The organism is Pseudomonas sp. 1L-E-NC-VB-C3, from assembly GCF_057291535.1.
Genome location: NZ_JBXAWD010000003.1, coordinates 115344 through 230686 on the forward strand (window position 1 = coordinate 115344; position 115343 = coordinate 230686).

The 115343-nt window shown below is 60.4% G+C and carries 89 protein-coding genes, 2 tRNA genes and 1 riboswitch (2 of these 92 cut by a window edge); of the genes, 33 read left to right on the top strand and 58 right to left on the bottom strand.

The window, feature by feature from the left end; all coding sequences use genetic code 11:
• The 5 genes from ureE to AC0Z5Z_RS06175 all read left to right on the top strand — a co-directional run.
• Window positions 1–308, top strand: the 3' portion of a protein-coding gene (gene ureE, locus AC0Z5Z_RS06155) for an urease accessory protein UreE (RefSeq protein ID WP_039756959.1). The gene continues 193 nt to the left of window position 1, outside the view; 308 of the gene's 501 nt are visible here — the last part of the coding sequence; its start codon lies off the left edge, out of view; it ends in the stop codon at window positions 306–308.
• Window positions 305–979, top strand: a complete 675-nt coding sequence (locus tag AC0Z5Z_RS06160; protein WP_485610871.1) for an urease accessory protein UreF — start codon at window positions 305–307, stop codon at window positions 977–979. Before ureE ends, AC0Z5Z_RS06160 begins: the two co-directional genes overlap by 4 nt.
• 23 nt (window positions 980–1002) lie before the next feature.
• The gene (gene ureG, locus AC0Z5Z_RS06165; RefSeq protein ID WP_016771910.1) at window positions 1003–1617 is read left to right on the top strand and encodes an urease accessory protein UreG; all 615 of its coding nucleotides are present in this window, start codon (window positions 1003–1005) and stop codon (window positions 1615–1617) included.
• A 27-nt stretch (window positions 1618–1644) separates the two neighbouring features.
• The gene (locus AC0Z5Z_RS06170) at window positions 1645–2217 is read left to right on the top strand and encodes a HupE/UreJ family protein (RefSeq protein ID WP_041480708.1); all 573 of its coding nucleotides are present in this window, start codon (window positions 1645–1647) and stop codon (window positions 2215–2217) included.
• A 197-nt stretch (window positions 2218–2414) separates the two neighbouring features.
• A complete protein-coding gene (locus AC0Z5Z_RS06175; RefSeq protein ID WP_485610872.1) occupies window positions 2415–3548 on the top strand; it encodes an AGE family epimerase/isomerase in 1134 nt (377 codons plus the stop codon).
• Window positions 3549–3643: 95 nt separating this feature from the next.
• On the opposite strand, the gene AC0Z5Z_RS06180 is transcribed toward AC0Z5Z_RS06175, so the two are convergent.
• The 8 genes from AC0Z5Z_RS06180 to amaB form a co-directional block, all read right to left on the bottom strand.
• Window positions 3644–4408 (bottom strand): SDR family oxidoreductase, encoded by a 765-nt coding sequence (locus AC0Z5Z_RS06180; RefSeq protein ID WP_016771914.1) that lies wholly within the window; start codon window positions 4406–4408, stop codon window positions 3644–3646.
• A gap of 745 nt (window positions 4409–5153) precedes the next feature.
• A complete protein-coding gene (locus AC0Z5Z_RS06185) occupies window positions 5154–5870 on the bottom strand; it encodes an ABC transporter ATP-binding protein (RefSeq protein ID WP_016771915.1) in 717 nt (238 codons plus the stop codon).
• Entirely contained in the window at window positions 5867–6739 is an 873-nt protein-coding gene (locus AC0Z5Z_RS06190) for an ABC transporter ATP-binding protein (protein WP_016771916.1), read from the bottom strand. Before AC0Z5Z_RS06190 ends, AC0Z5Z_RS06185 begins: the two co-directional genes overlap by 4 nt.
• Window positions 6736–8037 (bottom strand): high-affinity branched-chain amino acid ABC transporter permease LivM, encoded by a 1302-nt coding sequence (gene livM / locus AC0Z5Z_RS06195; protein WP_024011385.1) that lies wholly within the window; start codon window positions 8035–8037, stop codon window positions 6736–6738. The genes AC0Z5Z_RS06190 and livM overlap by 4 nt, the downstream gene beginning before the upstream one ends.
• Window positions 8038–8040: 3 nt before the next feature.
• A complete protein-coding gene (locus AC0Z5Z_RS06200; protein WP_041480712.1) occupies window positions 8041–8955 on the bottom strand; it encodes an ABC transporter permease subunit in 915 nt (304 codons plus the stop codon).
• A 241-nt stretch (window positions 8956–9196) separates the two neighbouring features.
• Window positions 9197–10330, bottom strand: a complete 1134-nt coding sequence (locus tag AC0Z5Z_RS06205; protein WP_041480713.1) for an ABC transporter substrate-binding protein — start codon at window positions 10328–10330, stop codon at window positions 9197–9199.
• A 368-nt stretch (window positions 10331–10698) separates the two neighbouring features.
• Window positions 10699–11982: an L-pipecolate oxidase gene (gene amaA, locus AC0Z5Z_RS06210; protein ID WP_485610873.1), complete on the bottom strand. Its 1284-nt coding sequence runs from the start codon at window positions 11980–11982 to the stop codon at window positions 10699–10701.
• Window positions 11983–12179: 197 nt separating this feature from the next.
• Window positions 12180–13670, bottom strand: a complete 1491-nt coding sequence (gene amaB / locus AC0Z5Z_RS06215; protein ID WP_024011383.1) for an L-piperidine-6-carboxylate dehydrogenase — start codon at window positions 13668–13670, stop codon at window positions 12180–12182.
• 164 nt (window positions 13671–13834) lie between these two features.
• Between amaB and AC0Z5Z_RS06220 the strand changes: the two genes are divergently transcribed.
• The 3 genes from AC0Z5Z_RS06220 (at window position 13835) to nadE (ending at window position 17004) form a co-directional block, all read left to right on the top strand.
• Entirely contained in the window at window positions 13835–14734 is a 900-nt protein-coding gene (locus tag AC0Z5Z_RS06220) for a LysR family transcriptional regulator (protein ID WP_071174249.1), read from the top strand.
• Window positions 14735–14948: 214 nt separating this feature from the next.
• A complete protein-coding gene (pncB, locus tag AC0Z5Z_RS06225; RefSeq protein WP_460094296.1) occupies window positions 14949–16172 on the top strand; it encodes a nicotinate phosphoribosyltransferase in 1224 nt (407 codons plus the stop codon).
• Between the two features lie 4 nt (window positions 16173–16176).
• Window positions 16177–17004 carry an ammonia-dependent NAD(+) synthetase gene (gene nadE / locus AC0Z5Z_RS06230; protein ID WP_056787583.1) on the top strand — a complete coding sequence of 276 codons (828 nt, stop codon included), beginning with the start codon at window positions 16177–16179 and terminating at the stop codon, window positions 17002–17004.
• A gap of 157 nt (window positions 17005–17161) precedes the next feature.
• On the opposite strand, the gene azu is transcribed toward nadE, so the two are convergent.
• Window positions 17162–17605 carry an azurin gene (gene azu, locus AC0Z5Z_RS06235; RefSeq protein ID WP_353188273.1) on the bottom strand — a complete coding sequence of 148 codons (444 nt, stop codon included), beginning with the start codon at window positions 17603–17605 and terminating at the stop codon, window positions 17162–17164.
• 342 nt (window positions 17606–17947) lie between these two features.
• Here azu and AC0Z5Z_RS06240 point away from each other — a divergent pair, with 342 nt between their 5' ends.
• Window positions 17948–18535, top strand: coding sequence for a cytokinin riboside 5'-monophosphate phosphoribohydrolase (locus AC0Z5Z_RS06240; RefSeq protein ID WP_024011379.1), 588 nt, complete (start codon window positions 17948–17950; stop codon window positions 18533–18535).
• 68 nt (window positions 18536–18603) lie between these two features.
• Window positions 18604–18792 carry a hypothetical protein gene (locus AC0Z5Z_RS06245; RefSeq protein WP_016771927.1) on the top strand — a complete coding sequence of 63 codons (189 nt, stop codon included), beginning with the start codon at window positions 18604–18606 and terminating at the stop codon, window positions 18790–18792.
• Window positions 18793–19000: 208 nt separating this feature from the next.
• On the opposite strand, the gene AC0Z5Z_RS06250 is transcribed toward AC0Z5Z_RS06245, so the two are convergent.
• The 4 genes from AC0Z5Z_RS06250 to AC0Z5Z_RS06265 form a co-directional block, all read right to left on the bottom strand.
• Window positions 19001–19891, bottom strand: a complete 891-nt coding sequence (locus AC0Z5Z_RS06250) for a transglutaminase family protein (RefSeq protein WP_056787573.1) — start codon at window positions 19889–19891, stop codon at window positions 19001–19003.
• Entirely contained in the window at window positions 19891–22377 is a 2487-nt protein-coding gene (locus AC0Z5Z_RS06255; protein WP_485610874.1) for a circularly permuted type 2 ATP-grasp protein, read from the bottom strand. Before AC0Z5Z_RS06255 ends, AC0Z5Z_RS06250 begins: the two co-directional genes overlap by 1 nt.
• An 88-nt stretch (window positions 22378–22465) precedes the next feature.
• Entirely contained in the window at window positions 22466–25741 is a 3276-nt protein-coding gene (locus AC0Z5Z_RS06260; RefSeq protein ID WP_485610875.1) for a transglutaminase family protein, read from the bottom strand.
• A gap of 341 nt (window positions 25742–26082) precedes the next feature.
• Window positions 26083–28386 (bottom strand): YgiQ family radical SAM protein, encoded by a 2304-nt coding sequence (locus tag AC0Z5Z_RS06265; protein ID WP_016771932.1) that lies wholly within the window; start codon window positions 28384–28386, stop codon window positions 26083–26085.
• A 229-nt stretch (window positions 28387–28615) separates the two neighbouring features.
• Here AC0Z5Z_RS06265 and AC0Z5Z_RS06270 point away from each other — a divergent pair, with 229 nt between their 5' ends.
• Window positions 28616–31321: a hypothetical protein gene (locus tag AC0Z5Z_RS06270; protein ID WP_485610876.1), complete on the top strand. Its 2706-nt coding sequence runs from the start codon at window positions 28616–28618 to the stop codon at window positions 31319–31321.
• Between the two features lie 3 nt (window positions 31322–31324).
• Complete coding sequence (locus AC0Z5Z_RS06275) at window positions 31325–35965, top strand: NEL-type E3 ubiquitin ligase domain-containing protein (protein ID WP_485610877.1); 4641 nt, start codon at window positions 31325–31327, stop codon at window positions 35963–35965.
• A 39-nt stretch (window positions 35966–36004) separates the two neighbouring features.
• Here the strand turns inward: AC0Z5Z_RS06275 and dnaB are convergent, their stop codons facing one another.
• From dnaB to rnr, 7 genes are all read right to left on the bottom strand, one after another.
• Window positions 36005–37402, bottom strand: coding sequence for a replicative DNA helicase (gene dnaB, locus AC0Z5Z_RS06280; protein WP_016771936.1), 1398 nt, complete (start codon window positions 37400–37402; stop codon window positions 36005–36007).
• Between the two features lie 120 nt (window positions 37403–37522).
• Window positions 37523–37969: a 50S ribosomal protein L9 gene (gene rplI, locus AC0Z5Z_RS06285; protein ID WP_003221136.1), complete on the bottom strand. Its 447-nt coding sequence runs from the start codon at window positions 37967–37969 to the stop codon at window positions 37523–37525.
• An 18-nt stretch (window positions 37970–37987) separates the two neighbouring features.
• Window positions 37988–38881: a hypothetical protein gene (locus tag AC0Z5Z_RS06290; RefSeq protein WP_016771937.1), complete on the bottom strand. Its 894-nt coding sequence runs from the start codon at window positions 38879–38881 to the stop codon at window positions 37988–37990.
• 36 nt (window positions 38882–38917) lie between these two features.
• Window positions 38918–39148, bottom strand: coding sequence for a 30S ribosomal protein S18 (gene rpsR, locus AC0Z5Z_RS06295; protein WP_002551829.1), 231 nt, complete (start codon window positions 39146–39148; stop codon window positions 38918–38920).
• 29 nt (window positions 39149–39177) lie between these two features.
• Entirely contained in the window at window positions 39178–39600 is a 423-nt protein-coding gene (gene rpsF, locus AC0Z5Z_RS06300; RefSeq protein WP_016771938.1) for a 30S ribosomal protein S6, read from the bottom strand.
• Between the two features lie 306 nt (window positions 39601–39906).
• Window positions 39907–40671 (bottom strand): 23S rRNA (guanosine(2251)-2'-O)-methyltransferase RlmB, encoded by a 765-nt coding sequence (rlmB, locus tag AC0Z5Z_RS06305; RefSeq protein ID WP_024011372.1) that lies wholly within the window; start codon window positions 40669–40671, stop codon window positions 39907–39909.
• Window positions 40668–43298, bottom strand: coding sequence for a ribonuclease R (gene rnr / locus AC0Z5Z_RS06310; RefSeq protein WP_024011371.1), 2631 nt, complete (start codon window positions 43296–43298; stop codon window positions 40668–40670). The genes rlmB and rnr overlap by 4 nt, the downstream gene beginning before the upstream one ends.
• Window positions 43299–43523: 225 nt before the next feature.
• Between rnr and AC0Z5Z_RS06315 the strand changes: the two genes are divergently transcribed.
• From AC0Z5Z_RS06315 to AC0Z5Z_RS06330, 4 genes are all read left to right on the top strand, one after another.
• Window positions 43524–43610 (top strand) — tRNA-Leu (locus AC0Z5Z_RS06315).
• Window positions 43611–43790: 180 nt separating this feature from the next.
• Window positions 43791–43877 (top strand) — tRNA-Leu (locus tag AC0Z5Z_RS06320).
• A gap of 185 nt (window positions 43878–44062) precedes the next feature.
• Complete coding sequence (locus AC0Z5Z_RS06325; protein WP_016771941.1) at window positions 44063–45073, top strand: extracellular solute-binding protein; 1011 nt, start codon at window positions 44063–44065, stop codon at window positions 45071–45073.
• The gene (locus AC0Z5Z_RS06330; protein WP_041480725.1) at window positions 45073–46638 is read left to right on the top strand and encodes an ABC transporter permease; all 1566 of its coding nucleotides are present in this window, start codon (window positions 45073–45075) and stop codon (window positions 46636–46638) included. Before AC0Z5Z_RS06325 ends, AC0Z5Z_RS06330 begins: the two co-directional genes overlap by 1 nt.
• Window positions 46639–46728: 90 nt before the next feature.
• On the opposite strand, the gene AC0Z5Z_RS06335 is transcribed toward AC0Z5Z_RS06330, so the two are convergent.
• From AC0Z5Z_RS06335 to AC0Z5Z_RS06345, 3 genes are all read right to left on the bottom strand, one after another.
• Window positions 46729–48663 carry a methyl-accepting chemotaxis protein gene (locus AC0Z5Z_RS06335; RefSeq protein ID WP_217851188.1) on the bottom strand — a complete coding sequence of 645 codons (1935 nt, stop codon included), beginning with the start codon at window positions 48661–48663 and terminating at the stop codon, window positions 46729–46731.
• Between the two features lie 139 nt (window positions 48664–48802).
• Window positions 48803–50092, bottom strand: a complete 1290-nt coding sequence (locus AC0Z5Z_RS06340; protein WP_016771943.1) for an adenylosuccinate synthase — start codon at window positions 50090–50092, stop codon at window positions 48803–48805.
• A 54-nt stretch (window positions 50093–50146) separates the two neighbouring features.
• The gene (locus AC0Z5Z_RS06345) at window positions 50147–51334 is read right to left on the bottom strand and encodes an ATP phosphoribosyltransferase regulatory subunit (RefSeq protein WP_016771944.1); all 1188 of its coding nucleotides are present in this window, start codon (window positions 51332–51334) and stop codon (window positions 50147–50149) included.
• An 88-nt stretch (window positions 51335–51422) separates the two neighbouring features.
• On the opposite strand from AC0Z5Z_RS06345, the gene AC0Z5Z_RS06350 reads away from it, so the two are divergent.
• Window positions 51423–51629, top strand: coding sequence for a hypothetical protein (locus AC0Z5Z_RS06350; RefSeq protein WP_143497950.1), 207 nt, complete (start codon window positions 51423–51425; stop codon window positions 51627–51629).
• A 17-nt stretch (window positions 51630–51646) separates the two neighbouring features.
• On the opposite strand, the gene hflC is transcribed toward AC0Z5Z_RS06350, so the two are convergent.
• From hflC to AC0Z5Z_RS06395, 9 genes are all read right to left on the bottom strand, one after another.
• Window positions 51647–52516 (bottom strand): protease modulator HflC, encoded by an 870-nt coding sequence (gene hflC, locus AC0Z5Z_RS06355; RefSeq protein ID WP_485610878.1) that lies wholly within the window; start codon window positions 52514–52516, stop codon window positions 51647–51649.
• Window positions 52516–53682 (bottom strand): FtsH protease activity modulator HflK, encoded by a 1167-nt coding sequence (hflK, locus tag AC0Z5Z_RS06360; RefSeq protein WP_485610879.1) that lies wholly within the window; start codon window positions 53680–53682, stop codon window positions 52516–52518. Before hflK ends, hflC begins: the two co-directional genes overlap by 1 nt.
• Before the next feature lie 96 nt (window positions 53683–53778).
• On the bottom strand, window positions 53779–55080 hold the full coding sequence (gene hflX / locus AC0Z5Z_RS06365) for a ribosome rescue GTPase HflX (RefSeq protein WP_041480728.1): 1302 nt from the start codon (window positions 55078–55080) through the stop codon (window positions 53779–53781).
• 12 nt (window positions 55081–55092) lie between these two features.
• Entirely contained in the window at window positions 55093–55359 is a 267-nt protein-coding gene (hfq, locus tag AC0Z5Z_RS06370; RefSeq protein ID WP_016771947.1) for an RNA chaperone Hfq, read from the bottom strand.
• 95 nt (window positions 55360–55454) lie between these two features.
• The gene (miaA, locus tag AC0Z5Z_RS06375; protein WP_353187896.1) at window positions 55455–56426 is read right to left on the bottom strand and encodes a tRNA (adenosine(37)-N6)-dimethylallyltransferase MiaA; all 972 of its coding nucleotides are present in this window, start codon (window positions 56424–56426) and stop codon (window positions 55455–55457) included.
• Window positions 56426–58333, bottom strand: coding sequence for a DNA mismatch repair endonuclease MutL (gene mutL / locus AC0Z5Z_RS06380; RefSeq protein WP_305382088.1), 1908 nt, complete (start codon window positions 58331–58333; stop codon window positions 56426–56428). Before mutL ends, miaA begins: the two co-directional genes overlap by 1 nt.
• A complete protein-coding gene (locus AC0Z5Z_RS06385; protein ID WP_370593506.1) occupies window positions 58330–59709 on the bottom strand; it encodes an N-acetylmuramoyl-L-alanine amidase in 1380 nt (459 codons plus the stop codon). The genes mutL and AC0Z5Z_RS06385 overlap by 4 nt, the downstream gene beginning before the upstream one ends.
• A 51-nt stretch (window positions 59710–59760) precedes the next feature.
• Window positions 59761–60231: a tRNA (adenosine(37)-N6)-threonylcarbamoyltransferase complex ATPase subunit type 1 TsaE gene (gene tsaE / locus AC0Z5Z_RS06390; RefSeq protein ID WP_150638276.1), complete on the bottom strand. Its 471-nt coding sequence runs from the start codon at window positions 60229–60231 to the stop codon at window positions 59761–59763.
• Window positions 60219–61718 carry an NAD(P)H-hydrate dehydratase gene (locus tag AC0Z5Z_RS06395; protein ID WP_485610880.1) on the bottom strand — a complete coding sequence of 500 codons (1500 nt, stop codon included), beginning with the start codon at window positions 61716–61718 and terminating at the stop codon, window positions 60219–60221. Before AC0Z5Z_RS06395 ends, tsaE begins: the two co-directional genes overlap by 13 nt.
• 63 nt (window positions 61719–61781) lie before the next feature.
• On the opposite strand from AC0Z5Z_RS06395, the gene queG reads away from it, so the two are divergent.
• Entirely contained in the window at window positions 61782–62882 is a 1101-nt protein-coding gene (gene queG / locus AC0Z5Z_RS06400) for a tRNA epoxyqueuosine(34) reductase QueG (RefSeq protein WP_485610881.1), read from the top strand.
• Window positions 62883–62937: 55 nt separating this feature from the next.
• Here the strand turns inward: queG and AC0Z5Z_RS06405 are convergent, their stop codons facing one another.
• From AC0Z5Z_RS06405 to orn, 6 genes are all read right to left on the bottom strand, one after another.
• On the bottom strand, window positions 62938–67680 hold the full coding sequence (locus AC0Z5Z_RS06405; RefSeq protein ID WP_485610882.1) for an RHS repeat domain-containing protein: 4743 nt from the start codon (window positions 67678–67680) through the stop codon (window positions 62938–62940).
• An 80-nt stretch (window positions 67681–67760) separates the two neighbouring features.
• Complete coding sequence (locus tag AC0Z5Z_RS06410; RefSeq protein WP_485610883.1) at window positions 67761–68747, bottom strand: hypothetical protein; 987 nt, start codon at window positions 68745–68747, stop codon at window positions 67761–67763.
• 341 nt (window positions 68748–69088) lie between these two features.
• Complete coding sequence (locus AC0Z5Z_RS06415; RefSeq protein ID WP_485610884.1) at window positions 69089–71608, bottom strand: leucine-rich repeat domain-containing protein; 2520 nt, start codon at window positions 71606–71608, stop codon at window positions 69089–69091.
• Between the two features lie 185 nt (window positions 71609–71793).
• Complete coding sequence (locus tag AC0Z5Z_RS06420; protein ID WP_460094312.1) at window positions 71794–72819, bottom strand: hypothetical protein; 1026 nt, start codon at window positions 72817–72819, stop codon at window positions 71794–71796.
• A 177-nt stretch (window positions 72820–72996) separates the two neighbouring features.
• On the bottom strand, window positions 72997–73611 hold the full coding sequence (locus tag AC0Z5Z_RS06425; protein ID WP_177342722.1) for a trimeric intracellular cation channel family protein: 615 nt from the start codon (window positions 73609–73611) through the stop codon (window positions 72997–72999).
• 102 nt (window positions 73612–73713) lie between these two features.
• Window positions 73714–74256 (bottom strand): oligoribonuclease, encoded by a 543-nt coding sequence (gene orn / locus AC0Z5Z_RS06430; RefSeq protein ID WP_016771957.1) that lies wholly within the window; start codon window positions 74254–74256, stop codon window positions 73714–73716.
• A gap of 107 nt (window positions 74257–74363) precedes the next feature.
• On the opposite strand from orn, the gene rsgA reads away from it, so the two are divergent.
• The 3 genes from rsgA to AC0Z5Z_RS06445 all read left to right on the top strand — a co-directional run bounded on the left by rsgA (window position 74364) and on the right by AC0Z5Z_RS06445 (window position 77153).
• Window positions 74364–75395, top strand: coding sequence for a small ribosomal subunit biogenesis GTPase RsgA (gene rsgA / locus AC0Z5Z_RS06435; RefSeq protein ID WP_024011360.1), 1032 nt, complete (start codon window positions 74364–74366; stop codon window positions 75393–75395).
• 313 nt (window positions 75396–75708) lie between these two features.
• Window positions 75709–76668: a caspase family protein gene (locus AC0Z5Z_RS06440; protein WP_423664128.1), complete on the top strand. Its 960-nt coding sequence runs from the start codon at window positions 75709–75711 to the stop codon at window positions 76666–76668.
• Entirely contained in the window at window positions 76668–77153 is a 486-nt protein-coding gene (locus AC0Z5Z_RS06445; protein WP_056787531.1) for a toll/interleukin-1 receptor domain-containing protein, read from the top strand. Before AC0Z5Z_RS06440 ends, AC0Z5Z_RS06445 begins: the two co-directional genes overlap by 1 nt.
• A gap of 59 nt (window positions 77154–77212) precedes the next feature.
• Here the strand turns inward: AC0Z5Z_RS06445 and motB are convergent, their stop codons facing one another.
• The gene (gene motB, locus AC0Z5Z_RS06450; protein ID WP_073471668.1) at window positions 77213–78253 is read right to left on the bottom strand and encodes a flagellar motor protein MotB; all 1041 of its coding nucleotides are present in this window, start codon (window positions 78251–78253) and stop codon (window positions 77213–77215) included.
• Between the two features lie 3 nt (window positions 78254–78256).
• Window positions 78257–79108 (bottom strand): flagellar motor stator protein MotA, encoded by an 852-nt coding sequence (gene motA, locus AC0Z5Z_RS06455; RefSeq protein ID WP_024011357.1) that lies wholly within the window; start codon window positions 79106–79108, stop codon window positions 78257–78259.
• Window positions 79109–79274: 166 nt separating this feature from the next.
• Here motA and AC0Z5Z_RS06460 point away from each other — a divergent pair, with 166 nt between their 5' ends.
• From AC0Z5Z_RS06460 to AC0Z5Z_RS06475, 4 genes are all read left to right on the top strand, one after another.
• Complete coding sequence (locus tag AC0Z5Z_RS06460; RefSeq protein ID WP_252887221.1) at window positions 79275–80813, top strand: HDOD domain-containing protein; 1539 nt, start codon at window positions 79275–79277, stop codon at window positions 80811–80813.
• 42 nt (window positions 80814–80855) lie between these two features.
• Window positions 80856–81671: a thiosulfate sulfurtransferase gene (gene rhdA / locus AC0Z5Z_RS06465; RefSeq protein WP_252885214.1), complete on the top strand. Its 816-nt coding sequence runs from the start codon at window positions 80856–80858 to the stop codon at window positions 81669–81671.
• An 18-nt stretch (window positions 81672–81689) separates the two neighbouring features.
• Entirely contained in the window at window positions 81690–82550 is an 861-nt protein-coding gene (gene asd / locus AC0Z5Z_RS06470) for an archaetidylserine decarboxylase (protein WP_024011354.1), read from the top strand.
• A 66-nt stretch (window positions 82551–82616) separates the two neighbouring features.
• On the top strand, window positions 82617–84365 hold the full coding sequence (locus AC0Z5Z_RS06475; protein ID WP_485610885.1) for a molecular chaperone: 1749 nt from the start codon (window positions 82617–82619) through the stop codon (window positions 84363–84365).
• Window positions 84366–84468: 103 nt separating this feature from the next.
• Here AC0Z5Z_RS06475 and serB read toward each other — a convergent pair whose 3' ends face one another.
• The gene (gene serB, locus AC0Z5Z_RS06480; RefSeq protein WP_041477650.1) at window positions 84469–85683 is read right to left on the bottom strand and encodes a phosphoserine phosphatase SerB; all 1215 of its coding nucleotides are present in this window, start codon (window positions 85681–85683) and stop codon (window positions 84469–84471) included.
• A 134-nt stretch (window positions 85684–85817) separates the two neighbouring features.
• Here serB and AC0Z5Z_RS06485 point away from each other — a divergent pair, with 134 nt between their 5' ends.
• Window positions 85818–87329: an AhpA/YtjB family protein gene (locus AC0Z5Z_RS06485; protein WP_095180973.1), complete on the top strand. Its 1512-nt coding sequence runs from the start codon at window positions 85818–85820 to the stop codon at window positions 87327–87329.
• A gap of 348 nt (window positions 87330–87677) precedes the next feature.
• Here AC0Z5Z_RS06485 and AC0Z5Z_RS06490 read toward each other — a convergent pair whose 3' ends face one another.
• The 9 genes from AC0Z5Z_RS06490 to AC0Z5Z_RS06530 form a co-directional block, all read right to left on the bottom strand.
• Window positions 87678–88388 (bottom strand): PqiC family protein, encoded by a 711-nt coding sequence (locus AC0Z5Z_RS06490; protein WP_024011350.1) that lies wholly within the window; start codon window positions 88386–88388, stop codon window positions 87678–87680.
• A 185-nt stretch (window positions 88389–88573) separates the two neighbouring features.
• Window positions 88574–90838, bottom strand: a complete 2265-nt coding sequence (gene parC / locus AC0Z5Z_RS06495; protein WP_024011349.1) for a DNA topoisomerase IV subunit A — start codon at window positions 90836–90838, stop codon at window positions 88574–88576.
• 7 nt (window positions 90839–90845) lie between these two features.
• Window positions 90846–91370, bottom strand: coding sequence for a retropepsin-like aspartic protease family protein (locus AC0Z5Z_RS06500; protein WP_236168142.1), 525 nt, complete (start codon window positions 91368–91370; stop codon window positions 90846–90848).
• Window positions 91367–92356, bottom strand: coding sequence for an esterase-like activity of phytase family protein (locus AC0Z5Z_RS06505; protein WP_252868693.1), 990 nt, complete (start codon window positions 92354–92356; stop codon window positions 91367–91369). Before AC0Z5Z_RS06505 ends, AC0Z5Z_RS06500 begins: the two co-directional genes overlap by 4 nt.
• Window positions 92356–94263: a DNA topoisomerase IV subunit B gene (parE, locus tag AC0Z5Z_RS06510; protein WP_095180975.1), complete on the bottom strand. Its 1908-nt coding sequence runs from the start codon at window positions 94261–94263 to the stop codon at window positions 92356–92358. Before parE ends, AC0Z5Z_RS06505 begins: the two co-directional genes overlap by 1 nt.
• Window positions 94264–94304: 41 nt before the next feature.
• Entirely contained in the window at window positions 94305–94913 is a 609-nt protein-coding gene (locus tag AC0Z5Z_RS06515) for a YqiA/YcfP family alpha/beta fold hydrolase (RefSeq protein WP_095180976.1), read from the bottom strand.
• 290 nt (window positions 94914–95203) lie between these two features.
• On the bottom strand, window positions 95204–96019 hold the full coding sequence (gene cpdA, locus AC0Z5Z_RS06520; protein ID WP_252868692.1) for a 3',5'-cyclic-AMP phosphodiesterase: 816 nt from the start codon (window positions 96017–96019) through the stop codon (window positions 95204–95206).
• A 97-nt stretch (window positions 96020–96116) separates the two neighbouring features.
• Entirely contained in the window at window positions 96117–96569 is a 453-nt protein-coding gene (locus tag AC0Z5Z_RS06525; protein WP_016771972.1) for a DUF1249 domain-containing protein, read from the bottom strand.
• Complete coding sequence (locus AC0Z5Z_RS06530) at window positions 96560–97177, bottom strand: NUDIX domain-containing protein (protein WP_024011344.1); 618 nt, start codon at window positions 97175–97177, stop codon at window positions 96560–96562. Before AC0Z5Z_RS06530 ends, AC0Z5Z_RS06525 begins: the two co-directional genes overlap by 10 nt.
• A gap of 227 nt (window positions 97178–97404) precedes the next feature.
• Between AC0Z5Z_RS06530 and AC0Z5Z_RS06535 the strand changes: the two genes are divergently transcribed.
• Window positions 97405–98151, top strand: a complete 747-nt coding sequence (locus AC0Z5Z_RS06535) for an RsiV family protein (RefSeq protein ID WP_016771974.1) — start codon at window positions 97405–97407, stop codon at window positions 98149–98151.
• Here the strand turns inward: AC0Z5Z_RS06535 and cytX are convergent.
• Window positions 98120–99412, bottom strand: a complete 1293-nt coding sequence (cytX, locus tag AC0Z5Z_RS06540; RefSeq protein ID WP_485610886.1) for a putative hydroxymethylpyrimidine transporter CytX — start codon at window positions 99410–99412, stop codon at window positions 98120–98122. The two genes, AC0Z5Z_RS06535 and cytX, sit on opposite strands and share 32 nt — an antisense overlap.
• A 140-nt stretch (window positions 99413–99552) precedes the next feature.
• Window positions 99553–101442, bottom strand: a complete 1890-nt coding sequence (gene thiC, locus AC0Z5Z_RS06545; protein WP_041477643.1) for a phosphomethylpyrimidine synthase ThiC — start codon at window positions 101440–101442, stop codon at window positions 99553–99555.
• A 145-nt stretch (window positions 101443–101587) separates the two neighbouring features.
• Window positions 101588–101693: riboswitch (TPP riboswitch) on the bottom strand.
• Window positions 101694–101897: 204 nt separating this feature from the next.
• Between thiC and AC0Z5Z_RS06550 the strand changes: the two genes are divergently transcribed.
• Window positions 101898–103331, top strand: a complete 1434-nt coding sequence (locus tag AC0Z5Z_RS06550) for a TolC family outer membrane protein (protein ID WP_150638304.1) — start codon at window positions 101898–101900, stop codon at window positions 103329–103331.
• Between the two features lie 91 nt (window positions 103332–103422).
• Here AC0Z5Z_RS06550 and waaA read toward each other — a convergent pair whose 3' ends face one another.
• Window positions 103423–104697 carry a lipid IV(A) 3-deoxy-D-manno-octulosonic acid transferase gene (waaA, locus tag AC0Z5Z_RS06555; RefSeq protein WP_485610887.1) on the bottom strand — a complete coding sequence of 425 codons (1275 nt, stop codon included), beginning with the start codon at window positions 104695–104697 and terminating at the stop codon, window positions 103423–103425.
• 11 nt (window positions 104698–104708) lie between these two features.
• Window positions 104709–105605 carry a LysR family transcriptional regulator gene (locus AC0Z5Z_RS06560; RefSeq protein ID WP_041477640.1) on the bottom strand — a complete coding sequence of 299 codons (897 nt, stop codon included), beginning with the start codon at window positions 105603–105605 and terminating at the stop codon, window positions 104709–104711.
• A 107-nt stretch (window positions 105606–105712) separates the two neighbouring features.
• Here AC0Z5Z_RS06560 and AC0Z5Z_RS06565 point away from each other — a divergent pair, with 107 nt between their 5' ends.
• From AC0Z5Z_RS06565 to AC0Z5Z_RS06580, 4 genes are all read left to right on the top strand, one after another.
• On the top strand, window positions 105713–106045 hold the full coding sequence (locus AC0Z5Z_RS06565) for a DMT family transporter (protein WP_150638310.1): 333 nt from the start codon (window positions 105713–105715) through the stop codon (window positions 106043–106045).
• A 202-nt stretch (window positions 106046–106247) separates the two neighbouring features.
• Window positions 106248–107423, top strand: coding sequence for an NAD(P)/FAD-dependent oxidoreductase (locus AC0Z5Z_RS06570; RefSeq protein WP_485610888.1), 1176 nt, complete (start codon window positions 106248–106250; stop codon window positions 107421–107423).
• Entirely contained in the window at window positions 107420–108232 is an 813-nt protein-coding gene (locus AC0Z5Z_RS06575) for an aldo/keto reductase (protein ID WP_095180984.1), read from the top strand. Before AC0Z5Z_RS06570 ends, AC0Z5Z_RS06575 begins: the two co-directional genes overlap by 4 nt.
• A gap of 32 nt (window positions 108233–108264) precedes the next feature.
• Window positions 108265–109233 carry a hypothetical protein gene (locus AC0Z5Z_RS06580; protein WP_056787497.1) on the top strand — a complete coding sequence of 323 codons (969 nt, stop codon included), beginning with the start codon at window positions 108265–108267 and terminating at the stop codon, window positions 109231–109233.
• Between the two features lie 84 nt (window positions 109234–109317).
• Here the strand turns inward: AC0Z5Z_RS06580 and hldE are convergent, their stop codons facing one another.
• The 3 genes from hldE to AC0Z5Z_RS06595 form a co-directional block, all read right to left on the bottom strand.
• Entirely contained in the window at window positions 109318–110739 is a 1422-nt protein-coding gene (gene hldE, locus AC0Z5Z_RS06585) for a bifunctional D-glycero-beta-D-manno-heptose-7-phosphate kinase/D-glycero-beta-D-manno-heptose 1-phosphate adenylyltransferase HldE (RefSeq protein ID WP_485610889.1), read from the bottom strand.
• Between the two features lie 99 nt (window positions 110740–110838).
• Window positions 110839–112644, bottom strand: coding sequence for a lipid A export permease/ATP-binding protein MsbA (gene msbA / locus AC0Z5Z_RS06590; RefSeq protein WP_016771984.1), 1806 nt, complete (start codon window positions 112642–112644; stop codon window positions 110839–110841).
• Between the two features lie 15 nt (window positions 112645–112659).
• The gene (locus AC0Z5Z_RS06595) at window positions 112660–113832 is read right to left on the bottom strand and encodes an O-antigen ligase family protein (protein ID WP_095180985.1); all 1173 of its coding nucleotides are present in this window, start codon (window positions 113830–113832) and stop codon (window positions 112660–112662) included.
• A gap of 150 nt (window positions 113833–113982) precedes the next feature.
• Between AC0Z5Z_RS06595 and AC0Z5Z_RS06600 the strand changes: the two genes are divergently transcribed.
• Entirely contained in the window at window positions 113983–114549 is a 567-nt protein-coding gene (locus AC0Z5Z_RS06600) for a lipopolysaccharide kinase InaA family protein (RefSeq protein WP_224787295.1), read from the top strand.
• Here the strand turns inward: AC0Z5Z_RS06600 and AC0Z5Z_RS06605 are convergent.
• A protein-coding gene (locus tag AC0Z5Z_RS06605; RefSeq protein WP_485610890.1) for a glycosyltransferase crosses the window boundary here: on the bottom strand, window positions 114544–115343 show its 3' portion. It continues 295 nt past the right edge of the window; only the last 800 of its 1095 coding nucleotides appear in the window; its start codon lies off the right edge, out of view; its stop codon occupies window positions 114544–114546. The genes AC0Z5Z_RS06600 and AC0Z5Z_RS06605 overlap by 6 nt on opposite strands.

Consider the following 115343-nt stretch of genomic DNA (forward strand, 5'->3'; position numbering starts at 1 on the left):
TGCGCGTCTGCGCCCGCCCCGAACAACTGCTCCATGTCACGTGCGCCAATGCGTTCGAACTGACCCGCGCGGCCTATCACCTCGGCAACCGTCATGTCGCCCTGCAAGTCGGCGATGGCTGGCTGCGCCTGCTCGACGATTACGTGCTCAAGGCGATGCTCGAACAGCTCGGCGCGCAGGTCGAGGCTATCGAAGCGCCGTTCCAGCCGGAACACGGCGCTTACGGCGGCGGCCATCATCATTCCCGGCACGGTGACGAAGACTTCAACTACGCGCCAAAACTTCATCAGTTCGGCGTGCGCCTGTGAATCCGGCCTGGGCGCTGCTGCGTCTGGCCAGTCCGCAATTGCCGATTGGCGGCTACAGCTATTCCCAGGGTCTGGAAATGGCGGTGGATAATGGCCGGGTCCACAACCCGGACGGAGCCCGCCGCTGGATCAGCGATCAACTGCTGCTCAATCTCGCGCGCTTCGAAGCGCCGCTGCTGTTGGCGCATTGCCAAGCCGCAGCAGATGAAAACTGGGCCGAATTACGACAACTCTGCGAGAGCCACCGCGCCAGTCGCGAAACCCGCGAGTTGCATCTGGAGAGCCGGCAGATGGGTTACTCCTTGCAGCAGTTGTTGAACGGTTTGCCGGAACTCGACGCGCCCGCCCGCGACTTTCTTGACCAGACCACAGAACCGCATCTGGCCCTGTGCTGGGCACTGGCGGCACGCGCCTGGAGCATCAGCCCGCAGGATGCTCTTGCTGCGTGGCTATGGAGCTGGCTGGAAAACCAGCTCGCCGTGCTGATGAAAACCCTGCCGCTGGGCCAGCAAGCCGCCCAGCGCCTGACCAGCGAACTGCTGCCGCTGCTGCAACAGGCGCAGTACGACGCGACCCACATCAACCCCGAACACATCGGCAGCGCCGCGTTTGGCCTGTCTCTGGCGTGCATGGCCCACGAGCGCCAGTACAGCCGTCTCTTCCGCTCTTAGGGCTGTTTATTTTGGAGAATGAAATGGATACACAACCTCTGCGCGTCGGCATCGGCGGACCGGTCGGTTCCGGCAAAACCGCGCTGACCCTGGCCCTGTGCCTGGCCCTGCGCGAGCGCTACAACCTCGCCGTGGTCACCAACGATATCTACACCCGCGAAGACGCCGATTTCCTGGTGCGCAACGAAGCCCTCGCGCCGGAGCGGATCATCGGCGTGGAAACCGGCGGCTGCCCGCACACGGCGATCCGCGAAGACGCCTCGATCAACCTCGAAGCGGTCGATCAACTGAACCGGCGCTTTCCCGGGCTGGATCTGATTCTGGTGGAGTCCGGCGGCGACAACCTCTCGGCGACCTTCAGCCCGGAGCTGTCCGACCTGACCATCTACGTGATCGACGTCTCCGCCGGCGACAAGCTGCCGCGCAAGGGCGGCCCGGGGATCTGCAAGTCCGACCTGCTGGTGATCAACAAGATTGACCTCGCGCCACTGGTGGGCGCCTCGCTGGAAATGATGGACAGCGACACCAAACGCATGCGCAACGGCAAGCCGTTCGTGTTCAGCAACCAGAAAACCGGTCAGGGCCTTGAAGAAATCATCGCCTTCATCGAACGCCAGGGCCTGCTGACCGCCGCCTGATCCACTTATCAACAAGGAAGCTTATCCATGACACTCAAACGCATTCTTGGCGCCGTGGCGCTGCTGCTGACACCGGCACTGGCCTTCGCGCACCCTGGGCATGGCGACAGCGGCCTCGTCGCGGGCATCAGCCACCCGATCGGCGGTCTCGACCACTTGCTGGCAATGCTCGCCGTCGGTTTGTGGGCGGCGCAGCAACAAGGCGCGGCGCGCTGGGCGCTGCCGTGCACGTTTGTCGGCACCATGCTGCTGGGCGGCCTGCTCGGTTTTGAAGGGCTGGAGTTGCCGGCGCTGGAAAGCGGGATTGCTGCTTCGGTATTGGCGCTGGGCCTGGCCGTGGCACTGGCCGTGCGTCCGCCGCTGGTGATGGCGGTGGCAGCGACGGCGCTGTTTGCGCTGTTCCATGGCGTGGCGCATGGGCTGGAGCTGCCGGAAATGAGCAGCCCGTGGGCGTATGCGGCCGGGTTTGTCGCGGCGACAGCGGTTTTGCATGCGCTCGGTTATGGCGTGGTGCGAGTTCTTCCGCAGGCAGCGGCGCCGCTGGTGCGGTTGGCGGGTGCGGCTTCGGCGGCGACTGGGGTGTGGTTGCTCGCAGGCTAATCTCTATCGCCTGAGCCGGCCTCATCGCTGGCAAGCCAGCTCCCACAGGTTATTGGGTAAGTCCACAATTGTGTGAACACTCAATTTCCTTGTGGGAGCTGGCTTGCCAGCGATGACGGCCGATCAGACACCAAACCTTTAAAGGCTGCCTCTCTGCTACCATGTCGCGCAATCGCCCCAGCCCGTGACGCCCGCCCATGCCCCACGCTTCCCGCTCCACCGCCCTGCCCGAATTGACCGCCCTGTTTGGCCAAGTGCAGCAGCACTTCCTCGACGTGATCGTGCCGCTGTGGCAAGGCCCGGGCTGGAATGCCGACATGGCGTTGCCGTACGAGGCGCTGGACGCCGCGCATCAACCGCTGCCAGTGCAGCGCTATCGGGCGATGGCCTGCGCACGGCAGCTGTATCTGTTCTCCAGCCTGATCGGGATTGTGGATAACGCCGAAGTCCGCGCCGCCGCGTTGTTCCGTTCGCTGCAACGGCATTTCCATGATGCCGAGCACGGCGGCTGGTTCTACAGCATCGATGCGCAAGGCAAGCCGCTGGATCAACGCAAGGATCTCTACACCCACGCCTTCATCCTGTTCGCCTGCGCGCATTACTGGGACAAGTCCCGGGATTCGCTGGCCGAGTCGACATTGAACGCCGCGCTGGAAATCATCGGCCGCCGATTCGCCACCGGCGACGGTTTGTACGAAGCCTGCCTTGAGCGTGACTGGCTCACCCTGCAAACCGGGCCACTGCAAAATCCACTGATGCATCTGGCCGAAGCTTTTCTGGCCACCCTCGCCGTGCGTGAAGACCTGCAGACGCACAACGCCCTGCTTGAGTTATGCACAGCCATGCACAAGCAGTTCGTCGATCCGCAATATGGCGTGTTGATGGAGAAGCCGCTGGGCGCTGTGGATAACTGGTACGAGCCGGGGCACCAGTTCGAATGGTATTTCCTGCTCGAATCGTCGGCGCTGTTGCGCGATTCGAAACTGCACCGGGCGCTGGATCGGGCGTTTGCCTTTACCGAGCAGTATGGCGTGCTGGAGTCCTGCGGCGCGGTGCGGGCGATGCTTGATCTGGAAAGCAATGGACGGCCAAGGGATTCGACCCAACGGATCTGGGCTCAAGCCGAATACCTGCGCGCGCTGACCTTGCGGGCGGACAGCGAAGCGGTGGTACTGCGCCAGTTGCAGGCGTTGCAGCAGCGGTTTCTGCATGCCGGCGGCTGGCATGAGTGTCGCGATGAGAATGGAGAGGTCAGTCGCAAGGACATGCCTTCGACCACGCCTTATCATTTGGCGACTTGCTATCACGGTTTGGCTGCGTATCTTCGCTGACCGACCAATTGCTATCGCGAGCAGGCTCGCTCCCACATCTTGGAATGCATTCCCCTGTGGGAGCGAGCCTGCTCGCGAATGGCCTCAGCGCGGTATCAAGCCTTGTTACGCTCGATGGCAAACCCGGCCCAGGTCTGGCTCACCGGCATCAGTTCGAGGCTATTGATGTTGATGTGCGCCGGGGTGTTCATCACCCAGAAAATAGTCTCGGCGATGTCCTGCGGCTGGATCGGCTCGGCGCCGGCGTAAGTGGCGTTGTAGCGTTCCTGGTCACCGGCAAAACGTACCAGCGAGAACTCGCTTTCGCACAGGCCGGGTTCGATGTTGCTGACCCGCACGCCAGTACCTTGCAGGTCGCAACGCAGGTTCAGCGAGAACTGTTTGACGAAGGCTTTGCTCGCGCCGTACACGTGGCTGCCCGGGTACGGGTAGTTACCGGCTATGGAGCCGAGGTTGACGATACCTGCGCCACGGCCGTGGGCAATCAGCCGTGGCAGCAGCAGGCGAGTGGCGTACATCAGGCCTTTGACGTTGGTGTCGACCATGGTGTCCCAGTCATCCAGATCGCACTTGGGCGCCGGATCGACGCCGAGCGCCAGGCCGGCGTTGTTGATCAGGCCACGGAGTTTGGCGAAGGACGGCGGCAGGTTGGCGATCGCCTCCTCCATCGCCTTGCGATCACGCACATCGAGGACCAGACCATGCACTTCGGTCTGCTTCGACAGTTCGGCGCACAGGGCATTGAGGCGTTCTTCACGACGGCCGGTCAGTACCAGCTTCCAGCCAGCCTCGGCAAAACGCCGGGCACAGGCTTCACCAAAACCGGACGTCGCGCCGGTGATAAACAGGGTGTCGGACATCGTGTTCTCCTTGCTTCGGCCGCCACGGCAGCCCTTGGAATAGAAAATCAGCAGGCAGCATGCCCGCCCTCGCGAATACGGGCAACACTTGCCAGCTGTACAAAAATCAACCAAGTGCGCCAAGACCTTAGCCTGCGTGGCCTGCAGCCATGTGCACGCATGTTATCCACAATCTGCTCCACAGTTTCCGGGGGCAAGTGCCAACGTGCAAAGCCGCGCCACACAAGGCTTTGCGGGCGAAATGGAAAGTTTTTTGCTTGACCGTGAGGCGGGGGATGTGCGGGACAGGGCATTTTGCACGACGGACGGTGTCACCGGGTGATTGCGCGAGGCCAGCAATTACGGCGCTCCGCGAGGTCTTTCCAGAGTTTAGTCACAGACTTATCCACAGGCTTGCGCACAGGGAATTGCCATGTCTCTGCCCCCCAGAAAAAGGTTGACAACGACGCCGCGCGCTCCAGCAAAAATGCCTGATCAAAAAACAATCACAAGCCTGGAGGCCCCGGATTACAAGGCCTGCAACCATATACACCCACGTTATTCACAGCCAGTTCCACAGTAACCGGGGACAAGTCAAAACTGTGGAAAAACAGCCATTTGCAGCGTCTATATGTCGCGCTTTGGCAGCTTGGGGAATTTGTTTTCCACAATTTCGGGAATTAGCCAATTTACCTGTGGTGGATTCCAAAAAATAAAAAAGCCCCGGGACTCTCGTCGCCGGGGCTGTGTGCAACCGCGAGAAGAATCAGTGCCCGCCCAGATAGGCGTTACGCACCTCCTCATTCACCAAAAGCTCTTTGCCGGTGCCGGTCAGACGGATTTCGCCGTTGACCATCACATATGCCCGGTCCGACAGCTTCAGCGCATGGTTGGCGTTCTGCTCGACGAGGAAAATCGTCATCCCGGTTTTTGCCAACTCACGCAGCGTGGCGAAGATCTGCTTCACCACGATCGGCGCCAGACCCAGGCTCGGTTCATCGAGCAGCAACAGCTTCGGCCGGCTCATCAGCGCACGGGCGATGGCGAGCATCTGCTGTTCACCGCCAGACATGGTCATCGCCCGCTGATTGCGTCGCTCTTCAAGCCGTGGAAACAGCTCGAACATGCGCTGCATGTCCTCTTTGGCGTACTTGTCGCCAATCGGGATGGTGCCCATCAGCAGGTTTTCCTCGACGGTCATGTCGGGGAAAACCCGCCGCCCTTCCGGCGACTGCGCGATACCGTTGGAGGCGATGTAGTGCGAGGACTTCTGCGTGATGTCGACGCCCTGATAGAGAATCTGCCCGCCCGCCGCTCTCGGCTGGCCGAAGATCGACATCAGCAAGGTCGACTTGCCGGCGCCGTTTGAGCCGATCAGGCTGACGGTCTCGCCTTCGTTGATTTGCAGAGAAACGCCTTTGAGCGCCTGAATCGGGCCGTAGAACACGTCCAGATTGCGCAGTTCGAGGATCGGTTGGCTCATACCAGCTCCTCTTCATCGGCGCCCAGGTAGGCCGCGATCACTTTTGGATCGTTACGGATCGCTTCAGGCCCGCCCTCAGCGATGACGATGCCGTGGTCCAGCACCACGATGTGGTCGGAAATGCTCATAACCATGCCCATGTCGTGTTCGATCAGCACCACGGTCAGATCGTGCTCGTCGCGCAGCAGCCGGATCATCGCGCTGAGCGCTTCGGTTTCCTGAGGATTGAGGCCGGCGGCCGGTTCGTCGAGGCAGATGATCTGCGGCCGCGTGCACATGGCCCGGGCAATTTCCAGACGCCGTTGTTGGCCGTAGGACAGCTCACCGGCCAGACGGTTGGCGCAGTCCACCAGATCGACCACTTCGAGCCAGTAGAACGCGACATCCAGCGCATCGCTCTCGGCCTTGCGATAGCCCTTGGTGTTGAGGATGCCGGCGAGCATGTTGCGGTTGACCCACATGTGCTGCGCCACCAGCAGGTTTTCCAGCACCGACATTTCCTTGAACAGGCGAATGTTCTGGAACGTACGGGCGAGACCGGCACGGTTCACCAGGTGAGTACCGCCGAACATTTTGTAGTACATGCGGCTGAGGAAGGATTTCGGCGAGACGAAATCGGTCGGTTTGAACGACTCGCCCAGCAACTGGATGACGTTGGTCTGCTGGCCGCGCACATTGAGTTCGATCTTGCCGCCCGTGGCCTTGTAGAAACCGGTCAGGCAGTTGAACACCGTGGTCTTGCCGGCGCCATTGGGGCCGATCAGGGCGAAGATCGAATTGCGTTTGACCTTCAGGCTGACATCGCTCAAAGCCTTGATGCCACCGAAATGCATCATCAGTTTTTCAACAGAGAGTACGACTTCACTCATGGCGCAGTCCTCTCGTAGTGAATGGCACCTTTGCGTGGTTTGACCCCGGTGCGGCTGATGCGGATCAACCCGCGTGGTCGCCAGATCATCATCAACACCATCAGGATGCCGAACAGCAGCACGCGGTATTCAGCGAAGCCACGCAGCAGTTCCGGGGCGACGGTGAGCACGAATGCGGCGATGACCACGCCGATGGTCGAACCCATGCCGCCAAGCACGACGATGGCGAGGATCAGCGCCGACTCGAAGAAGGTGAACGAGGTCGGGTTGACGAAGCCTTGATAGGTGGCGAAGAACACCCCGGCCAGACCCGCCGTCGACGCACCGATGGTGAACGCCGAGAGCTTGACCAGTACGTGGTTGAGGCCCATCGAACGGCAGGCGATTTCATCTTCACGCAGGGCTTCCCAGGCGCGACCGACCGGCATCTTCACCAGCCGATGCTTGACGTACAACACCGCCAGCACCACCAGGAACAGCACCGCGTAGATGAAGTAATACTTCACGTCCGGGTTGTAGGTCAGGCCGAAGAACTCATGAAACGGCACCCCGCCATCCTTCGCCCGCTTGCCGAACTCCAGACCGAAGAACGTCGGCAATGGCGCCGGCATGCCGTTCGGGCCGCCGGTCAGCGACAGCCAGTTGTTCAGCACCAGACGAATGATTTCACCAAAACCCAGGGTCACGATCGCCAGATAGTCACCGTGCAGACGCAACACCGGGAAACCGAGAATGCAGCCAGCCAGGCCTGCGGTGATCGCCGCCAGCGGCAGCACGGTCCAGAAACCCAGACCCAGATATTGATAACCCAATGCCAGACCGTAGGCGCCGATGGCGTAGAACGCCACGTAACCGAGATCGAGCAGCCCGGCCAGACCGACCACAATGTTCAGCCCCAGCCCCAGCAGCACGTAGATCAAACCAAGGATGACCACCCCTAGCAGATAGGAGTTGGAGACAAACGGCACGATGATCGCCAGCACAATGATCAGCGGGATGATCCAGCGCAGCCGCGATTTGTAGTCCGCCGGCAGCACGTGCACACCGGAACCGGTGCTCTCGAATCCGTCGAGGATCTTCAAGCCTTTGGGGGTCTGCAGGAACAGGCTGAGGGCAAAGCGACCGGCCATGACGATGGCAATGATCCACGCCACACGGGTTGCTTCGAGGTTGAAGCTGTAGCCGTCGAGGACCACGCCGACAATCGGCCCGAACACGATCAGCGCAATCAGGCCGGCAAGAATCGCCTCGACCAGACTTTTTTTGATATCGATGGATTTTTCAGTGGTTGCAGACATCGCTTACACCTTCGACACAAGAGGACGGCCCAACAGGCCCTGCGGCCGGAAGACCAGTACGAGGACGAGCAGCGAGAAACTGAACACGTCTTTGTAGTCGGAGTTGACCAGACCGGAGAACAGCGACTCGGAGATGCCGAGGATGATCCCGCCGAGCATCGCGCCGGGCAGTGAACCGATGCCGCCCAGAACCGCTGCGGTGAACGCCTTGATGCCGATGATGAAGCCGGCATAGAAGTCGAACGTGCCGTAGTTCATGGTGATCAGCACACCGGCCAGTGCCGCCATGGCTGCACCGATGATGAACACGTAGGAAATCACCCGGTCGGTGTTGATCCCCAGGATCGAGGCCATCTTGCGGTCTTGCTGGGTCGCACGGCACATGCGGCCGAGCTTGGTGTATTTGATGATGTAGGTCAGCAGCCCCATGCCGACAAACGCGGCGATCAGGATGAAGACTTTGGTGTAGGTCAGTTGCACGAAGCCGGTGCCGACTTCAACACGCCAGGCACCGGTCAGCAGCGTAGGCACGCCCTGTTGTTTGGCGCCCTGAGCGATCTGTGCGTAGTTCTGCAAAATCAGCGAAATACCGATAGCGCTGATCAGCGGCGCCAGGCGGGTCGAGTTACGCAGGGGTTTGTAGGCAACACGCTCGATGACCCAGCCATACACCGCCGTGACGACGATGGTGAAGATCAGCGTGCCGAGCATCAGCAGCGGGAAGGATTCGATACCGAAGTAAGCCAGCAGAGCCAGACTGATTGCCGCCAGGTAAGCGGAAATCATGTAAACCTCGCCGTGGGCGAAGTTGATCATGCCGATGATGCCGTAGACCATTGTGTAGCCGATGGCGATCAGGCCATAGACCGACCCGAGGGTCAGGCCATTGACCAGTTGCTGCAGGAAAATACCATCCATAACGCAATCTCACGCAGTGAGAACCTGCGCGCCCATGACGCGCGGTTCTTCTAGGAAAAATACAGATGTACGTCGGAGCAATGTCGGAGCGTGATCAGCCCGATCGCCACTGAATCCTGTGGGAGCTGGCTTGCCAGCGATAGCGGTGGATCAGCCAACTTGTGTGTCGATTGACCTGACGCCATCGCGGGCAAGCCCGCTCCCACAGGGTTTCAAGTGAGCCGAGTGATCGCTTCAGCCCTTACTTCTGCTTTTCCAGCTGGTGGTATTTGCCGTCCTTGTCCCACTGGTAAACCACGTAGTCGGAGACTTTCAGGTCGCCTTTGGCGTCCCAGGTCTTCTCGCCCATCACGGTTTTCACCGGGTTGGCCTTCAGCCACTTGGCAGCGGCTTCGCCGTCGTTTTTCTTCGCGCCATTGAACGCTGCCGCCAGGGTCTGAACCGAGGCGTAAGCGTACAGGGTGTAGCCTTCAGGCTCGGTGCCGGCCTTGCGGAACGCGTCTACTACGGTCTTGCTTTCCGGCAACAGGCGCGGGTCGGCGCCGAAAGTCATCAGCACGCCATCGGTGAATTGCGGGCCGCCAGCGGTGGTCACCAGTTCGTCGGTCACGATGCCGTCGTCGGACATGAACTTGACGTCTTTCAGACCTTGTTCACGCAGCTGACGAACCAGCGGACCGGCTTCCGGGTGCAGGCCGCCGAAATAGACGACATCGGCGCCGGCGCCACGGATCTTGGTGACGATGGTGCTGAAGTCTTTCTCGCCACGGGTCAGGCCTTCGTACAGCACAGGCTTGACGCCGCGTTTTTCCAGCTGAGCCTTGGTGGCGTCAGCCAGGCCTTGGCCGTAGGTGTCCTTGTCGTGCAGCACGACGACTTTCTTGCCCTTGAGCATGTCGACGATGTAGTCGCCGGCAACGATGCCTTGCTGGTCGTCACGTCCGCACATACGGAACATGGCGCTGAGGCCGCGTTCGGTCACTTGCGGGTTGGTCGAGCCCGGAGTGATCGCGATGATCCCGGCTTCGTCGTAGATTTCCGACGCTGGAATGGTCGAAGAGGAGCAGAAGTGACCGACCACGCCGGCGACTTTCTGGTTGGTGAGGTCCTTGGCGACCGTCACTGCCTGCTTCGGTTCGCAGGCGTCGTCGCCTTTGACCAGGACGATTTTTTCCCCGTTGACGCCACCCGCCGCGTTGACCGCATCGGCCGCCGCCTGTGCACCCTTCATGTACTGCTCGCCGAATGCCGCGTTGGCACCGGTCATAGGACCCGCTACACCGATCTTGATATCAGCTTGAGCAAACGCAGAAACACCCAGCGCAGTAGCGACTGCGAGGGCCAGAAAGCCTTTCTTGTAAAACGTCTGGGACATGAGGTGGTGCTCCAAGGTTTTTTTTAGTTGGCACTGCGACTTCACTTCACTCAAAGCTCAGAGCAAGGCCCGTGCCATCGGTTTTTTATTCTTCAAAAAGTCGCTGCGTTGTTGTTATTTCGACTGTTTCGGTCCCATTTTCATTGGGCGTGCAACCGTCTAAACCGCGGAAGGTGAAACCATTTGTTTTTTCAGGCGCAACCCGCACGCGCCATCATTGCAACCGCAGCGGCAAACGACGTGCAACCAGCCTGTAACAGCCCGCGTCACCGAACTGCACACTGCTGGTGCGGTACTGCTACAACCCGCACCATTACAGGCTAGTCGCTGGATGCAAAAGCGCCGCTTGCGGCAACAAATTTCAACACTCAAATGACGATGCGCAGGCACTGGCCCGCGTGATACAGGGAAAACCCGGCCTCGTACAGGCAACTGCGCAAGCCCACACCGGCCAGGGGCTGCATCGGTGCGAAGGGAATCGGCAGTGCCTGCGGATCGCCGTTGCACAGGTAATCGGCGAAGGCTTTGCCGACGACCGTGCCGGTGGTGACGCCGCGACCGTTATAACCGGTGACGGCCACCAGTCCCGGCGCCGGCTCGAACAGACGCATCAGGTGATCAGGAGTAAACGCAATGCGCCCGGTCCAGGTGCATTGCCACTCGACCGGCTTCAGATTGGGGAAATAATGCCGCTGCACCCGATCGGCCCAGGCCTTGAGAAACCAGGTCGGTTTCTGATTGCCATTGCCGAGGCTGCCGAGCAACAGGCGCCCGTCCTTGTCACGGCGGATGCTGCTCAATACCTGACGGGTGTCCCACGAGCCCTGCCCGCCCGGGAGAATTTCTTGCGCAGCGTCTTCGGTAAGTGGCACCGAGGCGACCTGGTAGTAATAACCGGGAAAGAAATTGCGCTTGAGCTCGGTCCAGTCGCCTTCGGTATAGGCATTGGAGGCGATGACCACTTGTTCAGCGAGTACCGAACCTTGGGCGGTTTGCACCGACCAGTTCTGCCCGATGCGCTCGAGGCGAGTCACCGGCGAATGATCGAACATCTGCCCGCCGAGCCCGCGCACGGCATTGGCCAGCCCGGTGACATAGGCCATCGGATTGAGCGTGCCGGCGCGGCGGTCAAGCAACGCGGCGGCGATTTTCTGCGTGCCGGTGGCTTGCTCGCAGGCCTTGCCGGTGAGCAGTTCGACCGGCGCGCCACGGCGCTTCCACTGCTGCTCGCGACTGCGCAGATCCGCCTCGCCCTTGGCGTTATGCGCCATGTGCAAAGTGCCTTCGCGGCGCAACTGGCAATCGATGTTGTATTTATCCACAAGGCTGAACACCAGCGCCGGCGCTGCACCAAGCATGCGGTTGAGCTGACTGCCGACCGCCTCGCCGAACCCGGCTTCGATCTCGTCCGGAGGAATCCACATGCCGGCGTTGACCAGCCCGACGTTGCGCCCGGACCCACCATGCCCTGCGCGATGCGCTTCCAGCACGCAGACGCTTTTGCCTTTTTCCAACAGATGCAGCGCCGCTGACAACCCGGTGAACCCGGCGCCGATCACACAGACATCGACCTTGACCTCGCCACTGAGCGCGGCGTTATCCGGGCGTTGTGGCGTGAGCGTTTCCCACAGACATTCTTCGCGTAACGGCATTGCCAGACTCCAACAGAAACCCAACAAACACACAAACCTGAGTGAGCCCCCTGTGGCGAGGGGATTTAGCGAAACGTCGCAACGCCCCGCTGGGTCGCGGAGCGGCCCCAAAATTTCAAAAGCGACGACTGCTTCGCAGCCGAACGGGGATAAATCCCCTCGCCACAGTGCTCACTCCTACAGAGGATCTCCACCTGTCAGTCGAATGTAATGCCCTGCGCCAACGGCAATTCCAGCGAGTAGTTGACGGTGTTGGTCTGCCGGCGCATGTACGCGCGCCAGGCATCGGAGCCAGATTCACGGCCGCCGCCAGTCTCTTTCTCGCCACCAAACGCGCCGCCGATTTCCGCGCCGCTCGGGCCGATGTTGACGTTGGCGATGCCGCAGTCGCTGCCGACCGCCGACATGAACCGCTCGGCCTCACGCACATCGGTGGTGAAAATGCACGATGACAGGCCTTGCGGCACGGCATTGTTCAGGCGCAGCGCTTCCTCGAAATCGCTGTAGCCGACCACGTAGAGAATCGGCGCAAAGGTTTCGCTGCAGACCACATCGCTCTGCTCGGGCATTTCCACGATGGCCGGCGACACGTAATAAGCATTGGGGAATTGCTCTTCCAGTTGGCGCTTGCCACCGAACACCCGGCCGCCTTCGCTCAGCGCCTGTTCCAGCGCATCCTGCATGTTTTCGAAGCTGTGCCTGTCGATCAGCGGGCCGACCAGATTGCCTTGCAGCGGATGGCCGATGCGTACTTTCGAATAGGCAGCCTTGAGGCGGGTGACGATTTCTTCCTTGACCGATTCATGAGCGATCAGACGGCGCAAGGTGGTGCAGCGTTGCCCGGCGGTGCCGACGGCGCTGAACAGAATCGCGCGCACTGCCATGTCCAGATCGGCGCTCGGGCCGAGGATCATCGCGTTGTTGCCGCCCAGTTCGAGAATGCTGCGGGCGAAACGCGCGGCGACTTTCGGCGCCACTTCGCGGCCCATGCGCGTGCTGCCGGTGGCGCTGATCAGCGCAACACGCGGATCATCGACCAGCGCTTCGCCGGCATCGCGTCCGCCGATCACCACCTGGCAAAGGCTCGGTGGGGCATCACTGAAATTTTTCACTACGCGATCAAACAGCGCCTGACAGGCCAGCGCAGTCAACGGGGTTTTCTCGGACGGCTTCCACACCACCGGGTTGCCGCAGACCAGGGCCAGGGTGGTGTTCCACGCCCACACCGCGACCGGGAAGTTGAACGCGCTGATCACCCCGACCACGCCAAGCGGATGCCAGGTTTCGCGCATGTGGTGGCCCGGGCGCTCGGAGGCGATGGTCAGACCGTACAACTGGCGCGACAGGCCGACGGCGAAGTCGCAGATGTCGATCATCTCCTGCACTTCACCCAGACCTTCCTGAGTGATCTTGCCAGCCTCCCACGACACCAGCTCGCCGAGGTCGGCCTTGTACTCGCGCAACACTTCACCGAACTGGCGCACCAGCTCACCGCGACGCGGCGCCGGCACCTTGCGCCAGTGCTCGAATGCATGATCTGCGCGACTGATGTGCTGCTCGACTTCGGCCGCGCCTTCCCAGTTCACCGAGGCAATTTCGCTGCCATCGATGGGCGAATGCACCGGCACTTTGCCGTTCTGGTACAGCGCCGGGTTGACTCCCAGACGATCAAGCAATGCGGCAACCATCGGTCTCTCCTCAAACAAAAACAGAATGTGTGCGGCCATCCTTCGCATGGCCGGGCAGGCCTTTAGTTGTAGCCTCACTGCGGCGATGCAACAAACGACCTTTACGCCAGATATCATTCCGTTTATTCATGCTGCCTAGCGAAAGACAAGAAAAAGGACTGGCTATGCTGAACAAACGCCACTTGCCCTCGATCACGGCGCTGCAATGCTTCGAGGCCGTGACCCGGCACCTGAGTTTTACCCGCGCCGCCGAAGAGCTGAACCTGACCCAGAGTGCGGTGAGCAAACAGGTCGCACAGCTTGAAGAGCTGTTGCAGCACTTGCTGTTCCGCCGCGTGCGTCGGCGCTTGCAGATGACGCCGGCCGGGGATTTGTATCTGGTCGAGGTCAGAAAAATCCTCAGCCAAGTGGAGATGTCGACGCATTACCTGCGTTCCTACGGCGGCGAAACCGAAGTCCTGCGCGTTTCCACCCCTTCGACCTTCGGCGCCCGTTGGCTGGTGCCGCGCCTGAAAGGCTGGCGCCTGCGCCATCCGTCGATTCATCTGGATCTGTGTAACGAGCAGGAAGCCGACGATCTGTTGCAGGGGCGCAGCGATCTGGCCTTCTATTTCGGCCAGGCTTCGCGACCGGGCACCGAATGCCTGAAATTGTTCGGCGAACAACTGGTGCCGGTCTGCGCCCCGGGCAGCCTGCCGGACACGCCATTCACTGACCCGACGCAACTCACCGACCTGGTGCTGCTGCAAAATGCCTCGCGACCGCAGGCCTGGCACGACTGGTTCGACAGCCAGGGCTACCACACCGAACACAGCTACCACGGGCCGCGTTTCGAAACCTTTTACATGTGCATCCGCGCCGCCCAGGTCGGATGTGGCGTGGCGCTGCTGCCACGGTTTCTGGTGGAAGAGGAATTGGCCGAAGGCAAACTGGTCATACCCTGGCAGCATGCGATGCCCAGCAGCGATGCCTATTACCTGGCCTACCCGGAGCACGCGGCGGAAGTGCCGAAGGTGCGGGATTTTGTGAAATGGATGCTTGAACAAATCGATAGCCCGGTGTGAGGTCAACCGGGATCCCTGTGGGAGCGAGCCTGCTCGCGAAAGCGTCGGGTCAGCCACATCATCTTTAACTGACACACCGCATTCGCGAGCAGGCTCGCTCCCACAGTGGATCTGCGCCGCTCTGAAAAAATGCTGGCAATCCCCACCGCCGATATGCGCCACTAGCGCCATCGATATAGACCGCGCCAGGCGCGGCGCAACTGGAGACCCGTTTATGAGCGAGAGTGTGTTTGCCGATCGCATCGTGCAGAACCTGCTCGACACCGACTTCTACAAGCTGACGATGATGCAGGCGGTGCTGCACAACTACCCCAACGTCGAAGTCGAATGGGAGTTCCGCTGCCGCAATGCCGAGGATCTGCGCCCTTATCTGGCCGAGATCCGCCACCAGATCGAGCGTCTGGCCGAGCTGAGCCTGAGTGCTGATCAGTTAAGTTTTCTCGAGCGCATCAGCTTTCTGAAACCGGATTTTCTGCGTTTCCTTGGCCTGTTCCGCTTCAACCTGCGCTACCTGCACACCGGCATCGAGAGCGGAGAACTGTTCATCCGTCTGCGCGGGCCATGGCTGCATGTGATCCTCTACGAAGTGCCGCTGCTGGCGATCGTCAGCGAAGTGCGCAACCGCTATCGCTACCGGGAGACTTCGCTGGAGCAGGCACGCGAACAGCTGTATCGCAAGTTCGACTGGCTGACCGCCAATGCCTCGGCCGATGAGCTGTCGCAACTGCAGGTTGCCGATTTCGGCACGCGCCGGCGCTTTTCCTTTGGCGTGCAGGCCGAAGTGGTCAACGTCCTCAAGCATGACTTCCCGGGGCGTTTCGTCGGTACCAGCAACGTGCATCTGTCCCGCGAACTGGACATGAAACCGCTGGGCACCATGGCCCATGAGTGGATCATGGCCCATCAGCAACTAGGCCCGCGTCTGATCGACAGCCAGATCGCCGCGCTCGACTGCTGGGTGCGCGAGTACCGTGGCCTGCTCGGCATTGCCCTCACCGATTGCATCACCACCGATGCGTTTCTTGGCGATTTCGATCTGTTCTTCGCCAAGCTCTTCGACGGTCTGCGCCATGACTCCGGGGACCCGGTGGCGTGGGGCGAAAAGTGCATCGCGCACTACCACAAGCTCGGCATCGACCCGATGAGCAAGACCCTGGTGTTCTCCGACAGTCTGACCCTGCCGAAATCGTTAGAGATTTTCCGCGCGCTGCACGGTCGCATCAATGTGAGCTTCGGCATCGGTACCAACCTCACCTGCGATATCCCGGGTGTCGAACCGATGAGCATCGTGCTTAAAATGACCGCCTGCAACGGCCAGCCGGTGGCGAAGATCTCCGACGAGCCTGGCAAGACCCACTGCAAAGATCCGAATTTCGTCGCCTATTTGCGACATGTGTTTCAGGTTCCTGCCGAATCCAGTCTATCTAGCAAGGAGTGAATTCATGCAAGCCGTACAGCGTGAGATTGCTGAGCAGCTCAAGGTGCAACCACCGTTCGCCGACGATCAGGCCCTGCAGGCCGAAGTCGCCCGGCGCCTGACGTTCATCCAGGAATGTCTGGTCAATTCCGGGCTCAAGACCCTGGTGCTGGGCATCAGCGGCGGCGTCGACTCACTGACCGCCGGCCTCCTGGCCCAGCGCGCGGTACGTGAACTGCGCGAAAAAACCGGCGACGACCGCTACAAATTCATCGCCGTGCGCCTGCCGTATGAAACCCAGTTCGACGAGCACGACGCCAAGGCCTCGCTCGACTGCATCGCCCCTGACGAAATCCACACCGTGAACATCGGCCCGGCGGTCAAGGCGCTGGCAGCTCAGGTGTCGGCGTTCGAAGGCAAACCGGCGGCGTCGGTGGACTTCGTGCTGGGTAATACCAAGGCGCGGATGCGCATGGTGGCGCAGTACACGATTGCCGGAGTGGCGGGCGGTCTGGTGATTGGCACCGACCATGCGGCAGAAGCGGTGATGGGCTTCTTCACCAAATTCGGCGACGGCGCCTGCGACCTCGCCCCGCTCAGTGGCTTGGTGAAAAATCAGGTGCGCGCCATTGCCCGCAGCTTTGGTGCGCCGGAATCGCTGGTCGAAAAAGTCCCGACAGCCGACCTCGAAGATCTTTCGCCAGGCAAGCCGGACGAAGCGGCGCATGGCGTGACCTATGCCGAGATCGATGCGTTTCTGCACGGTGAAGCGGTGCGGGACGAGGCGGCGAAGATCATTGTCGACACGTACAACAAGACTCATCACAAGCGCGTGATGCCGTTTGCGCCTTGAGGTATGGAAATGCCTGCACGAGCCTGTAGGAGCTGACGAGTGCAACGAGGCTGCGATCTTTTGATCTTGCTTTGAAGATCAAGATCAAAAGATCGCAGCCTTCGGCAGCTCCTACACAAAAAAAGCGTCCCGGGGGGACGCTTTTTTTGTGCCTGGTTTACTTGACGACGATAGTGCCTTTCATCATCGAGATGTGCCCAGGGAACGAGCAGAAGAAGCCGTAGTCACCGTCAGCTACCTTGGCCACATCGAAGGTCACCGAATCGGTTTCCTTGGCGCCGATGATCTTGGTGTGCGCGATGATGCGGGCGTCGCCATCTTTCAGGTAGTTCTTGTCGATACCGGCTGCCAGGCCGTCGGTAGCGATTGGCTGCATGTCAGCTTCTTTGCTGATCACCAGGTTATGGCCCATGACGTTCTTCGGCAGGCTGCCGGAGTGGGTCAGTTCGACGGTGAAGGTCTTGCAGCTCTTGTCGATCACGATTTCCTTGGTGTTGAAGGTCATCTGATCGGTGGAATCAACGGTGGTTTTGCACTCGGCAGCCATCAATTGGCTGCTGGCCAGCGCCAGCAGGGATACCGCAACAACTTTGGAAAACATGGTGAATCTCCAAGGCAGGGTTAACAAAAACACTAGTGGTGGAAAGACTGCCTGAAATCATCGCAAGTTCATATGACTTGAGTCAAAAATTGTATACAACTTTCAGGCTATGACACTCATCGACACAATCTAACGGCCATTTCGTACGGCCAGCCCTATGATCGGCCCACCTACTGAAACGGAGTGCCAGTCATGTTCTTTAATGGTCTGTTATGCAGCTTGCTCGCCGCCTACGCCTGTGGCGCCAGCGGTACTTTTGAATCACCTGAACGCGAAGTCTAGTCCTTGGAGCGCAGCGTGCCAGCCGTTACCCTGTGCGCCTGATCGACTCAGGAGTAACGCATGTCGCTGAAATCCGTTTGTGTGTTTTGCGGTGCCAACGCCGGTACCGTGCCGGCTTACACCGAAGCTGCCGTGGCCCTTGGCCGTGCATTGGCCGAGCGAAATCTGACGCTGGTCTACGGCGGCGGCGCGGTCGGCTTGATGGGCATTGTGGCTGATGCCGCGCTGGCCGCTGGCGGCGAAGTGATCGGCATCATTCCGCAAAGCCTGATGGACAAAGAGATCGGCCACAAGAGCCTGACGCGCCTGGAAGTGGTCGACGGCATGCATGCGCGCAAGGCGCGGATGGCCGAACTCAGCGATGCATTCATTGCCCTGCCCGGCGGCCTCGGCACGCTGGAGGAGCTGTTCGAAGTCTGGACCTGGGGCCAGCTCGGCTACCACGGCAAGCCTTTGGGGCTGCTGGAAGTGAACGGTTTCTACAGCAAACTCACGGCTTTTCTCGATCATATCGTCGGCGAAGGCTTCGTTCGCGCGCCACACCGTGACATGCTGCAAGTGAGCGAATCGCCAGATTCCCTGCTCGACGCCCTCGATCAGTGGCAGCCGACCGTCACACCCAAGTGGGTCGACCAAAAACCCGGTTAACCCCCGGACACCGATACAGGGCAGAATACGCGCCGCTCAACCTCACCTTCGACCCCAGAGGATCGCCCATGGCCAAACCCAATTACTCCTTCGCCAAACGTCAACGAGACCTGGCAAAGGAACAGAAGAAAGAGGAAAAGCTTCAGCGCAAGAAGCAAACCGCTGAAGAAGCGGCACTGAACCCTGACGGTGAAGTGGCGACCGATGATGATGTTGATGCATCCGATGCACCGAAAGATCAGACGCCCGACGCCTGAGCCCCACCGGGTTTGATGATCGAATCAGACCCTGCGGATTTGTGACGGGGCTGGCGGTTTTACTGCCGGCCCTCACAGCCCTGCTTTCTCTGACACACCAAAATCCCTGTGGGAGCGAGCCTGCTCGCGAAAACGGCGTATCAGTTACAAATGTATTGGCTGACCTGACGCTTTCGCGAGCAGGCTCGCTCCCACATTTGAAGACTCATCAATTCTGAGGCATCACCGTAACCCGCACTTCCGGGTCGTGATTACCGCCACCGAGAATCACCCCACGCAGCGGCGACACATCGGAGAAATCCCTTCCCCACGCCAGCGTGATGTGTTCCAGCGCCGGCTGCACATTGTTGGTCGGATCGAAATCCACCCAGCCCGATACCGGACAGAACACCGATACCCACGCATGCGAGGCGTCGGCGCCGATCAGGCGTGGCTGTCCCGGCGGCGGCTGGGTCAGCAGGTAGCCGCTGACATAACGCGCCGCCAGACCGCGCGAGCGCACACAGGCCAGCATCAGATGAGCGAAGTCCTGACACACGCCGCGTCGACGCTCCAGCACTTCCACCAGCGGCGTCGCCACCTGGGTGGCTTCGGCATCGAAGGTGAATTCGCTGAAGATCTTCTGCATCAGCGCCTGCACGCCGAGCAGCAACGGTCGCCCTGGCGGAAAACAGCTTTGCGAGAACTCGACGAAGCTGCGCTTCAAATGCACATAAGGTGACTGGAACCGGTAGCGACAGGCTTCGAGCAAGTCGGCGGACAACGGCTGACTGCTGTAGGTCAGCGCATCGCGGGTCTGCTCCCACGCCGGCGACTGATTGAAATCCAGCGCCGGGCGCGCCAGCACTTCGACCGTCAGCCGGGCGTTGACCTGCAATTGGTCATGGGGCCGCTCAAAGGCCAACCGCGTCAGCGGATTGCCGAAAACATCCAGCTCATCCCGGCGCATGGTCGGTTCGGGGCTGATCAGCAACTGCTGCTCGGTGCAGCGTTGCCAGCTGCATTCGCGCGGCCACAGGTGCGCCAGTTGCTGTGCGAGGGAAACCGGGCTGTCGTAGTGATAACAGGTGTCGTGGAAGATCTGATATTGAGCACTCATCACACGGACACCGTTCGCTGGCTGACATCATCGACATGGGCGAAATGGCGCAGGGCTAGACGATCCGATACCTGGCCGCTGGCTTCGGCGATTTCCTGCAACAGATCGGCCAGACCATCCAGCGCGGCACGTACGCTGGATTTGCCGAACAGCGGGTTCTCCAGACAACCGAGATCAAACCGCGACAGACGTTCGACCAACTGTGGCAGCGCAGTTTCGCGAGGTGCGCCGAAGTCGTCGTTCAAGCGTTTCAGCGTGCGGGTAACCAGTTTCAGCTGAAACAGCACCGCGTGGGGGTTCTGCTCATCCAGCAACAGCAGATCGAGCACCGGAATCAGTTGCGCCACCGCCAGATAGCGCGAGCGATAGGTGATGCTGCTGTTACCCAACTCCAGCAACCACTCAAGCCCCGCCTGATCGAACGCACCCGCACCGCGCAGAAATGCGGCGAGGCTGCTGCTGAGAAATTGCAGGCGTTCGATGCGCCGGCCAATCATCAGAAAGCGCCAGCCTTCATCGCGGGTCATGTCATCCAGCGCAAACCCCGACAGCGCTGCCAGCGACATCACCAGACGGTTGAGAAAATCCAGCAGTTCGCCGAAGTCCGGTTCATCGACTTCCAGCTCCAGCGCCTCGCGCTGCAATTCGACCAGCGCCTGCCAGTTTTCCCGGGACAGCTTGCCGCGCACTTGCGAGGCGGCCCATTGCAGGCGTTGCAAGTTGGAGCGCAGGCTGAACGACCAATCCTCGCCCAGCAACGCAGCGAGCAGGCGCTCCGGCAGTTCGCCCTCATCCGGCAACAGCGCCAGCCGCTCGCCGAGATCGACCGCTGCTTGCAGCGCCTGCGGATCATCGCCATCGACGTAACGCGTGAGCATGATGCGCAGCAGCCGCGCGCTGTCGTCACAGCGCTCGCAGTAGCGGCCGAACCAGAACAGATTCTCCACCACCCGCGACGGCAGGTACGGATCGCGCCGTACCAGATCGTGCACGCCGACATTGCGCTGCGCCTTCCACTGCTCGCCGCTCGGTGCACGGTCGCTGAGCACCCAAGTGTCCTTGCTCGCCCCGCCGCGCTGCATCGACACCACCTCGGCATCGGCGTCGGCCGCCACTCGGGTCAGACCACCCGGCAACACGCGGTAGCCGTCGTGGCTGGCCACCGCATACATGCGCATACCGATCGCGCGGGGTTGCAGATGACCGTCTTCGGCTTGCCAGACCGGCGCCTGCGAGAGTTGCGCGAGTTCTTGCGCGACGTAGGCATAAGGCCGTGCCTGCATACGCTGCGCCAGCTCGAGGCGCTGGCTTTCATTCAAGTCACGGCCGAAAACAGGCGCGAAGCTCTGCGACGGGAACGCCGGTTTGATCAGCAGCTCCGGGAGTTTTTCCAGCGCTTGCGCCAGCACCGGCGCTTCACCGCACCACCAGGTGGCGATCGACGGCAGGATCAGTTCTTCGCCGAACAGGTACTGATTGATCTTCGGCAGAAACCCCAACAGCCCCGGCGATTCCAGCACGCCGCTGCCCAGCGCATTGGCCACCAGCACCCGCCCCTGACGCACCGCCTCAAGCAGACCGGGGACGCCAAGCGCCGAGTCGGTACGCAGTTCCAGCGGGTCGCAGAAATCATCGTCGAGGCGGCGCATGATCGCGTGCACCCGGCGCAGGCCACTGAGGGTTTTCAGGTAAACGGTGGCATTGCGCACCGTCAGATCGCCGCCCTCGACCAGCGGATAGCCGAGCTGGCGCGCCAGATACAGATGTTCGAAATAACTTTCATTGAACCGCCCCGGTGTCAGCAGCACCACCAGCGGTGCGTCATCGCCCTCCGGTGCCTGACGGGCCAAAGTTTCCTGCAAGGTGCGGAAGAAACCGGCCAGATGCTGGACCTTAAGATCCCGGTACAAATCGGGAAAGGCGCGGGAGACGATGGTGCGGTTTTCCAGCGCATAGCCGGCCCCGGATGGCGCTTGGGTGCGATCGGCAGTGACCCACCAGCGACCATCCGGTGTGCGCGCCAGATCCACGGCATACAAATGCAAAAAGGCTGATTCGGGCGGGGCAATGCCCTGACAGGGCCAGAGAAAATTGTTGTGTCCGAATACCAGCTCGGCGGGCAGCAGGCCTTCGCTGATCAACCGCTGCGGACCGTACAGATCCGCCAGCACTGCATTGAGCAAGCGCGCACGCTGAGCGATGCCGGCGGACAATTGCTGCCATTCATCTGCCGCGATCACATGGGGCAGCAGATCCAGCTCCCACGGCCGGTCAGCGCCCTTGGGATCGGCATAGACGTTGTAGGTAACGCCGTTTTCCTGAATCTGCCGCGCCAGCAAGGCTTGGCGCTGCACCAGTTGCGCCGGACTGCTGCGCTGCAACTGATCGAACAGGCGCCGCCAATGCGAGCGCACCGCGCCGCTGCCGTCGAGCAGTTCGTGATAGGTGCCCGCGGTCAGCGGGTAGCGGTCTAGCAGGTCAGGCATGGAAAGCTCGGCAGACAGCAGGGAACGGTCAGACTAACGCAGGCACATGACACGCGGATATACGAAAAATCCGCGTGTTGCGTAGGCTCTAGAAACGGCGCAGATCGATGGTCATCGGTAGCTCGTCATTGATTTCTACTTTGGGTACGGGAAGTTTCCCCGGCGTGTGTCCGAGGCGGAAAAACCGCGCCATGCGCCGGCTCTCCGCTTCATTGGCATTGACCGGCAAGGTTTCGTAATTGCGCCCGCCGGGATGGGCCACGTGATACTGGCAACCGCCCGGCGAACGCCCCATCCAGGTATCGAGCAGGTCGAATACCAATGGTGCGTGCACCGCTATGGTCGGATGCAGACAGTTGGCTGGTTGCCAGGCCCGAAAGCGCACCCCGGCGACAAACTCGCCTACTCGTCCGGTCGGGTGCAACGGCACCGCGACGCCATTACAGGTCAGCAGATAGCGCTGTGGCGGCAGGCCGTTGAGCTTGACCTGCAAGCGCTCCAGCGATGAATCGACGTAGCGCACCGTGCCGCCCGCCGAGCCCTCCTCGCCCAGCACATGCCAAGGTTCAAGCGCCTGACGCAGCTCCAGCTCGATGCCATTGACGGCGTAGTCGCCGACCTTGGGAAAACGAAATTCCAGATGCGCCGCGAACCACTCGGCGCGCAACGGGTAGCCAGCGTTGTTGAGTTCGACGATAACGTCGGCGAAATCCTCTTCGATAAAGTGCGGCAGCAGAAAGCGGTCGTGCAGCTCGGTGCCCCAGCGCGCCAGTTTCGCCGGCGCGTAAGGCTCGCGCCAGAACCGCGCGACCAGCGCCCGCAGCAACAACTGCTGAGCCAGACTCATGCGCGCATGGGGCGGCATTTCAAAAGCGCGCAGTTCCAGCAAGCCAAGACGCCCGGTGGCGCCGTCCGGTGAATACAGTTTGTCGATGCAGAATTCGGCGCGATGGGTATTGCCGGTGACGTCGATCAGCAAATTGCGCAGCAGTCGATCGACCAGCCACGGTGCACATTCCTCGCCCGGTTCCGGCATTTGCGCAAAGGCGATTTCCAGTTCGTACAAGGCGTCATTGCGCGCCTCATCAACCCGTGGAGCCTGGGACGTCGGACCAATGAACAGCCCGGAAAACAGGTACGACAGCGAAGGATGGTTGTGCCAGTAACTGATCAGGCTGCGCAGCAGATCCGGCCGCCGCAGAAACGGTGAGTCCGCTGGTGTCGCGCCGCCGAGGACGAAATGATTGCCGCCGCCGGTACCGGTGTGGCGCCCGTCGATCATGAACTTTTCGGTGGTCAGGCGGGTTTGCCGTGCCTGTTCATAGAGAAACTCAGTGCGCTCGACCAACTCGTCCCAGCTTGCCGATGGCTGCACGTTGACCTCGATCACGCCCGGGTCCGGAGTGACACGGAAATTGCTGAGGCGCGGATCACTTGGTGGTTCATAGCCTTCCAGCAGCACCGGGCAATGCAATTCTTCGGCAGTGGCCTCAATGGCCGAGACCAGTTCCAGATAATCCTCGACCCGCTCCAGCGGCGGCATGAACAGATACAGCCGGCCTTCGCGGGCCTCGGCGCAGAATGCGGTACGGGTCAGCCAGTCGGCGGACTCATCGATTTTCGGCACCCGCTCATCCAGCGCAGCAGGTTCGCCGTGCACACCGAGCTGCGCCGGATCCGGCAGTTCAGCGAAGTCCTGATTCGGATCGTTGGGATAGATGAACGGATATTCCGCCGCTTTCACCCACGGCTGCGAGGCCAGCGGCAAGCGGTAACCCAGCGGCGAATCCCCCGGCACCAGGCGACAGTGCTCGTCACGCAGATACCAGCGCCCGCTCTGCCATTGATCGCCCTTGGCCGTGCGCGCCAGCGGCAGCACCTGGCCGATCACCTTGTTCAGGCCCTGACTGAAGACCTTGCGCAATCGCGCGCGCTCCAATGGCTCTTCCAGACGCGAATCTTCGGCGCTGACGTTGCCGGGCAACGCGCCCTCGCGCCAGAGGTAATAGAGATGATCCTCGTAAGCCGGGAAGACGAAGCGCGCAGGCAACTTCAGACGCTCGGCGACGCTGGCGAGAAAGCGTCCGGCCAGTTCGCCGTCGGCGCCATAGTCCTGCTGTTCGTCGGCGATCAATGCGTCGTTGTGCCAGATCGGCTGACCGTCGCGGCGCCAGTAACAATTGAGCGACCAGCGCGGCAATTGCTCGCCGGGATACCACTTGCCCTGGCCGAAATGCACCAGCCCCTGCGGTGCATATTGCTTGCGCAGGCGCTGAAACAGTTCGGCGGACAGCCGACGCTTGTCCGGCCCCAGTGCGGCGGTGTTCCATTCAGCGCCGTCCGGGTCGTCGATGGAGACGAAGGTCGGCTCGCCGCCCATGGTCAGGCGCACATCGCCTTCGAGCAGGTCGGCATCGATCTGCCGGCCCAGTGCCTGGATCGCCCGCCACTGTTCATCGGTGTAGGGCTTGGTGACGCGTGGCGCTTCCCAGATTCGCTCGACCGACATTTCATGGCTGAACTGCGTCTCGCAAGGTTCGACCAGACCACTGATCGGTGCCGCCGAGGACGGATCGGGACTGCAGGCCAACGGAATATGCCCTTCCCCGGCGAACAGCCCGGACGTCGCATCAAGGCCAATCCAGCCGGCACCCGGCAAATACACCTCGCACCAGGCATGCAGGTCGGTGAAGTCGACTTCAGTGCCGGACGGGCCGTCGAGGCTTTTCACGTCGGCGGTCAGTTGAATCAGGTAACCGGAAACAAACCGCGCCGCCAGACCGAGATTGCGCAACAGCTGCACCAGCAACCATGCCGAATCACGGCAGGAACCGGAGGCGTGTTGCAGTGTGTGCTCAGGAGTCTGCACGCCGGGCTCCATGCGGATCAGGTAGCCGATGTCTTCGCTGAGGCGCTGGTTGAGCGCCACCAGAAAATCCACCGCAGGCAGCGGCGTGCGGTCGATGGAGTCCAGGTAAGCCTTGAACGTTGGCGTCAGCGGCAGGGTTTCGAGGTACGGCGCCAGCTCCTTGCGTTCATCGGCGGCGTAGCTGAACGGAATTCTCTCGGCGTACGGTTCGAGGAAGAAGTCGAAGGGATTGAACACCGCCATTTCCGCGACCAGATCGACTTCGATGCGCAGCTCTGCGGTTTTTTCGGGGAACACCAGACGTGCCAGGTAATTGCCCTGGGGGTCCTGCTGCCAGTTGATGAAATGCTGCTCGGGCGAGACTTTCAGCGCATAGGAAAGAATTCGCGTGCGGCTGTGGGGCGCCGGGCGCAGGCGGACGATCTGCGGGCCGAGTTCGACAGCGCGGTCGTAGCGATAATGCGTGACGTGATGCAATGCGACATGAATCGACACGGCGTGCCTCCTGCGAGCCTTGGGCGTATGGGAAAGCGCGCAAGACTTATGCCATGCACAGGCTTGCGCGCTTTCGCGAAATGCTCAAGGCAGTACAGCACCAAAACCGGGCGATGCGAGGAAATGCTTGGACTCAGTTGCACGCAAATGTTGCGGACGCTGATTCTTGCGGTGTTTGATCGGACGCTTTCGCGAGCAGGCTCGCTCCCACATTTGGAATGCGTTCCCCGGTGGGAGCGAGCCTGCTCGCGAAGAGGCCAGAGGCATTCCCACGCGGAGCGTGGGAACGATCAGCAAAACGCCAACCCGAAGGTTGGCGTTCTGTTCAGCTCAAGCAGTGTTTAGCGCGGCACGACCGGCTTGCGTGTCGGCTTCGGCCCTTTGCCTTTGGCCGCATCCTTGCGCTCCTTGGCCGCCTGCTGGTTGCGGGCGAAAGCCGCAGCCTTGGCCTGTTCACGCTTGTCCCACGGATTACCGCCATCACTGGCACGCGGCGGCAGACCGGTGTGCTGGGTGAGAATCTTGGTGGTCTTCTCTTTGGCGACCTTGTGGCTGCCGGCCGGCGTCGAGTTCTTGCGACGGGCGCTCTGGTAGCTGTCGGTGGCAGGCTGATGCGCCGGGATCAGTTGATCCTTGCCCGGGCCGATCAGATCGGCGCGGCCCATGCGGATCAGCGCTTCACGCAGCATCGGCCAGCCTTTCGGGTCGTGATAACGCAAGAACGCCTTGTGCAGACGACGCTGATCTTCGCTCTTGACGATGGTCACGCCGTCGCTCTTGTACGTCACCTTGCGCAGCGGGTTCTTGCCCGAGTGGTACATCGCCGTGGCGGTGGCCATCGGCGACGGGTAGAACGCCTGCACCTGATCGGCGCGGAAGCCATTGCCCTTGAGCCACAGAGCAAGGTTCATCATGTCTTCGTCGGTGGTGCCCGGGTGGGCGGCGATGAAGTACGGGATCAGGTACTGCTCCTTGCCCGCTTCCTTGGTGTACTTCTCGAACATGCGCTTGAACTTGTCATAGCTGCCGATGCCCGGCTTCATCATCTGGTTGAGCGGACCTTCCTCGGTGTGCTCCGGGGCGATCTTCAGATAACCGCCGACATGGTGAGTCACCAGCTCCTTGACGTATTCCGGCGACTCGACGGCGAGGTCGTAACGCAAACCGGAGGCGATCAGGATCTTCTTCACACCCGGCAGGGCGCGGGCGCTGCGATACAGCTGGATCAGCGACGAGTGGTCGGTGTTCAGGTTCGGGCAGATACCGGGGAACACGCACGACGGCTTGCGGCAGGCGGATTCGATTTCCGGGCTCTTGCAGGCGATGCGGTACATGTTCGCAGTCGGGCCGCCGAGGTCGGAAATCACGCCGGTGAAACCCGGCACCTTGTCGCGGATCTCTTCGATTTCGCGAATGATCGACTCTTCGGAACGGTTCTGGATGATGCGGCCTTCGTGCTCGGTGATCGAGCAGAAGGTGCAGCCACCAAAGCAGCCACGCATGATGTTCACCGAGAAACGGATCATGTCGTAGGCCGGGATCTTCTCCTTGCCGTACGCCGGGTGCGGCACACGGGCGTAAGGCATGCCGAACACGTAGTCCATTTCTTCGGTGGTCATCGGAATCGGCGGCGGGTTGAACCAGACATCGAGCTCGCCATGCTTCTGCACCAGCGCACGGGCGTTGCCCGGGTTGGTTTCCAGGTGCAACACGCGGTTGGCGTGGGCGTAAAGAACCGGGTCGTTGCGCACCTTCTCCATCGACGGCAGACGAATCACGGTCTTGTCACGGGTCATGCGCGGGCTGGCCAGGATCTGCACGACCTTGGCTTCCTGCGGATCTTCGACCGGGCCTTTTTCCTGCTCGATGGCGCAGGCCTGGGTGTCCTGGGTATTCACGTACGGGTTGATGATCTTGTCGACCTTGCCCGGACGGTCGATGCGCGTGGAGTCGACTTCGTACCAGCCCTGTGGCGTGTCGCGACGGATGAACGCGGTGCCGCGCACATCGGTGATGTCTTCGATCTTGTGGCCCCACGACAGGCGCTGGGCAACTTCGACAATGGCCCGCTCGGCGTTGCCGTACAGCAGAATGTCGGCGCTGGCGTCGATCAGGATCGAGTTGCGCACGCGATCCTGCCAATAGTCGTAGTGGGCGATGCGGCGCAGCGAGGCTTCAATGCCGCCGAGCACGATCGGCACATGCTTGTAGGCTTCCTTGCAGCGCTGGCTGTAGACCAGACTGGCGCGATCCGGACGCTTGCCGGCCATGCCGCCGGGCGTGTACGCGTCATCGGAACGGATTTTCTTGTCCGCGGTGTAACGATTGATCATCGAGTCCATGTTGCCCGCCGCGACGCCGAAGAACAGGTTCGGCTCGCCGAGCTTCATGAAGTCGTCTTTGGACTGCCAGTTCGGCTGCGCGATGATCCCGACGCGGAAACCTTGCGACTCCAGCAGCCGGCCGATGATCGCCATGCCGAACGACGGATGATCGACGTAGGCATCACCGGTAACAATGATGATGTCGCACGAATCCCAGCCGAGCTGATCCATCTCCTCCCTGCTCATCGGCAGGAATGGCGCTGGCCCGAAACATTCGGCCCAATATTTTGGATAGTCAAATAACGGCTTGGCTGCTTGCATGTCGACGACCGGTGTTGAAGTGAAAAATCGCGGGCGCGGAATATAGCACAAATTTTGACCAATTCCGACGACGGTGGTCGGTTTCTCTGCGAGCTGGTCTCGCGCAGCCAGCCCGCGACACATCACGAGTTTTCGCTGAGCGTACGACGCACCAAAACGGCAAGGAAGCCGCCCGCCCGCAGCACTCCCCCGGGAGTAACGGGGCATTCAACGTAAAGGAAGACAGGCAATGTCACCCAAACCGCCAATCAGAGGCATCACTACCGTCTCGATCCATAATCCGCGACCCGATTATTCGCTAACCCGGCCTGGTTTCCCCCTGTCCTTCGATGGCACGTCGGGGCTCAGGATTCCCACGCGCCCGACGACAACGATCGCAACAGCGATCGATCACGTGCTCAACCACATTATCCCCATGCCTGCGCGGGCGGCGGTCAGAACGGCGGCGGTAGCGCAATCTGTTGCCTTTGTGCACGACCGCCCTTTGAAGGATTACTGGATCACTTCGCTGGTTGTGCTGCCGGCGGCCGATGCCGAAGGCATGTCGACGCTCAATGGACGCCAGTATGTCCAGGTACCGGAGGGTGGCACCGTACAGGTGAGTCTGGACTCGGCCAGCGGTTTCTACCGGGCAAAATTGCCCAGCGAATTGCACGCGTCGGGACCGCTATTGCGCTTCGATACCGACAGCCGTCTCTGGCAGCCCATCGACACCTCGGCGCCCTCCACCTACCCCTTGTCCACGACCCGGCTGGAGGCGTTTCGCACCGATCTGGATTTCAGCACGGTCGAGCCGGACGGCGATGGCCTGTTGCGCTTCAACGGCAAACTCTATGTGCAGATCGAGAGCTACGCCTATCAGGTTCTGCATGATCTCGAGGCCTCGACACCGCACAGAGCGGTGATGCGCATCGTTCGCCCTGAAGATCCGATCGCCGCCGATGCGACAAACGTTTACGTCGCATCACGTCCCGGCAGGTCGGAAGCAATTACTTTCAACGCTCAATCCGGCTGGCGCGGAACCTCCTTGACAGGTGTAGCCGGAATGCCGAGAGGCGCAGCGGCGCGACCCTCAGACTTATGGCTGCATCTGGAGGTGACAGTCGCACTCGAGGGTATCAACAAGCGGATCAAGCAGGATCAGGATAAACGTGAACAGCTGATAAACGCCTGGCTGGAGGCGAGTAACGCGCAGGGAGAGCATGCGCAAACCGTTCGACGCGAAACAATGGCGCTGCTTGATCGCGAGGTTCACTGCCACAAAGAACTGAAACACCTTGGAAAGGCGCTGAAATACTACGAGGAGCAAAAATCCTCGATCAAGCGCTTCATGAAGCAGGACGCTTACCTGAACAACATAATCAGGCTGCAAAAAAAACAGATGCTCGCCTATCAGCAACTGATCGAATGCGGCTTGACGCGCCACGCCCTGGAGGGTCCGATGATCGACCTCGACCCGGAGCGGCTGCCGCGAACAGTCAACGTTCTGGGCAGGATGCTGAGTCATCTGAAAGAGCGCCAGCAAATCGCCGACAATCTGGTGAACAAATGGCGGGTCTCTCCAGACGAGTTCAGCGCGGATGTTCTTTCACCAATGGACACCCATAACGTTGTTGCCTCCTGGGTCCTGACCAAAAGTCTGATGCTGGATACCCCACAATCGGCCGGCAACGCCCCTCTGGCATCGGAACTGGCCACCCGCTTTGGTCAGGTGACCTTTGTTTACGGAGCGCTTGGCGCAGTTCCCGAGGTTTCCCACCCTGCCGTATTGAATAACCTGTTCCAGGAATGCACAGCCATCCGCCACTGGTTCGAACGCCTTGATCTGGCACCGGGGGAGCAGCACGCCACTTCACGCAGGGAGATCACTGCGGAAATCGAAATATTCGAGCAGACGCTGGTAGGCCGCTTGAACCAGTTTCTCCATCAGGCTGACCGTCCGGTGCTGACGTTCGACCAGCAGAACATTGATTTCGAGTTCATTCCGGCCCAGGACAGAAGCGGTCTCCAACCGCCGCCCAAGCTCATCTTTCGGGCAAAGAAAAACGGCGTCTACAAGCTCAATGTCGGCGAGTCTCGACGCACCGCGCAAAACGAAGAGGTGATTGAGGTTCGCGACCTCCACAATCCCAGGCAGCCGTCACAGACCTATGACCGAGGACGCGGTGAATGGCGTTCGCCGCGGACAACGCCGCAGAGGAGCTTGCCGTCATTGGTTGCCGAAGCCACTCGGCACCTTGACCGTGTCGACGCGCATGTCCGCGCTGCCCTCCACGAAGAACGGCAAAGAAACCATCCGGACAACATTGTCGAGATGCTCGAAAGCAGCGCCGGGGCAATGGATGACACCGTGTTGCAGTTGCAGCGGGCGGAACCGGCCCATGATGAGACCGCCGCGCTGATTCGGCGCCTGCAGGACGCCAGTGAACGTCTGCGCAATGAGGGCGAAACCATCCGCCTGCGAATCTATAAGGACAAGCATGTTCTGAACGTCGACCGACTGCTGTACCTGATCGACAAGGGCCACGTGAACGCCCGGAAAATCGAGAGCCGATTGAAACGTGGCAAGGGTTCGGACCGGCAATATCTCGACATCTATCTAGTCACCGATGCACATACCCACGATCCCCTCTGGCACGCACATTTTCATTATGCGAGACAGGATTCCCCGGACTTGAATTTCAACGTGCGCGGCGCGCATCTGAAAACCCTTGAACAAAGCAGCAGGGGTATTCAATCGCAGCGCAGGGAAGAACTGGCGCAGCGGCCGCATCAACCTGTCTGGCGCGAATATCTCGATGGACGCACAGCGCAGAAAATCTTCGACCTCGCCGCCGCCTCCGCTCACCCGATGACACAGCCTCAGGCAATGACGCCGAACAGGCCGGCAGCTTCCGCTGAAGAAGCTACCGTGCAACGACTACAAGGAATGTAAGACATGCCAAGCAAACCGCCGTCGAAAGTGACGCTTCCCGGTCATTCACATATTCGACCGGACACATCCATGGATACGCCCCCGCCACGCCTCAACCTGACCCCGCGCCCCGGCCTGGATCCGACCACGTTGAGCGGCCCGTCAATCCGCGCGAACAGGCCCACAGACGGTATCGATCCTGATGCAATCGTTCCTGCTCCCAACGTCACAGTGCAGGCGATTGCTTCAATGCATGACGCCTTCGCTCATGTGGGCCACCCGCCTGAGCATTACCGGCTCAGTGCAACGATCGGCTTGCCCGATGCCGACGCTGAAGGCCTGAGAACATTCAAGGGCCGCCATTACGTGGAAATGACCGATGGTGGCTTCGTGCAGGTGGGCAAGGATGCGCAGAGCGGCCTCTGGCGCGCCAGGCTGGCCAGTGAATCGATCCCCTCCGGACCGCTGATGCTGCACGACCCCGAGAGTGGTCGATGGCATGCGCTGGAATTTTCGCAACCAAGCACCTTCGCTTTATCGGGGGCGCGTCTGCAGGCGTTTCGCACGCCGCTCGACTTCAGCACCAGCTCACCCGACAGCGACGGGCTGCACCGCCATGACGGCAAGCTCTATGCAGTGATCGATAATCACGGCTATCAGGTCTTGCACGATCCCGATGCATCGACGCCTCTGGCCGAAGTGATGCGCATCGTTCGCCCGCAAGATCCTGTCGCCGCCGACGTAGACAACATCTACAGCGCTACGCGCCCTGGCAGATCCGAGCCTGTGGTGTTCGATGCCCGTCAGGGCTGGCAAGGCATCTTAGTCGGCGGAGCCGGCGGAATGCAGCGTGGCAGTCCCGACCAACCGGCTTCACCGGGGCTGCGGGAACGGCTCAACACCGCGTTCAACCGACTGCGCACGCCACAATCGCGACTGCGAAAACTTTATCCCTCTCTGGACAGCGAGCAGATCCGCACGCTGCTGAGCCCCCACAGCGACGATGTACAAGGCTTCTTGACCCGCGTCGAGACTGAATACAAGACCTTGAAGCTGGAACTCGCGACGTGGCTGAAGACCAGTGCGCTGGCCGGCGGGGCGACCCATCCCTCGGTGGAGCGCGCCGCGCAAGAGATCAAGCGTTGCTGGAAACGGCAGACGGGAACAACGCTGCAGCTGGATCTTGACGGCGTTGGCATCGCTGCGCTCTCGGCAGATTTCAGCCATGTACGCACGCTGCACTTGCAGGCGGTGGCATGGTCGGCGGGCTCCGAAACTTTTCTCAAGCGGTTCACAGCCCTTGAGCGCTTGAAAATCAACGCTTCGGCGCTCGATACACCGCCGGCGAACCTCACGCAGATGCCCGGCCTGAAGGAACTGGACCTGCGAGCGAACCGCATTGAACTGAGCGAGCAAACCGCCGGCGAGCTGGCTTCGCTCAGCCAACTGGAAAACCTTGATCTGTCGGACAACCCGCTGGGCAAGACCCTGGACTTCAGCGGCATGCTCCAGCTCAAGACCGTGAGTCTGCGCAACACCGGGCTGGATGAATGGCCAACGGGGCTGCGAGATCAGCTAGCGATAGAGTCAATCGATCTGCGCGACAACCGATTGCGCGAAATTCCGCAGGCAATCATCAATCCGGCGAGTGATCAGTTGCTCGACATCGCCAACATCAACCGCGTCACCCTGATCGAAGGCAATCCCTTCGCCAGCGGTTATTGGCGGCGGCTGGAAGTCTATTGGCAGCGGGTTACGGCGCAATACCCGGCACTGATCACCAGCGCACGCACGGCTGCATTCCGGATTGATGGCGACATTCCAGAAGTCGCCATGCTGCTGCAGATGCATCCAGAGAGAACCCCGCAAACTGCCCGGGAATACCTGATCGGTCTGGGGGATGATGCAGAAGCCACGATCAGCCGGCGTTTCGAGGAGTTCAAGGTGCTCGACGCACAGCTGCAGGCTTACGTCGCCGACAGCACGTCGGCAGCATCCAGCGCCGCCGGCCAGGAAAAGCTTCGGGCAGAATACATTGCCCGGACTATCAAGGACTGCTGGCTCCAGGAATCGACGTCGCTCATGCTGCCAGCAGTGAACGGACCGCTACCGTCACTGACTGCCGACTTCAGTCGGTTGAAAATGCTCATCCTCAATAACGTCGTCTGGTCCGACACTGCCGACACGTTCCTGTCGCGGTTGCCTGATCTGGACATTCTGACGATCACCCGCTCCGGCCTGAAAAAATTGCCCGCAGCCATCAGCGGGATGAGCCGGCTCGCCCACCTCAATCTGACTGAAAACCAGATAAAACTCGATGAGCACAGCGCTGGTGCATTGAGTGCATTGCATCAGCTGGTTACCGTCAAGCTCTCTGACAACCCACTGCAGATACCGCCCGATTTCAGCGCGATGTCCGGACTGCAGACACTGGAGCTGAGGAACACCGGAATCAGCGAGTGGCCCCTCGGGCTGGCTGACAAGACCACCTTGACCGGCGTCGACCTCAGCAACAATAAACTGCGCATCGTCCCCGACGCGCATATCAACCCGCCTGCCGATCAATTGGCCGTGGTCGCGCGGATCAACAACCGCACGCTGATTGAGGGCAACGACTTCCCTTCGCCTTACTGGAGAAAGTTCGATGGCTACTGGCGAAGACTCAATGAACTGCATCCCGAGTTGATGACTCCAGCCCACCCCGCCGTATTCGATACTGAGAACTCGCGAGCGCAACGCTACCGAAGACTGTTTCCGGGCAAAAGCATCAAGGCCTGCCGGGATTTTATCTGGAGCCAAGACAAGGGCACTGTCGCGACCAGGCTGTTGGCGCTCGAGCAGGATTTCGCCGTGCTGAAAAACCAGTTGGATGACTGGGTTTTTTCCGGAGGCAGCAATCGTCTGCGCTATATCCGCGTCAATCAATTGCACGCCAACACTCAAACCCGCAATGAGCGCATCGAGGCACGTGACCGGATCATCAGTTGCTGGCGACGTGAAACGCCCGAGCAACACGCCTTCGACGGCACGCCGATAGGTCTTGAACTGGATTTGAGCGGTTTGACACTGCCAACCCTGCCGGATCTGAGCAGCGACTTCAGCCATGTCGGCTCACTCAAACTCAACAACATGAATCTCACCGAATCCCCGGAAGGTTTCCTGACCCGCTTCCGGCATTTGCGCTGGCTGAACATGGCGAACAATCGACTCAGGGATCTCCCTCCGGCCATCGGCGAGATGCACGGGATGACGCGGTTGTTCCTGCAGGGCAATCAACTGGAACTCACCGCCGAGACCGCGCAGATACTGGCCGGGAGAACCACTCTGAGGGCCTTGTGGATTCACGACAACCCGCACTTGAGCGTGAGCCCGGATTTCAGTGCGATCACTGACATGCGCGAGGTCGACATGTCCAATACGGGCATCGAAAGCTGGCCAACCGGACTGTTCGATCAGCCCCTGCTGGGCAAGGTCCATCTGAACGACAACCGGATCACGAGTCTGCCCGACTTTGTCGTCGCACCGGCAGCGGATCGCCTGACGCATTCGATTCAGGTCAACAGTGGCACTCAGATAAGCGGTAATCCCCTGAGCGCATACACACGAGAACGCCTGGCCGGCTACGGTGAATGGCTGAACCGCTCCGCAGCATCGCTCTACAATCCATTGAACCTGCTGACGACTTCTCTTTCGGCAGCCCACCCGCAAGCAGTGGCAACGAACTCTGTTTCGGTCTATCCGCAGTTGACCGTCGGCATGACGGCAGACGAGGCGATGATTCGCGCCGAGCAATTGAACAGGCTCAAAGCACAGGTGGGCTCAGATGGCTTTTTCAACATCATTTCCAAGCTCGCCCACCATGCCGATTTCCGCCGACAGATCTGGGACGTGGTCGATGCGATCAGCGAGAACAGCGTGCAGACACGTGCGCTGCGCAGAGACGTTTTTGATCGCGCCTGCGAGGCTGGCTGCACTGACCTTGCCGCTGCCACGTTTACAGACATGCAAGTACTGACCATGACGCACAAGGCGCGAATGCAGGCGAGGCAAGACGGCGATGGTGCTCGATTGGTGGACCTGTCCAGAAGCCTGTTCAGACTCAGACAGGTCGATGATCTGGCCGCAGCCGAAATCGCTGCGAGCAGGGCAATCGTCGACGATCCGCAAACTTCAGCGAGGGAGCGCAATATCCATCAGCTGCGCTTGCGCGACCCGCACGAGATGACGATGGCCTACCGCTTTGGGCTCAAGGATCGGCTGCAGTTACCGTTTCAGCCGCAGACACTGTCCTTTATCGGCATGGCCGGCGTCACATCGCCGATGCTGGAAGTGGCCTACCGAAAGGTCATCGCCTTGAACGACTCCCCCGATGAGTTTCAGGCTCTGGTATCGATGGATTTCTGGCAGGACTTCATCACGCACAAATACTCGTCCCGGTTCGACGCCGCACGTCAGCCCTATCAACAGAAACAGGCCGCACTGGACGCGCAGTCTGCGACAAATGCCCTGACCGAAACCGAATATCAGGCGCAAACCAATGACGTCACAGCACAGCTGGCCATCAGCGAAGCGACGCTGATCCAGGCACTGACCCGCGAGGAAATTCGCCCCGGTGACGGAGTCGAAACAACTGCAAGCAGCGAGACGGCAGCTTCGGCCGATTGAAACCGACCACGACAGCAGGCCGGATGATCCGGTCTGCTGTTACTCGTCGTCGTCGAAGTTGTAACTGCCCGGCGCGAGGTTTTCGAAGCGCGTGTACTTGCCGATGAACGCCAGCCGAATAAACCCGATCGGGCCGTTACGCTGTTTGCCGATGATGATTTCGGCAATGCCCTTGTGCTCGGTTTCCGGGTGATACACCTCGTCGCGATAAACGAACATGATCACGTCGGCGTCCTGCTCGATCGCTCCGGATTCGCGCAAGTCGGAGTTGACCGGGCGTTTGTTGGGGCGTTGTTCGAGGGAGCGGTTGAGCTGCGACAGGGCGACTACCGGGCAGTTGAATTCCTTGGCCAGCGCTTTCAGCGATCGCGAAATCTCGGAAATTTCGTTGGTGCGGTTGTCACCGCTGGAACCGGGGATCTGCATCAGTTGCAGGTAGTCGATCATGATCAAGCCGACATCGCCGTGCTCACGCACCAGACGCCGGGTCCGCGCGCGCATTTCCGAAGGGCTGATACCGGCGGTGTCATCGATGAACAGTTTGCGATCGTTGAGCAGGTTCACCGCTGACGTCAGGCGCGGCCAGTCGTCATCTTCGAGCTGGCCGGAACGCACCTTGGTCTGGTCGATTCGGCCGAGCGAAGACAGCATACGCATGATCAGCGATTCGCCTGGCATCTCGAGGGAGTAAACCAGGACAGCCTTTTCGCTGCGCAACACGGCGTTTTCCACCAGGTTCATCGCGAAGGTGGTTTTACCCATCGATGGACGGCCGGCGACGATAATCAGGTCGGACGGCTGCAAGCCGCTGGTCTTTTCATCGAGGTCGGTGTAACCCGTAGACAGGCCGGTGATGGCGTCGGCGGTGTTGAACAGGGTATCGATCCGGTCGATAGCCTTGGTCAGCAACTCATTGACGCCGACCGGGCCGCCGGTCTTCGGCCGCGCTTCGGCGATCTGGAAGATCTGCCGTTCGGCTTCATCGAGGATCTCTTCGGCGGTGCGGCCTTCGGGGTTGAAGGCGCTGTCGGCGATCTCGGTACTGATGCCGATCAGTTGGCGCAACGTCGCACGCTGACGGACGATCTGCGCATAGGCCTTGATGTTGGCGACGGACGGGGTGTTTTTCGCCAGTTCGCCAAGATAGCCGAGGCCGCCGACTTGCGACGTCTGACCTTCCTTGTCCAGCTGTTCGGCAAGGGTCACGACGTCGATCGGCGAGTTCTGATCAGCCAGTTTGGCGATCGCTCGGAAGATCAGACGGTGGTCATGTCGATAGAAATCGCCATCGGAGACTTGATCGAGCACGCGTTCCCAGGCGTTGTTGTCCAGCATCAGACCACCGAGTACGGCCTGTTCGGCCTCGATGGAATGCGGCGGCACCTTCAGGGCAGCGGTTTGCAGATCGTATTGCTCGGGAGCGGAGATATCGTTCATGGCCACTTGAGTGTTGGATGAAAAGCAGGGAATTCAGAAAGACAAAGGGCACGACCTGTAAACAGGATCGTGCCCGATGTTAACCGTCTGACGGACAAGCCGCCAGCCGATCGATGTTGCTTAAGCTGCTACCACGACAACGCGTACGGTGGCTTCAACTTCGGCGTGCAGGTGCACGGCCACGTCGAATTCACCCACGTTGCGGATGGTGCCGTTCGGCAGACGAACTTCGCTCTTCTGCACTTCAACGCCGGAGGCGGTCAGTGCGTCAGCGATGTCGTGAGTACCGATCGAACCGAACAGCTTGCCTTCGTCGCCAGCGGTGGCAGTGATGGTCACTTCCAGCTCAGCCAGTTGGGCAGCACGGCTTTCAGCCGATGCCTTACGGTCTGCGGCGGCTTTTTCCAGCTCGGCGCGACGCTCTTCGAACGCAGCCAGGTTGGCAGCGGTCGCAGCGGTAGCCTTGCCGAAAGGCAGCAGGTAGTTACGGCCGTAACCGGCCTTAACGTTTACTTTGTCGCCCAGGTTGCCCAGGTTGGCGATTTTTTCCAGAAGGATCAGTTGCATGTGAAAATCCTCTAACTTTTAACCTTCACCGTTCGCGCTGTCGGTGTCTTTCGACACGTGACGACCGCGAAAATCAATCAGGCTGTCGACAATGGCCAGAACCACGAGCAACGGATAGATCAGCTGCATGAACAACAGCAGCGTGACGTACAACCCCACCAGCCAGAAACCGGCCAGTCGCTTCTGCCCGACCAGCCCGTGAATCAGGGCCAGCCCGGCGAACACCAGCGGTACACTGCACAACGGCGTCAACATGGCCATCTGTGCACCGAGATTCGGGCCCAGAAGCATCAACGCCAGCAGTAACATCGCCGGCCCCAGCGGGATGCGGATGGCGCGAAACTCGCGACCGAAACCACCCGGGTTGTACAACAACGCCTGCCAATGCCGCCCGACAATCAGGCTCAGCACGCTGACGATCTGCAACAAGGCCGCAATCAGTCCGGTCAGGACCGGTGCAATCAGGGACGCGAAACGCGCTTGCTCATCGACCGACAATTGCTTGTAGGTCTCACCGAGAAGTGCCGGCATGACCTTTATGAGGGCCTGCGCGAGCATCTCGATCTGGGCCGCAAACGCGACCCCGAGCACCACTGAAAACACCACTCCGATCACTACGCTGACCAGCAGCGTGCGGACCCAGGATTCGCTTGCGCGCAAAACCAACGCAAGCCCCGAAGACCCCAGCAGCACCAGAAGTGCCCGTGGGTCATCGGCATACAGCCACCAGATCAATGCCGGCAGCAGTCCCAGTGACAGAACGCCAAGGGCGTCCGTCAATCCGCGCCGCAGCAGCACAAGGCTCCCGGCGGCAGCACCCAACCAATACAACAACGGCAATGTTGCACATCCGGCCACCACGAGAGTGGCCTGCATTCGGCCTCGCATGATGAACTCAGCTAAGGCGCGCATGCATTCAATCCTTTGCTACTTGTCGACTGCCCGGTCTCAGCGGCCGTGGCTGTCGGTGTAGGCCAGCAGGGCCAGGAAGCGGGCGCGCTTGATAGCGGTGGCCAGCTGACGCTGATAACGAGCTTTGGTACCGGTGATGCGGCTTGGAACGATTTTGCCGGTCTCGGATACGTAGGCTTTCAGAGTGTTGAGATCTTTGTAGTCGATCTCTTTCACGTCTTCAGCGGTGAAGCGGCAGAATTTACGACGACGGAAGAAACGTGCCATTTGATAGGCTCCTTAATAAGGTCCGTGGATTACTCGTCAGCGTTATCGCTGTTGTCGCTGTCATCACTGTCGGTGCCTTCGGCGCCTTCGTGCTCAGGACGGTCGCGACGCTCACGGCGCTCACTGCGGTTTTCTTCAGCCTTGAGCATCTCGGACTGGCCGGTAACGGCTTCGTCGCGACGGATGACCAGGTTACGGATCACTGCATCGTTGTAGCGGAAGTTGTCTTCCAGCTCGGCCAGGGCCTTGCCAGTGCACTCAACGTTCAGCATCACGTAGTGAGCCTTGTGAACATTGTTGATTGCGTAGGCCAGTTGACGACGGCCCCAGTCTTCCAGACGGTGGATTTTGCCGCCGTCTTCTTCGATCAGCTTGGTGTAACGCTCAACCATGCCGCCGACTTGCTCGCTCTGATCCGGGTGGACCAGAAAGATGATTTCGTAATGACGCATGAATGCTCCTTACGGGTTGTAGCCTGCCGCTCAAAAACGGTCAGACAAGGAGTGAATGACACTTATGGACTTGCTGGCGCGGGGCACATGCGTGCCTGCCGTCACAGCAAGGGGCGCAATTGTAGAGAAGGGACTGCGGGCGCGCAAGGCAATTGGTGAATATTTGAACAACCACCGATCTTCCAGACACCGTAAACGAATGTGGGAGCGAGCCTGCTCGCGAATGCGGCCTGCCAGGCAACAATGACGTCGACTGACACTCCCTCTTCGCGAGCAGGCTCGCTCCCACAGTTGATTGCGTTAAGCTTATTTCTTCGCGGCAGCCTTGGCCTTCGCACCGCGCTGGCGCTGGGCCTCGAACAGGCACACGCCGGTGGCGACCGAGACGTTGAGGCTGCTGACGCTGCCGGCCATCGGCAGGTTCACCAGATAGTCGCAGTGCTCGCGGGTCAGGCGACGCATGCCTTTGCCTTCGGCGCCCATGATCAGAATGGTCGGGCCGGTCAGGTCCTGGTCATAGATGCTGACCTCGGCTTCACCAGCGGTGCCGACTACCCACAAACCGCGCTGCTGAAGTTTTTCCAACGTGCGCGCCAGGTTGGTCACGGCCACCAGCGGGATCACTTCCGCCGCGCCGCAGGCAACTTTACGCACCACCGGGGTCAGCGTGGCCGACTTGTCTTTCGGCACGATCACCGCCAGCGCACCGGCCGCATCGGCCGAACGCAGGCAGGCGCCGAGGTTGTGCGGATCGGTCACGCCGTCGAGCACCAGCAACAGCGGCGCGCCTTCGGTGCGATCGAGCAACTCGTCGAGCATCGCCTCGCCCCAGACCTGACTCGGGCTGACTTCAGCGACAACACCCTGATGCACGCCTTCAACCCAGGCGTCCATTTCGCGACGCTCGGCCTGGCCGACCTGAACACGGTTTTCATTGGCCAGCTCGACCAGCGTCTGCACGCGCGGATCATTGCGGCTTTCCGCCAGCCAGATCTGCTTGACGCGCTTGGGGTGGTGACGCAGCAACGCTTCTACCGCGTGAACGCCGTAGATTTTTTCCAACTGACTCATGACTTCGCCTTCGGTTTACGCGCCCCGCCACTTTTGGCTGGAGCGGAACCCGCTTTTGGCGGGCCCTTACGGTGTTTGCTCGGTTTGGCTGGCTTGCCGTCGGTCGCCCTGTCAGGCGCCGACCGTCCGGTCTTTCCCCCGGACGCCGCTTTACCACCGTTTTTCGCATCGGCCAGCAAGGCCTTCTTCAATTCACGGCTTTTGCGCAGCTCGGCGTTTTTCGCCACGGCATCGCTCGGACGATAGGCTTCGGCAACCTTTTCCTTGGCCGGACGACGGCTGGCGGTTTTCGCTGGAGCCTTTTCTTCCGCAGCCTTGGCAGCAGGCGCAGCGGTTTCGGCGCCACGTTTCTTGCGACCGATCGGCGCGCTGATGGTTTTCTCGGCCATCTCGAAGTCGATCTTGCGCTCATCAAGGTCGACGCGCATGACGCGTACTTCAACGGTGTCGCCAAGACGGAAACTGCGACCGGTGCGCTCGCCCGCCAAGCGGTGATGCACAGGATCGAAGTGGTAGTAATCGCCCGGCAGCGCGGTGACATGCACCAGGCCTTCGACGTAGATATCGGTCAGCTCGACGAACAGACCAAAACCGGTAACAGCGGTGATTACGCCCGGGAACGATTCGCCCACGCGATCCTTCATGAACTCGCACTTGAGCCAGTTCACCACGTCACGGGTCGCCTCGTCGGCACGGCGCTCGCTCATCGAGCACTGCTCGCCAAGCTGCTCCAGCGCCGCTTCGTCGTACGGATAGATGCGCGCTTTCGGAATGGTCATCGCACCGGCACGACGAACGTGCGGGGTGTCCTGTTTCGAATGGATCACGCTGCGAATCGCGCGGTGCGTGAGCAGGTCCGGGTAACGACGGATCGGCGAAGTGAAGTGGGTATAGGCTTCGTAATTCAGGCCGAAGTGGCCGTCGTTTTCAGCGCTGTACACCGCCTGACTCAACGAACGCAGCATCACAGTCTGGATCAGGTGGAAATCCGGACGATCCTTGATGCTCGCGAGCAAAGCCTGATAATCCTTCGGCGACGGACCGTCCTTGCCCTTGTGCAGGGACAGGCCGAGCTCACCAAGGAACGCGCGCAGCTTTTCCAGACGCTCTGGCGGCGGACCGGCGTGAACGCGATACAGCGCAGGGATTTCGTGCTTCTTGAGGAATTCGGCAGTGGCCACGTTGGCGGCCAGCATGCACTCCTCGATCAGCTTGTGCGCATCGTTGCGCACGGTCGGACGGATTTCCGCGATCTTGCGCTCGGAGCCGAAGATGATCCGTGTTTCCTGGGTTTCGAAATCGATCGCGCCACGCACATGACGGGCGGCGAGCAATACCTTGTACAACGCGTAGAGCTGCTTGAGGTGCGGGACGACGTCGGTGTACTCGCCGCGCAATTTGCGCGCTTCGGTAGCCTTCGGCGTTTCCAGCATCGCGCTGACCTTGTTGTAGGTCAGACGGGCGTGGGAATGGATCACCGCCTCATAGAAGCAGTAGTCGGTCATTTCGCCGGACTTGGAGATGGTCATCTCGCAAACCATGGCCAGACGATCGACTTGCGGGTTCAGCGAGCACAGGCCGTTGGACAGTTGCTCGGGCAGCATCGGGATCACGCGCTCGGGGAAGTACACCGAGTTGCCGCGAACCTGAGCTTCGTTGTCCAGCGCCGAGCCAATCTTCACGTAACTGGAAACGTCGGCAATCGCCACGTACAACTTCCAGCCACCGGAGAACAGACGCAGCTTGCCCGGTTTGGCTTCGCAGTAGACCGCATCGTCGAAGTCGCGGGCGTCTTCGCCGTCGATGGTGACGAACGGCAGATGACGCAGGTCGATGCGCTTTTCTTTGTCTTTTTCTTCGACTTCCGGCTTGAGCTTGGCGGCTTCTTTCACAACCGCCTCAGGCCAGACGTGCGGAATATCGTACGTGCGCAGAGCAACGTCGATTTCCATGCCCGGCGCCATATAGTTGCCGACCACTTCGACCACATCGCCTTGCGGCTGGAAACGCGGCGTTGGCCAGTGGGTGATTTTCACCTCGACGAACTGACCGATCTGCGCATTGGCGTTGCGGCCCGGGGTGACCAGCACTTCCTGCTGGATCTTCGGATTGTCGGCAACGACGAAACCGATGCCGCCTTCTTCGAAGTAGCGGCCGACGATGGTTTCGTGAGCGCGGGAAACCACTTCGACGATCACGCCTTCACGGCGACCACGACGGTCGAGCCCGGAAACCCTGGCCAGCGCGCGGTCACCGTCGAACACCAGACGCATTTGCGCCGGGCTCATGAACAGGTCGTCGCTGCCGTCGTCCGGCACCAGGAAGCCGAAACCGTCACGGTGACCGCTGATGCGGCCGAGGATCAGGTCGAGCTTGTCCACCGGCGCGTAAGTGCCACGGCGGGTGTAGATCAGTTGAGCGTCGCGCTCCATGGCGCGCAAGCGGCGGCGCAGGGCCTCGATCTGGTCTTCGGTGGTCAGACCAAACTCTTCGACCAGTTGCTCGCGGGCAGCAGGCGAACCCCGATCGGCGAGGTGCGCCAGGATCAGTTCGCGGCTGGGAATAGGGTTTTCGTATTTTTCCGCTTCACGAGCGGCCTCGGGATCGAGGGACTGCCAATCGGCCATTAGAGAGTTTTCACCTTGTCTATATGCGGGTTAGTTTGGCATAGGCGCCGTGAAACGGGAAATTTCCGCTTCTATAAGGCTTTGCATGGCCCTGTATCGACGCTCTGATAGGGTTTTGAACGCCGCTGGTAAAAAAATTCAGTTTTTTCTGCAGCAGGGGTTTACAGTTAAAAAGGCGCTCCGTATAGTGCGCGCCATCGACGACGCACAAGCGCTTTCGATGATGCCCAGGTGGTGAAATTGGTAGACACGCCAGCTTCAGGTGCTGGTGACCTTACGGTCGTGGAAGTTCGAGTCTTCTCCTGGGCACCAATTTCGAGTTTGAGACTAGATCAGTTTCAAGACTCACACAAAACCCGCGAAAGCGGGTTTTTTGCATTTGCGGGAAAGCTTTTGTTCACACTGATTTATTAAAACCAAATCAGGGGTTTACAGATCAAAAAGGCCTCCGTATAGTGCGCCACATCAACAGCGGCAACGCTTGCGATGATTGCCCAGATGGTGAAATTGGTAGACACGCCAGCTTCAGGTGCTGGTGACCTTACGGTCGTGGAAGTTCGAGTCTTCTTCTGGGCACCAATTCAAATTCAAGGTTCACGCCTTGGATTTCAAAAAAACCCGCGAAAGCGGGTTTTTGCGTTTCTGGCTTCCTGAATTTCGCCATCCCTACAGGATCGCCAGTCGCCCCACAAGGCGCACTTGAGAAACAATATCGTTTATCATTGTTGCAAGTTTTTGCAATGCGACAGTGAGGAACCCTGCGAATGACGTTTCGAAATACCCTGCGCCGAGGCCTGACCTTCACCCTCCTCGGCCTGGCACTCGCCACTCCCCTCACCCAGGCTGCCGATGCGGTTTCCCTGACTCTCTACAACGGCCAGCACAAGGAAGTCGGCGACGCGATTGCCAAGGCTTTCGAAGCCAAGACCGGCATCCACGTCAACGTGCGCAAAGGCAGCAGCAACCAGCTCGCCAGCCAGATCATCGAAGAAGGCGACCGCTCCCCCGCCGATGTGATCTACACCGAAGAGTCGCCGCCGCTGAATAACCTCGGCGAACAGGGTCTGCTGGCCAAGGCCGATGACGCCACGCTGGCAGTTCTGCCGGAAAAATACGTCGCCGCCAACGGCACATGGATCGGCGTTACCGCCCGCGTACGCGTGGTCGCGTTCAATCCGAAACTGATCGATGAAAAAGACCTGCCGAAATCGGTGATGGAATTTTCCGAGCCGCAGTGGCAGGGCAAGGTCGGCTTCGTTCCGACCAGCGGCGCCTTCCAGGAGCAGGCCGTAGCGATCATCAAGCTGCACGGTCGTGACGCCGCCGAAGAATGGCTGACCGGCCTGCGCGCATTCGGCAAGACCTACAGTAACAACATGGTCGCGCTCAAAGCGGTGGAAAACGGTGAAGTCGCCACCGTACTGGTGAACAACTACTACTGGTTCGCCCTGCAACGCGAGAAAGGCAAGCTCGATTCCAAATTGCATTACTTCACCGGCGGCGACGCTGGCGGCTTGATCACCGTGTCCAGCGCTGCCGTGCTGAAATCCAGCAAACACCCAAAAGAAGCCCAGCAATTCCTCGCCTTCATGGCCAGCGAAGAAGGTCAGCGCGTGATCACTCAGACCACCGCCGAATACCCGCTGCACAAAGGCATGGAATCGGATCGCGGTCTCAAGCCGTTCAGCGAACTGGAAGCGCCGAACGTTACCCCGGCGGACCTGGGCAACGCTGAAGAAGCGCTGGAACTGGAACGCGAAGTTGGTCTGAACTGATGGCAGCATCGTTATCGGCCCCCGCCGCGCGCGGGGGTTACGTACCAAGACGCAAACGGCCGTCGATCTGGCTGGTGCTGCCGGTATTGCTACTGGTGGTACTGAGCCTGTTGCCACTGGCCTACGTCGGGGTGAAAGCCTGGCAAGCCGGCTGGGCCGAGGCGCTGCATTTGCTGTGGCGCCCGTACGTGTTTGGCCTGTTGCGCAACACCTTGGCACTGATGGTCGGCGTGACGATCACCTGCGCCGTGATCGGTCTGTCGCTGGCATGGCTGCTGGAGCGCAGCAATCTGCCGGGGCGACGCCTGTGGGGCGTGATCCTGTGCCTGCCGTTTGCGGTGCCGGCGTTTGTCAGCAGCTTCACCTGGGTGTCGCTGAGTGCGCAGTTCGAAGGCCTCGGCGGAGCGATTCTGGTGATGAGCCTGTCGAAGTATCCGCTGATCTTCCTGCCAGTCGCGGCGACCCTGCGCAATCTCGATCCCTCTCTCGAAGAATCCGCCCGCACGCTGGGACAGAATCGCTGGGGCGTGTTTTTCCGCGTCACCCTGCCGCTGTTGTGGCCATCGCTGTTGGCCGGCTCGCTGCTGATTGCCCTGCACATGCTGGTGGAATTCGGCGCGCTGTCGATCATCGGTTTGCAGACCTTTACCACGGCGATCTACCAGCAATTCGAACTGGAATTCAGTAACGCCAACGCAGCGATGCTTTCGGCGGTGTTGCTGGCGCTGTGCCTGCTGCTGTTGTGGCTGGAATTGCGGGTGCGCGGCAAGGGCCGGCATGTGCGCACTGGCCAGGGTGCAGCGCGACAGGCTGAGCAAGTAAAGCTTGGGCCATGGGCTGCAGCAGGTCAGTTGTATTGCCTGTTGCTGGCGATTATCGGCAGCGGCGTTCCGCTGGGCATGTTGGCCTACTGGCTGGCGGTCGGTTCGTCGGCGGCGTTCCCGGTAGCAGCGATCACTGAGGCGCTGCTGTCATCGCTGGCATTGTCGTTGGGCGGCGCGGCGTTGTGCCTGGCGCTGGCAGTGCCGGTCGGGCTGCTGGTGGTGCGCTATAAAGGCCAATTGGCAATCTGGGCCGAACGCCTGCCTTATCTGCTGCACGCGCTGCCGGGCCTGGTGATTGCGTTGACGCTGGTGTATTTCGCCCTGCATTACGTGCCGGTGCTGTATCAGACGTCGGGCTTGCTGCTGATCGCCTATGCGCTGCTGTTTCTGCCATTGGCGCAGGCGCCGATTCGTACGGCACTGAACAAGGCTGCACCGCAGCTGGAAGAAGCGGCGCGGACCTTGGGCGCATCGTCGTTCACGGCGTTTTGCCGGGTGACATTACCGATCATTTTCCCGGCACTGGGCGCGGCGTTTGCGCTGGTGTTTCTCGATGCGATGAAGGAACTGACGGCAACGTTGCTGCTCAGCCCAACCGGACTCAATACATTGGCGACCGAAGTCTGGGCGCACACGGCGAATGTCGAGTTTGCGGCGGCGGCGCCTTATGCGGCGTTGTTGATTGTGGTCTCGGGGTTGCCGGTTTATCTGCTGACGACGCGGATGTATCTGAGCCGCTGATACCGCTTTCGCGAGCAGGCTCGCTCCCACAATGGATTGAGTTTCCCTGTGGGAGCGCGCCTGCTCGCGAAGAGGCCAGCCCTGATAACACTAAGCGCGGAACTGTCCCAGGCTAGCCTTCAACTGCGCCGCCAGACCATCCAGCACCTTGCCACTGGCGGTGGTTTCCACCACTGCCTGCGCCGCTTTCTCGGCCTGTGCATGAATCGTTTCGACGCGCCCACGCACTGCCTGTGCACCCTGCGCCTGATGTGCTGCTGCTTGCGTCGCCAGACCGATCGCCGCATGCACCTGCTCGACCGAAGCCTGCACCGATTGCTGCAAGCGCGCACTGTCGCGCAAGACCAGCAAACCTTCGCTGGCCTGTCGTCCGGCCTGGCCAATCGCCTCGACTGCCTCACGTGCGCCCTGTTGCAGAGCGACGATGTGCGCTTGAATATCGCCCGTCGAGCTCTGCGTTTTGCTCGCCAGTGCCCGCACTTCATCCGCCACCACGGCAAACCCACGCCCGGTTTCACCGGCCCGCGCCGCCTCGATCGCAGCGTTCAACGCCAGCAGGTTGGTCTGTTCGGCGATGCCGTGAATCACCGTCAGCACCACCTCAATCTGCTCGCTCTGCTGCGCCAGTCGCTCGATAACCTTCGCCCCGGTATCGACCTGCCCGGCCAGCGCTTCGATCAGGCTGCCAACCTTCGCCGAAGTCCGGGTGTTCTCATCGGTGGCCTGACGAATATCGACAACCTGCTTGAGCGCCGCCTGCATTGCCTGACTTTCCGACTGCGCCTCGTCTGCCATTTGCGACAGCGCGCGCAGGCTTTCTGCAACTTCATCGCGCTGCATTCCGGCAGCCGCATCGGCGCCAGCGTTGCGCAAAGTCATCGCGCCAATTTCCACGCCAGTGCGCTGCGCGACATCGCCCGCCTCGCGCACGATCGGCTGCAGCTTGTCGACGAAGCGATTGACCGCCGACGCCATGTCGCCGATTTCATCCTTGCTGTTGATCTGCACACGCTTGGTCAGGTCGCCCTCGCCCGCCGCCAGATCGTCCATCGCCGCATTGAGCATTTTCAGGCGATTGACCACGCGATGACCGAGCACCACGGCCAGCAACAGCAGCACGCCGCAACCGACCAGTGCCAGGCCAAGGCCGATACGCCAGCGCAGTGTCGCGGCAGCGTCTTGAACGGTTTGTGCGGTGTTGGCTTTCATTTCGCCAGCGGTGCCCTGCGCCGATTGCAGACGCGCCTGCATCGCTTTGGCGCTGTCCGCCGCCGCGCCTTTAAGGCTGTCGCCCACCAGTTGATCGCTGCTGGCAATCAGCGCCAGGAAGCGCTTGTCGAGCTCGGCCAGATCGGTTTCCACCGAGGCTGTGGAAACGCCCATCAGCACTTTGCCGATCTCCACGCCATTGGGATTGATCGAGGCCTCGAGGTAGTAGACCGAAGGATCATTCTTCGCCGCATCCAGCACTTTATCCAACGCACGCTCACCCTGACCTTTTTCCAGCAAGGCCTTGTTGATCGGGTTTTCACGGTTGAGATAACGGGTCAGATGCTGGCCGGTGGCGTCGTCATACACCACGAACAGCACGTTGGGATTGCGCTGGGCGCGGCGGGCGAACTCCGAGAGCGTCGGCACGTCGCTGTCCCACATGGCACGCGGCGCTACGGATGCAAGCAACTGCGCCATGTCGTTGGCCGAATCCTTCAGATCCTTTTCCAGCGTCGCTCGCAGCTGCGCCTGCTCTTCTTTCAGACGCGCGGACAGGCCGACCGTCAGGCGCTGACGAGTGCTGGCCGATAACGCATCAAGACTTGAAGTGACTTCACGCCCGGCCTGCTCCAGCTCACCGGAGAGCTTCTGGCTGTCGGCACCCAGGCGCACGGCCAGATCGGCTTCCAGCGCGGTCACCGTGCTCCGCGTCAGGGCAACCGCCACCAACACCTGCACCAAAAGGGCGATACCAAGGGTAACGAACACTGGCCGCAACAAACGGCTTTGTAACAGTGAGAGAACGGCTGACACTTTAAATCCCTCTACTTCTGACGCCATTAATTTGATGGCACTCTTGTAGACAGATTCACAGCAAAGGTCATGCCGTCCAACAGGCATAAACGACAAAGGCCCCGATTAAGGGGCCTTTGTTTTTTACATCAATGACTTATCAAGCAAACGGATGACGCAGAACGATGGTTTCGTTGCGGTCCGGGCCCGTCGAAATAATGTCGATCGGCGCGCCGATCAACTCTTCAACGCGTTTGATGTAGGCACGAGCATTGGCCGGCAGCTCTTCCAGGGTTTTTGCACCCACGGTCGATTCGCTCCAGCCTGGCACTTCTTCGTACACAGGCTGCAGGCCTACGTAGCTGTCAGCATCGGTCGGTGCAACAGCATTGCCTTGCGCGTCTTTGTAGCCGACGCAGATGTTGATGGTTTCCAGACCGTCGAGTACGTCCAGCTTGGTCAGGCAGATGCCCGAGATGCTGTTCACATCGATAGCGCGACGCAGGATGACGGCGTCAAACCAGCCGCAGCGACGGGCGCGACCAGTGGTGGCGCCGAACTCGTGACCCTGCTTGGCCAGGTGCGCACCGACTTCGTCAAACAGCTCGGTCGGGAACGGGCCGGAACCGACGCGAGTGGTGTAGGCCTTGGTGATGCCCAGGATGTAGTCGAGGAACATCGGACCCACGCCCGAACCGGTCGCCACGCCACCCGCGGTGGTGTTGGAGCTGGTCACGTACGGGTAGGTGCCGTGGTCGATGTCGAGCAACGAACCTTGCGCGCCTTCGAACATGATGTCCTTGCCGGCACGACGCAGGTCGTGCAGCTCGGCGGTCACGTCGAGCATCAGCGGCTTGAGCAGCTCAGCGTATTCCTTGCACTCGGCCAGGGTCTTTTCGAACTCGATGGCTGGCTCTTTGTAGTAACCGACCAGCATGAAGTTGTGGTAATCCACCAGTTCCCGCAGCTTGTCTTCGAAGCGCGGCATGTTCAGCAGGTCGCCGACACGCAGGCCACGACGGGCAACTTTATCTTCGTACGCCGGGCCGATGCCGCGACCGGTAGTACCGATCTTCAGCTCGCCACGGGCCTTTTCACGGGCCTGGTCCAGCGCAACGTGGAAGGACAGGATCAGCGGGCAGGACGGGCTGATACGCAAGCGCTCGCGCACCGGTACGCCTTTCTCTTCCAGCTTGGTGATCTCGCGCAGCAGGGCGTCAGGTGCAACCACCACGCCGTTGCCGATCAGGCATTGCACGCCTTCGCGCAGCACGCCCGACGGAATCAGGTGCAAGACGGTTTTCTCGCCGTCGATCACCAGCGTGTGACCCGCGTTGTGGCCACCCTGGTAGCGCACTACGGCGGCAGCATGTTCGGTCAGCAGATCAACGATCTTGCCTTTGCCCTCATCACCCCACTGGGTGCCCAGGACTACGACATTCTTACCCATAACACTTGTCCTCATTCGCGCAAACTTGGTGCCGGCGATGGCCGGCAGGAAAACTCAAGAAGCCAGTGGCGATACTTGCCAAAGCCCGTTCTGCTGAATCAATTGCCGGTCGCAGTCCGCATCACGGGCGGCGGCCAAAGGTTGTCCAGGCAAGGCCTGAACGACACGCTGACCCTCACTGCGCAACTGGCAAACCTGCTGCCAGAGTGCCGCATCCGTACTGTCAGGCATCCAGATACCGCCAGACGGTAGCTCGATCTCAGCACGCCCCAGGGTCACCAGGGTTTTCAAATCGGTAGAGAAACCAGTCGCCGGACGGGCGCGACCGAAGTCGGCACCGATGTCATCGTAACGACCGCCCTGAGCGATGGACTGGCCAACGCCCGGCACGAACACCGCGAACACCACACCGGTGTGGTAGTGGTAGCCGCGCAACTCGCCGAGGTCGAAATACAGCGGCAGCTGCGGGAAGCGCACGGAAAGACGCTCGGCGATCGCCAGCAGGTCTTCCAGCGCCGCCAGCACCGGCGCCGGCGCATTGGCCAGACGCTCGCGGGCAGCGCTCAATACTTCACGGCCGCCGCACAGATCAACCAAGGCACGCAGCATCCCCGACAGATCGGCCGGGAGACCTTCGGTCAGGGTAATCACTTCATCGATGGCCTTGCGCTGCAGGGCATCGAACAACTGCTGCTCGACTTCACCGGAAAGACCAGCGGCACGCGCCAGACCACGGTAGATGCCGACATGCCCGAGGTCCATGTGCACGTCCGGCACATCGGCCAGTTGCAGCATGGCCAGCATCAGGCTGATGACTTCGACGTCGCTGCTCGGGCTGGCGTCGCCGTACAGCTCGGCGCCCAGCTGGATCGGGCTGCGCGAGGACGACAATGCACGCGGCTGGGCGTGCAGGACACTGCCTGCGTAGCACAGACGGCTCGGGCCTTCGCGGCGCAGGGTGTGCGCATCGATACGCGCCACCTGCGGTGTGATGTCGGCACGGAAACCCATCTGCCGGCCCGATTGCGGGTCGATGACCTTGAAGGTACGCAGATCCAGGTCCTGGCCCGCGCCGGTCAGCAGGGATTCCAGGTACTCGATATGGGGAGTCACGACAAACTCGTAACCCCAGCTCTGGAACAGATCCAACACCTGACGACGCGCGACTTCAATGCGCGCCGCCTCCGGTGGCAGTACTTCTTCGATGCCATCTGGCAGCAGCCAGCGGTCTACCGTTGCCATTACGCCATTCCCCTTTGATCCGGGCGGCCAGCACTAGGCGAGCCTTGAGTGAAGCAGAAAATGACCGGAGCGTTCAAAACGCACGCGCATGAACGACGCAGCGAAAGGCCGGCTGGCGGCTTCGCCCATCACTTTCCTCGAAAAACGCTCGGGCTATTCAAACCCGATGCCTGCAACAAAAACAGCAATCAAACGTGCAGACGCAAAAAAGCCGGGAATTTCCCGGCTGCCGCATCATACACACGTTTTCCGAAAGGATCACCCCGCCCGAGGTTTTAGCCGCCGGGCGGAATGATTCAGGTCAACGTCGTATCAAGGTTTGGCTTTTTCCAGGTAACGGAAGAAGTCGCTGCTTGGGTCGAGGACCAGGACGTCGGATTTGTTCGCGAAGCTTTCACGGTAGGCACGCAGGCTACGGTAGAAACCGTAGAACTCCTGATCCTGACCGTAGGCCTTGGAGTAGATCGCAGCTGCCTGGGCGTCACCGTCACCGCGAACCTCTTCGGATTCACGATAGGCTTCGGCCAGCAGCACGCGGCGTTGACGATCGGCGTCGGCACGGATGCCTTCGGCCAGCTCGTTACCCTTGGCGCGGTGCTCGCGAGCTTCACGCTCACGCTCGGTGCTCATACGCTCGAACACACTGCGGTTCACTTCCTTCGGCAGATCAATGGCCTTGACCCGGACATCAACCACTTCGATACCCAGCTCTTTTTCCGCCATCTTGTTCAGCGATGCAGTGATGTCAGCCATCAGCGCATCACGCTCACCCGACACCACTTCGTGCAGGGTGCGCTTGCCGAACTGGTCACGCAGACCGGACTCCAGACGACGGGAGAGACGTTCGTCGGCGATCTGCTTCAGACCCGAAGTCGCGGTGTAGAAGCGCTCGGCATCTTTCACCCGCCACTTGGCGTAGGCATCGACCATCACGGCTTTCTTTTCCAGGGTCAGGAAGCGCTGCGTCGGCGCATCCAGCGTCAGCAGACGCGCATCGAATTTGCGCACCTGGTTGACGTAAGGCACTTTCACATGCAGACCTGGCAGGACATCCGCCTGAACCACACGACCGAATTGCAGCAGCACCGCGCGCTCGGTCTGAGCGACGATGTAGAAGCAATTCCAGCCCACCAGTACCACAACGACGCCAACGATCAGGGCGATCAGCGATTTATTGCTCATCAGCGGGTCTCCCTTGTACGCGTCTGCGGCACGTCAGTGAGATGCGGCGTGACGTCCGTGTTGTTGCTGGCGGCCGAACCGGTCACCGGTGCGTTGCCCGAGCTGTTCTGGATCATTTTGTCCAACGGCAGGTAAAGCAGATTGCTCTGGCCGTTCTTGTTGCCGGTCACGAGTACCTTGCTGGTGTTGCTGAAGACTTCCTGCATGGTGTCCAGGTACAGACGTTCGCGGGTGACTTCAGGTGCCTTGCGATACTCGGCGACCAGCTTGGTGAAGCGATCGGCCTCACCCTTGGCGCGCGAGATGGTCTCGTCGCGATAACCGTTGGCATCTTCGATGATGCGCTGGGCCTGACCACGGGCTTCCGGCACCACACCGTTGGCATAGGTTTCAGCCTGGTTGCGCGAACGCTGCTCGTCTTCACGGGCGCGGATCACGTCATCGAAGGCTTCCTGTACTTCACGCGGTGCCGCTGCGCTCTGTACGTTGACCTGGGTGACGGTGATACCGGTGCGATAGGTATCGAGGAAACGTTGCAGACGCTCCTTGATTTCGCTGGCCATCAATTCACGACCTTCGGTCAGCACCTGGTCCATGGCGGTGGAACCGACCACGTGACGCAGCGCACTTTCAGTCGCGTGCTGCAGGCTGATTTCCGGCTGATCGACGTTCAGCACGAAGTCCTGCAGGTTGCTGATCTTGTACTGCACGGTCAGCGGCACTTCGACGATGTTCTCGTCTTCAGTCAGCATCTGGCCCTGCTTGGTGTACGCACGCTCACGCGTCACGTTCTCCATGTACTTCTTGTCGATCGGCGGGAAGTAGATGTTCAGGCCCGGGCCGACAGTCTCGTAGTACTTGCCGAAGCGCAGCACAACGGCTTGCTCCTGCTCGTCCACCACGTAGACCGCGCTGTACAGCCAGACAGCCGCCAGCACGACCAGGCCGATGCCGAGCAGACCGCCGAAGCCGCCACTGCTGCGCCCCGACCCGCCGCCGTCATCACCGCGTTTCTTACCACCACCGAACAACCCGTTCAGGCTTTCCTGCAGCTTTCGGAAGGCCTCGTCGAGATCCGGTGGTCCCTTGCGGTCGCCGTTATTGCGGCGCTTGCCACCCCAGGGATCCTGATTATTCGAGTTGCCACCCGGCTCATTCCAAGCCATAGCGCTCTCCATCTGATAAAGCAAAGACGCACCCACGGCGCGCCGACCAATGCTACAGAATGCCTGCCGTTGCGGCACAACCGCTTTGTCAGGCTTTTATTGCAAAGTGTGTTGCTCGATGAATTCCATCGGCTGCAATCCTTCGCGGCTTACCAATCGATTCAACTCGATCCGGGGCAAACGAACGGCCAGCAGGCTGACACCTTCATCATCGTATTCTTCTTTCTGCACCGCCCCGAGTTCGAAGAACTGCGCACGCAGCCGAGCGAATCGTTGCGGCAAGCGCAAGGTACCGACGAACAGATCACTGCCGAGCAACTCGGCGATGGCCTGTTCAAGCAATTCCAGACCGCTGCCATCACGCGCCGAGAGCCAGACCCGTTGCGGCTTGCCATCGGCATCGCGCTGGATCTGCGGCTCGACGCCTTCAAGCAAATCGAGTTTGTTATAGACCTCGAGGATCGGCAAGTCCTGGGCACCAATCTCGCCCAGCACCACCATCACCTGCTCGATCTGCAACATGCGATCCGGTTCGGCCGCATCGATCACGTGCAACAGCAGGTCGGAATTGCTCGACTCTTCGAGCGTAGACCGAAATGCCTCGACCAGCTTGTGTGGCAGGTGACGAATGAACCCCACGGTGTCGGCAAGGACGATGGGACCGAGGTCGTCAAGCTCCAGCCGGCGCAGGGTCGGGTCGAGCGTGGCGAACAATTGATCGGCCGCGTACACCTCGGACTTCGTCACGTTGTTGAAGAGTGTCGATTTGCCGGCGTTGGTGTATCCCACCAGCGAAACGGTAGGGATGTCCGCACGGGATCGGCCACGGCGCGACTGCTCGCGCTGACTGCGCACCTTCTCCAGCCGCCCCTTGATCTGACGCAGGCGAACCCGCAGCAGACGGCGGTCGGTTTCCAGCTGGGTTTCACCCGGACCGCGCATACCGATACCGCCACCCTGACGCTCAAGGTGAGTCCAGCCGCGAACCAGCCGCGTGCTCATGTGGTCAAGCTGGGCCAGTTCGACCTGCAGCTTGCCCTCATGGGTGCGTGCGCGTTGGGCGAAAATATCGAGAATCAGCCCGGTGCGGTCGATCACGCGACACTCGAAGACCCGTTCGAGGTTGCGTTCCTGACTGGGCGTGAGGATGTGATTGAAAATCACCAGATCGGCTTCTTCAGCCTTGACCAGGTCGCGCAGTTCCTCGACCTTGCCGCTGCCGATCAGATATTTGGCGGTTGGCCGATGACGCGGCACGTTAAAAAACGCGACGGTCTCGGCGCCAGCCGAATTTGCCAACTCCTGAAACTCCTGCGGATCTTCGCGCGCCTCAGGGTCCTGTCCATCCAAGTGAACGAGGATGACTCGTTCACCACCACCGTGGCGCTCAAAGAACAAAGGAGACTCCTATCAGGCGTTACCCGGCGCTGCATCGGCATCGCCCTGTTCGTTTTCGGTTGCGCTAGGCAGACGAATTGGACGAACCGGCACGACGGTCGAGATAGCGTGTTTGTAGACCATCTGGCTTACGGTGTTTTTCAGCAGGATCACGAACTGGTCGAACGACTCGATCGTCCCTTGCAGCTTGATACCGTTGACCAGATAGATGGAAACCCCGACTTTCTCTTTACGTAAAGTGTTCAGGTAAGGGTCTTGTAGCGAATGCCCTTTTGACATGTGCCGCACTCCTTTAAGGATTCAATAATAAAAACAGGTAAATTCAGATGGCTTCGGCCGTCACACCCCCAAGGATAGACGGCAATTGCAAGTACTCAGCTCAATATGGAGATGGTCCCGAGGTATTTCAAGGCGCGTGGCAGATTGTCGCAATCAAGACTGTCCAGCCAATGCAAATCGTCCCAGCTGCGCAGCCAGGTAAACTGGCGTTTGGCCAATTGGCGCGTGGCGATGATGCCCCGCTCCTGCATCTGGGCCAATGTCAGCTTGCCGTCCAGGTAATCCCAGACTTGGCGGTAGCCTACCGCACGTATAGACGGCAACCCCGAATGCAGGTCACTTCTTTTACGCAGGGCTACGACCTCGTCGATGAATCCCTGTTCCAACATATTTGTGAATCTTTGTTCAATTCGCTGGTGCAGAACCTGACGATTCGCCGGAGCAATGGCCAGGTTCGCGACAGTATAGGGCAATTGTTGCCGTCCCGAAGCGGCTGCTTCAGTACTTTGCACAGATTGTTGCTCGCGCAGAGCGGTCATGCTCTGCCCGCTGACTCGATACACTTCCAGTGCCCGACTCAAGCGTTGCGGATCATTGGGATGGATGCGCGCCGCCGACACCGGATCGATCTGCGCCAACTGTTCGTGCAGGGCTTGCCAGCCGAGGCGTGCAGCTTCTTCCTCGATCTGCGCGCGGACCTCGGGATCGGCTGCCGGCATGTCCGCCAGACCTTCGACCAGAGCCTTGTAATAGAGCATGGTGCCGCCGACCAGCAGCGGGATCTTTCCTCGCCCAGTGATTTCGGCCATGGCCTGCAACGCGTCGCGACGGAAATCGGCAGCGGAATACGCTTCAGCGGGGTCGAGAATGTCGATCAGCCGGTGTGGGTATTCGGCGAGCAGTTCTTGCGAAGGCTTGGCCGTGCCGATGTCCATGCCGCGGTAGACAAGCGCCGAATCGACACTGATCAACTCGCACGGCAGCACCTTGGTCAGCTCGATGGCCAGATCGGTCTTGCCCGCAGCGGTCGGGCCCATCAGGAAAATCGCTGGAGGCAGCTGGCTCATCAGCGACCGCGCAGGAACAGTTTGTCCAGATCGTCCAGGCCCAATTGGGTCCAGGTCGGTCGGCCATGGTTGCATTGACCACTGCGCTCGGTGTTTTCCATATCGCGCAGCAGACCGTTCATTTCCGGCAGGGCCAGACGCCGGTTGGCGCGGATCGCGCCGTGGCAGGCCATGGTGCCGAGCAGTTCGTTGAGGTGCGCCTGGATACGGTCACTGGTGCCGTATTCCATCAGGTCAGAGAGCACGTCGCCGACCAGTCGATTGGCTTCGGCCTGCTTGAGCAAAGCGGGAATCTGCCGGATCGCCAGGGTTTCCGGCCCCAGTCGCTGCAATTCAAAACCAAGACGCTGAAACCAAGCGGCGTGTTCTTCAGCGCAATCGGCCTCGCGCTGACTGACCGCCAGCGATTCCGGCACCAGCAACGGCTGGCCACTGAGACCTTCGCTGGCCATGGCGATTTTCAGGCGCTCGTACATGATTCGCTCGTGGGCGGCATGCATGTCCACCAGCACCAGGCCATGGGCGTTTTCGGACAAAATATAGATGCCCTTGAGCTGCGCCAGTGCATAGCCGAGCGGCGGGATATCTTCCTGACCGGTTGGCAGCGCGCTGGCATTGGCTTCAGGCAGCGGCGCGAAAAATTCCTTGTATGCGGCTTGCGCCTCGGCAGCGGGCAGCGCCGATTGCGGACGCGGCGTGTATTGATACTGATAAGCGCCGCCAGCGCTAGCCCCGGACGGAGTATTGAACACCGGCTGCGCCTGAGGCTGCTCCAGCAGCGCATTGGCGGCTAGACGCATCTCGCCTTGCGGGCCGAACTCGCCAGCCTCGATCCCACTCGGCCGAACGATCGCCGTGGTGACCGAGCCGGCAAGTTGATCTTCCGGACGCACATCGCCCAGCGCACGGTGCAGCGTGCCATACAGGAAATCGTGGACCATGCGCCCGTCACGGAAACGCACTTCGTGTTTGGTCGGGTGCACGTTGACGTCTACCGCTGCGGGATCGACCTCGAAAAACAGCGCGAAGGTCGGGTGCCGACCATTGAACAGCACGTCGCGATAAGCCTGGCGTACCGCGTGGGCCACCAGTTTGTCGCGCACCGCACGGCCGTTTACGAAGAAATACTGCAAATCCGCCTGACTGCGGTTGAAGGTCGGCAAACCGACCCAGCCCCACAGGTGCAAGCCATTGCGTTCGATCTCGATCGGCAACGCCTGCTCAAGGAAACCCGAACCGCAGATCGCCGCCACACGCCGGGCGCGGGCTGCATCATCGTGGGCCTCGTGCAGGCTGAGGATGGTCTTGCCGTTGTGGCGCAGATGAAAAGCCACGTCGAAGCGCGCCAGCGCCAGACGCTTGATCACTTCCTGCAGGTGATCGAATTCGGTTTTTTCGGTCTTGAGAAATTTGCGCCGGGCCGGGGTGTTGAAGAACAGGTCGCGGACTTCCACCGAAGTGCCGACCGGATGCGCCGCCGGCTGCACGCGCGGCGCCATGTCCCGGCCTTCGGTTTCGACCTGCCAGGCCTGATCGGCATCGCGGGTGCGCGAGGTCAGGGTCAGACGCGCCACCGAGCTGATCGACGCCAGCGCCTCGCCACGGAAACCCAGGCTCATCACCTGTTCGAGGTCTTCGAGGTTGCGAATCTTGCTGGTGGCGTGACGGGCCAGGGCCAGCGGCAGGTCATCGGCGGAAATACCGCTGCCGTCATCGCGCACGCGCAGCAACTTGACGCCGCCCTGCTCGACATCGACGTCAATACGCTTGGCGCCGGAGTCGAGGCTGTTTTCCAGCAACTCCTTGATCACCGAAGCCGGGCGCTCGACCACCTCACCGGCGGCAATCTGGTTCGCCAGCCGCGGGCTGAGCAGCTCGATGCGCGCAGTGTTCAATACCTGGTTCATTCTTTGGACGCCAGTTCGGTGCCAGGAATCGTCAGGTGCTGACCGACTTTCAGCTCATCGCTTTTCAGATTGTTGGCGGCGCGCAAGGTGGCCGGCGAAACCTGATAGCGCACGCCGATCATCGCCAGGGTTTCCCCCGGGCCGACACGGTGGTCGCGCGGGCCTTGAGCAATCTTGCCGGAATCACGCAGCCAGGCGATGTAGGTGCCCGGCGGCGGATTCTGCTGGAAGAACTGGCGTACGCCGCTGCTGATCGAACGGGCCAGCGCTTGCTGATGGCTCGACGCGGACAGCTTGTTCGCTTCGTTGGCGTTGGAAATGAAGCCGGTTTCAACCAGGATCGACGGAATGTCCGGCGACTTCAGCACCATGAACCCGGCTTGTTCCACACGCTGTTTGTGCAGCGGCGTAACGCGACCGATATTGGTCAGCACCTTCTGGCCGACGTTGAGACTGGAGGTCAGCGACGCAGTCATCGACAGGTCGAGCAACACGCCGGCGAGCATGCGGTCCTTGTCGTCGAGGCTGACGTTGCCGGCACCACCGATCAGGTCGGATCGGTTTTCACTGTCGGCCAGCCAGCGGGCGGTCTCGGAGGTAGCGCCACGATCGGACAGGGCGAACACCGAAGCACCGAAAGCGGCCGCGGACGGCGCAGCGTCGGCGTGGATCGAGACGAACAGGTCGGCGCCCTTCTTGCGGGCGATTTCGGTACGCCCGCGCAATGGAATGAAGTAGTCGCCGGTACGGGTCAGCTCGGCGCGGAAGCCTTTCATGCCGTTGACCTGACGCTGCAATTCGCGGGCGATCTGCAGCACCACGTCTTTCTCACGCTGGCCGCGCGAGCCGGACGCGCCCGGGTCTTCCCCTCCGTGGCCGGCATCGATCACGACGATAATGTCGCGCTTGCCAGCAGGGGCTGGCGGCAGCTTGATCGCCGGTTCGGTCGGAGTCACCGGCACCGCCGGCACGGTCGCCACCGATGGCGTCGGGGCTGGCGGCGGCGCGGCATCGGCCGGGTTGTCGAACAGATCGACCACCAGACGGTTGCCGTATTGCGCGTTCGGCGCCAGCGAGAAGCTTTTCGGGGTGACGGCTTTTTTCAGGTCGATGACCACGCGCAGGTCGGTCGGCGTGCGCTGGGCTGAGCGCATCGCGGTGATAGGCGTGTTCGCGGTCTGCACGTTCAACGGCGCGCCGAGGGTGGCGCCGTTGATGTCGATCACCAGCCGGTCCGGGGCTGTCAGGGTGAAAACGCTGTGCTGCACCGGGCCGCTGAGGTCAAAGACCAGTCGCGTGTTGTCCGGCGCCCGCCACAGGCGCACGCTGTTGACCTTTGAATCGGCCACAGCGTTGACGGTTACTGCCATCAACATCAGTCCAGCGGCAGCCACCAACGCGCGAAAGCGCATACCAAACCCCATCATTTAATTGGATTCCAATGCCAAAGCGGCACACCAGACCTCGCCACGCGAGCCCTGGGCTAAAATTTTCAGCGAACGCCCGCTGTCTTGCGGGCTAATGGTAATGGTCAGGTCGGGCTTTGGCAAAAAGCCTGCACCTTTATCGGGCCACTCGATCAGGCACAGGGCATCGTCTTCGAAGTAGTCACGGATGCCGAGAAACTCCAGCTCCTCGGGATCGACCAGACGATAGAGGTCGAAGTGGAAGGCACGTATGTCACCGATCTCGTAGGGCTCGACCAATGTGAAGGTCGGACTTTTTACCGCGCCGACATGCCCCAGCCCACGAATGATGCCCCGTGACAGGGTGGTTTTGCCCATACCCAGATTACCTTCAAGAAAAATCAGGCCATGGCCCTGGGTGACGCGGGCGATCCGTGCGCCAAAGTCGCTCATTGCCTGTTCATCGGCCAGGTACAGGGTTACTTCAGACACGGTGCTTGCTCCTCCAACAACTGACGAATGGCTGGAATCAGATCACTGGCCGCCAGCCCACGGCCGAATTTGCCTTGTTGCATACCCGCGTTGGCGTGCAGCCAGACGGCCAGGCATGCCGCATCGAACGCGTCCATGTCTTGGGCCAGCAATGCGCCGGTCAGACCGGCCAGCACATCCCCCAACCCGCCCGTGGCCATCGCCGGATGGCCCTGATGACATAGGGCCAGACGCCCATCGGGATGGGCGATCAGACTGCCGGCCCCTTTCAGAACCACTACCGCTGAATACTTTTTGCTCAACGCCAGAGCAGCGGCCGGGCGATCGGCCTGCACCTCGGTGGTGCTGACGCCAAGCAAGCGCGCCGCTTCACCCGGATGCGGGGTGATCACGCAATCCTTGGGCAACTGGACAAAATCGCTGGCCAGCAGGTTCAACGCGTCAGCGTCCCACACTTGCGGCAACGCAGCATTGGCGGCCGCCGACAACAGGGCACGGCCCCAACTGGCCTGACCGAGACCCGGTCCGACCACCAGCACCGAAACCTTTTCCAGCAGCCCCATCAGTTGATTGGCTGACGAGGTGCCGAGCGCCATCGCCTCCGGGACCCGAGTCAGCGCCGCCGGCACATGCTCTGGGCGAGTCGCCAGCGAGACCATGCCCGCGCCGCCGCGCAAGGCCATTTCCGTGCTGAGCAGAATCGCTCCGCCGAAACCGTGATCGCCGCCGATCAGCAACACGTGGCCAAAGCGGCCCTTGTGCGAGGTCGGCGCGCGCGGCGCAAGTGCTGGAAGATTAGCGGCGCTCAGGCGCTGAGCGCAGACAGGAATGTCACTGAAAATTTCGTCGGGGGCTTGCAGGTCGCTGAAGACCAGCTCACCGATATGATCCGCAGCATCACCGGTCAACAGCCCGACCTTCATACCAATGAAGGTCACCGTTAGATCGGCGCATACCGCGACACCCAGTTCACACCCGGTATCGGCACACAGCCCGGAAGGAATATCGACCGCCGCTACCGGCAAGCCGCAGGCGTTGATCGCCTTGATCGCCGAGGCATAGGGCTCACGCACTTCGCCGCTCAGGCCAGTGCCGAGCAACGCATCGAGGACGACACCGCGCAGCTCGCGTTGCGCCTGCCAGCCTTGCACCACAACACCAGCAGCCACCGATTCGGCATGGGCCAGTGCGGCATCGCCCTGCAAACGTTGCGGATCGCCGACGGCGAGAACGCGCACGGTCCAGCCGGCCCGCAGCGCCAGCCCGGCCACCAGATAACCGTCGCCAGCGTTGTTGCCGTGCCCGGCGAGCACCGTCAGTTCCTTCGCTGCCGGCCACTTGCGCACCAGTGCGCGCCACGTCGCGCGGGCGGCGCGTTGCATCAATTCGAAGCCCGGCGTGCCGGCGGCGATCAGCCGCGCGTCGAGTTCGCGCACCTGCGCGGCGCGGTACAGCGCGTCGGGTAATTCATCTTTCGTCTGCGGCATGCGTCTTCGGGCTCCGATGTCTGGCAGAATTATACGCACCTCAGCTCCGGTTTCTCTCGCCTCATGTCCGCCATCACCACAGACCTGCCCGCCCTCGCCCAATCGATCAAGGATTGGGGCCGCGAGCTGGGCTTCCAGCAAGTCGGCATCAGCGGTCTGGACCTGGCCGAACACGAGCAGCATCTGCAGCGCTGGCTCGAGGCCGGCTACCACGGCGACATGGACTACATGGGCGCCCATGGCAGCAAACGCTCGCATCCCGAAGAGCTGGTGCCGGGCACGTTGCGCGTGGTTTCCCTGCGCATGGACTACTTGCCAGGCGATACCGAAATGGCCAAACGCCTGGCTGAGCCGGAGAAGGCTTACGTGTCGCGTTATGCCTTGGGCCGCGATTACCACAAATTGATCCGTAAACGTGTTCAACAATTGGCCGACAAGATCCAGGCGGAGATCGGCCCGTTCGGCTTTCGTGCGTTTGTCGACAGCGCACCGGTGCTGGAAAAAGCCATCGCCGAACAAGCTGGACTGGGCTGGATCGGTAAAAATACCTTGGTGTTGAACCGCAAGGCCGGCAGTTATTTCTTCCTGAGCGAACTGTTCGTCGACCTGCCGCTACCGGTGGACGAACCACACAGCACTGAACATTGCGGGCGTTGCACCGCATGCCTGGATATCTGCCCGACCAACGCCTTTGTCGGCCCGTACGTGCTGGACGCCCGGCGCTGCATTTCCTATTTGACCATTGAGCTGAAAACCGCGATTCCCGAAGAATTGCGGCCATTGATAGGCAATCGGGTGTTTGGCTGCGATGACTGCCAGATCGTCTGCCCATGGAACCGCTTCGCTCGGCCGACTGGAGAAAGCGATTTCAAGCCACGGCACAATCTCGATAATGCCGAGCTGGCTGAACTGTTCATGTGGGATGAAGAAAAGTTCTTGAACAGCACCGAGGGTTCACCGTTGCGGCGTGCCGGGTACGAGCGCTGGTTACGCAATCTGGCGGTGGGACTGGGGAATGCGCCTTCATCGATTCCTGTGCTGGAAGCGTTGAAGGCGCGACGTGATTATCCGTCAGAGTTGGTCAGGGAACATGTCGGGTGGGCACTGGAACAGCACGCCCACCGCGCGCTCGCAAAACCGGCAAGCGCACTGTTCAAATCGTAGCCGGACCTTGAGTGTTCCTGCTTTCGCCTTGTATCGTTTCGTTGCGTGCTCCGACCTACTTTTTTTCCTTTAAATGACCACCCAGCTGGTTGATGACCGCGATCCGCTCCTTGGCGTTTTCGGTCATATATATTCGGTCTCCTTGCGACAGATAGAGATGCATCGGCTTTGATGCTGAGCCGGATGGACCATGCATGGGCGTGTATTTGGCATGAATCAGCGCTGCAGAAGACGTCGGGGAGTTACCCGCCTCAATGTGCTGCATGAAAGTTTCGGCCTTTTCAAGCAAGCCGGTAAGGCCCTCTTTCTCAAGGATGTTCTTTTTGGGGTCGACCCTGACGAGTGACCATGGTTTCTCGGCCTCTTCCTGAACGGCCGCGCTGGCCTTCGCCTTCGCCTTGGCCGCCGCCTTGTTTCCCTTACCCTTGATCATGCCTCGGGCCATCTCTTGACCCGCTGCTTTGGAGCCTTTACTACTCAGGCCCTGCTTGAAGGCGCCAGCCAGTTTCCTGCCAGCATTGATGCCCGCTTTGGCACCAGCTGCCAGCCCTGCCCCCACCGAAGCCAGCCCAAGACCAAAACTGATCCAGCCCAATATCTCGCCCGCTTGAGAACCCGGTGCGAGTTCATTGACCACCTCGCTGGCAATACCCGCCAGGCCTGAAGCAACCGCCAGCCCCAATGCCGCCACTGCCCATGGCGTCGCCGCGCCCATCGTCACCACGCTGGCAACAATTCCGAGAACACTGAGGCCGATGCCCAGGATCGATTGCCAGGAGATATGCCCGGTAGGGTCGACACGATTGACAGGGTCGCCCAGGCAATAACTGTAGGCATTCAATCCGCCCGCGCCAAATGGACTCATGCTGTCGGGGGCGAGAAAGCGCATCAGTGTCGGACTATAAGCCCTGTAACCGTTGCCCAGCAGATACAGCCCGGTAACCGGATCCAGCTGTTCGCCGTTGAACCCTGCCACGCTGAACAATCCACCTTCGGTGGGACGATGCCCATAAGGGCTGTAGGCGCAATCGGTGAGCTGCTCCTTGCCCAGCGTTGCCAGCACACTTTGCTGCTGATCGGTGGCGTATAGCTGCGCGTCGGGGTTCAACCCCGATTGCTGTTGCCCCACGAGCGCTCCACCGTGACGCACAACACTCGTTGAACTTTCACCACGCACCTCGTTGGCAACCCGGCCTGCGTAGTAGTAACGCTGCACAATTGCTTTTTCGGGTTGCGACAGCTCCACCAGATCGTCGAAACCGTCGTAATGGTAGCCACGAATCACTGATCCCCCTGCGCTGGACAGCTGCTCGAGACGTCCGAACGCGTCATAGGCCAGCGTTCGCGCCTGGTCGTCCTTGATCATCCTGCCGTTGGCGTCGTATTCCAGCGTCACTGCCGAGGGATAGTCGACGTGGGAATGTTTGACGGCGCTGAGCTGTGCAGGATCAGGGTTGTCGTAACTGAAGGTGGTCAGATTCATCCCCAGCGGGAACTTCGTCTGCACGGTGAGGATGTTATCCAATGCATCGAAGGTGAATGTCTGGCGGACAATTTCCTTGCCATACGGATCGCGCGGCTTTTGCGTGCCGGCACAGTCGTACTGGATCAAGCGCCCGCGCACATCGTAGGTGAACTGTTCATCACGTAACACTTGAGTGCCACGTCTGGACACTTTCTGCGCCAGTTTGCCAGCCAGCGTGTAAGTCGATTCCAGGGTCTGGTCTGGCTGTCCTTGAGTCTCGAATGTGCGGCGGGTTTCACGCCCGATATCGTCATAGGCAAACCGGGTGATCATTTGACGCTTGATGGACGTTTCTTCGGTTTGCGTCCAGTCCAGCATCCCCGTCTGCGCGTTGTAGTGGAATTCGGTTTTAAGCGAGCCCTGGGAGGTGGATAGCAGGCGGCCGTGCTTATCGTATTCGGATGTGCTTTCGACTCCGAGCACATTGACATGGTTGATCGGTCGCCCCTGCAGGGACCAGATACTGGAGGTTGCTTTGGTGATCGCGCCGAGGGTCGTCGTTTCGGTTTTCACACGCCCGGAGGGGTGATAGGCGAAATTGCGCTGTCTGCCGTTTTCGGTACAGGTCAAGGGATTGCCACTGAGGGGGTCATACGTCATGGTCGTGACCAGATCCCCTGCCTTGCGCTCAGTCAGCAGGCCGCCCAGTTCCCGCAAATAAGTGAATTCGGTTTTTTTGCCATCAGCACTCCTGTACCACTGCGGCTGGGTGAAGCCCGCTTCATAACCTGCCTCGGACTTACGTCCGCCAACGGTACTTCGGATCAAGCGACCCAGACCGTCATAAGTTTGCTGCCCCAACACTTTGTCAGCGACCTTGATGTTGATCGGCAGACCTTCATCACTGTGCCCGGCGTAGTCGGTCACGACCGCAGTGGCGTCGGGCAGGACACTGCGGGTTATCCGGTCAAAAACGTCGTACTCATATCGGCTGGTATTGCCGACAGGGTCTGTCTGACTGGTTGTGCGCCCGTAGCCGTCATAGGTGTACACGGTTTTGCCGAGACTTTTGTTCTTCAGATTGAAGCTCTCGACACTCAGCGGTTTACCGAAATCATTGACGAGGGTGATCGTCTTGCCCATCCCCTGGAGCCAATGGGTCTGCCGGCGAAGAACCGGGTCCGCCTCGCTGTGTTCGATACGTCCATCATCGTGCAGCGTCTTGCTGACCTGGCCCCAGGAATCGAATTCGTAGCCGGTGCTGACCGGATAAGGCTTGCCATCACGCCAATCAGTCAGCGTCACTTTCACCTTGTGGCCGACCGAATCATGCAGCGCAGAATAAAGCGTGCGTGTCTGAATCAGACCGTCCTTGTCGGGATGGTCGCAGTCCTTTTCATGAACGGTGATCACCCGTTCCATCCCGTCATAAGTCACTTTTTGCTCGCCGCCAGCAGGATCCGTGGTCACCATTGTCGCCGGATGCTGTTTGCTGGCAGCCAGATAGGTCCACCGGGTAACGGCCGCATATGGGGTGCCGCCAGCAACCGTTTTGCCCACTGCCCGACCGATTGCGTCGTACTCATGCTCGATGTGCTCGCCATCGACACCGACTTCAGAGACCTGTAATCCGGTCAGCGTCGACAGCACTTTCTCACTGGTCTGCAGCGTGCCGTCAAATCCGCGCGTGCTGGACCTGACTCGCAACCTGTCACCCTCAAGTTCATAGGAAAACTCGATAGCGGTTTTTTTATCATTCAGGATGACACTCTGCTCTTTCGTGGCTCCATGCTTGAGTGGATCCCCGGGCGTATTCAAATAACTGCGTGCGGTTTTCGAACGCAATACCTCAACGCCTTCCAACACTTCACAAAAACGCTCCTCGACCGGTAACACGGATGCCAGTTCCGCACCGTCCAGCGCCGGATGCAGCGCGTAGTCGTAGTAGGTGACTGTCGAAGCACCATCGGATGCGGCAGCAGTCACCGTCCTTTTTTTCGGGAATCTGGAAAAGCCCAGCGGATCCTCTGGGCAGTTATCTCCACCACTGGCCGGATAAAATTCCGTGGTCGTCGTCACCCCAGTGGGCTCGACCTGCTTGAGCAAGTTACCTTCGTCATCGAACTCGGTGACGGTGGTTTCCACACGCTGCTGTTGGGTGCGCCGATCAAGGTGCGTCACCGTGTGGACTTTAGGCATGCGGAACTGAGCCACCTGCTCACTGAATGGCTTGGTAATGGAACAGTGATACTCCGTGGTGGTGGCGATCTGAGCGTCACCACAGGTTGTAACCTCAGCCACCAACAGATGGAATTTGTTGTAGGTGCGTTTGATGCGGGTATGTACTTTGCCGCTGACCAGCAAGTGCTCGTCCGAGGTGTAGACGTAGTGGCCGGGCGCAAGATAGAGAGGATCCAGGTCACTATCCTTGGCAGGAAGGAGGCCCTGCCCAAGGAAGTTATGGTCGGAGTACGTGTAGGTCTTGCACAGTCGGGGCTGGCCGCGCCCTGGGTAGACATCGTGAGCAATCACAAACGGCAGTGTCCGTTCCACACCGCTGATGAAGCGGTGGCCGTGCCGCTTGTAGCGAATGATTTCGACCCCGCGCAGCGGATTGACGATGCGATGAACATAGCTGGCTCCAGCGATGACTTCATACTCAAGGTCCCAACCCTTACCAACCGGCAGCTCGATGGCCGTCACTCGAGAGTTTTTCAAGATCAGCTTGTAGTTGGAACTGGAAGTAGTGTCGGGATGCCGGGACAGCGTCACCTGACCTGCCGCGCGGGTGATTTTCAACAGGCAGCGCTTGCCATCACGGACTTCGGCCAATCGGGGAAACTGGTTGAACAACTCATGCTTCAGCGTAATGCTCACACCGTTCGCCGCGATTATTTTTTCCGCGACGGCGACCTGAGTGCCGGCCAGGACTTTGAGCAGTTCACGCCGGCCATCCTTGTATCGAACTTCATAGCGCCCTGCTCCAGCGACTGACGCTTTCGCCGTTTGCAGTTTCATTTCCTTGAACTTCAGACCGGTAGACGTCTCGACAGCCTTGTAGCGCTCACCGTTGGACAAGGTCATCACTTTGCTGCGCAAGTCATAATTGGTCAGTGTCAAAGACCAGCCAACGCCGAAACCACTATCCGCCTGATTGAGCGGATTAAAGCCCACTGAAAGTGCAAGCTCCGGACCATTGAGATCCGCCGAGTGCAACTTGCCAAGCGAAAATGCGCAGGTGTACATGCCCGTGCGGGGATCAACGCCTCCTGAAACAAATTCACCAAAGTTGAAAGCGTTTGAATGAACAGAGGGAGAGAAATTACTTTCCATTGGTAAACCGTCCTTTTATTTCCAGACTTAGGTTGAGCAGTTAAAACTGGCCAGCAAAAAGCGCCGACCACACAACGAAGTCAGCTAAGCTGCTTCATTGACCGCCTGGATTGATCCAGAATAAAAGTGAGCCGCTCTTTATCACCATCGATACAAAGGCGGTGCTCCGTACCGAACTCATCGAACACGGCAAACTCGAATGCGCTTTCATTTTCCCGTGCTGCTTGCGGGTCAGCGGAAAGATACTGAACAAGGGTTAATTGCCCAGGCACCTTATTGATAGGGACGGTAACGTAGCTCAGGGGACTGCGGAATGTTGCTTGCACGCCATATATCGGTGCCATATAGCCATAAAAAACTTTGCGACTACCTTGTATTCCGGGGATATTACCGGACACATAGACTTGCACCGCCTCTTCGGAATCATAAGGATCAAGTTTCACCTCACTGCTGTACCAGTCAAGGAGGTGAATCTGCCTGCCTTCAGCGCGCAGGGCAATATGATAATGCTGAATCGAATCGTATCGACCCCTCTGCCGTTTCTCATCATACTTGCTCAATGAAAAGCTGCTCAGCGAGTACTCTTTCGGAGGAATCGCCTCCAGCGTGACACTGCTGTCGAAACCAACCCCATTACTTCGCAATATCACGCCATTCAAGGAGATCTCGGCAGCCACTTCCATAATTCCAGGTCGGGAAGCCGAGACCCAGAACTGGAAAATCTGTACCGGATCTGCGGCGTTGCTTATCTGGTTGTCACTGACCCGCGGGACTTCTGTCAGGCGCGTTGCACCACCCGACATTTCGTGAGCGTAACGATTTTCCTGAATCGAAACACTCCAGTCTCCCTCCAGAGGCCGAGCACCGTTGTAGGCAATCAGCCGCAATGACGGCAATGCAGGATGTCCATGCAGCGATACGCCGTCGCCATTGTTATCGATACCGTGCAGAAGCACCAATACACGCACCTGCATGCGACCGTTGGCATAAAGCACTTTGTGCTGGCCATGATTTGTGGCGTCGAGTTTTACCTCGATACGGGAAATACCAACTTGCTCATCAAACATCTGATAATACCTCAGCCGATTAATATATTTCGCCCTTCAAGGGCTCGGCAAAGTATTAACGTCGAATTTAAATATAAACAGCCGCGACATTTGACATTTTGTGAAAAAGCAAACTCTCAACATCATCTTTAATAATTCACACAGATGCTAATAACTTCAAAAAATGCGATCTGCATGTTACGAGATTCAAAACTAAGCCTTTCACCCCTTTGATTCTGGCCCACGATGGCCTGTTACCCCTTCCGAATTCAATCAACCCGAACCGGAAGGGGAGTCAGCGAGTAGCTTATGTTTGCCAAATCATGTTGGCAGCGTGATCGATCCGTTACTTTCGACAACACTCAGTCGCTATCTGGACCTGTCGAAAATCCGCTCTCCGATGACTCACTATCGGAATCAACGTCTGAAACTGTTTCTTCCGTTTGGATTTCCACTTTCCGGTCCATACTGGAATTTTCAAGATATTGATTAATCCGCCGCATCGACTCGTCACTCAGCGGATTGTTCAATAAACCAACATATAGATCTTGAGTATCCGGAATATCGAACAGATCGCTCCCTACGTCTGAGATATTATTATCCTGTAACGCCATGACCCGAAGACCTCCAAGCCTGTCTATACCGGAAGGCAGGCTGGAGAGATTGGCGTTATATAGCATCAACTCGGTCAAACCTGTCATGAAGCCTACATGCGGAGCAACTGTCAGAGGGTTGTTGGCCAGATTCAACAAAGTGAGCGTCTCGATCCTGGACACACCTTCAGCCGTCGCTTCAGATAATTCAAGCGAGCAATCGTCCAGCACAAGTTGACGCAACTGGCGCATTTGGAATATCCCTGACGGGAAGTCCTCCATTTTTATGCCAGTGACCATCAAATATTGAACATTGGGAAAACTGTCAAAAAAAGCACCGATGCGTGCGCCTGGCGTTTCCACAGTCAATATCAACTCTGTTACATAGTCGAACCTGGCGGATAATCTTGGTAACTCACCAGTAAAATCGACATGATGGGAAAAATGATAGTCACCGTAACCCCATCTCGAAACCGACTTGCGTCGCCAGATATCTTGCAGTTTTGCGCTAAATTGCTCGCGAGCCGGGCGCTGTTCTGCGATCTGCATTGCGTCCTGCGAAGAGTCCGCTTGGGTCGATAATCCTTCCGCACTCCAGATCGCCAATTCATTGCGCAATATTGCGAGGTCTGTCTCCAGGCGCGCTAAAACTGTGGACGGCTCAGATCCCAGGCGCTCGGAAACGAAAGCGGCCAACTCCTTGTCATCAAGCTGCGGATAGAGGCTACGGACACGTTCCACAACGGATCCTGTCAACATCGGGTTGACATCGCCGCCGCCTCGCAGCCCCGCTTGCGCGTATTGGGCGCTGGCCGGAACAGCCGTTACCTGCACCGGTGCCAGTCCCAACAATTCGCTCACGCGTTGGCGCGACGGCAATGGCTGTGCGCGTACCAGTTGCCGCAGAGCCGCACCACCGCCCTGCGCTACACCGAGCAACTGGCGCTGCCCGGGCAGTAAAAGGCGCCAGACGGCGGCATACAGATCCATCCGATCCTGGGGGGACGCGATGCCGCTGCGTTGGATAACGTAGCCTTCATGCTGACGAATCAATATGTGACGCACTGGCGATCGAGCATCGCCAATAGCACTCAATGACTCACCCTCTGACGCTTGCAGACGAATCTCGATACGAATCTGTCGCGGCCACTGATCAAGCCGCCCGAGCATCTGCAAAGCCAGTTGGTCAGTGTCCAGGCTGGCTACCGCATCCAGATAGATTCCTTCGCACGCCCTGGCGAGACGCACCTCGCGTAGCGCCACCAGCGTTTTTTCTGCCATGTGCCTCGGCATTCCCGGCCGCAGGCGCAAATGCATATGGTCGGCGGCACTGGCCTCTCGCCACAACGCTTGGGCAATCGTCTTGGGCAGATGAGGAAAAATCCGTCGCATCTGCAATGTGTTGTCATCGCAATCGAGTTCGAACGCCCGCTCGCTCTGCTCAAAGAGCAAAGCGCGGGACTGTTCGATAACGCGCTCGCTCAGATCAGTTGCCTGTAGCGTTAACAAAGCCTGCAGTTGTGAATCGGCCTGCGCACGCACGGTCGGATCGGAATGTTGCACTTGGGTGATGAACTGGCGGATCTTTTGATCGAGGGCGAAGCGTCTCGCTGTGTCCTGCAGCAATGCCAGCGAAGCGGGATGAATGTCGGACCTGTGCGCCATCATCGCGTCGACGCCGCTCACGGCAAATATGCGTTGGGTCATCAGTGGAGGGAAATCCTTTATTGAATACTCCGTGCCGGGAAGCTCTGTCGTGCGATTTCGTCCGGTAAAGACAGTTGCAACTGGATTGGCCGACTCAGGATCATCCAGCGGATGCCACAAACGGCCCTCGCTGTCAGGCCTCAACAGCGGACCGGAAGGATGCAGTTCTCTGGCATGTGTGGCGCGAAACAGGCCGCTCTCGGGGTCTCGGACCACTTGTACGATGTGATTGTCAGCGACGGCAACATACTGACGCTGCTTCATGATTGCGATGCCCCATGCATCGGTCTTGTCGAGACGCTCTTGCGTGGGTATCCAGTAGTTCTCCAGCGAATTCCTTGCGGACACACTTGCGAACTCGTCGATCGTGGAATATTTCGGCCTCGTGCTCACACTGATGACAGGCATCACTGCAAGCGAATCTGAAGAAGATGGCGAAGGCAAGGGTCCCTGATGATGTGCAACAGTCGAATGCGGCATTGTCGAAGACGGGTTCAGAGCCCGGGGCAGGCCATCCCCGCTGGACTCGATGGGTCTGGTTGGGGCAGATACAGGTTTGATTTTCGGCGGTTTGCCAGTCATGAATGCTCATCCTTGAGGAGTGGTGACGCTGGCCACACATCGCTGCGGGGCCAGCGCAAGACATCAGATAAAGCACTTTCGTGCATATGCCTGATCATCGAACATGGCAGCTTATCTGCAGCCGCGATGCCAAACGCATATACAGCTACTACATCCCAAGACATTGCATCAATGGATGATGAAACTCAGCCTCGCTGAAGAGACAAATTGCGCTCATAAAAACTCACGCGAATCGCCAACTTATGCCCGGTACCATATTCATCGATAGCGATAAAGTAGAGGACACTTCCATATTTTTGCGCACCGGTATTTTCCGAGTATTCGGATAACGCCTGCACAATAGTGAGTTCTCCGTCGCTTTGCGTATTTACTTTGTAATGCTTGTGATTCCATGTTTGCGCATCGCCGGTGAAAGCATATACAAACGGATCACCCCTATCAGGCAAGGTGACGGTCACACTGGTTTTTTCGGGACGGACGAAAATGCACTTCATATAATTGGTTTTGATTTCGTTAAGCCTGTTCCCGCCCGCAAAATCGAGGTTTTCGCCCTCTTCAGCCCCCTCGACCATCCAATCGACCAGGCGGATTTGCTTCCCGTCCGGGTACAGCCCCAGATGGTACTTCCAGATACGATTACCAGGCGACTCATTACCAATCCTGTTCTGATACAACTGAAAGACTCCATATGTCGCGGGCTTTTCAGCCTCCAGAGTCACGCTGCTGTAATGAACACTGGCAGGGGTGGTTCCGTTGCTCAAAATCCTCTCCCCGTTGAGAGACAGGCGCGCACCGACCTCAGTCGTTCCGGCGCTCGACGAGGAAACCCAGAACGTACGCACCTGTGGATGAACGCTGTCATTCTCAAGATCATCATCGTGCCTGTCCAAGGCATCCGGTGCAGGCCGTGCCTCACGCGTAAACCGGCCTTGGACTGCGCTCGCGACCCAACCATCGCGCAAGGTCTTGCCGGTCGCGTAATGAATAAGCTGGATGCTTTCCATTACATCTTCCGGTACATGCACAGCGTTGCCGTCGGCGTCTACTCCGGCAACCAGCACCTGAACTTTGACTTGCATCCGGCCATTAGCAAAAAGTGCCCTGCTTTGAGTGTTATCACTGGCGTCAAACTTGACCTTCAGACTGGACAACCCCACAAGAACGGGCGAAGTGTTTTGTTGATTACCTGTAGCATCCATGCTTTCACTCATAATACAGCTCCTCTGTGAGAATATAACTTGATAGTGACATCGAAAACATGTCAGCAAAAAAAGTTACATACCCACCGAGAAAATATCAAAGTGAAAAGTGTAAGAAATATGCGCGCACCAGCCGCCGGCAACTCATACGCCTTTAAACCAGCCTCCAATACACCAACGCAAGAATGATCAATGTTCGTCGTTATAGACGAACTTCGGCATTTCCCAATGGAAACGGATGGCCAGCAGACGTAACAGGAACCCGCCAAACAAAGTGATCAGGATGGCTTGTTCGCCCGGCACATTTATATAAAGACAAAACATGTAGCACCATGCCGCAGCGAATGAAACACTGGCATAAAGTTCGCGGCGAAATATCAGCGGAATGTCATTGCAGAAAATGTCGCGCAGGATGCCGCCGAACACACCGGTGATGACGCCGCTGACCGAGGCCACCAGCATGCCGTGGCCCATTTCCAGCGCTGTCATGCAACCGATCAAGGTAAATGCCACCAGCCCCACCGCGTCGAGCACCAGAAACAGCGAGCGCAGGTGACGCATCCAGCGTGCGGCAAACACCGTAAACATCGCCGCCACCGAGGTCAGCACCAGATATTCCGGGTGTTTGACCCAAGTCAGCGGGTAGTGCCCGAGCAACACGTCGCGCACCGAACCGCCACCGAGCGCGGTGATGCAGGCGATCAGCACCACGCCGAACCAGTCCATGCCTCGTCGTCCGGCGGACAGCGCGCCAGTCATGGCTTCGGCGGTAATGGCGATCAGATATAGCATCAGCAACATGATGGCAGTCCAGGCAGGAAGGCGCGCAGTCTAGCCATTTCGGCGCCGCACCAGAAGAGGGCGCGCCTCTCGCGAGCAGGCTCGCGAAGGCGGAAAGCCGCTCCCTCAGAACTTGATGAAGTGCTTGCGGTAATGCTGCAACTCGGCGATCGATTCGCGAATGTCGTCCAGCGCCAGGTGCGTGCTGCCCTTCTTGAAGCTGTCGCGCACATCCGGAGCCCAGCGCGCGGCCAGTTCCTTGAGCGTGGAGACGTCGAGGTTGCGATAGTGGAAGTAGCTTTCCAGCGCCTTCATGTGGGTATAAAGGAAGCGACGATCCTGGCAGATGCTATTGCCGCAGATCGGCGACTTGCCCTTCGGCACCCACTTTTCCAGAAAGGCGATGGTCTCAGCTTCTGCCTCAGCCATGCTGATGCGGCTGTCGCGCACACGCTGGGTCAGACCGGAGTTGCCGTGGGTGCGGGTATTCCACTCGTCCATGCGCGCGAGCACTTCGTCGCTATGGTGGATGGCAATCACCGGACCTTCAGCCAATGTGTTCAGCTCACTGTCGGTAACGATAGTGGCCATTTCGATGATGACATCGTTGTCCGGGTCCAGACCGGTCATTTCCAGGTCGATCCAGATCAGGTTCTGCGGGTTTTGCATATTCGGGCTCCTAGGCAATGCTGCGCAGTTTAGCCTAGGCCGATGGCCGGGCGTGCTAAACTCGCGGCCGTTTTACCTAATCGCTGCATTCTTCAGACGGAACACCCATGGCCAAACGCCAACTCAATCGTCGTCAAAACTGGCGCATCGAAAAGATCCAGGGCGAGCGCGCCGCACGCGCCGCCAAACGCGAGTCCTCGGCGGTCGAAGCCCTCGAGGGCGGCGACCTTGGCCCAGAGCAACACGGCCTGGTGATCGCCCACTTCGGCGTGCAGGTCGAAGTCGAAGCCGTCGACGGCGAACTCGCCGGTCAAGTGTTCCGTTGCCACTTGCGCGCCAACCTGCCAGCGCTGGTCACTGGCGACAAAGTGGTCTGGCGCGCCGGCAACCAAGGCATTGGCGTGATCGTCGCGCAACTGCCGCGCAGCACCGAACTGTGCCGCCCCGACAGTCGTGGCCAGCTCAAGCCGGTTGCCGCCAACGTCGACATGATCGTCATCGTTTTCGCGCCGCTGCCCGAGCCTCACGCCAACCTGATCGACCGCTATCTGGTCGCCGCCGAACATGCCGGTATCCGCCCGCTTCTGCTGCTGAACAAATTCGACCTGATCGACGAGCAGAACGCCCCGGCGCTGAACGCGTTGCTGGCGGTGTACCGCACGCTGGGTTATCCGGTGCTGGAAGTCTCGGCCCACCACGGCGACGGCATGGAGCAACTGCAAAAGCAGCTCGACGGGCGCATCAGCGTGTTCGTAGGCCAGTCCGGCGTCGGCAAGTCGTCGCTGGTCAACAGCCTGCTGCCGGAAGTCGAAACCCGCGTCGGGCCGTTGTCGGAATTGTCCGGTCAGGGCACGCACACCACCACCACCGCGCGCCTGTTCCACTTCCCTGGCGGCGGCGAACTGATCGACTCCCCGGGCATCCGTGAATTCGGTCTGGGCCACGTCAGCCGCGCCGATGTCGAAGCCGGTTTCATCGAGTTCGATGACCTGCTCGGCACTTGCCGTTTCCGCGACTGCAAGCACGACCGCGAACCGGGTTGCGCGCTGCTCAAGGCGCTGGAAGATGGGCGCATCCAGCAGCAACGGATGAACAGCTATCGCTCGATCATCGCCAGCCTGCCCGAAAACGGTTATTAAACAGTCGCGCCGGCAGCCCCGCACCACGGGCTGCCGGTTGTCGGACCGCATCTGAATCAGTTCTCCCCCACTTAAACATAAGCCTCTGCCGTAGGCTTTTGCGCGGCTGCTTGCAGGACTTTTCTGTTTTGCCGCGCAGCCCTTGTAGGTCTCTGCCAGCGGCCTACATTCCTTTCCTCCTTCGCTCACAGCGACCTTCGAGGAAAGCCATGCCAACCTGTGTTTTATTCATCCGCCATTCGTCTCGCTACATCCACGCGTGCAGTGCCCACAGCATCGTCGGCGCGATCCGCCTGCACACAGTGGTGTGACCATGCGCAAGGCACTGTTCATCGGCATCAACGATTACACGCATATCGGCGGCCTGAGCGGCTGTTGCAACGACGCCATGGCCATGGCTTCGGTGCTGAAAACCAATGCCAACGGCGACCCTAACTTCAAGAATGTCGTGTTGACGTCCGCCGAGGATTATTTGAGCCGGCAAAAACTCGAAGACCAGATCCGCGAGTTGTTTTCCGGTGACTGCAACGTCGCCCTGCTGTATTTCGCCGGCCATGGCGGTTTCGACGCCGACACTGACGAAGGCATGTTGATCGCGCAGGACTACCGCAACGCCAAGGACGGCATCCGCATCAGCGACATCCTCAACTGGGCGGACAAGGCCACGCGGATCAAAAACAAAGTGATCATCCTCGACTGCTGCGAAAGCGGTTCGGCCGGCGAAGTGCGCGCCCTGCGCAGCGAGAGCAGCATGGTCAGCGAGGGTATGACGATCCTCACCGCCTGCAAAAAAGCCGAGCCGGCGCTGGAGGGCGCGCAGCACGGCGTGTTCACCGGCCTGCTCCTGCAAGCGCTGCATGGCGGCGCGGCGAATATCCTCGGCAAAATCACCCCCGGCAGTCTGTATTCCTTTGTCGACAACGCCCTCGGCGCCTGGGAACAGCGTCCGGTGTTCAAGACCAATGTGTCGCAGTTCATTTCCCTGCGCGAAGTCTCGCCGCTGATCCCCAAGGAGATCCTGCGCAAATTGCCCGACTGGTTCGCCGAAGCCGAATCGGTCTACCCGCTCGACCCCAGCTATGAGCCCACCGAAAAGGCGTTCGTGCCTGAACATGGCGAGATCTTTGCCCAGTTGCAGAAGTGCAACCGCCACAGCCTGATCGAGCCGGTCGACGCCGAGCACATGTACTACGCCGCCCTCAACTCCACCGGCTGCCGCCTGACGGCACTCGGCGCCTATTACCGCGAACTCGCCCTCAAAGGACATTTCTGATGCCAGTCTTTATCAGCTACCGCCATATGGATCGCGCTCATGCGATCGCCATCAACACCCGCCTGACCCAGGCGAAGATCAGGACTTACCTCGACGTACTGGATCCGGAATCGCAGACCACCGACGACATCACCGGAGTCATTACCCGCAACATCACCGAGTGCACGCATCTGCTGGCGGTGGTGTCGGAGACAACTGCACTGTCGTGGTGGGTGCCTTTCGAAATTGGCGAGGCGACGATCAGCAATCGGCGGATCTGTACGTTCAAGACCGGACCTGCGCAACTGCCGATCTATCTGGACAAATGGCCGAAGCTGAGCACGGCCAGCGATCTGGATTTCTTTATCGATGCGTATCGTGATGAGGTGTCGAACAAGCGCTCGATAACCCTGGATTCGTTCAGCGACTCGGTGAAAGGGGCGTACAAGCGCGATGCAGAGATGTTTCATGAACAGCTGAAGAACCGGATTCGTCGGGGATTCTGAGACAGTGCCGGCCTGTGATAGCCACAAAAAAGCCGACATCACTGTCGGCTTTTTTTCACTTACTGCTTCGGCGCAGGCGCCGCCCCACCCGGCTCAGCCGGTTTCGGCGCCGCATCGTCAAACAGATTCAACCGCTCGCGCAACTCGTGAGCCGGCACTGGCTGTTTGTCCGCCGGCAACGCATTCGGATCAACCGGGGCTGCCGGTGCAGCACCGTTCTGCCCCTGATCCGCCGGTTTCGCCGCCTCGGGACCCTGCGCACCTTCAATGGCGGCCTGGGCCTTTTTGGTCAGCACGACAATGTCGATCCGGCGATTGACCGGGTTGAACGGGTTTTCCCGGTCGAACAACGCCGACGAGGCATAACCGACCACCCGCGCCACCTGCGCATCCGGATAGCTGCCCGCGACCAGGGCACGGCGAGCCGCATTGGCGCGGTTGGCCGAGAGCTCCCAGTTGCCGTAGTCGCCAGTGCCAATGTACGGCTTGGCGTCGGTGTGGCCGCTGATGCTGATCTTGTTCGGCACCGCTTTGATGGTGTCGGCCATGGCCAGCAGGATGTCCTCGAAGTACGGTTTCAGGCGTGCGGAACCGGAGTCGAACATCGGCCGATTCTCGGCGTCCATGATCTGGATGCGCAAGCCGTTCGGGGTGATTTCGAAGAGGATCTGATCCTTGAACTTCTGCAGTTGCGGGTTCTCGTCGACCTTGTTCTGCAGTTCTTGCAGGAGCAGTTCGAGACGCTCCTTCTCGACCTGCTCGGCCATGCCTTCAACCTGATCGGTGTCGACCGTGACCTTGTCCGGTTGCGGTTGCGACTTCACTTCCGGGTTGAGGGTGTTTTCCGGCGCCAGGGTCGGCGTGCCACCCAGGTCGATGATGTACGGCGTGCCGCTTTCGGAGAAGCCGACCGGGTCCTTGAAATAACCGGCGATGGCGATCTTCTGTTCCGGCGTAGCGGTGGACAGCAGCCACAGCACGAGGAAGAACGCCATCATCGCCGTGGCAAAGTCGGCGAAGGCGATTTTCCACGCCCCGCCGTGGTGCCCGGCGGCAATGCGCTTGACGCGCTTGACGATGATCGGCTGATTATTTTCCATGACTTAGCGACCGCGAACCGCTTGTTCCAGCTCGGCGAAGCTTGGACGGTGCGCCGGGTACAGAACCTTGCGCCCGAACTCGACCGCCAGCGACGGCGGCATGCCGGACGCCGAAGCCACCAGCGAGGCCTTGATGGCTTCGTAGACGTTGAGCTCTTCCTTGGCATCGTGGGCCAGGGAATGCGCCAGCGGACCGAAGAAACCGTAGGCCGCGAGAATACCGAAGAAGGTACCGACCAGTGCCGCACCCACGTGCAGACCGATCGACGCCTGGTCGCCCTCGCCCAGCGAGGCCATGGTCACCACGATACCGAGTACCGCCGCAACGATACCGAAACCGGGCATGCCGTCGGCGATGCCGTTGACCGCGTGCGATGGGTGCTCGAGGTCTTCCTTGAGGCTGTACAGTTCCATGTCGAACAGGCCTTCCAGTTCGTGCGGAGCCATGTTGCCGGAGGACATGATGCGCAGGTAATCGCAGACGAACGCGGTCATGCGTTCATCCTTGAGCACCGCCGGGTACTTGGCGAAGATCGGGCTCGCGGCGGCATCTTCGATGTCGCCTTCGATCGCCATCATGCCTTCACGGCGGCTCTTGTTGAGGATTTCGTAGATCAGCCCGAGCACTTCCAGGTAGAAGGTGTGGGTGAAGCGCGAACCGAACATGCTCAGGGATTTCTTGAGCACGTGCATCGTCATGTAACCGGGGTTGGCCTGGAGAAATGCGCCGAGGGCCGCACCGCCGATGATCATCACCTCGAAGGGCTGGATCAGAGCGGCAATCTTGCCGTGGGAGAGCACGTATCCGCCGAGCACGCTCGCGAATACGACGATGATGCCGATAATTTTAGCCATAGGTAGAAGGTACTTGTTTAAGTCGGGTTCAAGGTCATATTCGGAAGTTAAAAAATCTCTTCTTCTACTTATCGGCAAAACTGCGCCAGACTATAGCCAGTTCAGGCGAAAAGCCAATTTAGCCCATGCCGGGCGCGTCTACAGTCAGTGAAGATCTCGTCCAGACATGGCTAATGAAACGAACATTCCATCGGTAATACCGACCACGCTCCAGGCTTGGGTCAAGCTGCTCGACAGCGTCCGCCTGCCCGTACCACAAGAGGCTCACGACAAAGTCTGCCGGGCGATCCGCGACAATCGCAGCTCGCTGCGCGACATCGCCGATCTGATGCAGGACAGCCCGGCGCTGGCCTTGAGCGTCATCCGTGAGGCGAATCGTCACACCCACGGCACCATGGCCGCGCCGGCGGAAAATCTTGAGGTGGCGATCAATCGCCTGGGCCTTGCCCGCACCGAAGAATTGCTCGCGCGCCTGCCCGCCGAACCGCACCGGCAAATCCCCAAGGCTTTGCGCCAATTGCAACTGATCAGCCAACACGCGACACAACAGGCCAACGGTTTTTTTGCCAGTCGCCTCGCGCGGCTGTGGCAGGACATTCATTGGGGCAGCTTGCTGTTTTTGTCGCCGCTGTGGCCCTTGGCACTGACGTATCCGCAGTTGCTCGAGGAGTGGGAACTGCGCGTGATCCACAAGGGCGAGTCGGCACGTGTGGTCGAAAAGCAATTGTTCGGCGTGCGCCTGTTGAAGATCGCCGAGGCACTGGTCCACGCCTGGCATCTGCCGATCTGGGTCGAGCAAGGCTACAAATTGCTGCTCAGCGAACAACGCGAACTGGTCAAAGTGCTGCGCATCGCCCGCGACAGTGAACACCCGCTGCGCCAGCAGAATCGCCTCGACGATGACCCGACATTGCGCCGCTGGCTCAACCAGCCGGCGAATACCGTGCTGCTGGCCAATGGGCTGGCGCTGTCGGCGCAACAGGCCTGGGACAGTCCGCACAGCAAGCGCTGGCAGTACCTGACCAGCCTCTATCTGCAGATTTCCATGGACGAAGTGCAGCAACAGTTGCACCAGCAAGCGGCGAACAGCGCGCGTCAGCATGCGATGCCCGATTTGTGGCACCCGGCGGTTTCGCTGATCTGGCCGTGGGGCACTCGTCGCTTGCCGGCCGGCATGCTCCCGGCAGCAGCGCCGAATGCGGATGACTTGGGCCAGTGGCGTCGGCAATGCGCCGAACTGCTCGCCGAACCCAGCCGCTTCACCAATGCCATGAGCCTGACCGTCGCCGCCCGCGAGGCACTGGTGGCCAGCGGCATGCGCCGGGTGATGATTCTGATGGCCGACCGCACGCACTCGACCCTGCGCGTACACCAGACCGCCGGTTTGCCGAAGGATGCGGCGGCGCTGAGTTTTGTCGTCAGCCAGAGCAAAGTCCTGCAACGCCTGCTCGCTCAGCAGGCGCAGGTGCGGATCACGCCGGAGAACAACGCACAATTCTCGGCCTTGTTACCGGCGAGCCTGCGCACGCTGTTTCGTGGCGAACATCTGTTTCTGCGTTCATTGGTCAACAATGGTCGGGTGATCATGATCGTCGTTGCCGATCAGGGCGGCGGCCCCTTCGCCGACATCACTGTGCAAGCCTTCGGCAAAACCGCGCAGTGCATCGAAAAAGCCCTGCACAGCTTTAGCAGCCGTGGCCAATGAGCCTGCGCTACAATCCTCCCCTTTGTGCTCTGGAGACCTCACATGTCTGACTTCTCTGGCTTGCCGCTTGTCATCGAGCCGAGCGACCTGCTGCCGCGTCTGGAGTCCCCGGAACTGATCCTGGTGGACCTGACCAGCCCTGCCCGGTATGCCGAAGGTCACTTGCCCGGCGCACGTTTTGTCGACCCGAAACGCACCCAGCTCGGCCAGCCACCGGCCCCCGGGCTGATGCCGGCGAAGGCCGATCTGGAAGCGTTGTTTGGTGAGCTCGGTCATCGCAAAGACGCGGTCTACGTCGTGTATGACGATGAAGGCGGCGGCTGGGCCGGGCGTTTCATCTGGCTGCTCGATGTCATTGGCCACGACAAGTACCACTATATAGACGGTGGTCTTCCGGCCTGGCTGGCGGACGGCATGCCCATGTCGATTCAAGTGCCGGCCGCCGTCGGTGGCCCAGTGTCGCTGACCCTGCACGACGAACCGACCGCCACCCGCGAATACCTGCAAAGCCGCCTCGGCGCCGCCGATCTGGCGATCTGGGACGCGCGTGGGCCGCTGGAATATTCCGGCGAGAAAGTCCTCGCCGCCAAGGGTGGCCACATCCCCGGTGCGATCAATTTCGAATGGACCGCCGGCATGGACCAGACGCGTCAGTTGCGTATCCGCAGCGACATGCCGCAGATCCTCGAAAACCTCGGGATCACCAAGGACAAGGAAATCATTACCCACTGCCAGACCCATCACCGGTCGGGCTTCACTTATCTGGTGGCCAAATCCCTCGGTTATCCGCGGGTCAAGGGCTACGCCGGTTCATGGGGCGAATGGGGCAACCACCCTGACACGCCAGTCGAGATTTAAGGTTTTTAAGGACAACTAATGAAAGAGCGTCTGTTTATCCTCAGCCAGTACCTGCTGCCGCATCACCTGCTGTCGCGCCTGGCCGGCTGCATCGCCGAATGCCGCGTGCGCTGGTTCAAGAATGCCTTCACCCAATGGTTTGCCAAGCGTTATCAAGTGGACATGTCGCAAGCACTGGTCGAAGACCTGACCGCTTACGAGCACTTCAACGCCTTCTTCACGCGTGCTCTGAAAGACGGCGCGCGTCCACTGGACGAGACGCCGGGCGCGATCCTCAGCCCGGCCGACGGTGCGGTCAGCCAGCTCGGCCCGATCGAGCACGGTCGTGTGTTCCAGGCCAAGGGCCACAGCTTCAGCGTGCTGGAGTTGCTCGGCGGGGATGCGGCCAACGCAGCGCCGTTCATGGGCGGCGACTTCGCTACCATTTACCTGTCGCCTAAGGACTATCACCGCGTGCACATGCCGCTGGCCGGCACCCTGCGCGAAATGGTCTACATCCCGGGCCGCATTTTTTCGGTGAACCAGACCACTGCCGAAAACGTCCCGGAGCTGTTCGCCCGCAACGAGCGCGTGGCGTGCATTTTCGACACCGAACGCGGGCCGATGGCCGTGGTGCTGGTCGGTGCGATGATTGTCGCTTCGATCGAAACCGTGTGGGCCGGTCTGGTCACCCCACCGAAGCGCGAGCTGAAAACCTTCCGCTACGACGAAGCCGCACGCGCTCCGATTCATCTGGAAAAAGGCGCGGAACTTGGGCGCTTCAAGCTGGGTTCGACGGCGATCGTGCTGTTTGGCCCGGATCAGGTGAAGTGGGCCGAAGAGCTGGTGGCCGGTTCACCCGTGCAGATGGGCCAAGGCCTGGCACTGCCAAAAGCGTGACCCTGTTCGCGGAAGCAGCCGAGGCTGCTTCCGCAAACCGCGGCATTTGCTGCTATGGTTTTGCTCATGAGCCAGACCAACTTTTCTCCCAAGCTGCGCGCTCCGACTCCCACGCAAACGCGCCTGTCGTTCTGCGACGCCAGCCCGCGCGACCTCAAGCGCTGGATCGCCGGCCTGCCCAAGGCCAACATCGGCGAAACCGCCCGCCTGCTCTACCAAGGCCTCGGCGAACTGAACCTGTTGCTCACCCCCAGCGACAATCGCCTGCAACTCCTGGAACTGCTGCGGCCCGAGGTGTATTTCGTCTGCCAGCATCTGGAACGGCATTTTCTGCATCAGGCGATCATGCTCGACGAGCGTTCGCGCAAAGTCAGCAACCTGTGTCAGGCGCTGCAAGGTCAGTTGGCCATCGGCTATAAACAGATCGTTCTGCGCATCCTGCCCAAATACAGCAAGGATCGCGCGACATTGGTCGGCACCGCCTTGCAACGCGCCGCGCATGCCCTCAAGGCGCAACTGGTGCGCGCCACGCAGCTGTACAGTTCACCGCCGGAACACGTGTGGTTGGAATTGCATCAGCTGTATCGCAGCGCTGCGCAATTACAGCTGCAACAACGGCGGCTGCGCGATGATCTGGCGTTTTTGACCAGCGAACTGAGCGTCGAACAGACCTACATCGCCGCGCTGCTATTGGGCAGTGCCCGTTGCAATCAATTACGCCAGAGTCAGATTGCTCGGCTGGCCGAGGTGATCGAGCCGTGGAGCGCCCTGCTCAAACTGCATCCCGGCAGCGCCGACGACGGTTTGTTCGCCATCAGCCCGGAACTGGATGTTGGTCCACGCTACCGCAAGATGTTTCGCAGCGAACAACAGAGCGGGCTGCTGGGCTTCGACCCGCAGCCCTTGGTCAAGCAGCTCGAAACGCACCTGCTGCAGCAGCCGACTTCAACCCCCCTGCCTGTTTCCGCCGGTCTCAGCATCGATACCCTGCAACATCTGCACGCCACTTGGGGCCAGGCTGCCGAACGCAGTTTTCAGCGCAGCGCCGGCCAGGGCACATTGACCGTGTGCGTCGGCATGAGCGCCCTGCACTTCCACCTCGGCGGCGAACGCACCTTTAGCGAATTGCTCAAACATCCCGGTGGGCGAGCGGCGAACTTCACCAGCGTGGTGGTGAACGGCGAAAAGGACAGCTGGAGTCAAGCGTTCGACGCCGCACCGCAAGGCAACGATGAGCTGTTGCCGTACGAGGAAATCCAGTACGACCAGTTGAGCGAGGATGAAGGCCCCGGCAACTCGCCGAACTATCCGACTTACGCCTTGCCGGTGATCAACCATAGCCCCGGCGGCTATTGCCTGGCCTGGCCGAGCGAGGTGCCGGCGGAATTGCAGGCCGGGGAAATGCTCGGCATTCAGGACAGCGAGGGCAAAGGCTGGAGCATTGCGGTGATTCGCTGGATCCGCCAGGTGCGCGGTAGCGGCACGCAGATGGGCATTGAACTGGTCGCGCCACACGCGCAGCCGTGCGGGCTGCAACTGGTTCGTTCCAAGGACGATCACAGCCATTATCTGCGCGGTTTGCTGTTGCCGGAGATCAGTGCGATCGATGTGCCGGCCACCGTGCTTGCGCCGCGCCTGCCGTTCCAGGAAGGCAACAAGGTGTTGATCAACACCCAGGGCGAAGAACACCGCGCCGGGCTGGATCGGCGGGTGGCGAGTACGCACAGTTTCAATCAGTTCGCCTATCGCTCGCTGGATCCTGCGCAGAATGGCGGGGGTGAGGAGGATTTTGATTCGTTGTGGAATTCGCTCTAGACCGAGGCGCGGCCTTCGCGAGCAGGCTCGCTCCCACACTGGAATGAGATTTCCTGTGGGAGCGAGCCTGCTCGCGAAGAGGCCAGATCAGCTTATGGAGATCTCAGAGCTGCCCGTCACGATCCCGGAAACCCAGCAGATACAACACACCATCCAGCCCCAGCGTTGAAATCGCCTGCTTCGCCGACTGCTTGACCAACGGTTTGGCGCGGAACGCCACGCCCAGCCCGGCAATCGCCAGCATTGGCAAGTCGTTGGCGCCGTCGCCGACGGCAATGGTCTGCTCCAGACGCAGCCCTTCCTTGTGCGCCAGCTCCTTGAGCAGATCAGCCTTGCGCTGCGCATCGACAATCGGCTCGATCGCCACGCCGGTGCACTTGCCGTCGACCACTTCCAGCTCGTTGGCAAACACGTAGTCGATGCCCAGCCTGGCTTGCAGCTGCTTGGCGAAATAAGTGAAGCCGCCGGACAGGATGGCGGTTTTGTAGCCAAGGCGCTTGAGTTCGGCGAACAGGGTTTCGGCGCCTTCGGTCAGGCGCAGCGAGGCGCCGATCGAGTCGAGCACGCTGACGTCGAGGCCCTTGAGCAGCGCCAGACGCTCCTTGAAGCTGGCGCGGAAATCCAGTTCACCGGCCATGGCGCGCTCGGTGATTTCCGAAACCCGGTCACCCACGCCGGCCGCTTTGGCCAGCTCATCGATGACTTCCGCTTCGATCAGCGTCGAGTCCATGTCGAACACCGCCAGACGCCGGTTGCGGCGAAACAGCGAGTCTTCCTGGAAGGCGATGTCGACGTTCAATTCCTGGGCAACGCTGAGGAATTCGGCGCGCAAAGCCTGCGGATCGGCGGCTTCGCCGCGCACGGAAAACTCGATGCAACCCTTGCCCTTGTCGGCCGGCGTGTCCAGCGGCATGCGCCCCGACAGACGGTCGATATGGTCGATATTCAAGCCATATTTGGCGGTGATCGCGCTGACCGCCTGCAACTGGCCGGCTGTGACTTTGCGCGTCAGCAGGGTAACGATATGGCGTTTCTTGCCCTGATTGCCCACCCACTGCTGGTAATCCTCTTCGGACACCGGGGTGAAACGCACTTGCTGATCCAGTTCGTAGCCCTTGAACAGGATGTCCTTGAGCACTGACTTGCCCTGTTCGGAATCGGGAATTTCAACCAGGATGCCGAACGACAGGGTGTCGTGGATCACCGCCTGACCGATGTCGAGAATGTTCACACCACCTTGTGCCAGAACACCGGTGATGGCCGCTGTCAGACCGGGACGGTCGACTCCCGTGATGTTAATCAGGACGATTTCGCGCAACGCGCACCCCCGCAACTGGAAAAAAACCGCATTCTACCCACTTTCAGTGACCATCGGGCACCGCGAGCGCTTTGCCGGTCTGGGGCCTGTCGCTATACTGCGCGTCAACTTCACGGACAAAGAGCCGAGCTCAAGTGAACCGGCCCACGCCAGTCAAAACCGATAACTTCTTCCTGCTGATCTTCCGTGCACTGCGCCATCGCCGTGTACCGATTGCATTGCGCATTGCCAGCCACAACGTGATCCTGGTCGCTCTGGCCCTGGTGATCTATGCCGGGGTGATGGGTCTGCAATTCAAGCAGGCCATGCACGAGCAGGCCGATGCGCTGGGCGAAAGCCTGACCACGCAGACCGCCACCTCCGCCACCGAGCTGCTGGTGTCCAACGACATCCTCAGCCTCAACGTGCTGCTCAACAACCTGACCAAGAACAAACTGGTCGCCCACGCGGCGATCTACAGTGTGGACAACCGCATCCTCGCCGAGTCCGGTCAGCGTCCCAAGCACAGCCTGCTGGGCGAAGCCGAGGGCATGTACGAGAGCAAGATCACTTTCCAGGACGTGACTGCCGGGCAACTGCGCATCAGCCTGGACATGGATCAGTTCCAGCAGCCGATGACCATCAGCCTGCAAAGCATGGGCATTCTGAGCGCAATTCTGCTGGCGCTGTCATTGGCTCTGAGTCTGCGCATGGGCCGCTATCTGTCGACGCCGTTGCTGCAATTGCGCGTGTGGCTGCGCCGGATCGACGCGCACACCCCGGGCATCGATCGCCAGGATGAAATCGGCGATCTGGCGCGCCAGCTGCATGCCAGCTACGCCCCGGAACCGGAGCCTGAGCCCGAACCCGAGCCGGAATTCGCCGAGGAAGAAGACGAGCCTGAATTCGAGGTGCGTAACCTGCGCGATCCGAGCTTCGACGAAAGCCGCCCGCTGGCCGCGAAGAAACCGGCACCGCGTCACCTGGTCAGCACCGTCGAAGACGATGATGACGATGACGCTTTCGCCGACCTGCGCGACGAATCGCTGAACGGCGCCGCCCAACCGCTGACGCGCAAACCGAGCCCTGACGTGCCACAGCACACCGCCGTACTGGCCGTGCAACTGGGTTCGCAGGAACAATTGCGTCGTTTGCCTCGCGCACGTCTGGAAGAATTGCAGGAACGCTATCGCGACTGCCTCGAGCAGGCCGCGTCGCTGTATCAGGGCGAAATCGAAACCCTCAACGATGGCAGCACGCTGTTGCTGTTCCATACCGAAGATTGCGGCGACGACTACCTGACCAATGCCATCTGCTGCGGCGAATTGCTGCGTGCACTCGGCCACCAATTGCAGATCGAGGTCGCAGACAGCGGCATCACCCTGCAATTGCAGCTGGGCCTGACCTTGGGCGATGAGTTGTTCGGTCTGAGCCAGATTGATCTGCTGCTGACCGATTCGGCCCAGGATGCACTGGCCTTGTCGCAACACAGCCGCAATCTGCTGCTGGTCGAGCGCAAGATCAGCGATGACACGCTGATCCGCCAGCGTGCGCGGATCCGGCCGATCGCCAGCCCTGAAGGCGCTTGCTGTGTGGAGCGGTTGATGGAGCCATATCCGTCGATGCTCGAACGGCAACTGGCGCGGATGCATGAGCGCCGGGCGTAAGGCTTAGGCCCGATACGCAAAAGCCCGCAGACAATTAATTGTCTGCGGGCTTTTTTGTGCGCGGTGTTATTGGAATCGTGCGCATCCCTGAAAAGCCCCTCACCCTAGCCCTCTCCCAGAGGGAGAGGGAACCGGTTGGGGGAAATTCCAGAATTACACCGACTTGAACGCCCTGCTTTGAATCCACAATCGCCAACATCTTTCAGGTCGACGTAAGACGCCCGACACCTCAGTCGGTCCCCTCTCCCTCCGGGAGAGGGCTAGGGTGAGGGGCTTTTGATCTTCCACCCCACCCCCAGACACAACAAAGCCCGCACTAGGCGGGCTCTGATCTGGCTCGTTCCAGCCTCAGAAGCGAAACACTTCCATATCGGTACGAATAGGCGAGGCCATCGGAATCTTTGGCTGCTTCTCGGCATCCGCCGCCGGCGCTGCGGGTTTCGGCGCGGCTTTACGCGGTGCCTCGGCCACGGGCGGCTGGTTGGCCAGTGGCTTGAGCGCCACCGACAACTGCTCGGCCAGACGCTGCAACAGAACCCCTTGTGCCTGCACCTGGGACGCGGTGCTGCCGGCGTGCGTTTCCTGCAGGTGAATGATGCGGTTATCACGCACCTTGCCGCGACGATCGATCAAACGCCATTGCGCATCGAGAATCGCCGGTTGTTTCGCCCCGGAATCCAGACGGGTGATGGTCAGCAGAACCTGCACATCCGGCGTGAATCCGGCAGTAGCAGGCGCCAGCACCACGCGCTGGCTGTCCAGATGACCGGCGACCTGACGCATCAGCAGTTGATCGATATCCGACGAAAGGCTGCCAGCCCAACGACCGTCGGTCGCCGCTTGCAGGCTGCCGTCGGGTTGACGTTGCAGCAGGGTTTCGCGTTGCAGGTAATCGGCAACAACTACCGGCCCCAGCAAAACCGCCATGCCTGCGCTTTGCGCAGGCTGAACCGGACTTCCGCTGTCCAGTTGGTACAGCGACACCGGCTGGTGAACGCTGCAACCCGCCAGGCCAAGAACGCCGGCGAGCAACAAAATAAGGGGGCGTAGAGCAGTCATCATCCCGTCCAGGTGGCCGCCACAAGGCTGACCACAGTGAAAATACTCAATAAATATGAAGAACGCTCGGCCACGCCGGCGCTTGAAAGGCCATATCATCCGTGAATATGCGTTCCGACTCCAGCGCCAAAGCGTCGATCTACGCGTTTAATCGCAGATCGAACGCTCTAGTAAGGCGTTCTCGCCTAATTGAGGTTTTCGACGAGCAGCGCATCCACTCTCTGGAAGCCCCGCGGAAGTTTGTTTCCGCGCCGTCCACGCTCACCTTTGTAGTGCTCGAGGTCGTCGGCTTTCAGCGACAGGGTCCGTTTGCCAGCCTGCAATACCAGGGTGGCGCCTTCCGGCAGGACGGCGATGTCCGTGACATATTCTTCGCGACTGGCCACGCGTTCACCGGATATACCGATGATCTTGTTGCCTTTGCCCTTACCTAATTGTGGCAGATCGCTGATTTTGAAGATCAGCAGGCGACCTTCGGTCGTGACCGAGGCCAGCCAGTTCTGCTCACGATCGGCCACAGGGCGCGGCGCGATGACCTTGGCGTTGTTCGGCAGGCTCAACAGGGCCTTGCCGGCCTTGTTCTTCGCTTGCAGGTCTTCGCCTTTGACCACGAAGCCGTAACCGGCATCGGACGCAATCACGTACAGCGCATCGTCTTCGGGCATCAGCACGCATTCGAACGAAGCGCCCGGTGGCGGCGTCAGACGGCCGGTCAAGGGTTCGCCCTGGCCACGGGCCGACGGCAAGGTATGCGCGGCAACCGAGTAGCTGCGACCGGTGGAATCGATGAACACGGCAAACTGGTTGGAGCGCCCCGCCGCCGAGGTCTTGAAGCCATCGCCGGCCTTGTACGACAAACCGGTAGCGTCGATGTCGTGGCCCTTGGCCGAACGCACCCAGCCTTTTTCCGACAGCACGACGGTGACTTTCTCGTTCGGCAGCAGATCGTGCTCGCTCAGCGCCTTGGCTTCGGCGCGCTCGACGATTGGCGAGCGGCGGTCGTCGCCGTAGGTTTCGGCGTCTTTGAGCAGCTCGGTACGCACCAGTTTCTTCAGCTTGGCTTCGCTGCCCAGCAGGGCTTGCAGCTTGGCTTGCTCCTTGAGCAGTTCGTCCTGCTCGTCGCGCAGCTTCATCTCTTCCAGTCGCGCCAACTGACGCAAGCGGGTGTCGAGGATGTAGTCGGCCTGAATCTCGCTGAGGGCGAAACGCTCAATGAGCTTGGCTTTCGGATGCTCCTCGGTACGGATGATGTGAATTACTTCATCCAGGTTGAGGTAGGCGATCAGCAAACCGTCCAACAGGTGCAGGCGACGCTCGACCTTGTCGAGGCGGAATTGCAGGCGGCGACGCACGGTCAGCACGCGGAATTCCAGCCATTCGACCAGCAGCGCACGGAGGTTTTTCAGCTGCGGCTTGCCGTCCAGACCGATGATGTTGACGTTGACCCGGTAGGTCGACTCCAGCTCGGTGCTGGCGAACAGGTGCTGCATCAGCGCTTCGTGATCGACGCGGCTGTTGACCGGGATGATCACGATGCGGCACGGGTTTTCGTGGTCGGATTCGTCACGCAGATCGGCGATCTGCGGCGCTTTCGACGGTTTGGCCTGCATCAGCGCGGCGATCTGCTCCAGCACCTTGGCGCCGGAGACCTGATGCGGCAGCGCGGTGACGATGATGTCGCCGTCCTCGACGTGGTACACGGCGCGCATACGCACCGAGCCCTTGCCGGTTTCGTACATCTTCAGCAGGTCGGCACGCGGCGTGATGATTTCCGCTTCGGTCGGATAATCCGGACCCTGGATGTGTTCGCAGAGCTGTTCGACCGTGGCTTTCGGCTCATCCAGCAAGCGCACGCAGGCGGTGGCGACTTCACGCAGGTTGTGCGGCGGCACATCGGTGGCCATGCCCACGGCGATACCGGTGGTGCCGTTGAGCAGAATGTTCGGCAGGCGCGCCGGCAACACCAGCGGCTCCTGCAGGGTGCCGTCGAAGTTCGGCCCCCAGTCCGCGGTGCCCTGGCCCAGTTCGCTGAGCAGCACTTCGGAATAGCGCGACAGCCGCGCTTCGGTGTAACGCATGGCGGCGAAGGACTTCGGATCGTCCGGCGCACCCCAGTTGCCCTGGCCGTCGACCAGCGTGTAGCGATAGCTGAACGGCTGCGCCATCAGCACCATCGCTTCGTAGCACGCCGAATCGCCGTGGGGGTGGAACTTGCCGAGCACGTCACCGACGGTACGCGCCGATTTCTTGTGCTTGGAATCGGCGTCCAGCCCCAGTTCGCTCATGGCGTAGACGATACGCCGCTGTACCGGCTTCAGGCCGTCGCCGATATGCGGCAAGGCGCGGTCCATGATCACGTACATGGAGTAGTTGAGGTAGGCATTTTCGGTGAAGTCAGCCAGCGAGCGGCGTTCTACACCATCCAGGCTGAGATCAAGGGAGTCGCTCATGCGGGCCTCATCGGTTCGTTGTCTGGCGCAGCAGCATGGTGCCACCGCGCTGGGTAAATTCAAGTTTGTTCAGGGCGCTCATGCCGAGCAGCACCTGGTCGCCATGCAGCCCCGGCGCCACCAGTGCGCGGACATCCCGCAGCACGATGTCGCCCAGTTGCAGGCGGGCAATCTTCGTTCGATAGCCCTGGCTCAGGCCATTGGCCGTGCTCAGGGTCACGCCGAAACCTTCTTGCAGCTTCAAACGCTTGGCCAGATCCGCCGGGATCGCGACATCGGTCGCGCCGGTGTCGAGCATGAACTCCACCGGCTCGCCGTTGATCTGGCCGCTGGCGACAAAATGTCCTTGGGCATTGCTCGCCAGTTTCACTTCGATAAAACCTTCGCCCTGCTCCGACGTAACCACGATGTTCGGATTCTGCTGGCGCTGCTCCCACTGACCGAAAAACCGCGTCGCGAGAAACAGTGCCGCGCACCAGGCGAGGACCATTAGCACCCGACCGGCACGCTTGCCCGGCGGTTGCTGGCTCATGGCCTGGCACTCCAGCCACCGTCCGGCGCGGCGAAGCGCCAGACCACCGGGCGGACTTCGCCATCAGCACGTGGGCCAAAATTGTTGTCGACGCCGATCCACGCACCTCCGGCATCAATGATCAGCGCTTCTTCCAGTCCGTAGTTCTGCGAGTAGCGGCGATTTTCCCGCAACAGTTCGCCGGCGTACGACCAGCATTGTTCGACCTTGGCCGTCTGTGCATCGCGACGGCAGATCTCGAAAGCGTTGCGCTCAAGGGTAAACAGCTTGCCGTTGAACAAGGAAATGTCGGAAAAGTCGCGATGAACCGCTTTCGCCTTGGGAAACTGTGGCGGCTGCATCTCCTTGCCGCCCTCACTGAGCAGCACGCAGCGACCGTCACAATCCCACACCGTCTGCTGGCGCTTGATCAGCAGCAGGCCGCGCTTTTGCCGTTCGGCGGCCAGCCATATCTGATCACCGGCCGGGTTGATCGCCAGGCCTTCGAAGATCGAATTGAACTTGAGCAACAGGCCGCTCGCCCGCGCTTCGCGAACCAGCAGCGGCGAGATTTTCAGCCAGTTCGCCGGGCCACTGACCGGCACCTGCAACACCGCCGCATGGGCTTCGCTGACGATGTAGCGATTGCCAGCGCTGTCGCAACTGATGCCTTCGAAATCCAGTTCGCCCCCGCGAATGAACGACGCCGCCCAAGTGCGCGAGCTCAACCCCCACGGCAAGCCGCTCTCGGGCACGGGCGGCACGTCGATGTGCACGGTTTGCGCCTGCCAGACCGGATCGCGGGTATCGAGCCGATAGATCTGCTCGTCATCGCGATCGGAAACGGTCCACAGCTCGTTGCCGCACATGGCCAGACCTGACAGGTTACCGCCGCGCATGCCTTCGACCGGGTGTTCGGAAAGCAGCCGCAATTGTTGCAGCGGCTCGGCCGACACGCTCAGCGCACTCAGCAGCAACGCACCCGCCAAGGCCCAGCCAAACTGCATCAGGCCAGCACCTCGGCGAGGTTGCCTTTGGATTCGAGCCAGGTCTTGCGGTCACCGGCGCGTTTCTTCGCCAGCAGCATATCCATCATTTCCGAGGTTTCGGCGAAGTCTTCGCCCAGCGTCAACTGCACCAGACGCCGGGTGTTCGGGTCCATGGTGGTTTCACGCAGTTGCGGCGGGTTCATTTCACCCAGACCTTTGAATCGGGTGACCTGGGGTTTGCCGCGTTTCTTTTCGGCCACCAGGCGATCGAGAATGCCGTCGCGCTCGGCTTCGTCGAGGGCGTAGTAGATCTCTTTGCCGAGGTCGATGCGGTACAGCGGCGGCATCGCCACGTAGACGTGACCGGCATCCACCAACGGGCGGAAATGCTGGACGAACAGCGCGCACAGCAAGGTCGCAATGTGCAGACCGTCGGAGTCGGCGTCGGCGAGGATGCAGATCTTGCCGTAGCGCAGCTGGCTCATGTCCGCCGCGCCCGGATCGACGCCGATGGCCACGGCGATGTTGTGCACTTCCTGGCTGGCGAGTACTTCGCTGCCGTCGACTTCCCAGGTGTTGAGGATCTTGCCGCGCAACGGCAGGATCGCCTGGAATTCCTTGTCCCGCGCCTGCTTGGCCGAACCGCCGGCGGAATCACCCTCGACCAGAAACAGCTCGGAACGCATCGGGTCCTGCCCGGCGCAGTCAGCCAGTTTGCCTGGCAGCGCCGGACCTTGGGTGACGCGTTTGCGCTCGACTTTCTTGCTCGCCTTGAGACGGCGGCCGGCGTTGTTGATCGCCAATTCGGCCAGGGCCAGACCGGTTTCCGGGTTGGCGTTGAGCCACAGGCTGAAAGCGTCTTTAACCACACCGGAGACGAACGCCGCTGCCTCACGGGAAGACAGACGCTCTTTGGTCTGGCCGGAGAATTGCGGCTCCTGCATTTTCATCGACAGGACGAAAGCGATGCGCTCCCAGACGTCTTCCGGCGCGAGTTTCACGCCGCGTGGCAGCAGGCTGCGGAACTCGCAGAACTCGCGCATCGCGTCGAGCAGACCCTGACGCAGGCCGTTGACGTGCGTACCGCCTTGGGCGGTCGGGATCAGGTTGACGTAGCTTTCCTGCACCGCGTCGCCACCTTCCGGCAGCCACAACAGTGCCCAGTCGACCGCTTCCTTATTACCGGCGAAAGCGCCGCAGAACGGCTCGTTGGGCAGACGTTCGAATTCGCTGACCGCATCGACCAGGTAGGAGCGCAGGCCATCTTCGTAATGCCACTCGACTTTCTCGCCGGTGCCTTTGTCTTCGAAGCTGACCAGCAAGCCCGGGCACAACACAGCCTTGGCCTTGAGCACATGCTTGAGGCGGCTGATGGAGAATTTGGGAGAATCGAAGTATTTCGGGTCCGGCGCGAAGTACACGCTGGTGCCGGTGTTGCGCTTGCCGACGGTGCCGACGATTTCCAGCTCGGAGGCCTTGAAGCCGTCCTTGAAGGTCATCTGGTATTCGTTGCCGTCACGTTTGACCCGTACGCGCACTTCGGTCGACAGCGCGTTGACCACGGAAATACCCACACCGTGCAAGCCGCCGGAGAACTGGTAGTTCTTGTTGGAGAACTTGCCGCCCGCATGCAGCTTGGTGAGGATCAGTTCGACGCCGGACACACCCTCTTCCGGGTGAATGTCGACCGGCATGCCACGGCCGTCGTCGCTGACTTCCAGCGAATGGTCGGCGTGCAGGATGACCTGCACCGATTTGGCGTGGCCGGCCAGGGCTTCGTCGACGCTGTTGTCGATGACTTCCTGGGCGAGGTGGTTCGGCCGACTGGTGTCGGTGTACATGCCGGGGCGTTTGCGCACCGGGTCGAGGCCCGAGAGGACTTCGATGGCGTCGGCGTTATAAGAACTAGCGCTGGGAGTGGCCATAAGGTCTCGTCGTCAGTCATTCATGAAAGAGGGGCAAGACTTCACAGCGTGGTGAAATCGATTGCCTGATACATATCGGCAGCCATGCCGGCAAAACTCAGCAACGCCGGCAATTGCCCGGCAAAGCCCTGGAAACTGTGGTCGCCGCCGGCCTGGATGCGCAAGGCACAGGCGCGGTAATACTGTTGGGCGAGGCGATAATCCAGCGTTTCGTCGCCGGTTTGCAACCAGACCTGATAACGCTGCGGATCCTGCGGTGGTGGCACTTCCAGTTCGGCCAGCGCCGTGACGTGGTCGTGGGTCAGTTCCCAGGTTTCATCGGTGTAGAGGTTCTGCTGCGTGCCCAGATAACCATCGAACATCCGGTGCGGGCTGACCGCCGGGTTGACCAGCAGGGCTTTCAGGCCATGGCGCTCGGCCAGGTGAGTCGCATAGTAGCCGCCGAGCGAACTTCCCACCAGCAACGGCCGGCCCAGCTCGGCGATTGCCTGCTCGAGCTGACCGATGGCTTCACGCGGATGGTGATGCAGCGCCGGCACGCGCAATTGCCCGCTCAAACCCAGCTGCTCCATGACCGCGACCAGCTGACAGGCCTTCTTCGAGGCCGGCGCGCTGTTGAAACCGTGGATATAGAGGATCGAACCGGACATTTGAGCTCCCTGGCTGTCGGCGAAAGATAGCGGAGTTTACAGGGAGAAGGACCGGGATTGGGGGTGGGTTCAATAAATTGGTGTGACAGCACAAGCTGCCCTCACCCTAACCCTCTCCCGGAGGGAGAGGGAACCGACTGGGGGATATTCGAGAGCTACACCGACCTGAGCGTTTTGCTGCGAATCCATAATCGATATCGCTGTTTCAGGTCGATGCACAGCCAAAGACACCGCGGTCGGCCCCCTCTCCCTCTGGGAGAGGGCTGGGGTGAGGGTCTTTGATTGTCAGTTCAGTAACCGTTGGAGCCGTAATCGACTGTGAACTCGAAGTCGCTGACTCTTTCGACGCCCGTTTCCAATTTCCCGTCCGGCAACAATCGCAACCAGCGATACCCCGGCGCCTGCTCGCCCACTTTGAAATCCGCACTCCCCGGCTCGAACTGGATACACGTCGAGGGCGAGGCCATCAAGCGCACGCCATTGCGGTCGCGATCGATTTCCTGATGCACATGCCCCCACAGCACCGCGCGAACCTGTGGAAAGCGATCCAGCACTTCAAAGAACGCTTCCGGGTTGCGCAAGCCGATCGGCTCCATCCACGCGCAGCCGATCGACACCGGATGATGATGCAGGCACACCAGATGATGGCGCTCAGGCGCCTCGCTCAGCGCGCGGGCGAGCAGTTGCAATTGATCATCCTGCAGATAGCCCGGCACCGAACCCGGCACCGCCGAATCCAGCATCGTCACCCGCCAATTGCCAATATCGACCACCGGCTCCAGCAGCGTGCTTTGCACCGCCGCCTCGGCCATGACCATCGGCTCGTCGTGATTGCCGGGAATCCAGCGCGCGGGTGCACTGATCTGCGCGCTCAGTTGGCGGAATGCCTGATACGACTGCAGCGTGCCGTCCTGGGAAATATCGCCGGTGGCCAGCACCAGGTCGATCTGCGCCTGTTGCGCCAACACCAGGTCGATGACCCTTTGCAGGCTCTCGCGGGTCTTCATGCCCAGCAGCGTGCCGTCCGCCTCGGCGAACAAGTGGCTGTCGGACAACTGCACCAGCAGCGCCGGGTCGGCGCTGGTCAATGTCGATACGCTGGGCAAGGCGCTCTCCCGGGGCTAAGCACGCAATGGATGGGTGCGGCAATTATGCTGGGGGATGACAAAAAGGGGAAACCGCCGAAGCGGACGCAGTTCACAACTAGCGAACGACTTCGTACTCGTGCCCCAACGCCAGGCAATGACTCAGCCATTCGCCCAGAAACACATTGAGCTGGGCCTTTTCATCGGGCTGGTGCATGGCGGCGTTCGGATAAGGATAGATGCCGCGAAAGCGTCGTGCATGCTCGGCGCTGACCACTTCGGCCATGCGCGCGTCGTGGTAGACCTGCACTTCCAGTTGCGGCACCGGCAACCACGGCAGACTGTGCTCCTGGCGCACCTGCAAGGTCGTGGTGTACGGGCAGGTCTGCAACACCTCGAGAGCGAGCACGCCAAGCATCTGCTCGCCCTGGGTCACAGCGATACGCCGCGCCTCGGGTTCGTTGCGCATGTCCGGCAGCAGTCGCATCAGGCGCGCGTAGTTGGCCTCGCAGGCGGCTTGCAGCCCTACGAGGTCAACCCGATAACGATCGCGCAGCTTGTTTACGACCATAGCCCCCTCACTTCGGCGCGGTTGAGCGCCAGCCACTGCAAGGCGATGATGCTCGCCGCGTTGGCAATACGTCCGTCACGCACGGCCTGCAAGGCATCTTCAAATGCCCAGACCGTTACGCGAATGTCTTCGGCCTCTTCTTCCAGCCCGTGCAGACCGCCGACACCGTCGGTGCTGCAACGTCCCAGATACAAATGCACGAACTCGTTGCTGCCACCCGGCGAGGGGAAATACTTGGTCATCGGCCACAGCGCCTTGATGTCCAGCCCAGCTTCCTCCTGCGCCTCGCGGTGAGCAACTTCTTCCGGTTGCTCATCCTTGTCGATCAGACCGGCGACCAGTTCGACCAGCCATGGGTTGTCGGCCTTGCCCATGGCGCCGACACGAAACTGCTCGATCAACACCACTTCATCGCGCTGCGGATCGTAAGGCAGGACGCACACGGCATCGTGGCGCACGAAGATTTCACGATTGATCTCGCGGCTCATGCCACCGGCGAACAGCTCATGGCGCAGGTGCACACGGTCAAGCTTGTAAAAGCCCTCGTAGCATTTTTCGCGCCGCACGATATCCACGGCGGTCGGAATGGCGTTGGCAAAGTCAGTCATAATCTTCCTCTTTACTGCACATCCATTACGAGGTTGCTGTGTACAACCGGCAACCTCGACTTCGCGCCATCCTAACGCGCCCGCACCGTTTGATGCAGCCCCTTTACCGTCAGCGGGATGGACGGTGAAGCTGAAACACACTCTAATCAGCTTAGTGGCGAACTGACTGCTCCGTTGAGAGTCGAAGCGGTATCTTTTTGCCTTCCCCTGCTTTCGAAAGGACGCCCATGTCGCTTTTCAAAATTGCCTCCGTGGCCGCTATTGCCCTGACTCTGGGCGCTTGTGCCAGCCTGTTCCAGCCCAACTATCGCACGCCGCTGGAAACCACCCGCGACGCCTCGGAACAACTCAAACCCGGCTGTTCCAACCCCGATTGCCCGCTGGTGAACATCGACACCCTGCGCTTCCCGGACGAACCGGCGCTGGATGGCATCATCGAAAAACGTCTGCTGCAAATGACCCGCACCGAGAAGAACGCGCCGGTAGCGCCAACCCTGGCCGCCTACCGCGAGCAGTTCCTCGCCAGCGCCGGCCCGCGCAACAGCAGCTATCTGCAAGCGAAAGTACGCGAGCAGCATGACGGACTGGTGATCATCGAGCTGTCGAGCTACCTCGACACCGGCGGCGCCCACGGCACGCCGGGTCGCGGTTTCATCAACTATTCGCGCCAGCAGCACAAGGTGCTGAACCTGTCCGACATGTTGCTGCCGGGGCAGGAAGAGGCGTTCTGGAAAGCCGCGCAAGTGGCGCACAACAGTTGGCTGATCAGCACCAAGCTCGATCAGGAGGCGGAATTCGTCGCGAACTGGCCGTTCGTGAAAACCCCGCACGTGGCGCTGACCTATGGTGGCGTGATCCTCAAGTACGACGTGACTACCATCGCGCCTTATGCGCTGGGCCACGTCGAACTGAAGATTCCTTACCCGCGCCTGAACGGCATTCTCAAGCCTGAGCTGTTCCCCGGCCGTAACTGAAGGCCCGGCCCAGCACTAACTGCAACAGCCCTGCCAGCACCAGCGCCGGCAGGGTTGCGCCGACATCCGGATACAGATTCGCCAGCAAGTGGTAGGTGCTCACACCACCCAGCCACGCCAGCAACGCCGGCCAGCGCAATGCGGCTGACGCGACCTGAGCACTGCGTTTGCGCAGGATGAAGTGATCCACCAGCACCACGCCGAACAGCGGCGCGAACACCGAGCCGATCAACAGCAGGAAATTCTGGTACTGCGCCAACGGCGCCAGCAGTGCGATCAGCGTGCAGATCACGCCGATGGCCAAGGCCAGATGCTCGACTTTCAGACGCAACAGAATCCCGCTCGATACCGCCGCCGAGTGAATGTCGGCAAAAGCGTTTTCCGACTCGTCGAGCAGAATCAGCAACAGCGGAATGCCCAGGCCGGCGCCAGCCAAGGCCAGCAGCAACGCATTGACTTCACCGCTCGGCGCGAACGCCAGGGTGTAGGCCACACCAAGGCTCATCAGCCAGAAGTTACCGATGAAAAAACCCACAGCCGTGCCACCGAAAACATTCTTCGCGCGTTTGCCGAAACGCGAGTAGTCGGCAATCAGCGGCAGCCATGACAGCGGCATGGCGATGGCAATGTCGAAGCCCACGGCAAACGGCATCGAACCGTCACCGGCGCGCGCCCACAGCGCCGCGAGGTCGGCTTTGGCGAACAGGTTCCAGGTCAGCCACAGGCACGCGGCGAGCAACAGCCAGATGCCCCACTTGCGCAGAATCTGCCGCACGAACGTCAACGGCCCGCTCACCGCGAGCAAGGTCGCCAGCGCACCGAAGAACAGCGTCCACAGAATCGGATTGGCCCACAGCGAACCTTCGCTGAAGGCGCGGCTGCCGAGCAGACTGGCGGCGTCGCGCATGACGATGATTTCGAACGAGCCCCAGCCGATCAGTTGCAGCAGATTGAGCAGCGCCGGCAGGCTCGCGCCTTTGCTGCCGAGGCTGAGCTTCAGCGCCGCCATCGATGACAGGCCGGTGTCGCTGCCGATCACGCCGACTGCAGCCAGCAACAGCACGCCCACCAGCGTGCCAAGGAAGATCGCCAGCAAAGAACCGGACAGACCCAGACCCGGCGCGAGCAATGCGCCGGTCTGCAAAACCATCAGGCCGATGCCGAGGGAGAACCACAGGGAAAACAGATCGCGCCCGCCGAACACACGCTTTGCAGCGGGGACGGCGAGATCGGGGGAATAAGTGCCGGGTTGAATGCTCAAGGGTGTTATCTCAAAGGGACATTTGTTGTGATCGTTCCCACGCTCTGCGTGGGAATGCCTCTCGGGACGCTCCGCGTCCAGTGACGCGGAGCGTCACGGGCTGCATTCCCACGCGGAGCGCGGGAACGATCAGTACGGGGTCAAACTTTCTTGTACAGCTGACTGCCTTCCTTCTTGAACCGCTCGGCCTGTTCCGCGAGTCCTTTGGCGACGTCCACGTCGACCGCATCGATGCGTTGGTTGGCCGCATATTCACGGACTTCCTGGGTGATCTTCATCGAGCAGAATTTCGGCCCGCACATCGAGCAGAAGTGCGCGACCTTGGCCGAGTCCTTCGGCAGGGTTTCGTCGTGATAGGAGCGCGCGGTGTCCGGATCCAGGCCGAGGTTGAACTGGTCTTCCCAGCGGAATTCGAAACGCGCCTTGCTCAGTGCGTTATCACGAATCTGCGCGCCCGGGTGTCCCTTGGCCAGGTCCGCTGCGTGGGCGGCGATCTTGTAAGTGATGATCCCGGTCTTCACGTCATCCTTGTTCGGCAGGCCCAAGTGCTCCTTCGGCGTCACGTAGCAGAGCATCGCGCAACCGAACCAGCCGATCATCGCCGCGCCGATACCCGAGGTGATGTGGTCATAGCCCGGCGCAATGTCGGTAGTCAGCGGGCCGAGGGTGTAGAACGGCGCCTCGTCGCAGCATTCGAGCTGCTTGTCCATGTTCTCTTTGATCAATTGCATCGGCACGTGGCCCGGGCCTTCGATCATGCATTGCACGTCGTGTTTCCAGGCGATCTTGGTCAGCTCGCCGAGGGTTTCCAGTTCGCCGAATTGCGCTTCGTCGTTGGCGTCGGCAATCGAGCCCGGACGCAGGCCATCGCCCAGCGAGAAGCTGACGTCGTAGGCCTTCATGATTTCGCAGATTTCGTCGAAGTGGGTGTAGAGGAAGTTCTCTTTGTGGTGCGCCAGGCACCACTTGGCCATGATCGAACCGCCACGGGAGACGATGCCGGTGACGCGTTTGGCGGTCAGCGGCACGTAACGCAGGAGCACGCCGGCGTGAATGGTGAAGTAGTCGACGCCCTGCTCGGCCTGTTCGATCAGGGTGTCGCGGAACAGCTCCCAGGTCAGGTCTTCAGCGACGCCGTTGACCTTCTCCAGCGCCTGATAGATCGGCACGGTACCGATCGGCACCGGCGAGTTGCGGATGATCCACTCGCGGGTTTCGTGAATGTGTTTGCCGGTGGACAGGTCCATCACCGTGTCCGAGCCCCAGCGAATGCCCCAGGTCAGTTTCGCCACTTCTTCTTCGATCGAAGAACCCAAGGCGCTGTTGCCGATGTTGCCGTTGATCTTCACCAGGAAGTTACGACCGATGATCATCGGTTCCAGTTCGACGTGGTTGATGTTGGCGGGAATGATCGCGCGGCCACGGGCGATTTCTTCGCGGACGAATTCAGGGGTGATTTCTTGCGGAATGCTTGCGCCGAAGCTGTGGCCGGCATGTTGCTGTTTGAGCAAACCGGCTGCGCGGGCCTCTTGCAGCTTCATGTTTTCGCGGATGGCGACGTATTCCATCTCGGCGGTGATGATGCCTTTGCGCGCGTAGTGCATCTGGCTGACGTTGGCCCCGGCCTTGGCGCGGCGCGGGTTGTTGACGTGGGCGAAGCGCAGTTTGGTCAGCTCGGCATCGGCCAGACGCTGCTGGCCGAAGTTCGAGCTCAGGCCCGGCAGGCGCTCGGTATCGCCACGGTCATCGATCCACGCTGAACGCACATCGGCCAGACCTTTGCGCACATCGATGACCACGTTCGGGTCAGTGTACGGGCCGGAGGTGTCGTAGACCGTGACCGGCGCATTGATCTCGCCGCCGAAATCGGTCGGGGTTACATCGAGGCTGATTTCGCGCATCGGCACGCGGATGTCCGGGCGCGAGCCCTGAACGTAGATTTTTTGCGAACGGGTGAACGGCTTGACCGATTGCTCGTCGACCTTGGCCGAGTCACTCAGGTTGATCGCGTTTTTTTCTTTTGTTGTCATCACGGGCTCTCCAGACAGCATCCAGCAGTGGATTGTCGGAGCAGAACCTGAAAGGCACGGACGCACCAGGACCGGTGCTGTGCATTCGTCATGAGCGTTCGATTGTCGAACAATATCCCGGACGAAGCACAAGAGGACTCGCCGGGTGACGAGAAATCTTGTTCCCTACGCAGGCGCTAACCTGATCAGGTTCAACGGGATCCGAAATTATTCGATCTCAGCCTCATAGCAAGGCACCCCGACAAGAACCCGGCCAGTCTAGACACAACCACCGAGGAACGCCAACACCGCAGCGAACGCCATGATGAATGGCGTAAATACCCAGGCTGGCCGATTGTTGCCGGAGCAATGCGCAACTACACTCGCTTGGCCTGCCCAGCCTTGACGCTGTGCGGGCTGCGCCTTACCTTTGGCGCCCGGATTACTTCCATAATATTCATGCTAGGGATCGCCTCATGCTGCGCAAACTTTCATTGGCTGTTGCCGTGTCCTGTGCGTCCAACACAATGGCCTGGGCAGCGGAAGCACCCTTGTCGACCAAAACCGATCTGGTCAGCGTCTATCAGGAAGCGGTCGACAATAACGCCGACCTCGCGGCGGCCCGCGCCCAGTATGGCGCGCAGAAAGAAGTGGTGCCGCAGGCCCGCGCCGGTCTGCTGCCGAACCTGTCCGGTGGCGCCGAAGTCGCCGACGTGCGCACCTCGATCGACCAGCCTTCGGCCGTCGCCAACCGCAGCGCGCATTCCTATCAGGCGACACTCGCGCAGCCGCTGTTCCGCGCCGATCGCTGGTTCCAGTATCAAGCAGCCAAAGACGTCAACGAACAGGCCGCGCTGCAGCTCTCGGCCACCGAGCAGAACCTGATCCTGCAGAGCGCCGAAAGCTACTTCAACGTGCTGCGCAGCCAGGACAATCTGGCCTCGACCAAGGCTGAAGAAGCGGCGTTCAAACGTCAGCTCGATCAGTCCAACGAGCGCTTCGATGTCGGCCTTTCGGACAAGACCGACGTGCTGCAATCGCAAGCCAGTTACGACACCGCGCGAGCCAACCGCATCGTCGCCCAGCGTCAGGTCGATGATGCGTTCCAGGCGCTGATCACCCTGACCAACCGTCAGTACAACTCGATTCAGGGCATCGTCCACACGCTGCCGATTCTGCCGCCTTCGCCCAACGATGCGAAATCCTGGGTCGACACGGCGGCGCGGCAGAACCTCAATCTGCTCGCCAGCAACTACGCGGTCAGCTCCGCCGAGCAGACGCTCAGGCAGCGCAAGGCCGGCCACTTGCCGACCCTCGACGCCGTGGCCAAATACGAGAAAGGCGACAACGACGCCCTCGGCTTCGCCAACCCCAACTCGTTCGGCGCACCTTATGGCGGCAACGTCGAGCAGAGCACGCTGGGCCTGCAACTGAACATCCCGATCTACAGCGGCGGGCTGACCAGTTCGCAAGTGCGTCAGTCCTATGCGCAACTGGATCAGAGCGAACAGCAGCGCGAATCGCTGCGCCGGCAAGTAGTTGAAAACACCCGCAATCTGCACCGCGCGGTGAACACCGACGTCGAGCAGGTGCAGGCGCGCCGCCAGTCGATCATCTCCAACCAGAGTGCGGTGGAAGCCACGGAAATCGGTTATCAGGTCGGCACGCGCAACATCGTCGACGTGCTCGACGCGCAACGCCAGCTGTACACCTCGGTGCGCAACTACAACAACACCCGCTACGACTACATCCTCGACAACCTGCGCCTGAAGCAGGCAGCGGGGACGCTGAACCCGGGTGATCTGGAAGATCTGCGGCGCTATCTGAAAGCCGATTACAACCCGGACAAGGACTTCCTGCCGCCGGATCTGGCGTCGGCGGCGGAAGCGCAGCTCAAGGCCCGGCCTTAAGCGTTAAAAACAAAAGATCGCAGCCTTCGGCAGCTCCTACAGGGAAATGCATTCCAACTGTAGGAGCTGCCGAAGGCTGCGATCTTTTTGCTTACTTGATCAATCTGCCCAAGCTATCCAGCAGCCGCTGCAACGCGCCCTGATTACGGCGCATCACCGCCAGCCCGGCCTCCGCCATGCGCTGCGCATCACGTGGCAGTTCGAACAAGCGCTGCACCTCGACTGCGAGGCCTTCGGCATCATCCACTTCGGCCAACGCTCCGGCTTCGCGCAGTTGCGCGGCGATGTCGAGGAAGTTGAACAGGTGCGGGCCGCTGAGTACCGGTTTCGCCAGCGCGGCGGGTTCGAGCAGGTTGTGCCCGCCGTTCGGCACCAGACTGCCGCCGACAAATGCGCTGTCGGCCAGGGCATAGAGAAACAGCAACTCACCCATGGTGTCGCCGAGCAGCACGCTCGTTTGCGCATCGACATTGGCCCCGGTCGAGCGACGTACCGTGGCGAAACCTTCGCGCTGGCACAAGTCGAACACCGAATTGAAACGCTCGGGATGACGCGGCACCAGAACCAGCAACGCATCGGGATGACTGCCCAGCAAACGACGATGGGCGTCGAGCACCACTTCGTCTTCGCCTTCGTGGGTGCTCGCAGCGATCCATACCGGGCGATCCTGCGCCTGCCACCGGCTGCGCAGTTCGGCTGCACGCTGCAACAGTTGCGGGTCGATGGTCAGGTCGAACTTGATCGAACCGGTGACCTCGACAGTTTCCGGACGTGCGCCAAGATCGCGGAAGCGCTGGGCCTCGGCTTCGGTCTGCACCGCCAACAGGCTCATCTCGGCAAGCATCGGCGCAGTGAGTTTGCTGAAGCGGCCATAGCCTTTGGCGGAGCGCTGCGACAACCGCCCATTGGCCAACGCCACCGGAATCCCGCGCTTGGCACATTGATGAATATGGTTAGGCCACAGCTCGGTCTCCATGATCACTGCAAGCCTGGGCTGTACGCGATCAAGAAAACGCGCCGCCGCACAAGGCAAGTCATACGGCAGATAGCAGTGTTGAATGCGCGCCTCGTTGGCGAACAGTGCCTGAATCCGCTCCGAACCGGTCGGGGTCATGCAGGTCACGGTGATCGGCAGCGTCGGGTAGCGTTCCAGCAGCGCGCGGATCATCGGCGCGGCGGCAATGCTTTCGCCGACCGACACCGCGTGCACCCAGATGCCACCGGGCTGCAACGTCGGCATGCCATAAGTAAAGCGCTCGCCAATGCGTTTGGCATACGCCGGCGCCTTGCGCGCGCGCAGCCACAGCCGAATCGCCACCAATGGCAGCCCCAGGTAAAACAGCGCGGTGTAGAGAGTTCTATTCATGGCGGCGGAGTTTATCGGCTTTTGTCGCCGATCGCCCGCAAGTGCACGGCAAAACGTTCCGCCAGCCAGCGCGCGGCCGGGCCGAGCGGTTCGTCGCGGCGCCAGACCAGTTCCACCACCAGCGCTGGCGGCGTCCATTCGCTGTCGAGCTCAATCATCTGGCCTTGATACGCCGAGTACTGCACAACGTGGCGCGGCAACCAAGCCCAGCCGAGATCGCGCACCAGCCATTCGGACATTACGTAAAAGCTGTCGGCGCGCCACACCTGTGGGCTGGCCGGCTCGTTGCCGGGATAGACGCTGGTCTGCGTCGACATCAGCAATTGCCGGTGCTGCGCCAGTTGCTGGCAGGTCACATAGGAATGCTGCGCCAGCGGATGATTGACGCCACAGACCGTGACCATTTCCACTCGACCCAGCACGCGGCGCTCAAGGGCTTCGGGGATTTCATCGTGATAGAACAACAAGCCAAGATCGGCCCGGCGTTCGACCAGTTTGCGCGCGACTTCGCCTTGGGCGGCGCTGGTCAGTTGCACTTCCAGGCTGGGAAACTGCTCGGCCAGTTCGCCGAAACTTTCCACCAGCGCCTGATAGGGCATCGCCTCGTCCTGGGCCACGCGCAACTGCGCCTCCTGGCCGCGCAGCATGGCCATGGCCCTGCCGTTGAGGCGCTCGCACTGGCGCAATACTTCGCGGGCTTCTTCCAGCAACGCCTCGCCCGCCTCGGTGAGACTGGGCTGACGGCCACTGCTGCGCTCGAACAGGCTCACGCCCAAATCCTCTTCGAGCATCGCGACAGCACTGCTGATCGCCGATTGCGCCTTGCGTTGTCGGCGCGCCACGGCGGAAAAGGATCGCTGTTCGGCGACGTCGACAAATACTCGCAACTGCTCAAGATTCCATTGCATACGATTTTTCAACCTATCTACTGAGCAGATAGGTAATGACTTTACCCCATCTGAGCAATCCCTAGAATGTCACTCCAGCAAGCAATGATTTATTTGAGGATCAAACCATGAACGCCTACGTCTATCTGGCCATCGCCATCTGCGCCGAAGTGATCGCCACCGTTTCGATGAAAGCGGTCAAGGGCTTCAGCACTCCTCTACCGCTGATTCTGGTGATTGTCGGCTACGGGATTGCATTCTGGATGCTGACGCTGGTAGTGCGCACCGTTCCGGTCGGCGTGGCCTACGCGGTCTGGGCCGGTATGGGCATTGTGATGGTCAGCGTGGCGGCACTGTTTATCTATGGGCAGAAGCTGGATATCCCGGCGATGCTGGGGATGGCGTTGATCGTGCTGGGCGTGGTGGTGATTCAATTGTTCTCGAAAACCGCCGGCCATTAACTGCCAGACACAATCCCCTGTGGGAGCGAGCCTGCTCGCGAATGCGGTACATCAGTCAACACATATGTCGACTGGCATTCCCTCTTCGCGAGCAGGCTCGCTCCCACATTGGCCCATATGTTCGGCATGTTGATCATCGACAAATCCGCCCCTTTCCCGAGTCTGTATACTGCGCCCTCGTCTTGAGCACTGAGGTCGCTGCATGCCATCCGTTATTTCCACCGACGTTCTGATTGTCGGCGCTGGTGTCGCCGGCCTCTGGCTGAATGCGCGCCTGCGCGGTCAGGGTTTCTCGACCGTGCTGGTGGAAAGCGCCAGCCTCGGTGGCGGGCAGAGCGTGAAGTCCCAGGGCATCATCCACGGCGGTGCCAAGTACGCGCTGCACGGCGCGCTGACCGGGGCCTCGGAAGCCATCGCCGACATGCCGCGCCGCTGGCGCGAGGCGCTGGCCGGTAATGGTGAGCTGGATCTGTCCGGCGTACGTCTGCTGTCCGAAGCCCATTACCTGTGGTCGCCAGGCACTTTGGCCGGCAACCTGACCAGTTTCTTCGCCAGCAAAGCCGTGCGTGGCCGGGTCGATCAGGTCAAGGGCGATGAACTGCCGCTGGCCCTGCAAGACAAGCGTTTCAAGGGCAAGGTCTATCGCCTCGCCGAACTGGTAGTGGATGTCCCGAGCCTGATCCAGCGCCTCGCCGATCTGGCCGGTGACGGTCTGCTCGCCGGGCAGGTCATCGAGCCGCTGCTGGAAGCCGGCGTGCTGGTCGGCCTGAAAGTCGACGGCCGTGAGATCCGCGCCCAGCGCATCGTCCTCAGCGCCGGCGCCGGCACGGCCGAACTGCTTGAAGCCCTGGGCCTGAGCCGTCCGGCCATGCAGCGCCGCCCCCTGCACATGATCCTCGCCAAGGGCCCCGGCTTGAAACCGCTGTACGCGCACTGCCTGGGCGGCGGGACCAAGCCGCGCATTACCGTGACCACGCATCCGGCGGCTGATGGCCAGTGGGTCTGGTACATGGGCGGCGACATCGCCGAAAGCGAAGGCGTGGCCCGCGAGCCAGCCGAACAGATCGCCACCGCGCAAAAGGAAATCGCCCAATTGCTGCCGTGGATCGACCTCAGCACCACGCAATGGGCCACCCTGCGCGTCGACCGCGCAGAGCCGCTGCAAACCGGCCTGACCCGTCCGGACAACGCATTCCTCGCCGAGGAAGGTCGCTTGCTCGTCGGCTGGCCGACCAAACTGGCACTGGCGCCAGACTTCGCCGACCGCGTTATCGCCTCGCTGCAACGCGACGGCATCCAGCCGCAGGCGACCGAGCCGCTGCCGCCGCTGCCGAAACCGCCGCTCGGCGTCCCCGCATGGGAGCAACTGCTGCCATGAGCATTGCCACTCTGCACGAACTGCATCGCCCACTGGGCAGCACCGGCCTGACGGTTTCGCCGCTGGGCCTGGGCACGGTCAAACTCGGCCGCGATCAAGGGGTGAAATACCCCAACGGCTTTCAGATTCCCGGCGATGACGAAGCGCGCATGCTGCTGCGCCAGGCGCGCGATCTGGGCATCAACCTGATCGACACCGCACCGGCCTATGGGCGCAGCGAAGAACGCCTCGGCCCGCTGCTGCGCGGTCAGCGTCAGGACTGGGTGATCGTCAGCAAGGTCGGTGAAGAGTTTGCCGATGGCCTGTCGCGTCACGATTTCAGCGCCGCGCACACGCGAATGTCGGTCGAGCGCAGCCTGCAACGTCTGGAAACGGATTTTATCGATCTGGTCCTCGTGCACTCGGACGGCAACGACATGGCCATCCTCGAGCACGAAGAGGTCTACGCCACCCTCGCGGCGCTGAAGGCCGAGGGCAAGATTCGCGGCTTCGGGTTTTCCGGCAAAACCGTCGAAGGCGGCTTGAAAGCGCTGGAGCAAGGCGACTGCGCGATGGTCACCTACAATCTGAACGAACAAAACGAAAAGGCGGTCATTGACTATGCTGCTGCCCACGGCAAAGCCATTCTGGTGAAAAAAGCCCTGGCCAGCGGTCATGTCTGTCTGAGTCCGGGAGTCGATCCGGTGCGCGCCAGCTTCGAGTTGCTGTTCACTCATCCCGGCGTTGCCAGTGCTATTGTCGGCACGATCAATCCGCTGCACCTCGCCCATAACGTAGCGACCGTTGCCCAGGTCCTGCGTAGTCACTGACGCCGCCCCGCGGCCTTAAGCCAGGAGCCGATATGCCGCGCACGCTCATCCGCAAGAACCCGAGCAACTTCAAGACACTGCCGCTGTTCGTCGAAGCCACGCCCGAAGGCCTGAGCTATCAGAGCGTCGGCATGCCGCTGAACTTCGCCCAGACCCTGCAACGGCGCAAACCGGTCAGTGTTGCCGACAGCGAGCGCTTTGCCCTGGAGCTGGCCAACCTCGGCGTGTCCGTGCGCCTGACCCTGCACTGGCAGAATCGCGATTACTGGGTGCTGGTGCGCCAGCGTCGGCAGGATCGCGGCGACGTGGTATTGAAGCTGATTTCCGGCTACGTGCCGGCCCATGAGCTGAACATTCCGCTGCACACGGCGATTCAGGAGATTGCCGAAGAGTGCCTGCTGGAAACCCCGGAAGGCTGGCTCGGCGGGCGCTTCAACGAGACTTGGTTGCCGGCGCCCTACTCCGCTGCGCTGCATTACCGTGAGGCGTTGCCGTTTCGCCTGACGCCGTTGTCCGGTTCGGCGCGTCCGGTGCGCTGCGCCAACCTGCAATTGCTGGAGCGACCAAGGGCGTACGTGCATCTGCCGACGGCGTCCCTGCAATTGATCTATGACTTGCGCCTGGACGTGCCCAAGGAGGCGAAGTCCTTGAGCCTGTTTCATGTCGACGAGCGTCTGGAAGGCGATCAACTGGTGGCGCGACTCGATCGCAAACGGCCAGACCTGTACTTGATGCCATTGCACGACGGTCAGCCGCTGCCTGAGTTGTACACCCTGAAAAAGGATCAACTGTATCCGGCGAGTACGCGCGGTCTGTATCTGGCCGAAAGCTTCGCGCGACAGGATGGCTGGTTGGTGCGCGATGAGCGGATTCGCTGGAAAGACTGGTTGCGCCAACAGGGCCTGACGCCAGCGGAGAAAGCCACTGGACTGGCACGCCTGCGCGGCAAGGCCAGGCAGCTGCTGAAGAAAATCGTACCGCGCAAGAAAGTGAATTCCTGAAAGCAAAAAATCGCAGCCTTCGACGGCTCCTGCATTGGAATGTATTCCCCTGTAGGAGCTGCCGCAGGCTGCGATCTTTTGATCTTATTGGCCGCGGATCTTTTCCACGATCGCTGTCGTCGAGCTGTTTTCCACCAGCCCCAGGACTTTCACGGTGCCGCCGTAGGCGGTGACGATATCCGCGCCGACCACCTGATCGATTCCGTAATCGCCGCCCTTGACCAGCACGTCCGGCTTGACCTCGCGCAGCAGGTTTTCCGGTGTGCCTTCAGAGAAACTGATCACCCAGTCCACCGCGCCGAGACCGGCGAGTACCGCCATGCGGCGATCCACGCTGTTGATCGGCCGGCCCGGGCCTTTCAGGCGGCTGACCGAGGCGTCATCGTTGACTGCCACGATCAGGCGGTCGCCCTGAGCACGGGCCTGTTCCAGATAGGTGACATGGCCGGCATGCAGGATATCGAAGCAGCCATTGGTGAAAACAATCCGCTCGTTGTGCGCACGGGCATCGTCAACCGCCAGCAGCAGCAGCTCAAGTCCCAGCACGCCTCGCTCCGAACCTTCTTCGCGCTGAATGGCGCGGCGCAGTTCCGGGGCGCTGATCGCTGCGGTACCCAACTTGCCGACGACGATGCCTGCTGCCAGATTGGCCAGCGCCACGGCGTGCGGCAGTTCTTCGCCTGCGGCAATGGCCGCGGCCAGGGTCGAAATCACCGTATCGCCGGCACCGGTCACGTCGAACACTTCGCGGGCGCGGGCCGGCAGATGCAACGCCGGATGATCCGGACGCAGCAAGGTCATGCCGTGTTCACCACGGGTCACCAGCAGCGCGCCGAGGTCGAGCTCCTGCATCAGGACGGCGCCCTTGCTCACCAGTTCGTGCTCATCGGCGCAACCACCGACGATGGTTTCGAACTCGCTGAGATTCGGTGTGATCAGGCTGGCACCGCGGTAGATCGAAAAGTCCTTGCCCTTCGGATCAGCCAATACCGGTATACCTTTGGCACGGGCGGCCTGGATCAGGGCCTGGTGATTTTTCAGTGCGCCTTTACCGTAATCCGACAACACCAGCACCTTGATGCCTTCCAGCAACCCGTCAACCTGCGCGGCCAGTGCCAGAGCATCGGTGGCGAACACTTCTTCGAAATCGATACGCAACAGTTGCTGGTGCCGGCTCATGACCCGCAGCTTGACGATGGTCGGCTGGTGCGCGATGCGCTGAAACAAGGCGCGCACGCCCGCGCCCTTGAGACTGTTGCTCAGGCTGTCGGCGGCTTCGTCATCGCCGGTCACGCCCACCAGCGATGCCGGTGCACCCAGCGCGGCAATGTTCAGCGCCACGTTGGCGGCACCGCCCGGGCGATCTTCGATCTGCTCGACCTTGACCACCGGCACCGGTGCCTCAGGGGAAATCCGTGAGGTTCCGCCATGCCAGTAACGGTCGAGCATGACATCGCCGACCACCAAGACAGGGGCTTGATCGAATCGCGGCATCGACAATTTCATGGAGCAACCCACATACAAAATGAACAGGGGCGCGATATTAACAGGATCGCGCGCGCCGGGAATACACGAGGGTGAGGCTGGCCCGCCCTCATCTGCAGATCAGGCAATGTCTTCAGCCGGAGCATCCAGCCCCATCGCATGCAGACGCGCGTAGTAGCCATTATGAGCAAGCAGTTGGGCATGAGTGCCGCGTTCGACGATCTCGCCCTGATCCATGACGAGGATCAGATCGGCCTTCTCGATGGTCGACAAACGGTGGGCAATCACCAGCGTGGTGCGGCCTTTCATGACATGGTCGAGTGCCGCCTGAATGTGCCGCTCGGACTCGGTATCAAGGGCCGAAGTCGCTTCGTCGAGGATCAGCAGCGGGGCGTTTTTCAGCAAGGCCCGGGCAATCGCCAGGCGCTGACGCTGTCCGCCAGACAACAGCACACCGTTCTCGCCCACCTGGGTATCCAGGCCTTGAGGCATCTGCGCGATGAAGTCCATGGCAAATGCATCCCTGGCGGCTTTCTCGATATCTTCGCGAGGCGCGCCTGCCAGATCGCCGTAAGCGATGTTGTTGGCGATGGTGTCGTTGAACAGCGTCACGTGCTGGGTCACTTGCGCTACATGGCGACGCAGATTGCGCAGACGATAGTCCTCGATTTCGACATCATCGAGCAGGATTTCGCCGGTCTCGTGGTGATAGAAGCGCGGAATGAGACTGGCCAGCGTCGATTTGCCGCTGCCGGAACGCCCGACCAGGGCGATCATCTGACCTGGCGACGCGGTGAAGCTGATGTTTTTCAGCACTTCCCGTTCAGTGCCCGGGTAAGTGAAGCTGAGGTTGTTCACCGCCAGATGGCCACTGACCCGATCACGCTCGATCGTACCGGTGTCGATTTCCGGCTCGACATCGAGCTGCTCGAAAATGCTTTCGGCGCCGGCCACGCCTTTCTGGATGGTCGAGCTGACTTCAGACAATTGCCGGATCGGTTTGGGCAGCAAACCGGCAGCCGTGATGTAGGCAACCAGATCACCGGCCGTTGCATCACCGCGCAGGAACAGTACGAGGAACATCAGCACGGCCATGGCGGTGTAGATCACCAGCTGCAGCATCGGCGTATACACCGCGCCAGTCTTGGTCATACGCAACTGTTTGTCGGTGTTGCTCTGGCTGGCCGCCGCAAAACGCTGCTGCTCATAAGCCTCGCCACCGAAACTGCGCACAACGCGATAGCCTTGAATGGTTTCGGAAGCCACGTGGGTGACGTCGCCCATGGCCACTTGAATCTTCTTGCTCTGCTTGCGGAATTTCTTGCTGGTGTTGCCGACCATGAACGCGATCACGGGCAGAATGGCCAGCATCACCAGAGTCAGTTTCCAGTTCATCCACAGCAGATAGGCGAACAGGAAAACCACGGTCAGGCCTTCGCGGATCACCACTTTGATGGCATCCGTGGCGGCGCCGGTGACCATGGTCACGTTGAAAGTGATGCGCGAGATCAGATGACCCGAGTTATGGGTATCGAAATAGCGATTGGGCAGTACCAACAGCTTGTTGAACAGTTCGATACGCAGGTCATGCACCAGCCCCAACGAAACCCTCGCCAGGTAATAGTTGCCGAGAAACGAGCCGAGGCCTTGCCACGCTGCGATCAGGATGATCAGCAACGGCACAGCCATCAGCAATTGCACGTCTCGCAGATAGGGAACGTTGGGGAAGAGCACCGCTTCCGGGTTGCTCAGGCCATCGACAAAATACTTGAGAATCCCGGCCAGCATTGGTTGCGTGGAAGCAAAGATCACGAAGCCCACGATACTCAGCAGGAAAAGACCGATATAGGGTTTTACGTACCCCAACAGCCGAAAGTAGATTTTCAGGCTGGATTCCTGTTCCGCTTTGGGCGGTGCGTCAGTCATCGTAGAGCTCACTGGTTAAGAAGAACGCGAAATTTTATCACAAGCGCTGCCATTGGCCCGCGCCCATACCAAAACGCTGGCAAGCCCCAACGGCAGCCAGCTGATGAACCACTCGGCGCGCGGGGTGCCGGTGAGGCTGGCAGCGTCGAACTGCATCGCCAGTGTCGAGAACAGCCAGATACCGATGATCCCCCGGGCATACAGCGTTTCCCGAACTTTCCACGCTTGGAAAATAACGGCGAACCAGACGGCAGACCACAACAGCAGTCCCGGCAGACCCAGCACGATCGCAACGTGGGTGAACAGATTGTGGGCGTGATCGAAGGTCATGCCCGACCAGAAAACCCGGTAGTCCCCACCCAGGCCCAACCCACCCCAGGGATGTTGGGCAATCATATCCAGAGAGGCCATCAGAATCTGCGGACGAAAGGAAACTCCGCGCGCCAGCACCAACGGTTCGAACAGCCACAGCGCCACAATCGCCACCACCAGGGCCACGGCTGCGACGATTCGGCTGTGGCGGTCACGGCACCAGATCGGCATGGCCAGGATGGTCAGAAACAACGCCAGCGCCGCGCCTCGACTCTGACTCATCAGTACAAAGATACCCAGCACCGCCAACGCCAGTGTCCAGACCCCTTGCCACATCACGCCACGCGGCGCCCACAGGGCCAGCCACACCGCCGCCAGGCCGATGACATAGCCGCCGAGGATCGGATGCGCCAGCTCACCCAGCCCTTCCACCCGGGCAGACCAGGCGTTACCTTCGATGACGTAAAACCTGACGATGGCCACCAGCGCAGTTACTGCCAATCCCAGCCCGCCCCACTGCATCAGGCGAATCAACCGCTCGGGGCGTCCGCTGGCAAACACCGGAAAAAACAGCAGGAACACCACGATATACAACAGACGCTTGGCCTCGCGGCCCGTTTCCGGTGCGTTTGTCCATGCCAGACTGATCAGCGACCAGACCAGCAATCCGAGCAATGGCAGGTAGATCCAGCGTTGTTCATGGAGCACTTCTCTGACGCGGTGCCGCGCAGCCCAGCCCAGCACTAGCGCCGGCAACCAGACGAGAGCCACCAGCCCCTGCTGGTAGACCTTGTTGGTGGGCGCTACGGCAATAGCCAGTAAAAACCACAAGAGCCCCATCGCCATCCATAGTTGCGCCCAGCGTGTTTCCTGCATCAATCTGCTCCTGACAAGGGTTCGCCCATGCGACGCGGCATGGTTAAAATCGAAACTTTTCGGCATCATTGCCCGCTACTACACCCCGCACTTTCGACAAGGCTTCCTACGATGCGATGCTCCCGGCTCTCACAAGCCGCTCTAGACCAAATGATCGACGCCGCCAAAGTTCTGGAAGCGGACAGCTATGGGCCGAAAGTCTACCTGCTGCAGGATGGGAAAATTCTCAAACTGTTTCGTCGCAAAAGGTTTTTTTCATCCGCCTTGTTTCGCCCCTACTCGAAGCGATTCATCGACAACGCCGTCGAGCTGCACAAACTCGGCGTACCGACGCTGCAGATCCTCCAGTTCTTTCGCCTTGAGAAACCAGGCATGACCGCCGTGCTGTATGAGCCTCTGCCAGGGCAAACGCTGCGCCAGATCGCCGCAAAACAAGGTTTCAACTGGACTCAGGCATTGCCGGATCTGGCCGAGCTGATACGCAGCCTGCACCGCTCGGGCATCTATTTCCGCTCCCTGCATCTTGGCAACATCGTCGTCACACCAGACAACCGCATGGGCCTGATCGATGTCGCCGACATGCGCTTCACCCGCGGACCGTTGCCAAAGCGCTTGATCAAACGCAACCTGCAACACTTCGCACGCTATATTGCGCGCGAAAAGCTGAACGACAGCTTTCCGATGCAGGCACTTGAGCGCGCGGTCTTGTCGTCATGAAAACAATGCGCGGGCAGCCTGGCTGAAGTTCGCCCAGGCCTCGTCCGGTGAAAGCATCCGGTACTGCTCGGCATTGATCGCTTGAGATGAGGCACCGAAGGCGCGGTCGATGGTCTCGGACCAGGCCTTTGTGTCATTGACCGGGGCATACCAGCCGGCGCTGCCCAGTTGTTCGCTGAACACCTCCAGATCGCTGCACAACACCGGTACGCCGGCCATCACCGCTTCCTGCATGACCAGACCGAGGCCCTCTTCCAGCGAAGGGATCGCAACCCAGTCGAACGCACGATAAAGCTGCGCTGCTTCGTTCAGATGCCCGGTCAGCAAGACCTTGTCGTGCAAGCCAAGCGCGTCGATGCGCTGCTCCAGCGCCGCGCGTTTGGAGCCTTCGCCGATAATGACCAGGCGCAAGTCCGGGCGGCTGTCGAGTGCTGCGGCAAAGGCATCCAGCAAATAACCGAACCCCTTCTCGGAGACCAGCCGCCCTACCGCGCCCAATACCGGCGTATCGCCTTGCGGCAACCCCAACCGTGTCCGGGCTTGCTCGCGGGTGAACAGGTCAGCACGAAACGCTTCCGGATCAAACGCACTTCGCAACGGGGTGACAGGCATCTGCAGATCGCGGGCCAGCGAATCGGCGAGAGTGCTGGAAACGGCAACCAGTTTCAGCCGGGACGCAGGGATTGCCTGGAATAGAGCCTGGTCGCCGGCATTCAGTCGCGCCGAACCGTGGAAAATCACTACCGCGCGGATATGCGGCAGCTTCTTGAGGACCGGCAATAACGTGCGGGCAA

Coding starts and splice junctions, on each gene's coding strand:
- ureG (WP_016771910.1), top strand. CDS start 1,003: ATGGATACACAACCTCTGCGCGTCGGCATCGGCGGACCGGTCGGTTCC.
- AC0Z5Z_RS06170 (WP_041480708.1), top strand. CDS start 1,645: ATGACACTCAAACGCATTCTTGGCGCCGTGGCGCTGCTGCTGACACCG.
- AC0Z5Z_RS06175 (WP_485610872.1), top strand. CDS start 2,415: ATGCCCCACGCTTCCCGCTCCACCGCCCTGCCCGAATTGACCGCCCTG.
- AC0Z5Z_RS06180 (WP_016771914.1), bottom strand. CDS start 4,408: ATGTCCGACACCCTGTTTATCACCGGCGCGACGTCCGGTTTTGGTGAA.
- AC0Z5Z_RS06185 (WP_016771915.1), bottom strand. CDS start 5,870: ATGAGCCAACCGATCCTCGAACTGCGCAATCTGGACGTGTTCTACGGC.
- AC0Z5Z_RS06190 (WP_016771916.1), bottom strand. CDS start 6,739: ATGAGTGAAGTCGTACTCTCTGTTGAAAAACTGATGATGCATTTCGGT.
- livM (WP_024011385.1), bottom strand. CDS start 8,037: ATGTCTGCAACCACTGAAAAATCCATCGATATCAAAAAAAGTCTGGTC.
- AC0Z5Z_RS06200 (WP_041480712.1), bottom strand. CDS start 8,955: ATGGATGGTATTTTCCTGCAGCAACTGGTCAATGGCCTGACCCTCGGG.
- AC0Z5Z_RS06205 (WP_041480713.1), bottom strand. CDS start 10,330: ATGTCCCAGACGTTTTACAAGAAAGGCTTTCTGGCCCTCGCAGTCGCT.
- amaA (WP_485610873.1), bottom strand. CDS start 11,982: ATGCCGTTACGCGAAGAATGTCTGTGGGAAACGCTCACGCCACAACGC.
- amaB (WP_024011383.1), bottom strand. CDS start 13,670: ATGGTTGCCGCATTGCTTGATCGTCTGGGAGTCAACCCGGCGCTGTAC.
- AC0Z5Z_RS06220 (WP_071174249.1), top strand. CDS start 13,835: ATGCTGAACAAACGCCACTTGCCCTCGATCACGGCGCTGCAATGCTTC.
- pncB (WP_460094296.1), top strand. CDS start 14,949: ATGAGCGAGAGTGTGTTTGCCGATCGCATCGTGCAGAACCTGCTCGAC.
- nadE (WP_056787583.1), top strand. CDS start 16,177: ATGCAAGCCGTACAGCGTGAGATTGCTGAGCAGCTCAAGGTGCAACCA.
- azu (WP_353188273.1), bottom strand. CDS start 17,605: ATGTTTTCCAAAGTTGTTGCGGTATCCCTGCTGGCGCTGGCCAGCAGC.
- AC0Z5Z_RS06240 (WP_024011379.1), top strand. CDS start 17,948: ATGTCGCTGAAATCCGTTTGTGTGTTTTGCGGTGCCAACGCCGGTACC.
- AC0Z5Z_RS06245 (WP_016771927.1), top strand. CDS start 18,604: ATGGCCAAACCCAATTACTCCTTCGCCAAACGTCAACGAGACCTGGCA.
- AC0Z5Z_RS06250 (WP_056787573.1), bottom strand. CDS start 19,891: ATGAGTGCTCAATATCAGATCTTCCACGACACCTGTTATCACTACGAC.
- AC0Z5Z_RS06255 (WP_485610874.1), bottom strand. CDS start 22,377: ATGCCTGACCTGCTAGACCGCTACCCGCTGACCGCGGGCACCTATCAC.
- AC0Z5Z_RS06265 (WP_016771932.1), bottom strand. CDS start 28,386: ATGCAAGCAGCCAAGCCGTTATTTGACTATCCAAAATATTGGGCCGAA.
- AC0Z5Z_RS06270 (WP_485610876.1), top strand. CDS start 28,616: ATGTCACCCAAACCGCCAATCAGAGGCATCACTACCGTCTCGATCCAT.
- AC0Z5Z_RS06275 (WP_485610877.1), top strand. CDS start 31,325: ATGCCAAGCAAACCGCCGTCGAAAGTGACGCTTCCCGGTCATTCACAT.
- dnaB (WP_016771936.1), bottom strand. CDS start 37,402: ATGAACGATATCTCCGCTCCCGAGCAATACGATCTGCAAACCGCTGCC.
- rplI (WP_003221136.1), bottom strand. CDS start 37,969: ATGCAACTGATCCTTCTGGAAAAAATCGCCAACCTGGGCAACCTGGGC.
- AC0Z5Z_RS06290 (WP_016771937.1), bottom strand. CDS start 38,881: ATGCGCGCCTTAGCTGAGTTCATCATGCGAGGCCGAATGCAGGCCACT.
- rpsR (WP_002551829.1), bottom strand. CDS start 39,148: ATGGCACGTTTCTTCCGTCGTCGTAAATTCTGCCGCTTCACCGCTGAA.
- rpsF (WP_016771938.1), bottom strand. CDS start 39,600: ATGCGTCATTACGAAATCATCTTTCTGGTCCACCCGGATCAGAGCGAG.
- rlmB (WP_024011372.1), bottom strand. CDS start 40,671: ATGAGTCAGTTGGAAAAAATCTACGGCGTTCACGCGGTAGAAGCGTTG.
- rnr (WP_024011371.1), bottom strand. CDS start 43,298: ATGGCCGATTGGCAGTCCCTCGATCCCGAGGCCGCTCGTGAAGCGGAA.
- AC0Z5Z_RS06325 (WP_016771941.1), top strand. CDS start 44,063: ATGACGTTTCGAAATACCCTGCGCCGAGGCCTGACCTTCACCCTCCTC.
- AC0Z5Z_RS06330 (WP_041480725.1), top strand. CDS start 45,073: ATGGCAGCATCGTTATCGGCCCCCGCCGCGCGCGGGGGTTACGTACCA.
- AC0Z5Z_RS06340 (WP_016771943.1), bottom strand. CDS start 50,092: ATGGGTAAGAATGTCGTAGTCCTGGGCACCCAGTGGGGTGATGAGGGC.
- AC0Z5Z_RS06345 (WP_016771944.1), bottom strand. CDS start 51,334: ATGGCAACGGTAGACCGCTGGCTGCTGCCAGATGGCATCGAAGAAGTA.
- AC0Z5Z_RS06350 (WP_143497950.1), top strand. CDS start 51,423: ATGAACGACGCAGCGAAAGGCCGGCTGGCGGCTTCGCCCATCACTTTC.
- hflC (WP_485610878.1), bottom strand. CDS start 52,516: ATGAGCAATAAATCGCTGATCGCCCTGATCGTTGGCGTCGTTGTGGTA.
- hflK (WP_485610879.1), bottom strand. CDS start 53,682: ATGGCTTGGAATGAGCCGGGTGGCAACTCGAATAATCAGGATCCCTGG.
- hfq (WP_016771947.1), bottom strand. CDS start 55,359: ATGTCAAAAGGGCATTCGCTACAAGACCCTTACCTGAACACTTTACGT.
- miaA (WP_353187896.1), bottom strand. CDS start 56,426: ATGAGCCAGCTGCCTCCAGCGATTTTCCTGATGGGCCCGACCGCTGCG.
- mutL (WP_305382088.1), bottom strand. CDS start 58,333: ATGAACCAGGTATTGAACACTGCGCGCATCGAGCTGCTCAGCCCGCGG.
- AC0Z5Z_RS06385 (WP_370593506.1), bottom strand. CDS start 59,709: ATGTTGATGGCAGTAACCGTCAACGCTGTGGCCGATTCAAAGGTCAAC.
- AC0Z5Z_RS06395 (WP_485610880.1), bottom strand. CDS start 61,718: ATGCCGCAGACGAAAGATGAATTACCCGACGCGCTGTACCGCGCCGCG.
- queG (WP_485610881.1), top strand. CDS start 61,782: ATGTCCGCCATCACCACAGACCTGCCCGCCCTCGCCCAATCGATCAAG.
- AC0Z5Z_RS06405 (WP_485610882.1), bottom strand. CDS start 67,680: ATGGAAAGTAATTTCTCTCCCTCTGTTCATTCAAACGCTTTCAACTTT.
- AC0Z5Z_RS06410 (WP_485610883.1), bottom strand. CDS start 68,747: ATGTTTGATGAGCAAGTTGGTATTTCCCGTATCGAGGTAAAACTCGAC.
- AC0Z5Z_RS06415 (WP_485610884.1), bottom strand. CDS start 71,608: ATGACTGGCAAACCGCCGAAAATCAAACCTGTATCTGCCCCAACCAGA.
- AC0Z5Z_RS06420 (WP_460094312.1), bottom strand. CDS start 72,819: ATGAGTGAAAGCATGGATGCTACAGGTAATCAACAAAACACTTCGCCC.
- orn (WP_016771957.1), bottom strand. CDS start 74,256: ATGCAAAACCCGCAGAACCTGATCTGGATCGACCTGGAAATGACCGGT.
- rsgA (WP_024011360.1), top strand. CDS start 74,364: ATGGCCAAACGCCAACTCAATCGTCGTCAAAACTGGCGCATCGAAAAG.
- AC0Z5Z_RS06440 (WP_423664128.1), top strand. CDS start 75,709: ATGCGCAAGGCACTGTTCATCGGCATCAACGATTACACGCATATCGGC.
- AC0Z5Z_RS06445 (WP_056787531.1), top strand. CDS start 76,668: ATGCCAGTCTTTATCAGCTACCGCCATATGGATCGCGCTCATGCGATC.
- motB (WP_073471668.1), bottom strand. CDS start 78,253: ATGGAAAATAATCAGCCGATCATCGTCAAGCGCGTCAAGCGCATTGCC.
- motA (WP_024011357.1), bottom strand. CDS start 79,108: ATGGCTAAAATTATCGGCATCATCGTCGTATTCGCGAGCGTGCTCGGC.
- AC0Z5Z_RS06460 (WP_252887221.1), top strand. CDS start 79,275: ATGGCTAATGAAACGAACATTCCATCGGTAATACCGACCACGCTCCAG.
- rhdA (WP_252885214.1), top strand. CDS start 80,856: ATGTCTGACTTCTCTGGCTTGCCGCTTGTCATCGAGCCGAGCGACCTG.
- asd (WP_024011354.1), top strand. CDS start 81,690: ATGAAAGAGCGTCTGTTTATCCTCAGCCAGTACCTGCTGCCGCATCAC.
- AC0Z5Z_RS06475 (WP_485610885.1), top strand. CDS start 82,617: ATGAGCCAGACCAACTTTTCTCCCAAGCTGCGCGCTCCGACTCCCACG.
- AC0Z5Z_RS06490 (WP_024011350.1), bottom strand. CDS start 88,388: ATGACTGCTCTACGCCCCCTTATTTTGTTGCTCGCCGGCGTTCTTGGC.
- parC (WP_024011349.1), bottom strand. CDS start 90,838: ATGAGCGACTCCCTTGATCTCAGCCTGGATGGTGTAGAACGCCGCTCG.
- AC0Z5Z_RS06500 (WP_236168142.1), bottom strand. CDS start 91,370: ATGAGCCAGCAACCGCCGGGCAAGCGTGCCGGTCGGGTGCTAATGGTC.
- AC0Z5Z_RS06505 (WP_252868693.1), bottom strand. CDS start 92,356: ATGCAGTTTGGCTGGGCCTTGGCGGGTGCGTTGCTGCTGAGTGCGCTG.
- parE (WP_095180975.1), bottom strand. CDS start 94,263: ATGGCCACTCCCAGCGCTAGTTCTTATAACGCCGACGCCATCGAAGTC.
- AC0Z5Z_RS06515 (WP_095180976.1), bottom strand. CDS start 94,913: ATGTCCGGTTCGATCCTCTATATCCACGGTTTCAACAGCGCGCCGGCC.
- AC0Z5Z_RS06525 (WP_016771972.1), bottom strand. CDS start 96,569: ATGGTCGTAAACAAGCTGCGCGATCGTTATCGGGTTGACCTCGTAGGG.
- AC0Z5Z_RS06530 (WP_024011344.1), bottom strand. CDS start 97,177: ATGACTGACTTTGCCAACGCCATTCCGACCGCCGTGGATATCGTGCGG.
- AC0Z5Z_RS06535 (WP_016771974.1), top strand. CDS start 97,405: ATGTCGCTTTTCAAAATTGCCTCCGTGGCCGCTATTGCCCTGACTCTG.
- thiC (WP_041477643.1), bottom strand. CDS start 101,442: ATGACAACAAAAGAAAAAAACGCGATCAACCTGAGTGACTCGGCCAAG.
- AC0Z5Z_RS06550 (WP_150638304.1), top strand. CDS start 101,898: ATGCTGCGCAAACTTTCATTGGCTGTTGCCGTGTCCTGTGCGTCCAAC.
- waaA (WP_485610887.1), bottom strand. CDS start 104,697: ATGAATAGAACTCTCTACACCGCGCTGTTTTACCTGGGGCTGCCATTG.
- AC0Z5Z_RS06560 (WP_041477640.1), bottom strand. CDS start 105,605: ATGCAATGGAATCTTGAGCAGTTGCGAGTATTTGTCGACGTCGCCGAA.
- AC0Z5Z_RS06565 (WP_150638310.1), top strand. CDS start 105,713: ATGAACGCCTACGTCTATCTGGCCATCGCCATCTGCGCCGAAGTGATC.
- AC0Z5Z_RS06570 (WP_485610888.1), top strand. CDS start 106,248: ATGCCATCCGTTATTTCCACCGACGTTCTGATTGTCGGCGCTGGTGTC.
- AC0Z5Z_RS06575 (WP_095180984.1), top strand. CDS start 107,420: ATGAGCATTGCCACTCTGCACGAACTGCATCGCCCACTGGGCAGCACC.
- AC0Z5Z_RS06580 (WP_056787497.1), top strand. CDS start 108,265: ATGCCGCGCACGCTCATCCGCAAGAACCCGAGCAACTTCAAGACACTG.
- hldE (WP_485610889.1), bottom strand. CDS start 110,739: ATGAAATTGTCGATGCCGCGATTCGATCAAGCCCCTGTCTTGGTGGTC.
- msbA (WP_016771984.1), bottom strand. CDS start 112,644: ATGACTGACGCACCGCCCAAAGCGGAACAGGAATCCAGCCTGAAAATC.
- AC0Z5Z_RS06595 (WP_095180985.1), bottom strand. CDS start 113,832: ATGCAGGAAACACGCTGGGCGCAACTATGGATGGCGATGGGGCTCTTG.
- AC0Z5Z_RS06600 (WP_224787295.1), top strand. CDS start 113,983: ATGATCGACGCCGCCAAAGTTCTGGAAGCGGACAGCTATGGGCCGAAA.